92 protein-coding genes, 1 tRNA gene and 3 pseudogenes (2 of these 96 cut by a window edge) are annotated in these 115,343 nt (G+C 63.9%); 23 read left to right on the forward strand and 73 right to left on the reverse strand.

What is annotated here, in order from left to right; genetic code table 11:
- A protein-coding gene (locus tag PTE30175_RS06075; RefSeq protein ID WP_150696168.1) for a winged helix-turn-helix domain-containing protein crosses the window boundary here: on the forward strand, positions 1-1,191 show its 3' portion. The gene continues 477 nt to the left of window position 1, outside the view; the window shows 1,191 of its 1,668 coding nt (coding positions 478-1,668); the start codon falls outside the window, past its left edge; its stop codon occupies positions 1,189-1,191.
- Positions 1,192-1,226: 35 nt separating this feature from the next.
- On the opposite strand, the gene PTE30175_RS06080 is transcribed toward PTE30175_RS06075, so the two are convergent.
- The 42 genes and pseudogenes from PTE30175_RS06080 to def form a co-directional block, all read right to left on the reverse strand.
- Complete coding sequence (locus PTE30175_RS06080) at positions 1,227-1,766, reverse strand: hypothetical protein (protein WP_191628862.1); 540 nt, start codon at positions 1,764-1,766, stop codon at positions 1,227-1,229.
- 5 nt (positions 1,767-1,771) lie between these two features.
- Entirely contained in the window at positions 1,772-2,725 is a 954-nt protein-coding gene (locus tag PTE30175_RS06085) for an IpaD/SipD/SspD family type III secretion system needle tip protein (protein WP_191628864.1), read from the reverse strand.
- Positions 2,726-2,832: 107 nt separating this feature from the next.
- Complete coding sequence (locus PTE30175_RS06090) at positions 2,833-3,984, reverse strand: IpaC/SipC family type III secretion system effector (RefSeq protein ID WP_150696171.1); 1,152 nt, start codon at positions 3,982-3,984, stop codon at positions 2,833-2,835.
- Between the two features lie 18 nt (positions 3,985-4,002).
- Complete coding sequence (sctE, locus tag PTE30175_RS06095) at positions 4,003-5,751, reverse strand: type III secretion system translocon subunit SseC family protein (RefSeq protein ID WP_150696172.1); 1,749 nt, start codon at positions 5,749-5,751, stop codon at positions 4,003-4,005.
- A complete protein-coding gene (sicA, locus tag PTE30175_RS29035; RefSeq protein WP_275938948.1) occupies positions 5,748-7,136 on the reverse strand; it encodes a type III secretion system translocator chaperone SicA in 1,389 nt (462 codons plus the stop codon). The genes sctE and sicA overlap by 4 nt, the downstream gene beginning before the upstream one ends.
- A 67-nt stretch (positions 7,137-7,203) precedes the next feature.
- On the reverse strand, positions 7,204-8,313 hold the full coding sequence (locus PTE30175_RS06105) for an EscU/YscU/HrcU family type III secretion system export apparatus switch protein (RefSeq protein ID WP_150696173.1): 1,110 nt from the start codon (positions 8,311-8,313) through the stop codon (positions 7,204-7,206).
- Between the two features lies 1 nt (position 8,314).
- Complete coding sequence (gene sctT, locus PTE30175_RS06110; protein ID WP_224788620.1) at positions 8,315-9,085, reverse strand: type III secretion system export apparatus subunit SctT; 771 nt, start codon at positions 9,083-9,085, stop codon at positions 8,315-8,317.
- Between the two features lie 9 nt (positions 9,086-9,094).
- On the reverse strand, positions 9,095-9,355 hold the full coding sequence (locus PTE30175_RS06115; RefSeq protein WP_150696175.1) for an EscS/YscS/HrcS family type III secretion system export apparatus protein: 261 nt from the start codon (positions 9,353-9,355) through the stop codon (positions 9,095-9,097).
- Positions 9,356-9,425: 70 nt separating this feature from the next.
- The gene (locus tag PTE30175_RS06120) at positions 9,426-10,061 is read right to left on the reverse strand and encodes an EscR/YscR/HrcR family type III secretion system export apparatus protein (RefSeq protein ID WP_150696176.1); all 636 of its coding nucleotides are present in this window, start codon (positions 10,059-10,061) and stop codon (positions 9,426-9,428) included.
- The gene (gene sctQ, locus PTE30175_RS06125; protein WP_150696177.1) at positions 10,054-10,953 is read right to left on the reverse strand and encodes a type III secretion system cytoplasmic ring protein SctQ; all 900 of its coding nucleotides are present in this window, start codon (positions 10,951-10,953) and stop codon (positions 10,054-10,056) included. The genes PTE30175_RS06120 and sctQ overlap by 8 nt, the downstream gene beginning before the upstream one ends.
- A complete protein-coding gene (locus PTE30175_RS06130; protein ID WP_150696178.1) occupies positions 10,947-11,924 on the reverse strand; it encodes a SpaN/EivJ family type III secretion system needle length determinant in 978 nt (325 codons plus the stop codon). The genes sctQ and PTE30175_RS06130 overlap by 7 nt, the downstream gene beginning before the upstream one ends.
- The gene (locus PTE30175_RS06135) at positions 11,906-12,391 is read right to left on the reverse strand and encodes a hypothetical protein (protein ID WP_150696179.1); all 486 of its coding nucleotides are present in this window, start codon (positions 12,389-12,391) and stop codon (positions 11,906-11,908) included. Before PTE30175_RS06135 ends, PTE30175_RS06130 begins: the two co-directional genes overlap by 19 nt.
- On the reverse strand, positions 12,351-13,646 hold the full coding sequence (sctN, locus tag PTE30175_RS06140) for a type III secretion system ATPase SctN (protein WP_150696180.1): 1,296 nt from the start codon (positions 13,644-13,646) through the stop codon (positions 12,351-12,353). The genes PTE30175_RS06135 and sctN overlap by 41 nt, the downstream gene beginning before the upstream one ends.
- A gap of 5 nt (positions 13,647-13,651) precedes the next feature.
- Positions 13,652-15,727 (reverse strand): EscV/YscV/HrcV family type III secretion system export apparatus protein, encoded by a 2,076-nt coding sequence (locus PTE30175_RS06145; RefSeq protein ID WP_275938949.1) that lies wholly within the window; start codon positions 15,725-15,727, stop codon positions 13,652-13,654.
- A gap of 14 nt (positions 15,728-15,741) precedes the next feature.
- Positions 15,742-16,938: a type III secretion system gatekeeper subunit SctW gene (gene sctW, locus PTE30175_RS06150; RefSeq protein ID WP_191628866.1), complete on the reverse strand. Its 1,197-nt coding sequence runs from the start codon at positions 16,936-16,938 to the stop codon at positions 15,742-15,744.
- Entirely contained in the window at positions 16,925-18,646 is a 1,722-nt protein-coding gene (sctC, locus tag PTE30175_RS06155) for a type III secretion system outer membrane ring subunit SctC (RefSeq protein WP_150696182.1), read from the reverse strand. Before sctC ends, sctW begins: the two co-directional genes overlap by 14 nt.
- Positions 18,643-19,413: a helix-turn-helix domain-containing protein gene (locus PTE30175_RS06160; protein ID WP_224788621.1), complete on the reverse strand. Its 771-nt coding sequence runs from the start codon at positions 19,411-19,413 to the stop codon at positions 18,643-18,645. Before PTE30175_RS06160 ends, sctC begins: the two co-directional genes overlap by 4 nt.
- Before the next feature lie 117 nt (positions 19,414-19,530).
- Positions 19,531-19,743, reverse strand: a complete 213-nt coding sequence (locus PTE30175_RS06165) for a hypothetical protein (RefSeq protein WP_150696183.1) — start codon at positions 19,741-19,743, stop codon at positions 19,531-19,533.
- On the reverse strand, positions 19,709-20,500 hold the full coding sequence (locus PTE30175_RS06170) for a hypothetical protein (protein WP_150696184.1): 792 nt from the start codon (positions 20,498-20,500) through the stop codon (positions 19,709-19,711). Before PTE30175_RS06170 ends, PTE30175_RS06165 begins: the two co-directional genes overlap by 35 nt.
- Positions 20,457-21,071 (reverse strand): type III secretion apparatus protein OrgA/MxiK, encoded by a 615-nt coding sequence (locus tag PTE30175_RS06175; RefSeq protein ID WP_150696185.1) that lies wholly within the window; start codon positions 21,069-21,071, stop codon positions 20,457-20,459. The genes PTE30175_RS06170 and PTE30175_RS06175 overlap by 44 nt, the downstream gene beginning before the upstream one ends.
- Positions 21,064-21,798 (reverse strand): EscJ/YscJ/HrcJ family type III secretion inner membrane ring protein, encoded by a 735-nt coding sequence (locus PTE30175_RS06180; RefSeq protein WP_150696186.1) that lies wholly within the window; start codon positions 21,796-21,798, stop codon positions 21,064-21,066. The genes PTE30175_RS06175 and PTE30175_RS06180 overlap by 8 nt, the downstream gene beginning before the upstream one ends.
- Positions 21,795-22,082, reverse strand: a complete 288-nt coding sequence (gene sctI / locus PTE30175_RS06185) for a type III secretion system inner rod subunit SctI (RefSeq protein WP_150696187.1) — start codon at positions 22,080-22,082, stop codon at positions 21,795-21,797. The genes PTE30175_RS06180 and sctI overlap by 4 nt, the downstream gene beginning before the upstream one ends.
- Before the next feature lie 23 nt (positions 22,083-22,105).
- Positions 22,106-22,363, reverse strand: a complete 258-nt coding sequence (sctF, locus tag PTE30175_RS06190) for a type III secretion system needle filament subunit SctF (protein ID WP_150696188.1) — start codon at positions 22,361-22,363, stop codon at positions 22,106-22,108.
- 13 nt (positions 22,364-22,376) lie between these two features.
- Positions 22,377-23,582, reverse strand: coding sequence for a PrgH/EprH family type III secretion apparatus protein (locus PTE30175_RS06195; protein ID WP_150696189.1), 1,206 nt, complete (start codon positions 23,580-23,582; stop codon positions 22,377-22,379).
- A 328-nt stretch (positions 23,583-23,910) separates the two neighbouring features.
- The gene (locus PTE30175_RS06200) at positions 23,911-25,059 is read right to left on the reverse strand and encodes a porin (RefSeq protein WP_150696190.1); all 1,149 of its coding nucleotides are present in this window, start codon (positions 25,057-25,059) and stop codon (positions 23,911-23,913) included.
- Positions 25,060-25,323: 264 nt separating this feature from the next.
- Positions 25,324-29,889 (reverse strand): dermonecrotic toxin domain-containing protein, encoded by a 4,566-nt coding sequence (locus PTE30175_RS06205; protein WP_150696191.1) that lies wholly within the window; start codon positions 29,887-29,889, stop codon positions 25,324-25,326.
- 96 nt (positions 29,890-29,985) lie between these two features.
- On the reverse strand, positions 29,986-33,978 hold the full coding sequence (locus PTE30175_RS06210) for a dermonecrotic toxin domain-containing protein (protein WP_150696192.1): 3,993 nt from the start codon (positions 33,976-33,978) through the stop codon (positions 29,986-29,988).
- Positions 33,979-34,315: 337 nt separating this feature from the next.
- Entirely contained in the window at positions 34,316-35,044 is a 729-nt protein-coding gene (locus PTE30175_RS06215; RefSeq protein WP_150696193.1) for a tetratricopeptide repeat protein, read from the reverse strand.
- A gap of 60 nt (positions 35,045-35,104) precedes the next feature.
- Positions 35,105-35,887 (reverse strand): HpcH/HpaI aldolase family protein, encoded by a 783-nt coding sequence (locus tag PTE30175_RS06220; RefSeq protein WP_150696194.1) that lies wholly within the window; start codon positions 35,885-35,887, stop codon positions 35,105-35,107.
- A gap of 79 nt (positions 35,888-35,966) precedes the next feature.
- Positions 35,967-36,389, reverse strand: coding sequence for a DsrE family protein (locus PTE30175_RS06225; protein WP_150696195.1), 423 nt, complete (start codon positions 36,387-36,389; stop codon positions 35,967-35,969).
- Positions 36,390-36,542: 153 nt separating this feature from the next.
- Positions 36,543-36,986: a 6-carboxytetrahydropterin synthase QueD gene (queD, locus tag PTE30175_RS06230; protein WP_150696196.1), complete on the reverse strand. Its 444-nt coding sequence runs from the start codon at positions 36,984-36,986 to the stop codon at positions 36,543-36,545.
- 7 nt (positions 36,987-36,993) lie between these two features.
- The gene (gene queE / locus PTE30175_RS06235) at positions 36,994-37,629 is read right to left on the reverse strand and encodes a 7-carboxy-7-deazaguanine synthase (protein WP_150696197.1); all 636 of its coding nucleotides are present in this window, start codon (positions 37,627-37,629) and stop codon (positions 36,994-36,996) included.
- A gap of 72 nt (positions 37,630-37,701) precedes the next feature.
- Positions 37,702-38,424, reverse strand: a pseudogene (gene queC / locus PTE30175_RS06240) (7-cyano-7-deazaguanine synthase QueC); the annotation flags it as partial.
- A gap of 175 nt (positions 38,425-38,599) precedes the next feature.
- Positions 38,600-38,675: transfer RNA gene (locus tag PTE30175_RS06245), tRNA-Phe, on the reverse strand.
- Between the two features lie 91 nt (positions 38,676-38,766).
- Positions 38,767-39,492: a response regulator gene (locus PTE30175_RS06250; RefSeq protein WP_150696199.1), complete on the reverse strand. Its 726-nt coding sequence runs from the start codon at positions 39,490-39,492 to the stop codon at positions 38,767-38,769.
- Entirely contained in the window at positions 39,493-41,808 is a 2,316-nt protein-coding gene (locus tag PTE30175_RS06255) for a sensor histidine kinase (RefSeq protein ID WP_150696353.1), read from the reverse strand.
- 118 nt (positions 41,809-41,926) lie between these two features.
- Positions 41,927-42,493, reverse strand: a pseudogene (locus PTE30175_RS06260) (DUF4390 domain-containing protein); the annotation flags it as partial.
- On the reverse strand, positions 42,490-43,782 hold the full coding sequence (rsmB, locus tag PTE30175_RS06265; protein ID WP_150696201.1) for a 16S rRNA (cytosine(967)-C(5))-methyltransferase RsmB: 1,293 nt from the start codon (positions 43,780-43,782) through the stop codon (positions 42,490-42,492). The gene rsmB and the pseudogene PTE30175_RS06260, both read right to left, overlap by 4 nt.
- 210 nt (positions 43,783-43,992) lie before the next feature.
- On the reverse strand, positions 43,993-44,853 hold the full coding sequence (gene htpX, locus PTE30175_RS06270; protein ID WP_150696202.1) for a zinc metalloprotease HtpX: 861 nt from the start codon (positions 44,851-44,853) through the stop codon (positions 43,993-43,995).
- A gap of 52 nt (positions 44,854-44,905) precedes the next feature.
- On the reverse strand, positions 44,906-45,874 hold the full coding sequence (fmt, locus tag PTE30175_RS06275) for a methionyl-tRNA formyltransferase (RefSeq protein ID WP_150696203.1): 969 nt from the start codon (positions 45,872-45,874) through the stop codon (positions 44,906-44,908).
- A 79-nt stretch (positions 45,875-45,953) separates the two neighbouring features.
- Entirely contained in the window at positions 45,954-47,594 is a 1,641-nt protein-coding gene (locus tag PTE30175_RS06280; protein ID WP_191628870.1) for an ArnT family glycosyltransferase, read from the reverse strand.
- 14 nt (positions 47,595-47,608) lie between these two features.
- Positions 47,609-48,115, reverse strand: a complete 507-nt coding sequence (gene def / locus PTE30175_RS06285; protein ID WP_150696205.1) for a peptide deformylase — start codon at positions 48,113-48,115, stop codon at positions 47,609-47,611.
- A 117-nt stretch (positions 48,116-48,232) separates the two neighbouring features.
- On the opposite strand from def, the gene dprA reads away from it, so the two are divergent.
- From dprA to PTE30175_RS06300, 3 genes are all read left to right on the forward strand, one after another.
- The gene (gene dprA / locus PTE30175_RS06290; RefSeq protein WP_224788622.1) at positions 48,233-49,438 is read left to right on the forward strand and encodes a DNA-processing protein DprA; all 1,206 of its coding nucleotides are present in this window, start codon (positions 48,233-48,235) and stop codon (positions 49,436-49,438) included.
- Positions 49,439-49,476: 38 nt separating this feature from the next.
- Positions 49,477-49,866, forward strand: a complete 390-nt coding sequence (locus PTE30175_RS06295) for a thioredoxin family protein (RefSeq protein ID WP_150696206.1) — start codon at positions 49,477-49,479, stop codon at positions 49,864-49,866.
- Positions 49,867-50,080: 214 nt separating this feature from the next.
- A complete protein-coding gene (locus PTE30175_RS06300; protein ID WP_150696207.1) occupies positions 50,081-52,765 on the forward strand; it encodes a DNA topoisomerase III in 2,685 nt (894 codons plus the stop codon).
- 51 nt (positions 52,766-52,816) lie between these two features.
- Here the strand turns inward: PTE30175_RS06300 and PTE30175_RS06305 are convergent, their stop codons facing one another.
- From PTE30175_RS06305 to PTE30175_RS06315, 3 genes are all read right to left on the reverse strand, one after another.
- The gene (locus PTE30175_RS06305) at positions 52,817-53,782 is read right to left on the reverse strand and encodes a LysR family transcriptional regulator (protein ID WP_150696208.1); all 966 of its coding nucleotides are present in this window, start codon (positions 53,780-53,782) and stop codon (positions 52,817-52,819) included.
- A gap of 127 nt (positions 53,783-53,909) precedes the next feature.
- On the reverse strand, positions 53,910-54,110 hold the full coding sequence (locus PTE30175_RS06310) for a YbdD/YjiX family protein (protein WP_150696209.1): 201 nt from the start codon (positions 54,108-54,110) through the stop codon (positions 53,910-53,912).
- Positions 54,111-54,123: 13 nt separating this feature from the next.
- Complete coding sequence (locus tag PTE30175_RS06315) at positions 54,124-56,190, reverse strand: carbon starvation CstA family protein (RefSeq protein WP_150696210.1); 2,067 nt, start codon at positions 56,188-56,190, stop codon at positions 54,124-54,126.
- Positions 56,191-56,419: 229 nt separating this feature from the next.
- On the opposite strand from PTE30175_RS06315, the gene PTE30175_RS06320 reads away from it, so the two are divergent.
- Together PTE30175_RS06320 and PTE30175_RS06325 are read left to right on the forward strand one after the other, a co-directional pair.
- Positions 56,420-57,781, forward strand: a complete 1,362-nt coding sequence (locus tag PTE30175_RS06320) for a cache domain-containing protein (protein WP_150696211.1) — start codon at positions 56,420-56,422, stop codon at positions 57,779-57,781.
- Entirely contained in the window at positions 57,781-58,410 is a 630-nt protein-coding gene (locus PTE30175_RS06325) for a response regulator (RefSeq protein WP_150696355.1), read from the forward strand. Before PTE30175_RS06320 ends, PTE30175_RS06325 begins: the two co-directional genes overlap by 1 nt.
- 115 nt (positions 58,411-58,525) lie before the next feature.
- Here PTE30175_RS06325 and PTE30175_RS06330 read toward each other — a convergent pair whose 3' ends face one another.
- Positions 58,526-60,415, reverse strand: a complete 1,890-nt coding sequence (locus PTE30175_RS06330; protein WP_150696212.1) for a phosphoenolpyruvate carboxykinase (GTP) — start codon at positions 60,413-60,415, stop codon at positions 58,526-58,528.
- A gap of 439 nt (positions 60,416-60,854) precedes the next feature.
- Here PTE30175_RS06330 and PTE30175_RS06335 point away from each other — a divergent pair, with 439 nt between their 5' ends.
- Positions 60,855-61,865, forward strand: a complete 1,011-nt coding sequence (locus PTE30175_RS06335) for a D-2-hydroxyacid dehydrogenase family protein (protein WP_150696213.1) — start codon at positions 60,855-60,857, stop codon at positions 61,863-61,865.
- A gap of 17 nt (positions 61,866-61,882) precedes the next feature.
- Here PTE30175_RS06335 and PTE30175_RS06340 read toward each other — a convergent pair whose 3' ends face one another.
- Entirely contained in the window at positions 61,883-62,284 is a 402-nt protein-coding gene (locus PTE30175_RS06340; RefSeq protein WP_150696356.1) for a PaaI family thioesterase, read from the reverse strand.
- Positions 62,285-62,446: 162 nt separating this feature from the next.
- Positions 62,447-63,049, reverse strand: a complete 603-nt coding sequence (locus PTE30175_RS06345; protein ID WP_150696214.1) for a hypothetical protein — start codon at positions 63,047-63,049, stop codon at positions 62,447-62,449.
- 314 nt (positions 63,050-63,363) lie between these two features.
- Between PTE30175_RS06345 and PTE30175_RS06350 the strand changes: the two genes are divergently transcribed.
- Complete coding sequence (locus PTE30175_RS06350; protein WP_150696215.1) at positions 63,364-63,774, forward strand: DoxX family protein; 411 nt, start codon at positions 63,364-63,366, stop codon at positions 63,772-63,774.
- Positions 63,775-63,992: 218 nt separating this feature from the next.
- Positions 63,993-64,556: a Spy/CpxP family protein refolding chaperone gene (locus PTE30175_RS06355; protein ID WP_150696216.1), complete on the forward strand. Its 564-nt coding sequence runs from the start codon at positions 63,993-63,995 to the stop codon at positions 64,554-64,556.
- A gap of 84 nt (positions 64,557-64,640) precedes the next feature.
- Here the strand turns inward: PTE30175_RS06355 and PTE30175_RS06360 are convergent, their stop codons facing one another.
- Complete coding sequence (locus tag PTE30175_RS06360) at positions 64,641-65,327, reverse strand: Fe2+-dependent dioxygenase (RefSeq protein ID WP_150696217.1); 687 nt, start codon at positions 65,325-65,327, stop codon at positions 64,641-64,643.
- Positions 65,328-65,464: 137 nt separating this feature from the next.
- Positions 65,465-67,672 (reverse strand): TonB-dependent receptor, encoded by a 2,208-nt coding sequence (locus PTE30175_RS06365; protein WP_150696218.1) that lies wholly within the window; start codon positions 67,670-67,672, stop codon positions 65,465-65,467.
- A 653-nt stretch (positions 67,673-68,325) separates the two neighbouring features.
- Here PTE30175_RS06365 and PTE30175_RS06370 point away from each other — a divergent pair.
- The 3 genes from PTE30175_RS06370 (at position 68,326) to PTE30175_RS06380 (ending at position 73,941) form a co-directional block, all read left to right on the forward strand.
- Positions 68,326-72,063 carry an AfsR/SARP family transcriptional regulator gene (locus PTE30175_RS06370; protein ID WP_150696219.1) on the forward strand — a complete coding sequence of 1,246 codons (3,738 nt, stop codon included), beginning with the start codon at positions 68,326-68,328 and terminating at the stop codon, positions 72,061-72,063.
- A gap of 145 nt (positions 72,064-72,208) precedes the next feature.
- A complete protein-coding gene (locus tag PTE30175_RS06375) occupies positions 72,209-72,751 on the forward strand; it encodes a molybdopterin-dependent oxidoreductase (protein ID WP_150696220.1) in 543 nt (180 codons plus the stop codon).
- Positions 72,752-72,858: 107 nt separating this feature from the next.
- Positions 72,859-73,941 carry an agmatine deiminase family protein gene (locus PTE30175_RS06380; protein ID WP_150696221.1) on the forward strand — a complete coding sequence of 361 codons (1,083 nt, stop codon included), beginning with the start codon at positions 72,859-72,861 and terminating at the stop codon, positions 73,939-73,941.
- A 28-nt stretch (positions 73,942-73,969) separates the two neighbouring features.
- Here the strand turns inward: PTE30175_RS06380 and tssF are convergent, their stop codons facing one another.
- From tssF to PTE30175_RS06415, 7 genes are read right to left on the reverse strand one after another with little or no spacing between them, the layout of a single operon-like run.
- Positions 73,970-75,766, reverse strand: a complete 1,797-nt coding sequence (gene tssF, locus PTE30175_RS06385) for a type VI secretion system baseplate subunit TssF (RefSeq protein ID WP_150696222.1) — start codon at positions 75,764-75,766, stop codon at positions 73,970-73,972.
- Positions 75,763-79,335: an ImcF-related family protein gene (locus tag PTE30175_RS06390; protein WP_150696223.1), complete on the reverse strand. Its 3,573-nt coding sequence runs from the start codon at positions 79,333-79,335 to the stop codon at positions 75,763-75,765. Before PTE30175_RS06390 ends, tssF begins: the two co-directional genes overlap by 4 nt.
- Positions 79,316-80,674: a hypothetical protein gene (locus PTE30175_RS06395; RefSeq protein ID WP_150696224.1), complete on the reverse strand. Its 1,359-nt coding sequence runs from the start codon at positions 80,672-80,674 to the stop codon at positions 79,316-79,318. The genes PTE30175_RS06390 and PTE30175_RS06395 overlap by 20 nt, the downstream gene beginning before the upstream one ends.
- Positions 80,675-80,935 (reverse strand): PAAR domain-containing protein, encoded by a 261-nt coding sequence (locus tag PTE30175_RS06400; protein WP_150696225.1) that lies wholly within the window; start codon positions 80,933-80,935, stop codon positions 80,675-80,677.
- 14 nt (positions 80,936-80,949) lie between these two features.
- Positions 80,950-81,621, reverse strand: coding sequence for a hypothetical protein (locus tag PTE30175_RS06405; RefSeq protein WP_150696226.1), 672 nt, complete (start codon positions 81,619-81,621; stop codon positions 80,950-80,952).
- The gene (locus PTE30175_RS06410) at positions 81,618-84,089 is read right to left on the reverse strand and encodes a peptidase M23 (protein ID WP_150696227.1); all 2,472 of its coding nucleotides are present in this window, start codon (positions 84,087-84,089) and stop codon (positions 81,618-81,620) included. Before PTE30175_RS06410 ends, PTE30175_RS06405 begins: the two co-directional genes overlap by 4 nt.
- Positions 84,090-84,096: 7 nt before the next feature.
- Positions 84,097-86,457, reverse strand: a complete 2,361-nt coding sequence (locus PTE30175_RS06415) for a type VI secretion system Vgr family protein (protein ID WP_191628872.1) — start codon at positions 86,455-86,457, stop codon at positions 84,097-84,099.
- Positions 86,458-87,027: 570 nt separating this feature from the next.
- Between PTE30175_RS06415 and PTE30175_RS06420 the strand changes: the two genes are divergently transcribed.
- The 4 genes from PTE30175_RS06420 to PTE30175_RS06435 all read left to right on the forward strand — a co-directional run bounded on the left by PTE30175_RS06420 (position 87,028) and on the right by PTE30175_RS06435 (position 90,554).
- On the forward strand, positions 87,028-87,309 hold the full coding sequence (locus PTE30175_RS06420; RefSeq protein ID WP_150696229.1) for a hypothetical protein: 282 nt from the start codon (positions 87,028-87,030) through the stop codon (positions 87,307-87,309).
- Positions 87,310-87,498: 189 nt separating this feature from the next.
- A complete protein-coding gene (locus PTE30175_RS06425) occupies positions 87,499-87,678 on the forward strand; it encodes an MbcA/ParS/Xre antitoxin family protein (RefSeq protein WP_224788623.1) in 180 nt (59 codons plus the stop codon).
- Between the two features lie 323 nt (positions 87,679-88,001).
- Positions 88,002-89,702, forward strand: coding sequence for an N-acyl-D-amino-acid deacylase family protein (locus PTE30175_RS06430; protein WP_150696231.1), 1,701 nt, complete (start codon positions 88,002-88,004; stop codon positions 89,700-89,702).
- Between the two features lie 570 nt (positions 89,703-90,272).
- Positions 90,273-90,554 (forward strand): hypothetical protein, encoded by a 282-nt coding sequence (locus PTE30175_RS06435; protein ID WP_150696232.1) that lies wholly within the window; start codon positions 90,273-90,275, stop codon positions 90,552-90,554.
- Between the two features lie 81 nt (positions 90,555-90,635).
- On the opposite strand, the gene PTE30175_RS06440 is transcribed toward PTE30175_RS06435, so the two are convergent.
- On the reverse strand, positions 90,636-91,178 hold the full coding sequence (locus tag PTE30175_RS06440; protein ID WP_150696233.1) for an MOSC domain-containing protein: 543 nt from the start codon (positions 91,176-91,178) through the stop codon (positions 90,636-90,638).
- Positions 91,179-91,546: 368 nt separating this feature from the next.
- On the opposite strand from PTE30175_RS06440, the gene PTE30175_RS06445 reads away from it, so the two are divergent.
- The 3 genes and pseudogenes from PTE30175_RS06445 (at position 91,547) to PTE30175_RS06455 (ending at position 93,465) form a co-directional block, all read left to right on the forward strand.
- Positions 91,547-91,945 (forward strand): hypothetical protein, encoded by a 399-nt coding sequence (locus PTE30175_RS06445; protein ID WP_150696234.1) that lies wholly within the window; start codon positions 91,547-91,549, stop codon positions 91,943-91,945.
- Positions 91,946-91,977: 32 nt separating this feature from the next.
- Positions 91,978-92,058 (forward strand): annotated as a pseudogene (locus PTE30175_RS06450) (M81 family metallopeptidase); the annotation flags it as partial.
- A 222-nt stretch (positions 92,059-92,280) separates the two neighbouring features.
- Entirely contained in the window at positions 92,281-93,465 is a 1,185-nt protein-coding gene (locus PTE30175_RS06455) for an acetyl-CoA C-acyltransferase (protein WP_150696235.1), read from the forward strand.
- A gap of 233 nt (positions 93,466-93,698) precedes the next feature.
- Here PTE30175_RS06455 and PTE30175_RS06460 read toward each other — a convergent pair whose 3' ends face one another.
- From PTE30175_RS06460 to PTE30175_RS06470, 3 genes are all read right to left on the reverse strand, one after another.
- On the reverse strand, positions 93,699-94,652 hold the full coding sequence (locus PTE30175_RS06460; protein ID WP_150696236.1) for a hypothetical protein: 954 nt from the start codon (positions 94,650-94,652) through the stop codon (positions 93,699-93,701).
- 157 nt (positions 94,653-94,809) lie between these two features.
- Positions 94,810-96,123, reverse strand: coding sequence for an MFS transporter (locus tag PTE30175_RS06465; protein WP_420819609.1), 1,314 nt, complete (start codon positions 96,121-96,123; stop codon positions 94,810-94,812).
- Complete coding sequence (locus PTE30175_RS06470) at positions 96,120-97,310, reverse strand: M20 aminoacylase family protein (RefSeq protein WP_150696237.1); 1,191 nt, start codon at positions 97,308-97,310, stop codon at positions 96,120-96,122. Before PTE30175_RS06470 ends, PTE30175_RS06465 begins: the two co-directional genes overlap by 4 nt.
- 201 nt (positions 97,311-97,511) lie before the next feature.
- Between PTE30175_RS06470 and PTE30175_RS06475 the strand changes: the two genes are divergently transcribed.
- Complete coding sequence (locus tag PTE30175_RS06475) at positions 97,512-98,426, forward strand: LysR family transcriptional regulator (protein ID WP_224788624.1); 915 nt, start codon at positions 97,512-97,514, stop codon at positions 98,424-98,426.
- Positions 98,427-98,518: 92 nt separating this feature from the next.
- Entirely contained in the window at positions 98,519-100,006 is a 1,488-nt protein-coding gene (locus PTE30175_RS06480; RefSeq protein ID WP_150696239.1) for a TAXI family TRAP transporter solute-binding subunit, read from the forward strand.
- 63 nt (positions 100,007-100,069) lie between these two features.
- Here the strand turns inward: PTE30175_RS06480 and PTE30175_RS06485 are convergent, their stop codons facing one another.
- A complete protein-coding gene (locus PTE30175_RS06485) occupies positions 100,070-100,969 on the reverse strand; it encodes a LysR family transcriptional regulator (protein ID WP_150696240.1) in 900 nt (299 codons plus the stop codon).
- A gap of 138 nt (positions 100,970-101,107) precedes the next feature.
- On the opposite strand from PTE30175_RS06485, the gene PTE30175_RS06490 reads away from it, so the two are divergent.
- A complete protein-coding gene (locus tag PTE30175_RS06490) occupies positions 101,108-101,692 on the forward strand; it encodes a GNAT family N-acetyltransferase (RefSeq protein ID WP_150696241.1) in 585 nt (194 codons plus the stop codon).
- A gap of 25 nt (positions 101,693-101,717) precedes the next feature.
- Here the strand turns inward: PTE30175_RS06490 and PTE30175_RS06495 are convergent, their stop codons facing one another.
- From PTE30175_RS06495 to PTE30175_RS06540, 10 genes are all read right to left on the reverse strand, one after another.
- Positions 101,718-102,455 carry a glutathione S-transferase gene (locus tag PTE30175_RS06495; RefSeq protein WP_150696242.1) on the reverse strand — a complete coding sequence of 246 codons (738 nt, stop codon included), beginning with the start codon at positions 102,453-102,455 and terminating at the stop codon, positions 101,718-101,720.
- A 96-nt stretch (positions 102,456-102,551) separates the two neighbouring features.
- Positions 102,552-103,589 carry a response regulator gene (locus PTE30175_RS06500; RefSeq protein WP_224788625.1) on the reverse strand — a complete coding sequence of 346 codons (1,038 nt, stop codon included), beginning with the start codon at positions 103,587-103,589 and terminating at the stop codon, positions 102,552-102,554.
- Positions 103,590-103,603: 14 nt separating this feature from the next.
- The gene (gene cheB, locus PTE30175_RS06505) at positions 103,604-104,611 is read right to left on the reverse strand and encodes a chemotaxis response regulator protein-glutamate methylesterase (RefSeq protein WP_150696358.1); all 1,008 of its coding nucleotides are present in this window, start codon (positions 104,609-104,611) and stop codon (positions 103,604-103,606) included.
- Positions 104,611-106,953, reverse strand: coding sequence for a hybrid sensor histidine kinase/response regulator (locus tag PTE30175_RS06510; RefSeq protein ID WP_150696243.1), 2,343 nt, complete (start codon positions 106,951-106,953; stop codon positions 104,611-104,613). Before PTE30175_RS06510 ends, cheB begins: the two co-directional genes overlap by 1 nt.
- Positions 106,950-107,642, reverse strand: coding sequence for a chemotaxis protein CheW (locus PTE30175_RS06515; RefSeq protein WP_150696244.1), 693 nt, complete (start codon positions 107,640-107,642; stop codon positions 106,950-106,952). Before PTE30175_RS06515 ends, PTE30175_RS06510 begins: the two co-directional genes overlap by 4 nt.
- Entirely contained in the window at positions 107,639-108,994 is a 1,356-nt protein-coding gene (locus PTE30175_RS06520; RefSeq protein WP_150696245.1) for a CheR family methyltransferase, read from the reverse strand. Before PTE30175_RS06520 ends, PTE30175_RS06515 begins: the two co-directional genes overlap by 4 nt.
- Positions 108,991-109,503, reverse strand: a complete 513-nt coding sequence (locus tag PTE30175_RS06525; RefSeq protein ID WP_150696246.1) for a chemotaxis protein CheW — start codon at positions 109,501-109,503, stop codon at positions 108,991-108,993. The genes PTE30175_RS06520 and PTE30175_RS06525 overlap by 4 nt, the downstream gene beginning before the upstream one ends.
- A gap of 20 nt (positions 109,504-109,523) precedes the next feature.
- Entirely contained in the window at positions 109,524-111,152 is a 1,629-nt protein-coding gene (locus tag PTE30175_RS06530; protein ID WP_150696247.1) for a methyl-accepting chemotaxis protein, read from the reverse strand.
- A 253-nt stretch (positions 111,153-111,405) separates the two neighbouring features.
- Entirely contained in the window at positions 111,406-112,272 is an 867-nt protein-coding gene (locus PTE30175_RS06535) for a beta-keto acid cleavage family enzyme (protein WP_150696248.1), read from the reverse strand.
- Positions 112,269-113,600: an aspartate aminotransferase family protein gene (locus PTE30175_RS06540; protein WP_150696249.1), complete on the reverse strand. Its 1,332-nt coding sequence runs from the start codon at positions 113,598-113,600 to the stop codon at positions 112,269-112,271. The genes PTE30175_RS06535 and PTE30175_RS06540 overlap by 4 nt, the downstream gene beginning before the upstream one ends.
- Positions 113,601-113,817: 217 nt before the next feature.
- Here PTE30175_RS06540 and PTE30175_RS06545 point away from each other — a divergent pair, with 217 nt between their 5' ends.
- Positions 113,818-114,714 carry a MurR/RpiR family transcriptional regulator gene (locus PTE30175_RS06545; RefSeq protein WP_150696250.1) on the forward strand — a complete coding sequence of 299 codons (897 nt, stop codon included), beginning with the start codon at positions 113,818-113,820 and terminating at the stop codon, positions 114,712-114,714.
- 13 nt (positions 114,715-114,727) lie between these two features.
- On the opposite strand, the gene PTE30175_RS06550 is transcribed toward PTE30175_RS06545, so the two are convergent.
- Positions 114,728-115,343, reverse strand: partial view of an MFS transporter gene (locus PTE30175_RS06550; RefSeq protein WP_275938950.1) — the 3' portion only. Its footprint extends 590 nt past the window's final position; the window shows 616 of its 1,206 coding nt (coding positions 591-1,206); its start codon lies off the right edge, out of view; it ends in the stop codon at positions 114,728-114,730.

The raw sequence follows: 115,343 nt of genomic DNA on the forward strand, positions 1-115,343 counted from the left end.
ACGGCCGTGACGCGCCAATGTCATGGCCCGGCTGACATCGCGGCGTTGATCGACCGGCTCCGTCCCGGCTACTATCTGGCCGGGCACGCAATGCCGTGCGGTCTTGGCGTGCACTTGCGCGTGGAACTGGTGAGATCCGATGGGCATGAGCTCATCCATGTGGAGGACATCCACCTCGATGCAGAGCGGCCGGCCCCCTATCTGGAGCTGCGCCTGACCGACATCGTCACCAAGCGCATTCCCGGGCTCGCGTTGCCGCGCACCGGCGTTCGCACGTTCGGATCGGTCGGCGAAGCCGTGACGTTCATGCACGCGCGCTACCATCTGCAACGCCATACGCCGTCAGGCCTGTTGCACGCGCTCGCCATGTTTGAGCAATGCCTGGGCACTGACGCGCATTGCGCGCAATTGCATTGCGGACGGGCAGAATGTTATTTCGCGCTCGCTCAACTCGGCACGTTTGACCAATGCGCCGCGATGCACGCCGCAAAAAACTCGGTGGACAACGCCTTGGCTGTCGATTGCCGCAATCCGCACGCGCTAAGCCAGTTGGCGATTCTCAGCAGCCTGAGATTCGACCGTACGGTTGCCAACACATTGTTCGAACAGGCGTTGTTGCTCGCTCCGGAAAATCCCTACGTTCATTACCATTACGCATGGCACTTGATGCTCGAGGGACAGCACAGCACCGCAAGACGATCGCTCGACCGGGCCTTGCAACTGGATCCGACATTCATGGCGGCGGGCATTCTGCGGCTATGGGCGTCCTTTTACGAGCGCGATGTCGATCATGCCCTGGCGGGCGCCTCGCAGATTCTGATGCGGCACAGCCAGGCGCACCCGGTGTTGCTCAGCAGTTACGCGGTGGCGCTTGCCTGGGCAGGCAGGCATGCGGAGGCGATCAAGCTCGTCGAATCGCTTCACGAGGGCGATCGCAATGCCGGATTGATTTGCGCCAATCGGCACTATGTTCGGCTCCAGTGCGGTGTGGACGGCGGCCGGCAGGAGGCGGACGCTTTTCTGTCCAACGTCGATTGCCGGCAAGTCCGCGCCAGCCTGCTGCCCCTGATTCTCGAACTCAAGGGCCTGCGCACGGCGCGGGACGCATGGCGCGAAATGTGCGAGGACAGTTATCCGTGGCAGCGTTTCTACCGGCACGACCCGCGCCTCGACAGGCTCTTCTCGCTCTAGTTCGCCAGCACAGGCAATGTGACGGTATCGCGCCTTCAAGGCGCGGTTTCCGAACCCCGCCGGTTCGCCAACAAGGCATCGACATCGAAGCCCAAACTGCCAAGCAGCGCGGCCACCAGCGGGTTGGGGCCGTGGGGCTCGCACATCAGGCTCGTTTCGCCGATCAGTTGGTGAGCGAATGCCTGCAGCGACTCACGTTGCGGATGCACGGCCAACGCATCGAGCAGATAGGCCAGCGCATCCGCCAATGGCGCGGCATCGCCGGCGCCGAAGCGATCGAGTACCGCCCGTTGACTCGATGCCGTTGCCGGCAGGATCGCGTCCCGCATGGCGATGCAATGCCGGCGCCGCGCGATGTCGTCCAGGTGAATTGGCGCAAGCGCATCGCGCAACACCATCATTAACGCCACGGCGGCGCCCTTGGCGTCGTCATACCAGGCGACAATCCGCATGTGATAACGCGCAGGCACGTTGCTGAGCGGCCCGGACCGGAAGCACCGAATTGCCTCCGCCCGGTCCATTCGCATCGAGCGCTGGTCCGGGCCCGATGCCGTCTCGCGAGAAGCCAAATTCATGCGAGTCATTTGAAATATGTACTGATCGTATCCTTGCAGGCCGCAATCGCACCGCTCAATACTTTCGTCATATTGTCGTACAGCGCATTGGCAGTGGTGTATTTCTGCGTGAGGGTCTGCAGCTTCGTTTTAAACGCATTGTCCTGGCCGAGAAAACCCGTCTTCCAGGTATCGAGTTCTATCGGATTCAACTCCTCCTTCGACGGCAATCCGCTGATCATCGAGTCCAGGGGACCCAGATCAAGCGTGACGACATATTTCCCCGAGCCCTCCGGAAATTCCTTGAGACTGCTCTGCGGCAACCCCAGTTCCTTGAGCCACTGTTCCGCCTCTTCCTTCGTCGCTCCGTCGATCGCGCCATCCCTGCCCGGCGACGGAAACAGCACGCCCGCGGGATTCGGCAGTGAGAACTTCTTTTTGAGTTCCTCAAGCTTTGCCTTGAGTTCGGCCACCTTCAGCGTGACCTTGTCGCCTTTGTCATTGACGGAAATGAGCTTATTGAGCTCTGCCGTGATCTTATTCAACTCGTCGTTGAATTCGAGCGCGTTTTTCGATGCTTGCTCATAGATATCCAGATATTTCTTTTTTATCTCGCCTATGATTTCTGCAATTTTTGCCCACATCTCGGAGTCCGACATCACCTTATCGTCGTCTTCATTGGCCTCGGGCGGGCTCGGTGGTTTCAGCGAATTGACGCTGGGCGAGCGCGGCGGGTTCCCTTCGGGCACGTCGCCAGACGTCAACGCGGTCAGCGCATCCACGCGCGACTTCGCGTTCTGCCATGCCAGACGGGCCTGGGCAACCGAGTCGGCGGCCACTGCGCCATTGCACTGCCGAAAATCGTCGCGCATCTGTCCAAGCGCAGACTGCAGCATCTCGAGCGCCTCGATGCCGTCGGTGAGCAGGCCGGCCTTCGGATCGGCAATGCGGGACAGTGCGTCCGGCGTGGACACGGTCACGTCAGCGTCGTCCCGCGCCACGTCGTCCGGATAGGCGCCGCTCACGCGTGACCCATAGGGTATCGATTGAATTTCCATCGTGTTTGCTGATCTCCGGAACAAGAAGTTCAAGCACGCAAGTTGCTGGCCACGCTGCCCACGGCGGCAGCCTTCGCACTCATTGCCTGCGCCATTTCCCTGAGCAACTCCTGAATTTGCGCTTCCATGCGGGCGGCATGATCGCGCGACGAGGCAGAGGCGTCGCTGAGTGTTTGGGATGCAGCGGAATCCAGGCGTTGCCGGGCCTGCTCGATCGTCTCGGCATAGCGGCCCGTGCCTGACATGACGCCGCCGGTCACGCCCGCCACCGCAGCCACCGCCCGGCCCTTCTCACGCTGAGCTTCAGCCTTCAGCCGTTCGTTCGTCATATACGCCCGGCGCTCCTCGTTACGCGCGTCGTCGCGCGCTGCAGCGGCAGGCGCCGACGCCGCGTTGCCATCCGCCGGTTTCAAAGCCGCGTTGCCGCCGGCAGGCGTCTGCGTATCGGCCTGGGGCGGTGGCGCCGCAGCAGCAGCGGGTTTGGCGGCGAGGGGCGGCGCAGCCGTCAGTGCCGCAGGCGCCTTATCCACGGCGGCCGGCGGGAGCGCCCCCGAGACCGCCTCGGCTTCGCCAGGCAGGTTCCGCGCAGGCGCGGGTTGCGGCGCGGCGTCGAATTTGAGGGCGTTGCGTTCGGCCGACAGTCCCTTGAGTTGCTGCTGCGCTCCGACGCCCGCCACTGCGGTCTGGACTGCGGCTGTTGCGATACTGCTCGACATCCCGATCACACCAGCGCGCTTGATCGCATCCGCTTCACTCTGGCGCCACTGGAAGCCGAGTTTACCCAACAGGCCCTTCATCCCCTGATCGGACTCCATGAATTTCTGCACCAACGCCAAATATTGCACGAGCAGACGGGTCTGATCACTCTGAAAACTGCTGAAATCGAAAGCCGGCGGCCTGTTTTCGCCCGACGGGGGTGGCACGCCCCGCGTGCCCGGACCTTCCTCCGAAGACGGCCCCGGCTTGGCCCACTGCCGCAACCAGTTCGATGCCGCCCCCATATCGGCTGCGTCCGGCGGCGGGTTCAATCGGGGCCGGCCGAGGGTATTGGATGGTTTCGATTGCCCCTCGATATCGATCCATTTGTCCTGCCCCTGTCCGATGGAGGGTGGCGCCTGCACAGGGTCGGGCGACACGGGCCCGGGTTGGAAAATGCCCGGATAGGCAATTCGATCGATCATGGCTCGCTCCTCGGCAAATCACGCACGCGCGTGATTCAACATGAATTTGCTCGTATTGGCCTGCTGCGTCAGGGAAGATGACAATGCCTCCACCAATGACGCGATCGTCCCGTTGGTCTTCGCGAACTTCGACGCCGCGTCCTTGACCCAATTATCGATTTTGTCCAGGATCTCCCGGTCCATCACGACTTCCGCCTGGACGTCGGCGGCGGTGTTCTCATAGATCCCTGCGGCGATCGCGCCGCCGCCCTGCGCGCCCATATTGGCGAGCTCACCGCCTGCGGCAATCTTGTTCAGCGTATTACCGATGAGCTGCCTGCCCGCGGCATCGCCATGAATACCGAGGCCGGCCATGAGGTTTCCGGCGGCTTTCGAAATCACTTTGCCGCCGGTCTTCGCTACATCCCTGATCAGGTCCGGCACGATCTTTCGCAGCGCATCCCCCAGGAATTTCCCGATCGCGCCGCCCAGCTTGCTTGCGACGCTCGAACCCACGACCATCACGACAGCCATCACCGCGACAACCGCGACAGCCGCGACGACTGCGCCAACGACGCCGCCGACCAATTCCGCGGTTTGCTTCGGAACGCCGAGCTTCTCGAGGAGCTGGCCGAGCCCTTTGCCAATCCAATCGGTCAACGGCTGAATCACCGAGTTCATCAGCGGCTTCAAGGCCTCTCCGATCAGCGAGAATCCCGTCGCGGCGGAGATCACAGTATCGCCAGCCATCATCGCGGCGCCCATGACGGCAAGCGGCACGCTTGCACCCCCGGCAAACACCGCGCCGACAACGCTGGCCACGGTCAGTATGGCGCCGAATATCTTGCCCAACCAACCCATCGCCTTACTGAGCTCCTCGGCCTTCCTGACCTCGGCCTTGTATTCCTCGTTGCGCCTCTCAAGCTCAGTCTGGCGCGTCTTTCGCATGGCCTCGAAAATTTCCATGTCGTTTTGCAGCGACGTCTCGGCACTGTTTCCCAACATTTCGATAAACGCCGCCATCAGCTTCGTCATCGCGCCGATATTGCCGAGGTTATCTTCCGCGTCTTCGCGCGAGGGCGGCGTACCCAGTGTGTTCAATCCATCGTTCAACAACTTGTCCGCAGCGTTCACCGCGGCAGCCGCCGCGGTTTGCGCCCGCTCCGCCTCGGCGCGGCGCGCGGCCACGGCATTCTCCGCCTGCGCGGCGCTCTGCATTGCCGTCTCGTGTTTCTGCATTGCCGCGTCGTACGCCAGCGTGCCCGGGGTCAAGGCATCGCGCTCGCCGCGCAGCTTATCAACCCTATCCTGCGCCGCCTTTGCCTGTGCAATCGCATCCGCCAAGGCCTTCAAAGCATCTTCATAGGCAGCGATTGCGTCGCTGACACCCTGTTTCGCGGCCTCGTACTCGGCCGACAATTTTTCTCCGGCGTTGCTGCGCACATCGTTTTTTGCCTGCCACGCCGCGAGCCGCGCGTCGATCGCCGCAAGACTGCTGGTGCCAAGCTGATCAACGAGCCTCGTCAGCATTTCCGTCAGCGCACCGGCGCCCCCCGACGCGCTTTTTTTCTCAGTTGCCGGAGGCTTTAACGCCGGCACATCCGATTTCCGAGGTTGCGCCTCGCTCTGTTCGACCGACTTGCCGGCAGCCGCCGACATCATCCCGTTCAGCGCACTGTCGCGATTGGCCAATAAGGCTTGCGCCGGGGACTGATCGACAACGTTGGCATTTTCGATCGCCCGAGCGTTGGCAAAATCAAATACGTCTCTGGTAGCGGCGATATTCACGAGACCTCCTGGTCTGCATTCTTCGGCATGCTGTTTTGCGGCGCCTCAAGCACCGCCAGATAAGTGCGCGACTTGGTGCGCAAGTCGGCATCGCAGCTTCGTTCTTCGACAAGCGCGAAGCACTCGCGCGCCTCCTCCTCGTTCTGCATCGAAAGATGGCATTGCCCGGCGTAGAACACCGGACGGTAATCCGACTTGCCAAGCGCGAAGGCCACGGCGTAAAGATCGATCGCTTTCCGAAACTGCTGCTTGAGCTGGAACACTGCCCCCAAGCCGATGAGGTAGTCCTGATTGTAAAAATCGTAAATGCAGAGAAACCTGAAAAACGCCTCTGCCTGATCAAGCCGCCCCTTGTCGTAAAAGTCGTAGGCGTGCGCGTAAAGACCTTGCATCAGATCCTCGGATACGCCATGCACGTCCTTTAACGTTGCCCCCGCCACCACGGCGTCCCAAATTGTCTGCGCCGTGCGATCGCTCTCCGAGTCCGCGCGTTCCACCATCGGCACCTCGTTCCCAACTGCTCCCATCTTCGCCCCCTTGCACACGACACATCGGCCACTGCGTCGCTTCGTTTTCGACCCGTGAGTCTTGTGTCTATTCCAAACGAAACACCGCCGCCGTTCCATCATGAATCGCTCACGCGCGCCGGATTTTTCGCTTTCGAAGGACGCCGCCACGGGCGGCGTGAGTTCCATCCCGGCAAGCAAGTGAATCACCTTGTCCGGACCACCGCACCGAATCATCGAATAGGTTCTGTCCGCCTCGGCCTCGGCCTGGCTCGCGTGCTCGCTCAAGCGGCGCCGCTTTTCGGCGACACGTGCATATTGCAGATCCCTCGGCGCGAGAATCGACAGCATTCCCTTCGCTTCATTGGCCTGCAGCATCGCGCGAATGGCATCCAACTGTGCTTTCGCATGAACCGCGCAATGCGCCTCGTGCGATTGCAGCAGGGCCTGTGCCAACGAGACCAGTTCGATCAAGCGCGGATCGATTCCGGCCGCTCCCGTGTACGGCGCATTGCCGGTATGAGTGACGCAATCGCCGTGCGGCATGGCAACGCCACCCACCCGATCACTCAGAATCCGCACATGCTCGTCGAAGGCCGCGCACGCAAGAACCTCGTCTTGCAGCACGTCGTCGAGCCCGCGCAAGCAGCTCAGGGCAAGTTCACGCGCCTGCAAAACCCAATTCGAACGAAGCGTCGCCGAGCCGCCCGCGATGGCAGCATCGCCGGCGGCCAACGCAGCGTACCCCGCACCTGCATGCTGGCCGCGCGCCCTTCCCGAGCGCGCGGATACACGTCCACCGCCCCGGCAACACCCGCCGCAGCCCTGTAAAGTACGCCACTGCCTCGCACAGCAGCCGCCTTCGACGTTGCGTTTCATACACTCACCTCCCGCGCGATATTTCAAAATCTCCCTCCTATTGATGCGAACACGCCTCGACCGGTGCTCAAGCGCCGGCACTTTTGCCCGCCGTGCCGCCGTGCGCCAGTTCATCGCCCACGGTGTCTCCTGTCTCCCACGCCGCCGACTTGCCGGCAGCTTCCACATCGGCCAACCATTCAAGCAGCCGCAGCACACGTTCGACCTCGCGAGAACGGACAAAGGAATATCGCCGATGCGTTCGGTACAGCTTTCTCGCCAACTCGATGTCGCGCACCACAGGCACGCCGACCGACTCGGCGTAATGACGCACCGCCAGCGCCATCTGGTTGGACTCCATCACGGAGACGAACGGCAGCGGGCACAGCTGCGGCCGAAAATAAATTCCGATGGCGATATGCTCGGGATTGGCAACGATCAAGTTCGACCCCCTGACATCGGAGCGGACCTGCTCCGACAGAAGCTCCTCATGCAATTGCCGCCGCTTCGACTTGAGCTCCGGATTTCCCTGTGTTTCCTTGTGCTCCCGCTTGACTTCATGCTTTGCCATCTTCTGATCCCGCATGAACAACCAGAACTCGGCAACGGCATCGATGGCGGCGACGACGACAACACATGCAAACGCGGCGCCGGCTGTCAGCTTCACCAGCGAGTGCCAGACAGCCACCATGCCCGCCGGCGTCATGTTCAGTTGCGCGAACAGCAGCCCGCGTCCCTTGTGCCAGACGACGACGGCGACCAGCACGAAGCCCGCGAGATAGCAGAACGCCTTGATGAAGTCCTTGAACGTTCTCAAGCTGAAGATCCGCTTGAACCCCTGCACCGGATTGATCGCGGAAAAATTGGGCGCCAGCGCCTTGGTTGCCAGGCGAAATCCGGTCTGAAGCAGCACCGGCAGGGCCGAGGCACCCGCCCCCACCGCCAGGATCGGGATGAGCAACTCGACGCCGTAAGCCATCACTTGTCCCGCGTAGGCCCGCACGTCGCCGCTGCCCCCATGCGCAAGTATTTGGCGATAGGCGTCCATCAGGGCCATCAGCGGATCAGCCGACAGCAAATAGGCAATGCCGAAGAACGTCAGGCACGCGGTCGTGAGGTCACGACTCTTGAATGACTGCCCCTTTTTGGACGCCTCCTCGAGACGCTTCTGCGTCGGCTTTTCTGTCTTCTCCGACATGTCAGTTCCCTGCCGGCACGAACCAGCGAAGCAATTCGTCGGGATACATGACCATTCCGGCCATCTTCTGCGGGAACATTGTCCCCGCGTAGATAAGCAACAGCGTGAAGGCGATCAGGCTTTTGATCGCCAAAGAAACCGCGAAGGCGTTCATCTGCGGGGCAAATCGCGACAGCAGGCCAAGCAGGATTTCGGAAATCAGGAGCGCGGCCACTACCGGACTGGCCAGAACGAGCGCATGCACCACGATGACATCCAGCAATGACAGGACCGGCGGCAACGACAAGTTGCAGGCGCGCAGCGGGTCGCAAATGCCGTAGCTGCGCGCCAACACATCGAGCATCAAGCGCATGCCGCCGATGTTCAAATAGGCCGCCGCGCAGAACAGATTCAACATGTTCGCCAATTCCGACGTATCGACGCCGTTGGCCGGATCCACGACACTGCTCAACGTCGCGCCGCGTTGGTTGTCGATATAGGCCCCCACCGCGTGGAATACCCAGAACGGCCATGCGAGGGCGCAACCCAGCGCGCCGCCGATGAGCACCTCCTGCACGGCAATGCGCCAGAACGGCACGTCCGGGGTCATGCCAGCACCGTCCAGGTCATGGGGCCACAGGCCGATCGCCACCCACATCGCCACTGCCGTTCTGGTCACTCCGCTCAGCACATTGCCATTCAGGAACGGCAACATGAAGAACACGGGCGCCACGCGAACAAACCCGATCGAGGCTGCGGCGACGGCATCGTGCGCCAGAAAGAACCACGGCACGGACATCACTTACCGCGCACGCATCGCAAGCGCGATGGCCTCCTGACCGAAAGCGACCAGCGTCTCGCCGTACCATGCCGCCAGGACGAACAGGCAACACGAGACCGCCAGTAATTTGATGCCGAACGGTAGCGTCTGCTCCTGCACTTGCGTGACAGTCTGCAATAATCCGACCACGAGGCCCACGACCGTGGCGACAGCCACCGGGGCGGCGGAAAGCATCAAGATGAGGTAAAGCGCCTTATTTCCCGCGAACACCAGATCCGTCATGTCGCTCCTTGCCTGCCGATGCCATCCGTCGGATGCGCGTTTACTGTGGCTCGCACCATGCGCCTGTCCATTACATGTATTGGCGTATCAACCCCTCGGCCAGCAGCCGCCATCCATCCATGGCCACGAAGAGAATGAGCTTGACCGGCACGGAAATCGTCACCGGACTCATCATCATCATGCCGAGCGACAGCAAAATGCTCGAGATCACCAGATCCACCACAACGAACGGCAAGTACAGATAGAAACCGATCGTGAACGCGCTCTTGATTTCGCTCAATGCGTAAGCCGGCAGCAAGGCAAAAATCGATGGCTGCACGGCGTCGCCGGCCACACCATCGGAACCGGTCTCGGTCCTGGCGAAAAACCGGACCAGCGCGGGATCCGAGTATTTTTCCAGATATGTGCGATACGGCCCCGATACCTCCTCGATCGCCGCCGCCATATCCCGGGCATTGCGAATCTCGCCGGTACGATTCGAATAGTCGTCGTACATGGCGGTGGTGACCGGCATCATGACAAACATCGAGATCAGCAGCGCGACGCCATTGAGAGTCATGTTGCTCGGCACTTGCTGCAGCCCCAATGCATTGCGGATCATGATGAAGACGATCGAGAACTTGACGTAGCAGGTTCCCGACGCAATGAGAAACGGCAACAGCGCGGAGGCGCTGACGACGGCAATGAGCGGAATATCGTTAAACATTCATGTCGTCGCCAAACCATTGCGTCACACATACGCCCAGCCGCCCGTCGAGCTGCACCAGTTCCCCGCTACCGATCCAGCTATCGTTGACGCGAACCTCCACGCGTTGCTCCGCACCCGGCATCATCTCGATCATGTCTCCCTTGACCAGCGTGCGCAGTTGCGCGAGCGGCATGCGCTGGCGCTGCAACACGAACGTCAACTCGATCGGCAACCGCTCGATGCTCGCGCCCGGGATGAGCGTCGTATCGCCTTGCGTTGACTCCATGGGCTCTTCCATCACAATCGTCTCTCCTGTTCGCCGGTAGCCACCGACGGTGAATCCTTGGCAACTCACCCGCGCCATCGGGTCGCGCACCAACAGTACGTCGCCCGGCGCAATGCTTCGTAACGTTGAAAGCCGTACGCGGCTCGATCCGACCTCAAAATCCAGCACCATCGCCAGTTGCTCGAATACGTGGCTTGCCGCCTCGTCAAGGCGGTCGGATACCGTTACATGCGAGAGCCACACGACACACTCCCGCGCCGTCACCCTGATCAGCCCGGCACCACGCAGCCGTGCCGGCGAGACCGGCTTGCCGACATGCACTCGTTCGTAAGCCAGATCCGGAATGCCAAACGCGATCGGCTGGTCCATCGACGACATCATCTCGACAGCCAATTGCTCGTTGCCGGAACTGCGTGACAGCGCCCCCAGTTTCGGGGACTCGTGCGTCAGCCACTCGAGAGGGTCGAGCCATCCTGCCCAACGGCCCCCTTCGTCGCTGACCGGCACCCAGTTTCCGTGTTCCGGGCTCGGCGCCATCTGCGCGTCCCATCCCTGCCGGGACCACACGGCGACGGCATGTTGCATCCGGTGCAGCGATGCATCAATGGCGCGCAGTTTCAGCATATGCGCTCCGTGTCGTTCGCCTGCGGATCGTCATCGTCCGGATCGCCGCCGTTACGCTGCTGCGGATTGCCCGAATGTTCGTGCGCCAATTGCCACGGCTCGCCGGCCGCGGCTTGCCAGTGCATTTGCATGCGCTGCTGCACAGCGTCGCTCGACGGATGCAGGACAAATCCGGCGCCCGCCCCGGTTCCCTGAAATTCGACTCGCACGAAATGACCTGTCCCCCAACTCGATAACGGGTAGTGCATATCTCGCCCCTTCCCCTGCGGTGTGCCCTCGGTGTCAGCGCTACGATTCGCAAACGATTGCTTCGGCGCCGCGCCACTGCCGAGGGATACCGGCACCCTGCCGCCGCCCGGCATCGGACTCATCGCCTGCCCGATCAGGACGCCCTCCGTTGACGCACCGACGATTCGCTTTGCAACGCGAGCGTCAGACAATACCGGGGCATCGTCTGCGCTTTCGGGCGGCTCCCCGCCCGACTTCGCCGTCGTTATGCCCTCGGTTGTCTCGCCTGCCTCCCTGCCGCCGACACGCGTATTCGCGCCGGGCGCGTCCGCCACCTTCGGCCCCTCGTCGCCGGACACAGACCCTGCGGCGGTTGGCCGATGCGGCGCACCGACTTCGTACGCCGACGCGTCGCGCCAGGACGTCGTGGGCCCGGAAACCTCTTTTTTTTCGACGGACACGTTTGCCACGTATGTCATGTATGCCGCGTCCGGCCCGCGCCCGGGCGCCACGGCCTGCGCGCTGCGCCGCAGCGTCCCGCCGTTGGTCATCGGCTGCGCGAAATCCTGTGGCGCCTGAACGCCCAGGGCGCCGGGGGACGAAGCCGCCACGTCCTTTTGCACATCGTCGCGCAACGATCGTCGTCGCAGTTCGGCCCCGAAGGCGTCCGACAGCGCGACGACCGGCATCATGTCGGCGGCGGCGGGCGGCGTAGCGGCCGATCCTATCGAGATTTCGTCCATGCGATACGCTCCTCCAACGCCTCTGTTTGCTCTCTCGCCTGCTGCAACGCCAAAACACGACTCAAGACAGCCCCCCACCGCTGATAGCGATCCGCGCGCTTCATCCAATACCGCAGCTGATCCTCGCACCGGCTTCGATCGATGCGCACCTGCGCCGCCCGGTTCTCCAATTCGGCAATTTGGCAGGTCAGCTCGCGCCGGCGGCGCCGAATTGCCGAATGCGTGCGCAGCTCGCTCGAAAGCGCGGCGAGATCGAGGGTCCGGTTCTCGATTCCCCTGCCGTCAAGCAACAACGCCATCGCCTGAAATTGCCTGTCCAAGGCGTCGATGTCCTCCGTCAGCTTTTGCTCCTCGCCATGCAGCTTCCGTATCTGATGCGCTTCCCGCGCCTTGGCGTCTTCGCAACGGCGCTGCATCCGTTTGATGTCAGTGAATGATTTCATCGAGCCACCGAAGCGTCTGTTCAAGCGTGGAACGTTCGCTGATCGCCTGCTGCAACCAGCCGTTCAACGCGCCGCTGGCCTGCAAGGCGCGATCGTCATCCGCGTTGTTGCCCATTTGATAGTCGCCGTACTCGACCAGCGTCTGCAGTCGCTCAATGCGCGCCAACATCGCGCGCGCCCGACTCGCCGCCTGCCAGTGCTCCGGGCTCGCCACCCGCGGGCCGACGCGGCTAAGGCTGCGCAGAATGTCGATCGCAGGAAAGTGATGCCGCTCGCTCAAGGGTTTGCTCAAATAGATATGGCCGTCGAGGATCGAACGGATTTCGTCGGCCATCGGATCGGGCTCCTCGTCGCCTTCGAGCAGGACGGTATAAAACGCCGTGATGCTGCCTGTTCGCGTGGCCCCGGTGCGTTCGAGAAAATGCGGCAGTCCGCTATACACGGAGGCCGGGAACCCTCGGCGCACCGGCGGCTCGCCCGCCGCCAGCGCAAGATCGCGGTGCGCGCGCGCGTATCTCGTCAACGAATCGATGAACAGCGCCACGCGCATCCCGGCGTCCCGGAAATGCTCCGCCGCGGTCGTGGCCAGCAATGCCGCGTTGCATCGTTCGGCAGCGGAATAGTCCGAGGCAGCGAACACAAGCACGCAGCGCTGCATCAGGGGCGAGTGCCGCAGTTCGTCCACGAACTCCGCGATTTCCCGCCCCCGCTCGCCGATCAGCCCGACCACGACGACATCGGCCTCGACCCCGCCCATCAACATCTGCAGCAGCGACGTCTTGCCGCAGCCGGCCGGCGCAAAAATGCCGATGCGTTGTCCCGCGCCGCACGGCAGCAAACCGTCGATCGCGCGCACGCCGGTATGAAACCGCGTGTCGACGCCCCGGCGCTCGCCATATCCCGGCGGCTCCGCCAGCAGCGCCCGCTCGGGGGCAACGGTATGCACCGCCGGACCGGCATCGAAGCGATCAACGATCTTCCCCGACGCATCCAGCACTGCTCCCAGCCAGGCATCGCTGGGCCGGCACTTCGCGGCGGCGCCGGTGGGTTCGACAAGCGATGATCGCGAAAGGCCGTCGGCCTGTCCCAGCAAGCTCAGAATCGCCTTGTCCCGCGAAAAGCCCACCACCTGGGCTTGCGCGGCCGGCTCGCGGTCTTCCCAGCGACGACGCACGAGGCATATCTCCCCGATCGAGACATCCTTCAGTTCCGCCTCCAGGATCGGTCCCGAAAGCCGCGAGGGTGTGGCCAAGCGTTGCAGAAATCGGCGAGGCTTCATGGTCATCACACCGTCTTGAGCACGTTGACCGACAGGCCGTCGACCAATTCGCCGAACGACATCACGTCGACCTCACGGAGCCGGCTATCCATCAGCTTCTTGATGAATCGGCGAATGTCGACGGCGGCAAGAAGCACGAGATCCAGATGCGATCGGCCGGACGCGTCGACGGCCAGCGCGATGCGCTCCACAATATCGTCCGCATCGGCCGGGTCGAGATTGAGGAACGCGCCTGCCGGCGTTTGCCGGATACCCCGGCGCACCCGGTCCTCCGTCTCCGGGGACAGCATGATGGCGCGCAACTCGCCGCCATCGGCAAACTTGTGGCAGATATAACGCCCGAGCGCCCCCCGCACATGCTCGACCAGATTGATGACGTCCTTCTCCTTGGGCGCCCACAAGGCCAGTACTTCCAGAATCAGTTTCATGTTGCGCACCGAAATGCGCTCCGCGACCAGGCGCTGCAGAATCTCCGTGATACGTTGCAAGGTCACGTGGCGCAGCACTTCCTTGATAAGATCCGGGTAGTTGTCTTCGATGCGGTCGAGCATCGTTTTCGTTTCCTGAATGCCAAAGTACTCGTTGACGTTATGCGACAACACGCCGCACGCCAGGCGGTAGAGTTCATCGGCCGGCGAGCGCACCGGATGATTCAGTTCGCTCAACAACGCTCCCTGTTCCGGCGTGACCCACGCGCACTTGCCCCGCTGGGGGCCCGATTCGACCGGCGACAACTTCAGCGCATCGATCTCGGGCGTGTAGGTCACGATGCGCACCCGATCGAAATGCACGACGAATTCGTCGGCACGCACTTCGTTGATGAGCAAGCCGACATGATGACGTGCGACCTTGTCCGACGTGCGCAGCGTCACCTCCGGCAGCTGCACGCCGAAGTCCAGGAAAAACTGACTGCGCAAGCGCGCCGTAAACTGGTCGCGCACGAGCGCATCGGCACAACCTTGATGCACGATCAGCACCAGCGGAACGGCGACGTTCGGTATGTCATTCAGGTTATCGATCAGGGCCAGCGAGCTTTCGTCGCGCGGTGGCTGCAGCGGCGAGTTTGCATCGGGACCGCGTCCGCCCTGCCCCTTTGGCACACCCTGCACAGACGTCGGGCGGGTGAAGTAGCACATCGCGGCAAGCGTGGCAGCGAGCAGGACAAAGACCTCCCAGGGAAAGCCGGGTAGGGCGCCGACGAGCAAGGACAGCGCGGCGGTCGCCGCCAGCACGAAGCGATTGCCCGTCAATTGACGCACGATGCTTCGCCCCATGTTGTCGTTATCGCCGCCGACACGCGTGACCACGAACCCCGCGCCGACCGAGATCAGCAAGGCCGGGATCTGCGCGACCAGTCCGTCGCCGATCGTGAGCGACGTATATGTCGTCATGGCGCCGGCAAGATCCAGTCCGCGCTGCGTGACGCCGACGGCAATGCCGCCGATCAGATTGACGAGAATGATGACGATGCCGGCGATCGCATCGCCCTTCACAAACTTCATGGCGCCGTCGAATGACCCGTAAAGCTGACTCTCGCGTTCGAGCTCGGAGCGCCGTACGCGGGCTCCTTCCGCGTTGATGATGCCGGCCTTCAGATCGGCATCGATGCTCATCTGCTTGCCCGGCATGCCGTCCAGCGAAAAGCGGGCCGCGACTTCCGCCACGCGCTCGGAGCCCTTCGCGATCACTATGAATTGCACGATCGTCACGATGGAGAACACCACGAACCCGACCGCAAGACTGTCGCCGATCACGAACTGGCCAAACGTGTCGATGATCTTGCCCGCATCGGCGTCAATCAGGATCAGACGGGTCGTGCTGATTGACAACGCCAGCCGGAAAAGCGTGGTTATCAGCAGCATCGACGGGAACGACGAGAAATTCAGGATGCGCTCGATGTGAAACGCGCCGAGAAACAGCAGGATCGATATGACGATGTTGACGCCGATCAACAGATCGACGAGAAATGTCGGCAGCGGCACGATCAGCATCGCAACGATGCAGACGATCAGCACGAGGATGATCAGCTCCGGCCGCTCTCGCATGCCGCCAAGAACAAAATTCGACAGTCCCGCTTGCACTTGCCTTCTCCTCGTCATTGGGCCCGTTGTTGCGCCAACGCGGAAATGGGGGGCGCGAATCGCGCCGCCTCATCGATCGCGAACGGGCGCTCCCATCGTTCAAGCCGGTATGCCGTTTGGGCCAGGTGCTCGAACTGGTGCAGCAATGCCAGCTTGATCGCCGGGTCGGCGAAGATATCGTCGGGCAGCGACCCGCATGCGCAGCGCAACATTTCGATAAGTTGGCCGTGATCGTCGTAGCCGCGCTGCATCGCGCGCTCGGCGGATATTTCCGCCAGCAGCGAGTCAAGCGACGCCGGCCGGGAAAGAATTCCGACATAAAAATAAATCCAGTCCTTTTCGCGGTCGTTGAACGACATGGCACACCGGCTCGCCATGACTTGCCCGATGAACGCCGCTTCGCCGGAGCGCAGGCGCCTCACTTGGCACAAACGCCCCAGCAGATTGCCGAATTCCGCGGCGCTGCAACTCGGCACGATCGCGCGGCAATCGTCCACCAGTGCGCGCTCCATGAAATGAAGCACGTCAATCCTCCGTTGATGCCCGAAGGTGGCGATCCACGACGCGTAGACCTCGATATCCGCCGACTGGCTCATCAGGAAGGATCGGTACGCCGCACGCAACAGCGATGGCGTGACTTCCATTGCACTGCCAAACAGACGTGCCTTGAGCGCGCAGTTCATGCCGCCATAAAGCGCCTTCGGCGGCGCCTCGGCGGCGACTTCATCGCGCAGCGTTTGTAGTATCGCGTGGCGCTCCGGGTCCCCGCCGCCACACTGCTGCAAAAGCGCCCGGATCGCCAGAAAGCGATCGGATACGTCCGGAAAGCGCTCCCGCAGCATTCGCCGCAAATGGTCCAGCGTGGCGTAGGGGGCGGACTGGATCTTCTCGATGTGCGCCGGTGCCTCTTCCTCGAGAATGCGCTCGTAACTCTCTTCCATGCGCGTGCGCTCGTCGCCGTATTGCCGGCGCACACGAAATTGGGTCATGCCCGCGGACATTTCGTCCACCATTTCCGCTGCGCGCCGCATCTGCGCGACCGGTCCGGTATTCACCAGCTTCACGCCGCGCAGCGCCGGCCCGGTGGCGTCGTCGTCGGCCACCGTGCTCTCTCGCCTGAGACGCCCCGCTTTGACATTGCGCGGCGATTCGCGCGCGTCGATACGCGGCCGGCTGGCGACGCCGGCGTCGATACGGTCAAGGCCTGCCATGGTCTCTCTCCGGGTTGGTTGAAACGGCGCCGGGCTGCGAGAGCGCAGCGCGCACGTCCTGTTGCAGGGCATCCGGCGACGGGTCCGTCGCCCGGATTACCTGCGCCGAGAGATCGCTGGCGTCCCGCGTGAGCGGGCCATCGATTTCCCGGGGCTCGATGAGAAAGAGCCGCACCGAGTTCGACCGGCTGACGCTGGAAAACCGGAACAGGCCGCCGATCAGCGGCAGGTCGCCCAGCAACGGCAACTTGGATTCCGACGTTTCCTGACGATCCCGTGTATATCCGCCAACGAGAAGGCTCTTGCCCTTCGGCACCCGGGCGACGGTGCTGATGTGAGTACGAGACACGATCGGCAACGGGGGCGTCCTGTCGCCGTCCCGGCCCGGCGGGGCCATTTTGCCGCCGTCCTCGATATTCAGGCTCATCTGAACTTCGCCGCTCGGCGTGAACCGGGGCCAGACACTGATCATGGTACCGAAGGTGATCTCACGCAGATCGGTGGACCGCTCGGCCAGCAGCGGCACGTAGGTCGTTTCGCTGTTGTCGAACAGCGCCGGCACATTGTCCTGCGCCAGCACCACCGGCCGCGAGACGATGTTCGCGTCTCCCTGCGATGCGAGCGCGTGGATGGACGCAAGAAAGCGGGCGCCGTCCAGGGTGGTGACCGACGCCGTGGAATTGAGCGTCACCCCGAACCTGCCGCCCACGTTGAGGCCGCCAGACCACTGCACGCCCATCGCGTCGAACGCCTGCTTGTTGACGTCGATGATCCAGAGAGACAGTTCAATATGGCGCTTCGCAACGTCGAGCCTGGACGCCAGCGTCTTGACGAGCGCGATATCGCTTGCGCTTCCGCGCACCAGAAGGCTATTCGCGTCGGAATAGGCCACGACCGCGACGTTGGGGCCTTCGGCGATGATTTCCTCCGTCTCGCCATCGTGCGCGGGCGGGAATTTGGCCTGCCCGGGATCCGTCCGCACGGTGCCGTCCGGTTCGACGGACGCCAGTCTGGCCTGGTCGTCCTGCACTCGCGCGCCCGCTTGTGAGGGTGCGGCGAGCAGCGCGGTGAGGGTGCGGGCCAAGCCCGGAACGACTATCTTCTGGTTTCGCAGGTCGTAGGTTCTGTCAGCGACGGACGCATGATGAAGTCTGACAACCTCGACGGATTCGCTCAACGAAGCCGCCGTGGCCGGCACCCGATCCATCATCGTCGCGGCATTGACAACAAGATCGACATAGACCGGCGGGCCCGAAACGTAGAACGTCGCCGCACGACGGTCGCCTCGTAGCGGGTAGCGGCGATCCGCCAGTCCTGCATTGTCGAGGTAAGCGACGATGTCGTCATAGCTGGCGTTGCGCAGCGACACCGTTGCATTGCGCATTTCACCGGCGTCATAGACGTAGATCGCCTGCCCGTCGTGGTACCAGATCAGGCCCAGCGAGAGCGCAACCGAATCGAGCAGTTTTTTCGGATCGTCAAACTTGAAATCTCCCGTCACCTGCTTGCGCGACGCCAGCTTGCTGACAATGATTGGCTTGCGCAATCGCTCCGAAAGGGCATCGAAGAAGGTGCGCAAGCCATCGTTGTTCGCAACGTAACCCGCTGCCGGCGCCTGTGCCGCCGCCTGCAGACCTGCCTGCGCAAACGCCTGCCCCGACAGCGCCAATGCCGCCATGCACAACGAAACGTTCCTCAAATTTCTCATTTCTGCGTCGCTCGCAGCGATTGCGTGATGCCCTTCGGCGACATTCCCGTCAGATCGCGGATTTCGCTCGAGAAATGAGACGAGGATGAATAGCCGTTGCGCAACGCAATTTCCGTGAGGCTCGCGCTCCGATCGGCCACTTCCAACATCGAGCGCGCCATGCGCCACTCGCGCAGCGCCGTCTTGGTTGCATCACCGAGCGCGTTGCGACACAACCGTCGGAAATGTGAATAGGAAACGCCATAACGCTCGCAGAAACACTGCAACGTGCCGCCATTGGAGGACTCCGACAGCAAAAATCTGATGATTCCGTAATTCTCGCTCCGGCGCAGCATCGCCAACATGGCTCGAACACTGGCCGTCGGCGCCAGAACTTGTTTCAGGAACCATGCTTCGCAGCATCGTCGATCCGTCCACGCGTTCGCGCCGCTCAAGCGGAACGTATTAAAGAATGGACGGTCGCCGCCGATCGGTCTTTCCGGCGGATTGGCCGCATCAAGAAACGCCAGCAGCTTGATCAGGATTTCCAGCCGCACCGGAAAGAAGCAAAGATCGCCGGCATGCACAGTCAGCTCGCCGCGCTCCAAAAACACGAGTCCCCGCCATCCGGCGGGTAGCCTGACACGGTGCCCGTACACGCGCGTTTGGAACGCAATCTCCGTTGGCGCGACAAGCGGTTGCAAAAGCCACATTTCCGGTTCGTTTGCGTGCCGCTGGTGGCGGGCATTCATCGTAAGCATGCTTCGAAATATCTTGGTGTTTTGCATCGTCTGTTCCCATTGCTGACACTTGCCTCATTCATCGTCTTCTCCCATGCGCCTGCCGGCTCCCGTGCACGCAGGCATCGCCCGGCGACGGCAAAGTCGTGCGCGCAGTCACCGGCATCAGGCATCTTCGTCCGCGTTGTAGTCGTGCGAGCCTTTCAGAAGATTCGTTTTCCATATCGGAAGCCATAGACCGAAAAACCAATCCGCGATGTCGGGATCGCACGTGTCGCCATCCATGGGCGCACCCTTCTGCGGCGCAGCACATGTGTCGGCCTGCATCGCATCGCGCACGCGGCTATCGATAGCCGTCGTGTCCGGACGGGCATCCATCGGCGTTGTCGCCAGTAATATCGTCGTGCCGGATATCTTCAATGCTCGCTCCCTCTTGATTGACTGTTGTGTCCCGGATGCCCGCACCCTGCAACGCCGCATCGATCGTGGCGTGCAACCGCGTCATGGCATCTGACGTGATCACCTGCGCGGCTTCGCTCACGTTGGCCTCATCGGCGCCGATTTCCGGTCCGACTTCGCTCAGGTATCGCTCGGGATCGAATTCGAGCACCTGGTCACCGCACCAGATCCACATCTGTGTGCCATCGTGATAGTCAATCGCCACGCCCTCATGCCAGGCTTTTGCGATACCCGCGGCGATCTCGTCGTGCCGCTTTCTCAAGCTTTCGGGAAGCCTGATGCTCAACACGCCGGTCAACTGCGCGCCCTGAAGTACCGCGAGCCCTTCGTCAAGCGTCGCGAGCAACGCCTGGGGATGTGAGACTGCGCCGCGCAGCAATTGCCGCACCTCATCGGCGATTTGCCGGCGCCGGTCCAGGCACCATGCGCGGGATGCGGCAAAATGCGCCGCGGCGTCAGTCAGCGCAGCAGCCACACCGGCCTGATAGCCCTCGCGCGCCGCGGATCTCCATGAAGCTTCGATCGCCGCCATCGACTTGAGGGTGTACTGCTTGGCCCATCGCCGCCCCTCTCGTTCGATGCGCACGACGGCGGCCGCACGCGCCAATTGACGCCGATCGACGACGACGCCATCAACCGCCGTCGTCAGGGGGGACCCCGGGATGTGTCTTGGCATATTCGAAAGCAATCACGAACAAACGAACGTCGGTGGATCGAGCGAAGAGCAACGCCTGCCCTTCGCACGGCGGGAACAACAGTGGCACGCGCTGGCGCAACGGCTCCGGCAACGAACTCGCCAGCGCAATCAGGCGCCGCGCGCCGTCCACCAGAAGGGCGCGATGACTGGGCGCCTTTCCGGGCACTGACGTCGCCGGCTCGATCAACGGCAGCAATGCAAACTTTGCCGCCCATTCCGGCAATCGCAAAAGGGCGCCGCGTTGACACAGCCCCGCACGATGGTGCTGGCATCCCAACAAGTAAGCGATTTGCGGCAATCGTTGCCAATGCTTGAGCCACAGGCGCTCCACGATCCCGATATGCTCATGCGGCCAATGCACGGTCAGTCCCTGGCTGCGAATCAGAAAATCGTTGATGATGCGGCGTTGCCGGGGCGCCTTGCAGGCGTCGAACGCCGCAAAGCGGCTGGGGTGGATATAGGACACGGGATCGAACATCGCCGCACGCCAGGCAATCGCGCATTCGCGCCACGAGTTCTGCCGATTCTCCTGCGGCTGACGATCACGCATGCTTGTCGCTCCCCTGCCGCGCCGCCGCGTTTCGTTGTCGCGCCCTGAAGAGGCCGGCCGCAACGGCAACGACAATCGCCAGTACGCCGCCTGCGGCCCACTTCCAGGCCATGCCCGGGGTGTCGGGCGCCGTCAGCATGACTGGCCTCACAGGCGCTATCTGGGGTGTCAGCACGACGGAAATGTTCTCGTAGTTCACCGCGTCGAAACTATTCCTCAAGAAACGCTTGATGTCGTTGATCAGCGCTGCCGGCTCCGTCCCGGTGGCGTACACGGCAAGTACCGCCACGTGAGGCTGCTTTGCCGCCTGGTCCGGCGTGCGCTCATCCATGTCGTAGCCGAGTTGCACGCGCACTGACAGAAGGCCCGGCAACGTTTTGAGCGACTGCTCCAGACGTTGCTCGATCGCGGAGTACAAGCGAGCCTTCTCCGCTCGCGGCGACGCCACCAGCGAATCGGGCGGAAACATTTGCGACACCTCCACACGAGGCCGCGAGGGAAGATCGTAAGCCCTCAACCAGTCGACGGCCGCAGGGAAATCCTCGGGCCTCACCGTGATCGAAAAGCCCGCCTTGCCGCCGTCTGTCTTGCGCGCCTCAATATTGTGGCGAGACAACACCGACACCACTTCATTGGCCTGCTGCTGGTCCAATGCGCTCAAAAGCGTTTCCTTGCTACACCCCGCAAGGAGTGCGGCGATAACCAGGATGCGAAACAGGCGCGTCATGAACGAAGCAAGGTTTCCACGGCCCCTGTCACCTTGCGCGCCAACGCGCTGATCAGCGAGACGCCGAGGTTGTAATCCGCGGTCTTGACCTGCAACGACAGTGCCGTTGCAGGATCTAGCTTGCCGCCAAGCAGTTCCGTAATGCCTCGGCGTTCATTTTCGAAGCTGACCGACGCATCGGCATATGCCTGGATCATGCGCTTTTCAAGCGACATGGAAGACGTAACCTCGCTCGGCGTGGATATCGTCGGCAGGCGGGTTTCGAATGACGATGTAATCTGCATGGCGGCTCCTTGCCGGATATCGCTTATCGAGTGTTGCTGATGGTTCCGGCCGAGGTGTCCTTCAACGCCTTGACCGTCGACGACTGCGCCTGGCGCATCGTCGTGTAGTCGGCGAGCTTGGCCTGGAACCTGGCCAGTACGCTCGGATCGGACGGCTTCTCTTTCAACGCCTCCAAGGCGTCGTTGAACTCCTTCTGAAGGTCCACGATCTTGTCGACGAACGGTTTCGAAACGTCATACATGTAACCTGTGCTGGTATCCGAAGCATTAATGCTTGACATGATGTCTCCTGTGTCAATGTAAGTTGCGCACGAAATTCCAATGTGCCGGGCCGTTCTTCACATAACCGCCTCCGCCATATCGGTACGACCGGTTTTTCAACGGATCGTCGGCCAGATCCACACTGAACCTGACGTAACGCGTCCCCCACCGGCGCGCAAACTCGCCGGTAAACTGCTGCATGCGTTGCAGCTGGATATCATCGAGCGTCGCCACTACGTGAAATGTCACGCCGTCCGCCGAGCGCGTCATCGAATAGGGGAGTGCCTGCCGGGACATACCTTCCTCGGCTTGCTGCAGCACATCGACGTCGCTGAATCCGATGACGCGGACTTCCTCCACGTAAGGAAACCTCGCCTTGAGCCCGTCGTTCACCCTGCGGATGTTTCGCAGCGAAATGTCGCTGCGCTCACGGCTCACCCACAACGCGGGGTGGCAGGCATCGTCGAAATGCAGCTGGAAAAGCGCGATGCCAAAATCGGCGCCATCCAGCCATGCAACGATGCGTTTTCGCTCGTCGTCTTCCCCGACGACACGCACGCTGGCCGCGTACGGTGTCTTTGATACGGCGCGCCGCATCCGGGCGGCGTCATCGCTTTGCCTGGCCACGATATATACGTCGCCCTTCCTTGAGCCAAGCACTTGGTAACGCGCCTCGTCGATCCGCAACGCATTGGCAACGTCCTTCGCCTGCCGGCGCGGCGCTGTCTCCAGACGCTGGTAGACAATCGTGGCCAGGACAACCGTCACACTGATGACGGACGCCAGGACCATGCCTCGCTTGAAGGCGCCCGCGCCGCCACGCAGATCCTTGCCCGTATGTCCGGACCGCTCGGCTTGCAGCGCGACCTCACTCCAGGCATCCAGCCACGGGCGAATTGCCACGCGCATGTTGCCGACGTTGACAACCTGCTCGGGTCCCACGGCAAACACCGAGCAATCGTGGTCATGCAACACCCGGATGTGAATGCCTGGATGATCCTCAACATCAATCAGGACTTCAAAATTATCGCCCGGATCATCCATGGGAATGAACACGGCGTTCGTTGGCATTTCCGTTTGCCATCCCCGGTCGAGCAAAGGATCGCTCGGCCCGACGACGAAAAGGGAAACTCCCGTCAATAGCGGAAATTCACAGCCACGCAACGGCCCGTTCAGCAGCCGCAGCATGGCACGCGGCAACTCCGCGGAAGACATTTCGTGCGCGTCTTCGTCACCCATATTCTCCCCTTACCCTGGACGTCTGCTCCGCGTCACAACGAACATTTCACTCAACTCGCAAGCCATGGAAACGTATCCGAAAGCATCACGCCTTGCAGCGATGCTATGACCAGAATGCAGAAACCACATGATGAAAATATTTGGGAAATATCCGATTCGATCAGAATTCCCGCCGATGCGGTACAGGCCAACCGGAGGCAGGATTCGGCGGTGCGTCATTTTGACGCGGCCGTTCGCCGGTCGCGGGGACTGCGCCCGCCTATGGCTAACGAGCTGTGAGCGCCGGCCTCGCCAAACATCGCTGGCGCAAGCATGGCATCACCGGTGTTCAGAAGCGGTGGCGAATTCCCGTGGCGATCACGGTCTGCGCACTGGCGGCAAGTACACCTGACTCTTTGAATAAGCCCCCGAGCGCCGCGTGTTGCGTGCGCGTGACATGCCGGTATGAGCTTGTCAGGTACACGTCGGTGCGCCTGGACATGGAATGTGCGATTTGCAGCGTGACCGTATGCCGATGCGAAGCAATATTGCCCCCGCCGGAATTGCGCTTCCTCGCGCGCGTATACGTGTATGAGCCCGACAGGGACACTGCTGGCGTCAACAGGTAGTGGACGTTCAACTCATAGTTGTTGAAATTGAGATCCGTCACCGCGCGTATCCGCCGTTGGCCGGTCAAATCCATGGCGATCATGTTCGGGAACCGGCTTTGCGTCCACACGGCGCCAACGGTTGCCGGCCCCATTGCGTAAGATGCGCCGAGACCGAACCTGCGCTGCTTGCCGGCGGTGAAGGGCAAGCCGGTAACGACCCACCGTCGGTTGGTGGGGGAAAACATGGTTCCGCCGCTCATTTCGAGGTAGCCGCCGGCGATACGCAAGGGACCGTTCGCATACGACGCCGCCACGCTGAAGGCGCGATTGAGTTTCGTGTAGTTATCCCGCTTGCTCGGAAAGCCATACATCGCGCCGAAGCTGAAGCCGCCGTAGTTCACGCTCGAGTATTTGACCGCATTGTCGAAGCGTATCGAGTTCCCAAGATTGTCGTTGTCGTACGGATGCGTGGCGACCGCGCCGCCGTAGCTGCCGCCGATCAATGCGAGTGGCGCGAGATGGTCGACGAGCGTGTCGTACTGCCGGCCAAACGTGAGCGTGCCGGCAGAGGCAGTCGAAAGACCGACGAATGCCTGGCGGCCGAACATGCGGTTGCCCTGACTGGACTTGCCGTTACCGATAGAGAAGCCGTTTTCCAAAGTGAAGATGGCCTGGGTACCGCGACCCAAGTCCTCGTTGCCGCGCAGGCCCCAGCGACTGCCATTGACGAGGCCGCTCGTCTGCTGCCAGTTCGCGCTGCCGCCGTTGTTGGCGACGTACGAGATGCTGGCGTCGATCAGCCCGTACATCGTGACGCTGCTTTGTTGCGCCTGCGCGGCTATCGGGAAGGTGCCGGCAAGCGCGGCGACGAGCAAGGTACTTTTCATTAAGAACACTCTGGAAATGGATGATCGAGCCGAGCGCGATCGCGAGCGCGACCGCGATGTCCCCGTCATCACACCGCGCCGCGGCGCGCGAGATGCGTTTCGGCGGAGGGGTCATGCGCTGGACCGGGGTAGCGTCCTGGAGCGCCCCCGCAGCCTGCGAAGATTCGCACAGGGTGCGCCAGGACGGCTTCCAAAAATCGACCATGACCGACGCGCATCTTACGCCGGCGGTGTGTCAGCAGTCCGGGGGCGCACGCCCCCCCCTTACACCTCGTCGGCCGCCACCTGCATCATTTCGCTGACCGTGCCCGGTCCGACGCGCATCGCCGCCATGCGCTCCAGATCGATCGGCGTGATAGCGAAAGTTGGCCGGGCCGGCACGCCATATGGTTCATAGGCATCGCCGAGGCGACTCCCGAGGTGCTGTCCAAGGGCCTCCTCCCACGGGTCGAGCGCCGTGAAACGCGCCAGACCGAAGTTCGCGTCATAGAAATACGGCAGTACGGTACCGTCGGCACGGTATTGGACGCCTACCAGCAAACTATGTGAACGTGTGCTCAGCAGATAGGCGGCCGATCGCAGTCCGGTGCGCAGAAGCCACTTGACCTGGGTCAAATCGAGCGTCATGGCCGATGATTTTCTCGCCCGCTCGACGCCAACACCGGCACGCAATTCCGTGAGCTGGCGCCTGAACGCAACCGCGTCGCGCCCCGCCGGCAACGCAACGGCGTTCGCGACGCGCGCCATGAGCGGCACTTCCTGCCCCTGGTGCAACGCCACGGCCATGACGCTGCATAGCGACGGGCCGAACCCCGTATCGCGCATGTCTTGCGCGCCGATACGGATGGCTTGCGCCATGGCATTGAAAGTGCCTCCGCGTGCCACAACGTCCCGCTCGACCAACGTGCCGACCCGGTGCGCAGCGGCAATGGCCTCCGTACGCCTGACCTCCTCCAGACGCCTGTGCAGCGTTCCCAGCAGCCTCGGATCGTCGATATGCCTGCTGACGAAGTTCAGCTTCAAGGCGTCGCTCGACAGTGCCGGAAGTTGCCAGCTCGGGCCCGTTTGTTCGACACCGGCGCGGAAGGCGTCGCGCACGGCGGCGTCCTCCGATCGCTCCATGGCCAGCAGGCGCCGGCGATATTCCGTGTCGATGATGCGGTCGTAAATGTCACGGTCAGGTGCCGCGAGCATCCCCTCGACGATCGGCCGGACCGTTTCGTGGTCGCCACGAACCTCCCATTTGAAGAGGCCGTTCTGCCGCACCGGCAACCCGCGGGGCAGGACACCTTCCGGGTCCGCCATGTGCCAGGTGCGGACCGCCGGATCGTACTCGATGCCATATAGCGCCGTCTCGGTTTCTGCAAACAGATGCCCTTGGTGATGATAGACGTTGGGCGAAACAAGCTCCATCTCACTGGCCGGCACAGTGCTCTCATAGGGTCGCAGGTGCCTGGCGTTGAAACGCCGCCACCTGACGTATTTCGAAGCCACGATGCCGGCGAGGGACACGCCGCCCACAATCGACGCATCGATCACTGCCATGGTGCCGCGTTCGCTAACGTCGGTATCCGGCGCATCAGTGCACATCAAACCCAAGCTGAGTTCAATGCCAGACAGCGCGATACTCACCGGCAACAGGCGCGGCGCGGCCCATGACGCGAGGCCGACGATGTCGTTGACGATCCGCAGCGCATCCAGCGCGTGAGCGATCATGCTCCCGGACGCCTCGGCGCTTCTGACGTCAAGCGCACGAGCGTCGAGATTCGCCTTGAGCCGGTCGGTCATTGCTTTGAAGATGTCGCCCGTCACGGGCGAACCGGCCTTGACCACGTTGGCAGCGTACAGCGATCCGTCGGACAGACCATCGATGACGCCATTCACGCTGGCCCGGCCGGTTTCCGCGAGCTGCGCCTTTGCGAAAGCGCCGGTCAGGACGTGACGCCGCGTCGCGTTCGCAGCCTGTTCAGTGACCCACGCGTACAGTTCGCCACGGTCTGCGAACTCGCGAAGGGTCGCAGGGTTGCTCAGCGGGCCATAGAGCAGCATGCAGCCGGTCCCGGTGCCTGTTATCAGCGCCATGTCCGAGGCATGTTCGCCGAGCGTCAGCCAGGATATGGCCACACCCGCGACCGGGCGCGCATGCTTGTCGAACAGGCCCTGCAGCGTCAGAGGCCGCGAATCGTTGCGCCGTGCCAATTGCCGGGCAAGTGCCACACCGGCATCCGAAAGGTCCGCGTTCATACGCATCAGGAAAGTGTCGACCATGAAGGTCCCCTCAAGCACCTTCCGGATGTCGTCGGTGTGTTTACGCCAGAACGTGTCGATACCGGCGAAAAAATGCCGGCGAAATGCGGGGATATTGATAGCACTCTGCAGGTCGAGCGGCCGCAATGCAAGCTCGTTGGCAGCACTGAAACTCGCCGCTTCGGGCCCCTGTGAATAGATGCCGCAACGCTCCTTGACAGGATCGAGCGCAATCGGCGTTCCGGTGATTTGCCGCGTTGCGAATTCCGTGAGCGTCATCGATGACTCGAGTTGGTCGCGCGGGATGATCCCGGGCTGCTCGAGCCCTCGGCCGTCAGTCGAAGCGTCGGGCGGTATCCGGCGAAACACGTGGAACCAGGTCGTGTCGGGATTGACCGCGAGGTGGAATTTGTCCTTCAGCAAGCCCCTGACGTGCCGAAAGATGTCGCGCGGGAGATTCGGCATGCCCGCCGAGATACCGCCTCGCACCTCGATCAGTTCGGCGAGCTGGTTGACTATTGCATCCGGCACCTGAAGCCGTTGCGAAGGTGGCAGCCACCCCGGCCCGCCAGCCACCTCCGATGTCGCCGTGCGCGCCAACGCCCGCGCCAAAGTGCGCCCCGATGCGCCCGTCAGCCATTGTAGCCATGCGCCCGTGCGATCCGGGTTCGAATGCCGCGTGATGCCGAACTCGATGTCGTCGTCGATGGTCTGCAGCACACCATCCGCCGTGACGGCAACGATGTCTTCAGCGACCGCCCTGACCTGAAACGATGGCGCCCGCGCGTTTTGTGCCTGCAGGGGCAGTCGGCCGATCAGGCTTTGATAGACGTTGTCGTCACCCGACGGGCGAATTTTGTCGCAGAGTTCCGCGAACGTCGAATATTCCGTGAATGGGGTCGGACTGCCGCTCAGATAGAGCAAGCAACGCCCACCGCGCGACACTTCGTCGTTCGGCGGCGCCGCTACGACAAACGCGCCGGCAGGCGCGAAGACGTTGCCGTCCGACGCGACGCACTCCAGTTCGTACGTGACGATGCCGACCGTTTCGGCGTCGCTGTGCGCACGGCTTTGCGCGTCGCGATCGCGCAGCACGACCTGCGCCAACCGGAGTCCGTCGGCCGACAACTGCCCCGCCTCGTACTGCTGCAGGGCTTCGCTTTCTGCCATGCGTCCCATTCTGGCGGCAATTTCATTGCGGACATCGACACCTCGCGGCCCCTCACGGGCCCAAAGGTCCCTGACGGCTTCGCGATAGCTTTGTAGATAGTCGGCGTTATGGATCGTCGCCAGAACGTCACCAATGTCCAGGCCCTTGATTTCCTCTTCCGGAAAATAGCGGCCCATGCCCTCGTTGCGCGTATACAAGCCATAATCGGGTCTCGACTCGCTGGGGGCGTCCTGCGCATTCTCGATGATTGACATGGCCAGCTCGGTCAATGTCTGAGACATTTGCAGTCCGTGACGTTCGTTGCCGTACGTGCCGTCCTGCGCATCCCGAACCGGCGCGAAGAACTTGAAACGATTGAAATAGACCTGGTTCGAATCGATCGTGACGCCGTCGATATTTACGGCGCGCGTCAAGTCTTCGCTCAATCTCCGATGCACGTATTCGCAAAAGGAAATCAGGCCCCGGGCAATATCACGCAAGCCACGATGATCGACTTCGCGCGCCATCCGTGCGGCGACCAGAGCGTTCAATCGCCGGCTGGCTGCCGAAGTGCCAAGAAAGCCCGGCAATGTCGGGGCGTCAACCATGCCGCGGGCGGTCCTCGCCGGCGCCATGTCCCCGCTCGGGGCGCTGCGTCTTTGTCGCACCCGCAGGCTTGCGGCGGAGAACATTTGCGTGGCGGCTGGCAACGTCAAGGCGGGCGGCAGCGAGACGAGGTCCGGGCTGTCAGCCGACGCGTTGCGCCGTTCATGCACATACAGGAGCACGAGCATTTTCGCAGCGCCCTCCGATGACGCCACTTGCAGGGCTTGTGCGAACCGCGCTGCAAGCCATTGCGACCAGCGCTCGCGATGGGCGCCCTCAGCCTCCCGGCTGCCCTCGCCAAGTCCGGTTTCTGCCGGGGGAAAAGCACGCATCGCATCGCCCAGCGGCGTCAACAGCGCCACCAGTTGATCTTTCCAGCCGTATTGCGCAGCATTTCGCGCCGCACGTGGGTGCCAATCAGCCCACTGCTTCATCTCGCGAATACTGCGCGCCGAGCTGAGTTGCTCGCATAGCTGCACCAGCGAGACATCGGCAGCGCGCTGCTCGATGCCTTGGGCCAACGCCGCCAGGACAGCCCATTCAAGCTCCACATGGGAAATGACGATGTTCTCGATCATCGGGACGCCGGCGCTCAGAAATGCCGACATTTCCGCCGCCGTTGGCGGATTTTCTATGATTGCCAACCCGAGACGAAGCCCCGGCTCGTCGTGACACTGACGCACCAGATCCGCCTGCGCCACGCCAAAACTGTGCAACGCCGCCTGCACGCGTGGCGGCAGATCCGCGCACTGCTCGGCCAAACCGCATCCACCCGGTTGATGAAGACCCTGCGAGCGGTGCATTCCGCTCGAAATTTTCATACTCATTGTCATCCCCCAAGAACACCAGATCCACCAGGCAAGCCATTGCAGAAGGGGGGGTCGTGCGCCACATTTCCGGCGTCGGCTTGCCTCATATGCACTTCAAACGATGTCGGTGGCCACGGACTCGAACAGCGCGCCGACCGTGGTGTCGCCCGCTCTGACCGCCGCCAGGATGTCAAGGTCGATCGGCGTGACCGCAAAACTCGGGCGGGTCTCCACCCCGTAGGCTTCGTAGTCGCCCGCGAGGTTTCGTTCGATCAAATGCCGCTCCAGCGCCGCTTGTAACGTATCGACGGACGGAAAGCGCGCAAGCCCGAAATTCGCATCGTAGAAATAGAAAGCCAATTCGCCGGCCGCGCCGTTCTGCACCCCCACCAGCATGCTGTGCGCGCGCGTGCTCACCAGATAGGCAAACGAGCGCGGCATAGTGCGTATCAGACCGTAGACTTTATCCAGCGCGATCGTCATCGGTTCTGTATGGCTTGCCCGGTAAGCCGCGACGTTGGAATGCAACGCCACCAGACTGCGCTTGAGTGCGACGGCATCCGGCGAGTTCGGCGACGTTGCCGCGCGAGAGATGCGCGCCATCAGCGCCGCCTCCTCGCCCTGATGCAATGCCACGGCCATCGCGCGGCTGAGCGGCAAACAAAAGCCCGTGTGGCCGTCGCCATTGGCCGCAAGGTAAACGGCTTGCGGCAACGGATCAAAACGCCCGCCCAACGCAGCAAAATCGCGCGCGACGATGTCGGCCGCGCGCAGCGACTTGGCGGCTCGCTCCGCGCGTTCCGCCTCGTCGATACGCTGGCTCAGAATGCCCAGCAGCTTCCCATCATTGATTTTCGGGTCGACGAAGTCCAGCTTCAACATAGCGGAGGGTCGCCCGACGACCGGTGGCGTCATCCTGGCTTCCTCGACACCTTGGCGGAACGCTTCGCGCCTCTGCGCCACGGGCGACCGCTCCAGGGAGATACGCCGCCGGCGATATTCCGTGTTGACAAGACGATCGAAGATCGCTGCATCCGGCGCATCGAACAGCTCGTCGACAACCTCTCGTACCACGGCGTCGTCCCTGCGCAGTTCCCATTTCCAAATTCCGTTCTGACGCAACGGCTTGCCGTCGGGCAGCTTGTTGCTGGGGTCTGACAGGCGCCATGTCTGCTCCTTCACGTCGTAATCAACACCGTAGAGCGAATCTCCCGCCTTTGCGTAAAAGTGTCCGCGGTACCGATAAAGATTGGGGCCGACTTGCTCCATCCCGCTCACCGCCACGCTGCATTCATAGGGGGCCAGGTGGTCCACGTAATAGGATCGCCATGCGCCATGCGTGCAACGCGCCATGCCCGCGACCGAAACCCCGATCACGGTGGCGAACGCGTCGTACAGCGCCGTAAGGGCATTTTCGCGAAGCCCGGGATCGCGTGAGTCCTTGTACAACAGTCCCAGCGAGAATTCGAGCCCCGCCAGCCCGAAACTCACCGGTGTATATGCCGGCACGGCGATGGACGCGATGCCGAACACGTCGTTGATCCATCGAAGTGCGGTGAGCAGACTGACCATCGCCGGCGATCCCACGCTCACAAGCTCGCCCGCGCCGGCATCGAGATTTGCTTTCATTTGCGCGGCCATCGCATCGAAGGGGTCCCCTTCCACAGTCATACCGGACTTCACCACATCCACCGCCCGCCGTGATCCGGCGGTCAGGGCATCGAAAATGGCATTCAGATCCTGAACGGCTTCCTTCCTATGCGCCGCACCCGAAAAAGCCCCCGCAAACACGCGGCGCTTTTCAGGATCCGAAACCTGGGCGCAAACCCACGCGTCGCGTTGGCGTACATCGGCAAACTCGTAAAGCCCGGCCGGGTTACTCAGGGGAGCATAAAGCAGCATGGGCTCGCCGGCTTCGCCTGCGATCAGCAACATGTTCGACACATGGCCGCCGATCGCCAGCCACGACAGACGCGCGTCCCTGACCGGCGCCGGTTCCGTGTCGGAAATATCATGAAGCGTCAAATGCATCGCGTCGTTTCGCCCCGTGACGCGCCGAGCCAATGCCGCGCCGCGATCGGAGATCGTGCCGCTCTTGTGATGCAGGAAAGCGTCGACGATATACGTGCTCTGGAGAACCCGGCGAATGTCGCCGGCATGTTGCCGCCAGAACGCTTCGACTCTCACGAGAAATGTTGTGCGAAAAGTATCGATGTCGATCGCACGCTGGAAGTCGAGCGGCTTCAGACCCGCAGCGTTGCGCTCGCAGAACAGGGCAGCCCCGATTCCCTCCGTATAAATGCCCGAGGTCAAACTGACGGCGCCAATGTCGACGGGTTGCCCGGTCACTTCCCGGACGACCATATCCGTCAACGTCATCGATGATTCGAGCTGATTGCCGGGAATCCGATGGACGCCGCCGATGGCGGCGGCGAGCACGTCCTGCGTTGGGCGGAATGTGTTGAACCACGTCTCGTCCGGTGAGAGCGTCAGGTTGAACCGGTCTGTCAGCAACAACCTGGCATATTTCGACGCCTCGCCCACGAGATCGGGCATGGCCGCCGAAATCCGCCCTCGCGCCTCAGTCAATGACGTAAGCCCGTACACGGATTGAAGCGGTACATGCAGCCGCTCGGAAGCACCGAGATATCCACCTTCCGTGACATCGGAGGGCGCCGATTCCAGCCCTCGCCCCAACTGATAGCCTGTCGCCCCTGCCCACCAGCGCCGCCAATCGCCCATGCGCTGCGCAACGGCACGTTGGGGCCCCGCGAATACGATGTCGTCGTCGATCGTTTCAAGCGTCGCGGCCACCATGGCGGACACGATGTCCGCTTCGACTTTCTTCAAGAGAAAAGGCTGTTGCTCCCGCTCGTGCGCACGCAAGGGCAACCGATCACGCCATGCCCGATACGCCTGCCCGGCGTCCGACGGCAATAGCGTTTCCATCAGAATGTCCAACGATGCGTACTCGCGAAAGGGTGTGGGACTTCCGACCATGTACACGAGCGTGCGGCCACCTCGCAAGCTTTCGCCGAATGGCGGCGCCGAGATGATGAACGTGGCGGCGGCCTCGAAGACACTGGCATCCGGCAGGGCATACTCGAGCAGATAAGTGTCGATGCCGTCCACATTGGCGTCGCTTTGCGCACGGCTTTGTGCATCGCGGTCCTGAAGCACCACCTGCGCCAACCGGAGGCCATCGACAGAAATTTGCCCCGCCTCGTATTGCAGTTTGGCTTCGTTTAGCGCCATTCGCGCCAGACGCTCGACGATCTCGGCGCGCTTGTCGAAGCGCCCCGACTCAACCGACTCCCAAACATCGGCCACGGCATTTCTATAGGATTCCTTATAATTTTGTTCGCAAATAAGTTTCATGGCATCGCTTGCCGACAGCCCTTGGACTTCTTCATCGGAAAAATAGCTTTTCGCGCCCGTATTTCGGCGGTACAAGCCGTATTCCATCGTGGCCGCGGCCGGCACGGCGCCCGGATCCGAACTCATGGCCATGGCCAAGTCGGTCAAGTTGATGGAAGTCGTGATGCCGTGCCGCTCGTCCATGTAGGCGCCGAGCTCGCTTCGCCAAACACGGCGAAAAAACTTGAAGCGATTGAGGAATATCGCGTCGGAATCGAAGCTGGCACCCGTCATATGGGCGCGTCGCGCCAGGTCGGCGCTGAGCTGCCTGCGGAAATGCTCGCGGACGTCGGGCACTTGTCGGAACATGGCGCGCAAAGCCAAGTGATCGGCTTCACGTGCCGTTTGCGCCGCGACAACATCGGCCATTCGCCGGCCTGCGGCCGAAGTGCCGAGAAAGCCTGGCACCATTGGGTGTCCTGCGACGCGGCGGACCATGTCGGCAGCGCCAGAGCCGCCTGGAAGGTCCCGCTTCGTACGCGCTTGCGCCCATGCAATCATTTGTGACGTCCCCGCGTCCGGCACCGCGCTCGGCCCGGTGTCGGCGTCGGTATCCGGGCCCACGGTACCCCGCTCGTCCCCGGCTGCCACACGCGGCGCCGACTCGGCGTGCGACGCTTCCTGCACAACGGTTTCCCCCTGCCAAAGGCCTTGCGGGCGGAGCGTTCCACCAAACGCCTCAATGCTCATCCTGACTCTCCCAATGCGCGTCACATGAATCCATGAGGCCGGATGCGGAAAACGCTATGCATGCTTTCCGCACTCGGCGGTGCGTTGCTTCACGCAGGATTTATTCAGGGTGCGGCGTTGGCGACTTACAGATTTCGCTCATGCGCCGATCAGGTCTGACAGCCGCCGTGTACCGCAAATGTACTTATGGCAAGGACGAGCGGCAATCCCGGCAACGCGTTTGGCGCCGCCGGGCTTTAGGTACTTTCCCGTGTCCGGCGCGCGTCGTCCGGGCCGCGCGCAACGCGCAGCCGGCGGGATCGCGACGCAGGAGACAGCGGCGGAGAATTCGGCAGGTTCAGCGTCCTGGCGCCGGCGCCGCGGCGCCATTGCCCGACGCCCGCTGCCGATTAAGCGCATCGAGCTTGCCGCGCGCTGCGACATCGCCTTGCGCCGCCGCCCGGGCATACCAGACGCGCGCCTGATCCAGATCGGGCGTCACTACGCCGTAGCCGCGCTCGTAGTAACTCGCCACGATGTATTGCGACGGCAGATCGCCGCCCTGCGCGGCTTTTGCGTACCACTCGAACGCAATCCGGTAATCGCGCGGCACGCCCCGGCCGATGAAGTATTCGTTGGCGATTGCCGCCTGCGCCTGCGTGTGTCCCTGCTTCGCCGCCTTCTCATACCAGCGGTTCGCATCGGGGATCGACTTGCCGACGACGTAGCCGTCGTCGAACATCTTGCCGTAGACGTATTGCGCCTGGCTCATCCCCGCCTCGGCCGCGCGCTTGAGCCATTGCAGCGCTTCCTGAGGGGAAGCCGCCCCGCCCTCGCCATTGAGCAGCATCATCGCGTAGTCGAACTGGGCCAACCGGTTGCCCTGCTCAGCCGCCTGCTTGAACAGCGCGAGCGCCTTGTCCTGCTGGCCGGTCTCGTAGTGCTTGACTGCCTGATCGGTCAACCCCTGCGCCGGCGCCGCATTGGCCGCATAAGCGGCGCAGCCGGTGCCGGTCATGGCGACCCAGCTCACAAACGCGCTCGCGGCGATCGCGCGTGCAATACATCGGGCATGTCGGGCATCCATGGGGGCTCCTCCACCGGGCGCTTTCCTTCATTGTGCGCCAAAAGCCGGCCGCCCGCCGGCTCAGTTCCGCACGTCCTGCAATGCCTGACGCGCCGCGCGCAGCAGCAGCATCACTTCGGCCGACAGGGCAATCATGTTGATCCCCTGCGCCCGAGACGCCTTGCCGGCCGTGGCATCGGTGACAAAGATCCCGCACGTCTTGCCCGCCACCTCCGCCGCGCGCGCAATCCGTTCGATGGCCTCCTGCACGTCGGGCGAGCGCGAGTCGCCCAGATGCCCAAGATTCGCCGCCAAATCGCCCGGGCCGATGAACAGGCCGTCAACCCCCGGCGTCGCCACGATGGCGTCGACATTCTCCAGCCCCCGGCGCGATTCGATCTGCGCGAGCACCGCGACCTGCGCGTTGGCCGTGCGGACATAGTCGGGTCGATTGCCGAAGCCCCCGGCGCGGGTCATGCCGGCGACGCCGCGCGTGCCGTCGGGGGCATCCGGCGCGGGGAAGCGCGTGCTGCGCACCGCGGCCGCCGCGTCCTCGGCCGTCTCGATCATCGGAAACATGAGCGTGCGCACGCCGGCGTCGAGCGCAGCCTTGACGAACCACGGCGCGTTGCCCGGCAGCCGCACGATCGGCTCCACCGGCATATGCGACGCGGCAATCGCCTGCAACTGGTCCTGCACATCACGGCCGTGGTTCACGGCGTGTTCCATGTCGATGAGCAGCCAGTCGAAGCCCGCATGGCAAAGGGCTTCCGCCAGCGCGGGGCTCCCGAGCGTGAGCCAGCAGCCGTACAGCGGCTCACGTGCCGCCAGACGAGGTTTCAGGGAATTGCTGAGCGTACTCATGGCAGACCTCGCGACAAAAGCGTTGCAATTCGGGATGAAATTCGCAGCGCGGCGTGACAAAACGCCGGCTGCGCTTCGCTTACGGCTTGATGTATGCGTAACCCTTCTGCTGCAGGCGCGTCAGTTCCACGACGCCCGACGGCGTGAAATCCGCGTCGAGCACGAACTGCTCCTTCTTGAGATTGCGTTGCTTGAGCGTGATTTCGCAGACTTCGAACTTTACGCCGCGCGCATGCAGGGCCGAGACGAGCGGCCCGACGGTCGCGGCGTCCTTGTAGCTTTCCATCAGAAAATCGACGCCTTGCGCATGCGCGACGACCACGATATCGGTATCGGGCACGGTATCGAGCTGATTGCGAACGTTGCGCAGCCCGGCCAGCGCCTGGTGCTCTGCGTCGTTGATATGGTAGACGACCTTGTCGCGCGCGAACGCGGGCGCGGCCGCCAGGGCGAAGCTGACGAGCATCAAAGCGGCGAGCGCGCCGCGCAAAAGCGATTTCATGCGGAAGGTCCCCCGGAGCACCTGTGCGGAAACCGCATCATAACGCGCGTTCGCGCCGGTTGCCGAGGCCAGGGAGGTCGGGGACGGCGCCAGCTCCGTGGAACCGGCAGGCCAATGACGCGGGGGCGCCAGGTTGGCGGCCCCGGCGGGAGTTCAGGCGGTGACTTCGGCCCAGCAGTTGGGCGTTTCATACAGGCGCAAGCGCATGAGCCGCAAATCGCGCCCGTAGTGGGCATCAAACACGGCGGCGAGCTTGTCGAATGCTACGGCCGCCAGATTCTCGACGGTCGGCACGCGGTCCAGCACGACCGTCTTGTGGTCCGGCAGCGACGCCAGAAAATCGCGCACCGCCGCGTCGCCTTCATAAACGATGAACGCGTGATCCCACACCGACACCAGATGCTCGTTGGCGAGCGCCTTGACATCGGCGAAGTCCATCACCATGCCATTGTCCGATGCGCCCGCCTGGCGGCTCACCTCGCCTGTCAGCGTGATCTCGAGCACGTAGCGGTGCCCATGCAGGTTGCGGCACTGGCTGCGGTGGTCGGGGATGCGGTGTCCCGCATCGAATTCGAGTTTCCGGGTAATCGTAATCACGGCCAGCTCAGGGAATATTCAGATATTTATGCGTCTGCATCGACAGCGACCAGCGCGGATGCGACTTGCAATAATCGATCGCGAGACGCGTATTCGTGTCGCGCAACGGTCCGTCCATCGGCTGCAGGTAGAAGTGCTTGAAATCGAGCGCCTCATAATCGGCCAGCCGCTGACGGTCCTGCGGTACCACCACTTTCAGTTCGTCGCCGCGTGTGACGACGAGCGGCGCATCCGCCTTGGGACTCACGCAGACCCAATCAATGCCGTCGGGCACCGGCTGGGTGCCGTTCGTTTCCACGGCGATCGTAAAGCCTTCGGCGTGCAGCGCATCGATGAGCGCCGGGTCGAGTTGCAGCAGCGGCTCACCGCCCGTGCACACGACAAAACGGTGCGCGCGATCGCCTTCGGGCCACAACGCCACGATCTGCGCCACGAGGGCGCCGGGCGTGCGGAATTTTCCGCCGTTCTCGCCGTCCATGCCGACGAAGTCCGTATCGCAGAACTGGCACACGGCCTCGGCACGGTCCTCTTCACGCCCGGTCCACAGGTTGCAGCCCGCGAAACGGCAGAACACGGCCGGACGCCCGGCGTTCGCGCCCTCGCCCTGCAACGTGTAGAAGATTTCCTTGACCGCGTACGTCATTTACTTTGCCTTGCCGCTTTTGCCTGCATTGTCGTCGGCGTCTTTGCCGGCCAGCGCCGGGGACGCCATGAATTCGGCGACCGTCGTGCCGGCGCGCCATGCCTCGAAACCGCGCCGACGCAACTGGCACGCCGGGCATTCGCCACACCCGTAGCCCCACGCGTGCAGGACGCTGCGCTCGCCGAGATAGCAGGTATGCGTGTCTTCACGTATGAGTTCGACCAGCGCGTCGCCGCCAAGATCCTGCGCCATCGCCCACGTGTTCGCCTTGTCGATCCACATCAGGGGCGTTTCCACCACGAAGCGGCTGTCCATGCCGAGGTTGAGCGCGACCTGAAGCGCCTTCATCGTGTCGTCGCGGCAGTCGGGATAGCCCGAAAAGTCCGTTTCGCACATCCCGCCCACAAGCACGCGCAAGCCGCGGCGGTAGGCAATGGTCGCGCCGATCGTCATGAACAGCAAATTGCGGCCCGGCACGAACGTGTTCGGCAACCGGTCCGCTTCCATCGCGATCGAGACCTCACGCGTGAGCGCCGTGTCGCTGATCTGGCCCAGGATCGACAGGTCAACCATATGATCTTCGCCAAGCCGGTCCCGCCACTGCCCGAAGCGCTCCCGCAACTTCGCCAGCACATCGGTGCGGCACTCCAACTCGATACGATGGCGCTGGCCGTAGTCGAAACCCAGGGTCTCGACGCGCGAATAGCGCGACAATGCCCATGCGAGGCAAGTGGTCGAATCCTGTCCACCCGAGAACAGGACCAATGCGGTGTCGGTGGCTGGTGTCATGATCAAGCAAGCGCTAGCAACGGCCCTCGGCGAGGGCGCCGGCACGGCGAAGGCCTCAGCGGATGCAGGGCGGCCCGCGTGCATCGAATCACGCGATATCAACGAAATGTTATACCCGACATCGGGCATATTTTCCGTCAAACGCAAAAAGGGCTTGCGGATGGCGCAAGCCCTTCGAATTTGGTGGCCTGGGTCGGAATCGAACCAACGACACACGGATTTTCAATCCGCTGCTCTACCAACTGAGCTACCGGGCCAAGAGACAGCGATTATATGCAAATCCCCCGCACGCTGCAAGCCCCTTCGTAAAAATTCCGCGGGAAGCCCGTTCGCAGCGCGCGTTTGGCGTTACGTCTTGCTCTTGCTCAACTCCACGCCCAACTGCTTGAGCTTGCGGTACAGATGGGTGCGCTCGAGCCCGGTCTTTTCCGCCACCCGCGTCATGCTGCCGTGCTCTTTCGCGAGGTGATAGGCGAAGTAGGCGCGCTCGAACGCGTCCCGCGCTTCGCGCAGGGGCACGTCGAACGAAATATCCGCCGACGGCGCACCGGACGGCATCGACGCCGCCAGATCGTTTTCCGCGCCGAGCCCGGCGTTCATGCCGTTGATGGCCGCCGGCGCCACGCGCGCCTCGCTCTCGCCAAACACGCCGAGTTCGCCACCGTCTTCGTCGGCATCGAAGCTCGCCGGTGCCGGCTGGCCCTCGCGCTTGCCGCGCATGAGCCCTTGCTCGACCGCCTGCAGCAATTTTTGCAACGCGATCGGCTTCTCGAGAAAATTGAGCGCGCCGATCTTGGTTGCCTCGACCGCGGTATCGATCGTGGCATGGCCCGACATCATGATGACGGGCATGGTGAGCAGCCCTTGCGCCGCCCATTCCTTGAGCAAGGTCACGCCGTCCGTATCGGGCATCCAGATATCGAGCAGCACGAGATCCGGCGTGAGCCGCGCACGATATGCGCGCGCCTCCTGCGCGTTTTCCGCCACCTCGACGACATGCCCTTCGTCGCTGAGAATCTCCGAGAGCAGCTCCCGGATTCCCATTTCGTCATCCACCACCAAAATGGTTGCCATTTACGCTACCTTCGTGTGTTCCGCCGGCTTGACGCGCGGCAGTTCCTGATCGTCAGCCAATTGAGTAAATAAAATCGAAATCTGTGCCCCGCCGCTGCCCTCGCCTTCCGGCAGGGCGCGGTTTCGAATGTCGATGCGCGCCTCGTGTTCGTCGATGATCTTCTTGACCATGGCGAGCCCGAGCCCGGTGCCCTTCGACTTGGTCGTCACGTAGGGTTCGAACGCCCGGGTCAGGATTCGGGCGGGAAAGCCGGGCCCGTTGTCCGTGATGGTCAGTCGCACCGCAGTGCGCCTGGACTCACCCGATTTGGCTTCCGTTCCCGCGTATTCTACTGTCTTCGTTTCCACCGTGATAAGAGGGTTATCGGCAGACCCCACCGCATCTTGCGCATTCTGCAGCAGATTGTGGATCACCTGACGCAATTGCGTTGAATCGCCGCGAATCTCAGGCAGTTCCACAGCCAGCGCCGGATGGATCGCGCCACGCCCTTCATCCACACCGTACAGCGTCAGGACCTCTCCGATCAAGTCATTCAATTGCAGCGGCTGCATGACCGCCGGCGGCAGACGCGCGTAATCGCGGAATTCGTCGACCATGCGCTTCATCGCAGCGACCTGATTGACGATTGTCGTGGCGCCGCGCTTGAGGACTTCCGCGTCGGCCGGCGGCAGTTTGTCTGCGAGTTTCATCTGTAGACGTTCCGCCGACAACTGGATCGGCGTCAACGGATTCTTGATTTCGTGCGCCAGACGCCGCGCCACTTCGGCCCACGCCACCGAGCGCTGCGCGGAAATCACGTCGCTGATGTCGTCAAACACGACCACATATCCGCCGCCCGCACCCGCTGCGCCGGCCACCTCCCCAGCCGAAGCCAGCGGCTCGGGCAGGCGCGTGCCGCGCACGAGCAGCGTCACCGCGTCAGTTTCTTCCGGCAGTGTCAAGCCGATCTGTTGCTGCCAATGCCCCGGGCCCGGCTCGTTGTTCGCCTCGCGCGCGGCGAATGTCTTGCGCAATGTCTCGCCGAACTCGACCAGCGCCGGAATGTGCGACGGCGCACGATTGAGTTCGCCCTGGAAACTCTGCTTGAAAATGCGTTCCGCACCGGCGTTGGCGGTCGTCAAACGAAACTCGCGATCGAACACGAACACGCCGGCCGTGAGGTTCGACAGAATACTTTCCAGGTGTGCCTTCGAGCTTTCCAGCGCAATCCGGTTGCGCTCCACGGTCGCGCGCGCGTCTGACAACTGCCGCGTCATCGCGTTGAATGCCTGCGTGAGGAAACCCAGTTCGTCATTGGTGCGCACTTCGCCCTTCGGCGACAAGTCGCCGGCAGCCACTTCCTGTGTCCCTTGCGCGAGCAGGAACAGCGGACGCGCGAGCTGGTTGCCCAGCGCAAGCGCCAGCATCATCGCCACGAACGTCGCGAGAAACAGCGACAAGGTCAGCGTGCCGATATACATCTTGCGCAAGCCCGTGCGTCCCAGCGCCTTTTCCTGGTACTCACGATACGCGCTTTGCACCGCCTCCGCATTTTGCGCCAGATTGTTCGGCACCCGTTGCGTCACTTGCAGGAAGCGCTCGTCATCTTGCAGGCTCGACGTGTAGCTGGACGGAATCCGCATCACGACACGCCAGCGCAGCTGATCCTCCACGGTGTGCCGGTCGTAGCTCTCGCCGCCGCCCTCGATCGCCGTGTAGCCGCGCGGCTGCGCACGCGCCTGACGCAGCATCAGCGCCGTCGGCAGATCGGGCACGAGCGCCTTGAAATTGGCGGATGCGGACGCCTGTATGCGGCCGTTGCCATCCACCACGGTCGCATCCTGCAGGTTGAACTGGTCGCGCATGCGGATCAGCGTCAGTGTCGCGCCCTTGTCGCCGCTCGACGCCAGATTGTCGGCGACCAGCTGCGCCTTCGCCGCAAGGTCCACCAGCCCGTTGTTGAGCACGGCGCGGCCCAGCTCCAGCCCGGAATCGAGCGCCGTGTCGACGCGCACGTCAAACCAGGACTCGATGCTGCGCGACACGAATTGCAACGACACCAGATAAATGATGCCGCCGGGAAGCACGCCGACCAGTGCAAAGAATACCGCCAGTTTCGCGAGCAGGCGCGTGCCGAACCTGCGTTGGCGCAGCCGCACGAGAATGATCCACACCAGTCCGCCGACGATGAACACGAAGATCAACGCGACAGCGATGTTGGCCGTATACAGCAGTGAGTAATAGCGGTCAAAGAATTCGGTGTTGGCACTGGCGATCGCCAACAGGCCGAACAATCCCACGGCGACCAGCGCCATGGTGACGATCAGCGTGCGCATGACGATGCGCTTGAGCAAGCCATTGCTATTTGACACGTTCGCCCCCCACCGAAGGCGCGGCCGTATTGAAGGCCAGCGGGACGTTGGTCGCAAGCGCCGCGCTGGGCGAGTTGCCCGGCGTGAACAGGAAGCGGGTCCAGTCGGAACTCATGTTCCAGTCGCGATTGTTGACCGCGTCGATCTGGAACGGCTTCGGCATCAGGGCGTTGTCCAGACGCATGCGCACGGATGCCTGGTACATCGTGCCCGGTTTGACGGTGTTCTTGTCGATGACGCGCCAGCCGCTCACATTGCGCACCAGCGCCATGGCTTCGCGCAGCGAGGCGAAGCCCAGTTGCAGTCCGCCGTTGGTCGACACACGATATTGACGTGTCAGCGGCTGGAACCACAGCCGCACACTCTGCGACGTGGCAACGACCTTTTCGTCGAACCAGTACCAGCGCGAGCGCGTGAGTTCGAAGTCGGTCGTGAAATAAAGCGAAATGCCCCGGTTGACGGCCTCCTCGAGACTGCTGTTCAAGTCGAATGCAAAGCGCGCGTCAAGCGTCCAGCCGCTATCGACGGCCTCGAGCCGCGCTTCGCGCACCTGGATTTCATTGTCGGCGCGCGCTGTGCCTGCGAAACACAGCGCAAGCGCTGTCAGCAGCGGCAGCAGCCAGGCCAGGAGCCGTTGTCGTCGTGTCACCGTTTCTGGAAGCGAGCGTAAAAGAAGCCGTCATGAGCGCCGCCGGGGGTCATCAGTAATTGCCCCGGAGCTTCCAATCGTACCGCATCTGGACAAGCGCGTTCAAACCATTGCGCTTGCGCTTCATTTTCTGCGGGAAAGATCGAACAGGTGGCGTACAGCAGTTCCCCGCCCGGCGCGAGGGTACGCCACAGCGCCGCAAGGATGCGCTGCTGCTCGCCGACCAGGGCCGGGATGTCCTGCGCGCGGCGCAGCCAGCGAATGTCGGGGTGCCGACGGACGATTCCCGCCGCCGAACACGGCACGTCGGCCAGGATCCGGTCGAACGGTTCGCCGTCCCACCACTTGTCCGGATTGCCAGCGTCGCCAATCTTGACCTTCGCGGTCAATCCGAGCCGTTCGAGGTTTTCGTGGATGCGCGGCACACGCGTGCGATCGCTCTCAAGCGCCAGCAGGTCGATGTCCGCCAATTCCAGAAGATGCCCAGTTTTGCCGCCCGGGGCTGCGCAGGCATCGAGCACGCGCATGCCGTCGGTCACGCCCAGCAGCGGTGCCGCCAGTTGGGCGCCGGCATCCTGCACCGAGACAAGTCCTTCCGCGAAACCGGGCAGGCGCTCGACCGACACGGCCGCCGCGAGCCGAAGCGCCGCCGGGCCGACGACTTCAGCGGCCATGCCGGCTTCCGTCAGCAATTTCAGCATGCCGTCCACGGCCAGGCGGCGCGTGTTGACGCGCAGCGTGAGCGGGCCGCGCGTGTCGCCGGCCTCGAGCAGCGTTTCCCACGACTCGGGCCATGCGGTGCGCACTGCGTCGATCCACCAGGCCGGGTAGTTCCAGCGGGCTTCGGGCTGTTGCGCGACTTCCGCGAGCAGGGCGTCACGCTCACGCAGGAAGCGGCGCAGTACCGCGTTGGCCAGCCCTTTCGCCGCCGCCGTCCGGCGCTGGGCGCCGACGGCTTCGACCGCCTGATCGACCACGGTGAAGTCGGTGTAGGCCGCGTTCTCGGGCGGATCCTGCAGCAGCGCCAGCGCGCACAGCAGGATGTCGCGCACCCGCGCCTGCAGCGCAGGCTTGACCAGAATGGCCAGCAGCGCGCGGCTGCTGCCGAGCCTGCGCACCGCCCGGTAAGCGAGGTCCTGCGCGGCAGGCCGGATGCCGGCCGGCGCCGATTGCGTGGCCTGCGTCAGCGCGGCCGGCAAGGCGGTGCCATTCTGCACGGCTTCGAGCGCCTGCGCCGCGCGCTGCAGCGCAAACGCCAAGGATTCCGGAGGTAGGGCGGGTTGAGACATCGGATTACCAAAAACAAATGCCCGCAAGACGGCGGGCATGGATAAATCGGATTCAGGACAGCTGTCGTCCGACAGAATATCAGACCGGCGGCCCCTCCCCGGCAAAAGGGGTGACAAAAGGGGTGACAAAAGGGGTGACAACAGGAATGACAACACGGACGGCAACCAAGGCGCAGACTGCCCGCCAGGGCCGGCAGGCGGCCGTGGGCGTCAAGCCGGGTAGTGTCCCGTGCGCGCCATTTCCATCAGGCGGGCGATACGTTCCTCAGTTGCCGGATGCGTCGAGAACAGGTTGGCGATCGCGCCGCCCGACAGCGGGTTCATGATCATCATTTGCGCAGTCGCCGGATGCGCTTCGGCCGCCTCGAACGGGATGCCCTGCGCGAAGCGATGAATCTTGTCGAGTGCCATCGCGAGGGCCTGGGGATCGCCCGAAATCTCGGCACCGCCCCGATCGGCTTCGAATTCGCGCGCGCGCGAGATGGCCATCTGGATCAGCGACGCCGCGATCGGCGCGAGGATGGCAACGGCGATGCTCGCGATCGGATTGGCCGGGCGGCCGTTTTCGTCGCGTCCGCCAAAGAACATCGCGAAGTTGGCCAACGCGGAAATGGCGCCGGCCATGGTCGCCGAAATCGTCGAAATCAGGATGTCGCGATGCTTCACGTGCGCCAGTTCGTGCGCCATGACGCCGCGCAGTTCACGCTCCGAGAGCACACGCAGAATGCCCGTCGTGGCGGCCACGGCGGCGTTCTCCGGGTTACGGCCGGTCGCAAAAGCGTTCGGGGCATCCTCGTTGATGAGGTACACCTTCGGCATCGGCAGGTTGGCGCGCTGCGCCAGGTCACGCACTGCGTTATAGAACTGCGGGGCGCTTGATTCGTCGACTTCCTGCGCGTTGTACATGCGCAGGACCATCTTGTCCGAGAACCAGTAGGAAAAGAAATTCATGCCCAGCGCGAACAACAGCGCGAGCATCATGCCTTTCTGGCCGCCGATCATGCCGCCCACCACCATGAACAGCGCGGTGATGGCCGCCATCAGCAGGGTGGTCTTCATCCAGTTGAACATGGCGTTCTCCTTGTTTAGGTCGCTTGCTTAGATGCGGGCGGCAGGCAAAAATTCAACTGACGGTGAAGACCTCGCCCGGCTGTACCGGGAAGCCCGCCAGAAACTCGCGCACCGGCAGCCGTTTGCCGCCAGGCTTCTGACATTCGGTGACGCGCAGCGCCCCCTCGCCGCAAGCGATGGTGAGCGCATCCGGATCGACCGAAAGCACGGTACCCGGCGCCGCGGCCGACGGCGTCGCGACCGGGGTCGCGCGCCAGAGCTTGACGGGCGTGTCGCGCAAAGTGCCGAGTGCGCCGGGAAACGGATCGAATGCGCGCACCTGACGCGACAGCGCCGCCGCCGGCCGGCGCCAGTCGAGTGCAGCCTCCTGCTTGGCGATCTTCGCCGCATAGGTGACGCCTTCCTGCGGCTGCGGCGTCGCGGGCAAATGCCCCTCGCGCGCCAATTGCCGCAGCGCGTCGACCACCATGCGCCCGCCCAGCGCCGCCATGCGGTCGTGCAACGTCGCCGTCGTGTCGTCGTCGCGAATCGGCTCCGCCTCGCGCACGATCATGGCACCGGTGTCGAGGCCGGCGTCCATCTGCATGAGGGTGATGCCAGTCTGCGCGTCGCCGGCTTCGATCGCGCGATGAATCGGCGCGGCGCCGCGCCAGCGCGGCAGCAACGACGCATGGATATTGAGACACCCGTGACGCGGCAGATCGAGCACCTCTTGCGGCAGGATCAACCCGTATGCCGCCACGACCATGACGTCCGGCGCAAAAGCGCGCAGTTGATCGAGCGCAGCGGCGGCTTCAACAGGATACTTGCCGTCCCGGCGCAGCGACGGTGGCTGCGCCACCGCCATGCCATGCGCCTGGGCATACTGTTTCACCGGGCTTGCCTGCAACTTCATTCCGCGACCAGCGGGCCTGTCTGGCTGAGTAAGCACCAACTCAACCGAAAACCCGGCGGCATCAACGGCGGCCAGCGCCGCCTGCGCAAACTCCGGCGTACCGGCAAATACGATTCGTAGACTCATATCTGATTCCTGATGGGCGGTTGGCGGCCGGGATTCCCCACACGGCACGATGACCGCCGGAAAGGGCCGATCGCCGCGATCACGGGCGGACAAACACCCGGAACCGTTCGTTGTTGTCGGCGGGCCGGCCGCCCTCCCACACTTGAGCCCAACCCTCAGGCGGTGCGATGCGGCGGGCGGCCTTGTCGAGCACGATCAGGGTGCGGCATTCGGTCGGTGTGTCGGCACTCGCCAGCCTGACCGGACGGACATCGGCGTAGTAATCGAGCATGGCGCGCTCTGACTCCCCGACGTTGAATTCCGCAACGCAGCCGTGGGGCGGCAGCGCCGCCCGCATGGCGTGGAATGGCACGCTGTAACCGCGTGCGGCGTTGACCCACGGCAGCAGCAGCGTCGACAGGGTGCCCCACACGAACATCAGCCCCGCAAATCCCAGCATCAGCGCCCCGAGCGCGCGCCGGTGAACGATGGCGGCGATCCATAGCCCGCTGACGACCACGGCGCCGGCGACAAGCGCGGGATGAAATTCGAGCGGATAGTCGAGCGGCAGCCATTTACCCAGCGGACCCGCGCCAACGTGGCCTTGGCCGGCGATCATGAGGCCCCAGCGCACCCAGGCCCAGAGACCCGGCAAGCTCAGCAGTACGATCGCGGCGCCGGCCCAGACCTTCTCGAGCCAGGTCGGCAAGCGCACGCCCGCCCCAAGCAGCCCCAGCGCGGGGAAGATCGGCAACATATAGATATCGCGAATCGACGACGAACTTGTGAGCGTGGCCACGAACAGGACCGCGTAGATCCACAGCATCACGATGGCAGGGCGCTCGGCACACAGTTCGCGCAGCCCGCCCTGGCGCAGTTGCGCCACCAGCGCGCCCACCGCCAGCCATCCTGCCGGGAAGGTCAGGCCTACCAGCGAACCGACGTCGCTCAAGTACGACGTGCGCCCACCGCCCAGATTGACGAAGCCGAAAAAGCGGCCGAAATTGTTGTCCCAGAACCATTCGATGAAGAGTGGATGCGACGCTTGCCAGAACAGCCACGGCCAGATCAGCACCCACGGGAGCGCTGCCGCAAAAGCCCAGCCCAGCGCCGCCGCATGACGCCGCTGCCGGTAGGCCGGCAATACGATCACGACAAGGCTCGTGAGCGCCAGCACGCCCGGCACCAGCAGGCCCTTGCTCAGGAACGCGAGGCCTGCGCCGGTCCCCAGCAGCAGCCCCCAGCGCCGCGGCGACGCCCCGGGTTCGGCCAGCCGCACAAGTGCCGCGAGCGCGAGCGCCGCGCCGGCCAGTTGCGGAATGTCCGCCGTTAGCTTGTGAACGTTCTCAATGGCGCCGAAGCTGCCGACCATCAGGACGGCCGCCAGCCAGCCGAAGCCGCCGCCGTAGAGCCGTTGTGCGGTGCGCCCGGCGGCCCAGGCCGCCAGCAGCAGCCAGGCCAGCACCGCAAGTTGGGCGCCTTCGAACACAGGCAGCAAGGGGTGCGTCAGCCGTGCGAGGATCGCACCGCTCCAGTACATGACCGGCGGCTTCTCGACGAACGGATCGGCCGCGACATGCGGCACGATCAAATCGGCGCCTCGGAAGAAGTTGAGGACCATGCCGACGGAATAGGGTTCATCCGCCTTCCACGGATCACGTCCGAACAGGCCGGTGACGAGGAAGGTCAGCAGCAGCGCCGCGCTTAGCCAGACGGCGGTGCGCGAACGGGAAGATGCCATGGGGGACGTCGGCATCAGGCCGGCTGACGCTCCAGCTTCTTCATCTTCTGCTTGATGCGATTGCGCTTGAGCGGCGACAGGTATTCCACGAAGACGCGCCCCTTGAGGTGGTCCATTTCGTGCTGGATGCACACCGCCAGCAGGTCGTCCGCATCAATTTCGAAGCGTTCGCCCTTTTCATCGAGGGCACGCACGCGCACGCGCTCGGCGCGCTGCACTTCGTCGTACACGCCGGGCACCGACAGACAGCCCTCTTCGTAGGTCTTTTGTTCGTCGCTGCGCCAGAGAATTTCCGGATTGATGAAAACGCGCAGTTCGTCGCGCGTCTCCGACAGATCCATGACGATGACTTGCTCATGGACGTCGACCTGCGTGGCCGCCAAACCGATGCCCGGCGCGTCGTACATGGTTTCAGCCATGTCGGCGACCAGTTTGCGAATGCGATCGTCGACCTCGGCTACCGGCTTGGCAACCTTGTGCAAACGCGGATCGGGATATTGGAGGATGTTCAGTAACGCCATGACAAAAATTAGACAATGCCGCATTGCGGGTGCGGCGCGATCGCCGCAGAATCGTCGGGTGGGCCGCCCGCGAATTCGCTGGCGGCGCCGCTCGGCCCCCCGGTCAATGCTTACCGGATGATGAAAAATTTTAGCACAGCGCCTCTTTCGGCGCAGATCGCCGCGCCGGCCGCGCTGTCCAGCCACGCCGTTACGGCAGGCGTTCGGGCCAGCGCCGGCGAAATTCGCGACTGGCTGCGGCTGACGCTGACGCCGGAACTGGGCGCCGCAGCCGTGCGCCGCCTGCTCGCCGCGTTCGGCGTTCCCGCCCGCGTGTTCGCCCAATCCGCCGAAGTCCTGGCGCGCGTGGTGCCGGCAGCCGCCGCCCGGCGCATCCTTGCGCCGCCAACGCCCGCAACCGTCGCCCAGATCACCCGCACCGTAGCGTGGGCCGCCCAGCCCGGATGCGCGGTCCTGACGCTCGCGGACAGCGGGTATCCCCCGGCATTGCTCGCGCTGCCGGACCCGCCGCCGGTCCTGTATTGCCTCGGCGATACGACCCGGCTGGCGCGCGACATGGTCGCCATCGTCGGCAGCCGGCGCGCGACACCGCAGGGCACGCGCAACGCGGCGGCGTTCGCACAAGCGCTCGGCGAGCGCGGGCTGACGATCGTGTCGGGACTTGCGCGCGGCATCGACGCCGCCGCGCACGAGGGCAGTCTGGCCACACCCGGCGGTACCGTGGCAGTCGTCGGCACCGGCGTGGATGTCGTCTATCCGCCATCCAACGGACCGCTGACCGCGCGCATCTCGCAAGCCGGCGCGGTCATTTCCGAATTTGCGCTCGGCACGCCGCCGCGCCCCGACCACTTTCCGCGCCGCAACCGGCTGATCGCCGCGCTCGGGCGCGTGACGCTGGTCATTGAAGCGGCGCAATGCTCGGGTTCGCTGATCACGGCGCGCCTGGCCGCGGAACTCGGCCGGGACGTGCTTGCCCTGCCCGGATCGATCCATGCGCCGCAAAGCGCCGGCTGCCATGCGCTGATCCGGGACGGCGCCACGCTGGCCGCCGCGCCCGACGACATTCTCGAAGCGCTGGGGTGGCCGGCAACCCCGCCTCGGCCACCGGGCACCCCGGATACCCCTGCCAGGCCGGCCGCGCAGCAGGACACAGCCGGCGCCGATGCGGTCCTCGAAGCGCTGGGGTATGATCCCGTCAGCATCGACACGCTCTGCACGCGCACCGCGATGTCGGCCGCCGACATGCAGCAACGGCTGGTGTCGCTCGAGCTGGACGCTCAGGTAGCGCGCTTGCCCGGCGGACGTTACCAGCGGATTGTCTAGCCCTGCGGAGCCCGCCCCCTCACATCACACGACATTCCATGGCCGCATTCGACCCCGTCGCCGACCGTACCGCGCTTCAAGCCTCGCTGGCCCGTCCGGACACGCGTCTGGTCGTATGCCTGTGCGCCGCCTGGTGCGGTACGTGCCGCGAGTATCGGGAAGCGTTCGACGCGCTCGCCGCCCGCCGGCCGCATCTGTGTTTCGTCTGGGTCGACATCGAAACGCATGCCGACTGGCTCGGCGACTTCGATATCGAGAATTTCCCGACGCTGCTGGTTCAGGACGCCAACAGCGCGCCGGACACGGCCCAATTTTTTGGCCCATTGCTGCCAACGATCGGCATCCTGGAGCGCATGCTCGACGGCGCCACGCTTGGCACCGGCGCGGTGCAGGCGCCGGAACTGCGCCCTTACCTGAGCGCCGTCTGACCGCCCGCCGCCGGCCGCGACGCAGGCACTGCGAACAAACGCCGGCCCCGGCGGGCCGGCTGGCGGGAGTGCCGCGTCATACCTTGCCGATTGCCGGACACGCGCTTATTATGTGCCGCTTCTGGCCTCCCGCCGTCGGCCGTGCCGACCGGACGTATGTTATAAAGCCAACGAAACGTCGCTTGGCGGCCTCCCCTCTTCATTACCTAACGTCATGTCAAAAGCTCTGATCATTGCCGAAAAACCGTCTGTCGCGAATGACATCGCGCGGGCGTTGGGCGGCTTTACGAAGCATGACGAGTATTTCGAGAACGACGACTTCGTCATTTCGTCGGCCGTCGGCCATCTCGTCGAAATCGGTGCCCCGGATGACTATGAAGTCAAACGCGGCAAATGGAGCTTCGCGCATTTGCCGGTGATTCCGCCGCATTTCGATCTCAAGCCGATCGCCAAAAGCGAGTCGCGTCTGAAAGTGTTGACGCGACTCATCAAACGCAAGGACGTCGAAGTCCTGATCAACGCGTGTGACGCGGGGCGCGAGGGGGAACTGATTTTCCGCTTGATCGCGCAACATGCGAAAGCGAAGCAGCCGGTGAAGCGTCTGTGGCTGCAATCGATGACACCGCAGTCAATCCGCGACGGCTTCGCGCGCCTGCGCAGCGACGCCGACATGCTGCCGTTGTCCGACGCCGCGCGCAGCCGCGCCGAGGCCGACTGGCTCGTCGGCATCAACGGCACGCGCGCAATGACCGCCTTCAACAGCAAGGGCGGCGGCTTCTTCCTGACCACCGTCGGGCGGGTGCAGACGCCGACGCTGTCGATCGTGGTCGAGCGCGAAGAGAAGATCCGCAAGTTCGTCTCGCGCGACTACTGGGAAGTGCGCGCGGAGTTCGTGTGCGCGGCGGGCTTCTACGAAGGCCGCTGGTTCGACCCGCAATTCAAGCGCAACGAATTCGACCCCGAGCAGCGCGATTCGCGCCTGTGGAGCCTTGCGGCCGCCGAATCGGTGGTGGCCGCCGCACGCGGCAAGCAGGGCACCGTCACGGAAGAATCGAAGCCGACGAGCCAGCTCTCGCCGCTGCTGTTCGACTTGACGAGCCTGCAGCGGGAGGCCAACAGCCGTTTCGGCTTCTCGGCCAAGAACACGCTGGGGCTGGCGCAAGCGCTGTACGAAAAGCACAAGGTCCTGACGTATCCGCGTACCGACGCGCGTGCGCTGCCGGAAGATTACCTGGGCACCGTCAAGGAAACGCTCCAGGTGCTCAAGGACAGCAACAATTACCACCAGTTTGCGAACCAGATCCTGAACAAGGACTGGGTCAAGCCGAACAAGCGGATCTTCGACAACAGCAAGATCAGCGATCACTTCGCCATCATTCCGACGCTGCAGGCGCCGAAAAACCTTTCCGAGCCGGAACAGAAGCTGTACGACCTGGTCGTCAAGCGCTTCCTGGCGGTGTTCTTCCCGGCGGCCGAGTATCAGGTCACGACGCGTATCACGGAAGTCGTGGGCCACCACTTCAAGACCGAAGGCAAGGTACTCGTCAATGCCGGGTGGCTCGCCATCTACGGCAAGGAAGCGGCCAGCGACAGCAAGGACGCGAAGGAAGGCGAAAGCCCGAACCTCGTGCCGGTTGCGAAGGACGAGAAAGTCGGCGTCGACAAGGTCGAGGCCGTCGGCTTGCAGACCAAGCCACCGGCGCGCTACAGCGAAGCGACGCTGCTCTCGGCCATGGAAGGCGCGGGCAAGCTCGTCGACGAAAAGGAGTGGAGCGAGGCCATGGCGGGCAAGGGTCTCGGCACCCCGGCCACGCGCGCGGCCATCATCGAAGGCCTGCTGACGGAAAAGTATCTGGTACGCGAAGGCCGCGAACTGCACCCCACGGCGAAGGCGTTCCAGTTGATGACGCTCCTGCGCGGCCTGGGCGTCGACGAACTGACGTTGCCGGAGCTGACCGGCGAATGGGAAGCGAAGCTCTCGCAGATCGAACGCGGCGGCCTCACGCGCGATGCGTTCATGCATGAAATCGCGCAGATGACGCAGACCATCGTCAAGCGCGCGAAAGAATACGATTCCGACACGATTCCGGGGGATTACGCCACGCTGGAAACGCCGTGCCCGCATTGCGGCGGCGTCGTGAAGGAAAACTACCGCCGTTTCGCGTGCACGAACTGCAACTTCTCTATCTCGAAGATTCCGGGCAGCCGTCAGTTTGAAATTCCGGAAGTCGAAGAATTGCTGCGGAACAAGACGATCGGTCCGCTCACAGGCTTCCGCAGCAAGATGGGACGTCCGTTCTCGGCGATCCTGAAGCTGACGGAAGACGCGGAAGCCGGCTACAAGCTCGAGTTCGACTTCGGCCAGGACAGTGGTGACGAAGACGGCGAAGCGCCCGATTTCACGGGACAGGCACCGGTCGGCAAGTGTCCGAAGTGTGGCGGCAGCGTGTTCGAGCACGGCATGCGTTACGTCTGCGAAAACGCCGTGGCGAATCCGAAGACCTGCGACTTCACGAGCGGCAAGGTGATCCTGCAGCAGGAAATCTCGCGCGAACAGATCGGCAAGCTGCTGACGGACGGCAAGACGGACCTGCTGCCGGGCTTCAAGTCGTCGCGCACCGGCCGCAACTTCAAGGCCTATCTGGCCAAGCAGAAGGACGGTTCGATCGGCTTCGAGTTCGAGGCCAAGGCGCCGAAGAAAACGGCCGCCAAGGGCGACGGCGAAGCGGAAGGCGAGGCGCCGCCGGCCCGCAAGACCGCCGCCAAGACCGCGACGAAGACGGCGGCGGGCAAGACGGCAGCGAAAGCGCCGGCCAAGACCGCAGCCAAGCCTGCAGCGAAGAAGGCAGTCGCAAAACGCGCGGCAGGCACTTCGGCACCGGACGGCGAGGACGCGTAACGAGGACGCTGGTGCGAGCCGGCGTTCACCGCACTCTCAACGCACAAGAAATCAAAGTGTCACTGGCGTCTGGCCACCATCGGCGGAAGTGGCCGGGGGGATCCAGCGATCGGCCGGCGAGATGCCGTCGTTTTGCCGGAAGTATTCGACCGTCAGATCGATGAAGCCGCGCGTCTTCGCCGAGAGGTATTTGCGGCTGGGGTAGACGAGCGAGACATCGACGGGGTCCTGGGTAAAGTTGCGCAGGATTGCGACGAGGTCGCCGTTGCGCACATCGCCGCCGATCAGGTACGAGGGCAGGAACGCGATGCCTTGGCCGAGCAGTACCGACTGGCGCAGCAGCGCGGTGTTGTTGCAGACGAGCTTGTTGTGAATCCGCACGCGCACTTCGCCGTCCGGGCCGGCAAACACTCTCTCGTCGCTCCAGAGTTCGTTGGGCAGTCCGAGGATACCGTGCTCCGCGAGTTCCTGCGGCGTCACCGGTTCGCCGTGGGCGGCGATATAGGCCGGCGAGGCGCACAGCATGATGCGTGTCTCGGCCAGCACCCGTGAAATCAGGCTTTCGCTGTTGATCAGGCGCGTGACCTGGATGCCACAGTCGTAGCCTTCCTCGACAAGATCAACCGGACGGTCTGTCAACGTGAGATCGACGACGACCTTCGGATGCTGTTCCTGATAGCGCTGGATGAGCGGCGCGAGGTTGCGCACGCCGAACGAGACGGGAGCAACGACCCGCAGGGTCCCTTTCGGATCGCGCGACGCGCTGGAGATCAGCGCATCGGCTTCATCGATTTCGTCGATGATCAGGCGGCAGCGCTCGAGGTAGGCCTGGCCGGCGCCGGTCAAGGACAGACTGCGCGTGGTACGGTTAAGCAGACGCACGCCGAGGTGCGATTCCAGTTCAGCGACGTGACGCGTGACAACGGCGGCCGACAGGTCCATTTGCGCGGCGGTGCGGGCGAAGCTGCCGTTATCGGCAACTTTGACGAAAACGCGCATCGATTGCAGTCGGTCCATGATGATTCCACGCCAAGAAGCCAACACTTTACCGTAGGCGCGGGAATTCTGCCGAGTGCGCCATCGGCCGCGCCCATGAAAAACGGGAGCCGAAGCTCCCGTGTCCGTCCCGCCAACGCCTGTCCGATCAACAGCAGCGGCCGCTACCGCCCTTGCCGCCGTAGCGCGCCTCCTGGCGCTCACGAAAGAAATCTTCGTAGCTCATCATCGGCTGACCGGGATGATTGGCGCGCATGTGCGAGACATACGTGTCGTAGTCCGGCAGCCCCACCATCAGGCGCATCGCCTGACCGAGATATCGGCCCATCTTGCCCACATCTTCGAACATGGCGCGCTCCCGGTCAGACCTGCTGGCCGGCAGGCATCGGCTCGAACGGCGTTTCCTTCGCGGTCGGCTTGTCCGCACGGCGAGCGGCCAGGATGGAGCGCACGCCGAACACCGCCACGCTGATCACCACGAACATGAACAGCCCCGCCAGCGTCGCGTCGACGTAATCATTGAACACGATCTGCTGCATCTGCGCGATCGACTTCGCCGGAGCAAGCAAATGGCCCTCGGCAATCGCGGCCTGATATTTCGCGGCGTGCGACAGGAAGCCGACCTTCGGATTCGCGTCGAACACCTTCTGCCAGCCCGCCGTCAACGTGCAGATCAGCAACCATACGGTCGGCAGGATCGTGACCCAGGCGAAACGCTGACGCTTGAGCTTGAACAGAACAACTGTCGACAAGATCAGGGCAATCGCAGCCAGCATCTGGTTCGAGATGCCGAACAGCGGCCACAACGTGTTGATGCCGCCCAGCGGATCGACCACGCCTTGATACAGGAAGTAACCCCACGCCGCCACGCACAACGCCGTCGCCAGCAAGTTCGCCACCAGCGATTCGGTTCGCTTGAGCGACGGCACGAACGTGCCGAGCAAGTCTTGCAGCATGAAGCGTCCGGCGCGCGTACCCGCATCGACCGCGGTCAGGATGAACAGCGCCTCGAACAGGATCGCGAAGTGATACCAGAAGGCCATCATCGCCTCGCCGCCGACCACCTGGTGCAGGATGTGCGCCATGCCCACGGCCAGCGTCGGTGCGCCGCCCGCGCGCGAGATGATTGTGTGCTCGCCCACGGCCTTGGCGGTCTGCGTCAGCACGTCCGGCGTCAGCACGAAGCCCCAGCTCGAAACCGTCTGCGCCACCGCTTCGGGCGTCGTGCCGATCAACGCGGCCGGGCTGTTCATCGCAAAATACACACCCGGATCGATCACCGAGGCGGCGACCAGCGCCATGATGGCGACGAACGATTCCATCAGCATGCCGCCATAGCCGATGAAACGCGCGTTCAGCTCATTGTCGATCAGCTTCGGCGTGGTGCCCGACGAAATCAGCGCGTGGAAGCCCGACACGGCGCCGCAGGCGATGGTGATAAACAGGAACGGGAACAGATTGCCCGACCACACCGGGCCCGAACCGTCTATGAACTTCGTCAGCGCCGGCATCTTCAGTTCCGGTGCGACGAACAGGATGCCGATCGCGAGCGCGAGAATCGTGCCGATCTTGAGAAACGTCGACAGGTAGTCGCGCGGGGCCAACAGCAGCCACACCGGCAGCACCGAGGCAACGAAACCGTAGCCGATCAGCATCCACGTCAGTTGCTTGCCGTCGAACGTGAAGAACGGCGCCAGGGCTGCACTGTCATGCACATTCTGGCCGAACAGGATGGCAGCCATCAGCAGCACGAAGCCGATGATCGACACTTCGCCGATACGGCCCGGTCGGATGTAGCGCGTGTACACGCCCATGAAAAGCGCGATGGGGATCGTCGCAGCCACGGTGAACGTGCCCCACGGCGAGCCGACCAGCGCCTTGACCACGATCAGCGCCAGCACCGCCAGGATGATGATCATGATCAGGAACGCGCCGAACAACGCAATCACGCCCGGAATCTGGCCCAATTCGGACTTGACGAGATCGCCGAGCGAACGGCCGTCACGGCGCGTGGAAATGAACAGCACCATGAAGTCCTGCACCGCGCCTGCAAACACGACACCGGCGAGAATCCACAGCATGCCCGGCAGATACCCCATCTGCGCGGCCAGCACCGGACCGACCAGCGGACCCGCGCCGGCGATTGCCGCGAAATGGTGGCCGAACAGCACGTATTTATTGGTGGGAACGTAATCGAGACCGTCGTTGTGACGATACGCCGGCGTCATGCGCGTGCCGTCGAGTTGCGCGACACGGCCAGCGATGAAGCGGCTGTAGTAACGGTAGGCGATCAGGTAGACGCAGACTGCGGCGATGACCACCCACAGCGCGCTGACGGATTCCCCGCGCGCCAGCGCGACCGTACCGAGCGAAAATGCGCCCAGCACGGCAACGGCTGCCCACGGCAGATGTTGCCAAGTACGATTCATTGTCTCTCCTCGGAACTGCCTGTTGCGGCAGCGTTTCTTCATATCGTGGACGCACTGCGGCTGCCGTTGCGGCGTCAACCCCGCAGCCTTGTGAGCGATGCCGGCGGCCCGACCACGATTCTGGCGTGTAGTATTGGCAAATGAAAGCCGCGCCACAAGCGCGGAACTACGCAGGCGAACTACGTGGAATTACGTAGCGCCGCCCGTCCGTGGCCGTCATTCCTGATTCATGAACCTCAGACAGAAATTCATCGTGCTGGCGATTCTGCCGGCCGCCCTGGCGATGATCGCGATCGCGCTGACGGTCCGCTACCATGCCAACGTGCTGAACCGTCAGCAGCACGACGCCGTCGAAACCGCCTCGCTCACGAGCAAGGAAGCGGAGTTGCAGCATTACGTCGGATTGGCCCGCAACGCCATCGAACCCCTGTACGACGGCCCCGACACGCCGGCCGCGCGCACGCAAGCCCTCGCCACGCTGAGCCGCCTGGAATTCGGCCAGGACGGCTACTTCTTCGTCTACGATCTCGACGGCAACAGCCTGATGCATCCGCGCCAGCCGGAACTGGTCGGCCGCAACCTGTGGGGGCTGCAGGATGCCAGCGGCGCGCCGACGATCCAGCGGCTCGTGGCGCAAGCCAGGGCGGGCGGCGGATTTGTACGCTACACGTGGGAGAAGCCGTCGCTGCATCAAGCAGCAGCGAAACTCAGTTACGTCATCGCCCTGCCGAAATGGAACTGGATGATCGGCACCGGCATCTATCTCGACGACGTGGAGGCTACGCTTGCGCAATCCGACCAACGCGCGCAGGCCAACATCGACCGCACGCTGTTGTGGATCACGCTGATCGCATCGAGTTGCCTGATGATCGTCGGCGTGTGCGGGCTGGTGTTGAACATCACGGAATACCGGACGGCCGATGCGAAACTCAAGCAACTGGCGCGCCAGGTGGTCGAATCCCAGGAGCTCGAGCGCGCACGCATCTCCCGCGAACTGCATGACGGCATCAGTCAGTTGCTCGTGTCAGTGAAGCTGCTGCTGGAGTCCGCCGCGATGCGTCTGACGCATTCACCGGCGGCGGCCAGCGAAACGCTCGGCATTGCGCTCGAACGCCTCAACAGCACGCTTGGCGAGGTGCGGCGCATCTCGCAAGCGCTGCGACCGGCCATGCTCGACGACCTCGGCGTCGCTGCCGCCATCGAACAATTGGCGCGCGAGTTCGGCTCGCACGCCGGCCTGCCCGTCGACGTCAGGGTGGAGGGCGACGCGCCGCCGCTCGACGATAACGTCAAGACGCTGCTGTTCCGCGTCGCGCAGGAAGCGCTCACGAATATCGAGCGTCATGCGCGGGCCGACAATGTGCGCATCCTGCTCGCCTTCATGCGCGACGGCATCCACCTGTCGATTACCGACGACGGACGCGGCTTCGACGTCACGCATGTTCACCACGACCCGGCGCACGGCATCGGCCTTCGCAATATGCGCGAACGGCTCGATGGCGTCGGCGGCGCACTCGGCATTCAATCGTGGCCCGGCGCCACGACGATCAGCGCATGGGTGCCCCTCTCCAACCCACGGTTTTCCTCATGATGCATCCTGCCATCCGACTGCTGCTGATCGACGACCATCCGCTGGTGCGCGACGGCCTGCGCGCGCGTTTTGAAGCCTCTCCCAACCTGCTTGTCGTCGGTGAAGCCGGCAATGCCGATGAAGCGCTTGCCCGCGCGGTCACCGCTGCCCCCGACCTCGCGCTGATGGACATCGGCATGCGCGGCACGAACGGCATCGAGCTGACCGCACAGTTTCGTGACCGGTTTCCCCATATCGCGGTGTTGATTCTGTCGATGCACGACAACGCAGAGTATGTGCGGCAGGCGGTCCGTGCGGGCGCACGCGGCTACGTGCTGAAGGACGCGCCGGCACATGAGATCGTTACCGCCATCGAGCGGGTCGCCAAGGGCGAAGCGTATTACAGTGCGGCCATTGCGGCGCGGGTGGTACAGGCGACCACCACGCATGCACCCATCGACTCGCTCACGCCGCGCGAGCGCGAGATCCTCACGCGCATCGCGCGCGGCCGCGCGAACAAGCAGATCGCGCAGGAACTGGATTTGTCCGTGCGCACGGTCGAGACACACCGGCTCAACATCAAGCGAAAGCTCGGCATCGAAGGACAAGCCGAGCTGATCAAGTTTGCGGTGGAGAACCGGTTGCAGTAAGCGGTCAGCGCCCCAATTAAAATCCCGCCGGTCTTGCCCCCGGCGGGATTTCGTTTGCGTAGCGCTTGGGTCTCGCTTGAGACGTGGCGGTAGCGATGCCTCCGCCACAAGCCTGTCAATCAGCCAAACGCTTCTCGATCTTCGCCCGTACCCCGAGCAGTGCCTTCGGCAACCGGTCGCGCAGCGTGTCGAACAGCGCGTCGTGCAGCGCCAGTTCCTCTCGCCATGCCTTCGGGTCCATCGACGTCACTTGCTCGAACTGCGCCGGGGTGAACGACACGCCCTCCCAGTTCAGATCCTCATAACGCGGCGTCACGCCAAACGCATTTTCCACACCCTGGCCTTTGCCCTCAATGCGCGAGAGCATCCAGCCCAGCACTCGCATGTTCTCGCCGAAGCCTGGCCACACGAAGCGGCCGTCCGCATCCTTGCGGAACCAGTTGACGCAATAAATCTTCGGCAGCTTGGCCCCCGACGCCGCGAGCTTCTCGCCGAGCGACAGCCAGTGCTGGAAATAGTCGCTCATGTTGAAGCCGCAGAACGGCAGCATCGCGAATGGATCGCGACGCACCACCCCCTGCTGCCCCGCCGCCGCCGCCGTTGTCTCGGAACCCATCGTGGCGGCCATGTAGACGCCTTCGGTCCAGTCGCGTGCCTCGGTCACCAGCGGCACAGTCGTCGAACGGCGACCACCGAAGATGAACGCATCGATCGCCACGCCCGCCGGATTCTCCCAGTCGGCATCGATCGACGGGCACTGCGCCGCCGGCGCCGTGAAGCGCGAGTTCGGATGCGCGGCCTTGCGGCCCGTTTCCTTCGCACGCTCCGGCGTCCAGTCCTGGCCCTGCCAGTCGATGAGATGGGCCGGCGGCGTGGCCGTCAGCCCTTCCCACCAGACGTCGCCGTCGTCGGTCAGCGCCACGTTCGTGAAGATGACGTTCTTCCCCAGCGTGGCAAGCGCATTCGGGTTGGTCTTCTCGCTCGTCCCCGGTGCAACGCCGAAATAGCCGGCCTCCGGATTGATCGCGTACAGCCGGCCGTCCTTGCCCGGCTTGATCCAGGCAATGTCGTCGCCGATCGTGGTCACACGCCAGCCATTGAAACCCTTCGGCGGAATCAGCATCGCGAAGTTGGTCTTGCCGCAGGCCGACGGAAACGCCGCCGCGACATGGTATTTCCTGCCCTCGGGCGAGGTGACGCCCAGGATCAGCATATGCTCGGCCAGCCAGCCCTCGTCGCGGCCCATCGTCGAGGCAATCCGCAAGGCAAAGCACTTCTTGCCCAGCAACGCATTGCCGCCGTAACCCGAGCCGAAGCTCCAGATTTCCCTCGTTTCGGGGAAATGAACGATGTACTTCGTCGGATTGCACGGCCACGCGACATCCGTCTCGCCAGCGGCGAGCGGCTTGCCGACACTGTGCACGCATGGCACGAACTCGCCGTCTTCACCAAGCACGTCAAACACCTTGCGGCCCATACGCGTCATGATGCGCATGTTCACCGCCACATACGGCGAATCGGACAGCTCCACGCCGATGTGCGCGATCGGCGAGCCAAGCGGCCCCATCGAGAACGGCACAACATAGAGCGTGCGCCCGCGCATCGATCCGCGGAACAGTCCTTCCAGCGTGCCCCGCATCTCCGCCGGATCGACCCAATGATTGGTCGGCCCGGCATCTTCACGCTTTTCGCTGCAGATGAACGTGCGGTCTTCCACGCGGGCAACGTCGGACGGATCGGACAGCGCGAGAAACGAATTCGGCCGTTTGGCGGGATTCAGACGCTTCATCGTGCCTTGCGCCACCATCTGTTCGCAAAAGCGGTCGTACTCCTCCTGCGAACCGTCACACCAGACGATATTGTCCGGCTCAGTCAGCGCGGCGATGCGCGTCACCCAATCGATCAACCCTCGATGCCGTACGTAGGACGGCACGTGGAGGGACGCTGCGGCTGGAATGGAAGAAGCGGCGTTGAGCGCTGCCGCGCCCAAGTTGGCTTGGGTCATGGGGGATCTCCATGCAGAGTCAGAAATCGGCGATGCGGACCGGGCCCGCGGGCGAACGCCGCGGGGGCCACTGACCGCAGGCAAGGCTGCGCGGGCGCCACGGACGTAGAGAGGATGCGTGTGACGGCCGACGGCATGCGAACTCAATGCCACGCACACGACTTCTCACTCTCGCATCCGACTCGCGGGAGCGGGGAGGGTTCGATTTTTTGTCGTGGATGACTTCGATTTCAGGCGGTTTCGCCATGGTTACCAGCACACCTGCCATACTATGCAAAACGAGGCGTCAGCATACCACCGCGCCGGACGCGCCGGTGCTGCGTCGCAACAAGGCCCAGAGCCTGTTCATGACCAGTACGCCGGTTCGGCCCCGCCCTCATGCAGGAACGGCCGGACTGTCAGCCCCCCCTAAAACGGACTCGCTTGCATTTGCTTTGCCATGAAAATTGCCATTCTCGACGACTACCAGGACGCGGTTCGCAAACTCGACTGCTTTTCCCTTCTGGCCGGCCATGACGTCAAGGTCTTCAACAACACGGTCAAAGGCGTCGGCCAACTGGCCGCACGCATCGGCGAGGCTGAAGTCCTGGTGCTGATCCGTGAACGCACCACCATTACGGCGCAATTGATCGACAAATTGCCGAAATTGAAAGTCATCAGCCAGACGGGCCGCGTTGGCAGCCATATCGACGTCGAGGCCTGCACCGCGCGCGGCGTGGCAGTGCTCGAAGGCGTCGGCTCGCCGGTGGCGCCCGCCGAACTGACGTGGGCGCTCATCATGGCCGCACAACGCCGCGTTCCCCAATATGTCGCCAGCCTCAAGCACGGCGCATGGCAGCAGTCCGGCTTGAAATCGTCGGGCATGCCTGCGAACTTCGGGCTCGGCCAGGTGTTGCGCGGTCAGACGCTCGGTATCTGGGGCTATGGCAAGATCGGCCGCCTGCTCGCCGGCTACGGCCGTGCCTTCGGCATGAACGTGCTGGTGTGGGGGCGCGAAGCCTCGCGCGACGCTGCGGCAGCCGACGGCCTGAAGGTTGCCGACAGCCGCGAAGCGCTGTTCACCGAAAGCGACGTGCTGTCGTTGCATCTGCGCCTGAACGACGAGACGCGGCATATCGTCAAACTCGACGATCTGATGAAGATGAAGCCGACCGCGCTGTTCGTGAACACGAGCCGCGCGGAACTCGTCGAAGAAAACGCGCTCATCACCGCACTCAATCGCGGCCGCCCCGGGATGGCCGCGATCGATGTGTTCGAGAGCGAACCCATCCTGCAGGGCAACCCGCTGCTGCGGCTCGAGAACTGCGTCTGCACGCCACATATCGGGTACGTCGAACGGGAAAGCTACGCGTTATATTTCCAGACCGCTTTCCAGAACATCATCAACTTCCTGGGCGGCGGGCGCGAAGCGCTCGTCAATCCGGCCGCGCTCCTCGGCTTCGGGCGCTAAGCGGCGAGGCGGCCCGGTTACAACAACGCGTACGTCGTCGTCGCGTGCGCGGCCATCGTGCCGCCCGCGTCGTACAGTTCGATCTCGCCGAAGACGAGATTCTTGCCCTGGCGCAGAATGCGGGCGACCACGCGAATGTCGCCGTCGCGCACCGGGCGCATGAACTGCGTTGTCAGCGACACGGTCGTCATGGGCGCGAAGCCGCCCAAGGCTGCCGAGACCGCAACGACCATGGCCGTGTCCGCCACGGCCATGAATGCCTGCCCGCATACGACGCCGCCGCCATGCTTGAGCGCGGCGTCGAACGGCAGACGCATTTCACTTTGCGTCTTACCCGTATTCACGACCTGCAGATTCAATTGGCGCACCCACGGGGCCACCATCTCGTCGAGCATTTTCTGCGCTGCCGCCAGTTCCATCGTCTCCACCTGTTCGTCGGTCGCGGACATGCCGCGTCGATTGCGATGATAACGGCTGCGCACGGAAAAAAACGCCTCGCGATCATTGCGAGGCGTCACGCGGGCCTGCGCGGACGATGCGAACGGGGCGACGCCGCCCCGGCCGCTCGCCGTGCCACGGCATCAGCCGGCCACTTTGGCGTTGTGCTTTTCCTTGAAGATACGCTTGCTCTGATGGTTCTCCCGGGCTTGCACGCGTGCCTGCTCCTTGGCGCTCACATGACCGTCCTTGCCCACGTGCGCTTCGGCGGCGTCAACGTGCGCCTGACCCTTTTCGAGACTGCCGACTTCACGCTTGGTCAGTTCGCCTGACTTCACGCCTTGCTCGATGCGCTTTTCCTGGTTGACGTTGCGCTGCACATCGGCCTGCATGCGTTGCGACGATGCGCTGTTCGGATTGCCGACGATGCCGTTGTGCTTGGCCTGATCGATCTTCGCGCTTTCCTTGTTCTGCGCCTGTTGAATCTTCGCCTTTTCCTGCGCCGACAGTTTGCCGTCGGCTTCCGCGTGTGCCTGCATGCGGTTGATCCTCGCTTCGCCCTTTTCGAGCTTCGCGGCTTCGCCGGTCGTCAGTTGGCCGCCCTTCAGGCCGTTCTCGATGCGTTGCTGCTGGTTGATGTCGCGCTGCGTCTCGCTGGCGGTGCCCTGTGCGAAGGCCGGAACGGCAAAGGCAGCGGAAAGGGCAGCAGCGGCGGCGGTCAGCAGCATGGTTTGGCGGAGGTTCATGACGTTTCCCTTTTTAGTGTCCGGAGATCCGGAGGCTTCGATGCGGAGCGGCACGATTGCCGCGTCCTTACGCCCAATAACGCGGCGCGCCGGCAGGCCGACGACAGCGTTTGTGTAACCTTCGGCCACAAGCGTAACCGCTTGTAAGCATGCCAACGGACCGAAGCCGGGCACGGCATGCGGGTATCGGCAGACAGTTATCCGCCGATTTGGTACAGTGGTGGCCATTTGGCCGGCAGTGCCGAGGATGCGATGGCGCGCCTGTCGAACGTTGACCAGCCCCCTTGCTTACATCCTTTTGAAAGGAGCCCACCATGCAGAGCACCCGAGACGATCTCGGCAAACTGATCTTGCGCCTGACCCTCGGCATCCTCCTGCTATTCCACGGCGTCAACAAAGTCTTCTACGGCGTCGGCTTCATCGAAGGCATGCTGACGTCGCATGGCCTGCCGGCCTTCATCGCCTATGGCACCTATCTTGGCGAAGTGCTGGCGCCGGTGCTGCTGATCCTGGGTGTGCTCACGCGTCTGGGCGGGCTGCTCGTCGTGATCAACATGATCGGCGCGTTGATGCTGGTCCACGTGAGCCAAATCGCGCAAATCGTCAAGGAAACCGGCGCCTGGGCGCTCGAACTGCAGGCGTTCTACCTGCTCGCCGGTCTCGCTGTCCTCTTGCTCGGCGCAGGCCGTTTCAGTGTCTCGGGTGGCCGCGGAACTTGGGATTAATCCCTGCATCACCCGCTTCACGTCATACGGACGCCCGCGCATCTCGGGCGTCCGGCGCCGCAAAGCCGGCACAATTGCACTGCTCCGGATTTCAAAATATTGCCAGCGCGGCAATTCGTAATCGGACGTAATAGAGCGGTTGCATTTTGCAATCCATTCGCACCCCGCATGACTTACCCTGAAACTGCCAATTCCGGCAGTTCATCAGGAGTCTCACCATGCGCAAATTGAGTATCGCCGCAGCATCGGCCATTCTCGTCACTGCTTCAATGTTCGGGCTGGCCCATGCCGCCGATCCCGCAGCCCCCGCTGCCGCGCCAGCACCGCATGACATGCACCGGATGCACGAGGACCACATGCGCGGTCCGTGGGGCCTCTCAGACGTGCGCAAGTTGCACGATCAACTGAAGCTCAACCCTCAGCAAGAACAAGCGTGGCAGCAGGCCACGGCGCGCGCGAAGCAGAACCATGACGCGATGCGCAAGAACGGCGAACAGTTCAAGTCGATGGCCGCCGCCGCCAAGGATCAGAAGATTCTCGATCTGGCAGGCATGCGCGCCCAGCGCGACAAGGTGTTCGAAGAGAGCCGCCGTCTGCGCAACGACACGGAAGACCAGTGGCTCGCGGTGTATAACGGCCTGAACGATGGCCAGAAGGAAATGGTCAGCACCGCGATCAAGGCGCGTTTTGCCAAGATGGAGGCCTGGCGCGAAAAACGCATGGAACGTCATGGCGCCCGCAATCCGGCGCAGGCCCCTGCAGCGGGCCAGGCAGGTCAGTAATGCGCGCCGCGCCGCCAGGTGTCCCGCCAGGGCCTGTGCCCGCGGGCGCCGGCGGCGGCGGGACCGGCGCCTACCGCGCGCGGTTCAGGTTTCGCTCCAGAGCCGCAGCAGATTGTGATAGCAGCCGATCAGACTGCGGCGTGCCGTCTCGTCGGCGTTGCTTACATTAAGCCGCTGGATCGCGGTGTCCATATCGAACAGCAGGGCGCGCCGGGTTTCGTCGCGCACCAGGCTCTGCACCCAGAAGAAGCAAGCCACGCGCGTGCCGCGCGTTACCGGATTGACGCGGTGCAGGCTCGTTGCCGGATAGATCACCATGTCGCCGGCGGCCAGCTTGACTTCGTGCGCGCCGTACTGGTCCTCGATGACCAGCTCCCCACCGTCGTATTCGTTCGGTTCCGCAATGAAAAGCGTCGCCGAGACGTCCGTACGCACGCGCACGCCGCTGCCCGGCTGCAAACGGATGGCGCCGTCGACATGGTTCCCGAAGTGCATGCCGCCCGCGTAGCGGTTGAACATCGGCGCATAGACCTTGTTCGGCAGCGCCGCGCTGACGAACAGCGGGTGCCGTTCAAGCGCCCCGAGGATGACGTCGCCCAACTCGCGCGCGACCGGCGAGTGCTCCGCAATCTGCTCGTTCTGCTTGACCGGCGCCCCTTGATAGCCGGCCGTGGCACGGCCGTCGACCCAGGCGTCGCCCGCGTTGTCGAGCTTCGCGCGTACCCAGCGCAACTGCTCGGCATTGAGAACCTGTGGAATATGCAACAACATCTGGCGGCGTTCCTTCAAGAAAACAAAGTCGGCAAAGCGCGGCACGCCCTGGAACGGCGTGCCGCGCCCGTATTGTGCGCCATTCGCACAGCGGGGACCAACGGCATGCCCGAAGATCCCGCCCGGCGCGGCCGACCTTAGAAGCGATACGTTCCCGTCAGCAGCGCCGTACGGCCGATGCCGGGTACCGCGCGGCCGCTGTCCGAAGGAATCAGGGCGTCGAGATACGACTTGTTGAAGACATTCAGCAGGTTCAGGCGAATATCGTACTTCGGCTGGTGATACGCGACCGTCGCATCCCAGCGGGTGTAGCCGCCCACGCGAATCAGGTTCGTGTTGGCCGCGTAGCGCATCGACATGTAATTCATGCCGCCGCCGAACTCCCAGTGACCGAGGGTGTACGTCGACCAGGCCGTGATCGAATGGCGCGGCGTGTTCGCCAGCACATTGCCTTGCGTGCCGTCGTTGGCCTGTACGATTTCCGAGGCGAGGTACATGTAGCCGCCCATGACCTGCCAGTTCGGCGTGATGTGTCCCGTCGCGCTAAGTTCCAGCCCCTTGACGCGCACCTTGCCCGCATTGCTGTATTGGCCCGACGTGCCCGTCTGCGTGCGCGCATTGTTCTTGTCAACCTGGAACAGGGCCGTATTGATGGACAAGTTGCCGCTCATCAGGTCCCACTTGCTGCCGACTTCGAACGAACGGTTCGTTTCCGGCGCCAGCGCCTGCGTGTTGTTCGTGACGGTCAACGCTTCCAGCGACGGGTTGAACGACGTGCCATACGAGAAGTAGTACGACTGCGATTCGGTCGGCTGATAGATCACGCCGCCGCGCACGCTCGTGTAGTTGACGGTCTGGTTCGAATAAGCCGGCGCGGTAATGCTATTGCTCAGTTGCGCCTTGTAACGGTCCCAGCGCAGACCGCCGACGACCTTCCACTGCTTCGTCAGCTCGATCGTGTCGTTGGCGTAGAGGGCGATCGTGTCGGCGCTGCCGTTTGCGAGGTTGGCGGTGGTCGTCGTCACGTTCGGCAAATTCGACGGGTACGCCTGGCTCGCGGCCGGCACCCAGCCCAGCATGCTCGCCACCTGACCGGCGCCCGTGCGGTTGTAGGCCTGATTACGGTACGTATCGCGGCCGACTTCGGCCCCCGTGATCAACGTGTGCTTGACAGGCCCGGTATCGAACTTGGCGATTACGTCGGTCTGGTTGGACAGCGACGAATCCGTGATCTGGCGGTCGTGACTTTGCAGTTGGACCCACAGTTGGTCGAGCGAGAACGACGGCAGCCCCGGCGTCGGCCCGATAGGCAGTGCCGCAAACGTGTTGCCATTGCGCGTGCCGACGGCGTGCGCCGAGGTTTCGATGGCGTCGATCTTGTAGTGGCTGTACTGCGTCTGGTTGCGCAGCGTCAGGTTCTCGTTGAACCTGTGCTGAACGTTCGCCGACAGCACGAGCACGTCCTGCACCGTGCGGTCGGTGGTCAGGCCGTAGAACTGGTTTTTCGGAATCGGCAGCGGGTTGCCGTTGAAGCCGACCGTGCCGTAGTCCGGCATGTCGCGGTTGTGTTCGATCAGTGCCGACAACGTGACTTCCGTTGGCGTGCCGATACCCAGGCGCAGCGACGGGGCCAGCCCCCAGTCCTGATTGTTCATCACGTCGCGCGTGGTGTGAATGTCCTGCGCATAACCGTTGACGCGCAACGCCGCCGAGTCGCTCAACGGATGATTCAGATCGAACGACGCGCGGTAGCGGTCGTTCGTGCCGATCGTGCCGGAGACTTCGTTGATCGGCCCCCGCACCGGCTTCTTGCTGACCTGATTGATCACGCCGCCGGTCGATCCGCGGCCGAACAGCATTGACGACGGTCCCTCCAGCACTTCGATCGAATCGAGATAGAACGTGTCGCGGTAGTACTGGCCCCGATCGCGGAAGCCATCGAGATAGATGTCGGTCCGCGCCGAGAAACCGCGCAGGTTGATGTTGTTGCCGATCTGGCCGCCCTCGGCCGCGCCCAGCGTGATACCCGGCGAGTTGCGCAGCGCATCGGCGAACGACGTCGCACCCTGGGCCTGCATCACCGCTTTGTCGATGACGGTCACCGACTGCGGAATGTCGCGGATCGTCGTCGGCACCTTGCCGCCGACAGTGGCCACGTCACGCTGATAATCATCCCGCACCGAGGTGCCGGCGACATTCGTCTCGGGCAGCTTCGCAGCGCCGCCGGCCTGCGCGGGCGTGACAGCCTGCGACGTCGGCGGGGTTTCCTGAGCGATCGCGTGACCGGCCTGGGCGGCCGCAAACAGGGCCGTCATCGCGAGGGCCAGGGGAGTACGTTGGTTCATGGAATACATCCGCAAATCTTGTCCGCCGGCCAGTCGGGCCGCCCGGAGCATCGATGGAAAATGGAAATCACTCACTGGGGCGCGAATATAAATGAGAATGATTTGCATTACAAGACGTCGTTGCGGATACAGCCCATTATCGTTACCGAAACTTATGTAGCACTTCGCGAAATAAGCACCATAATGGTGCAATTTCCGCCAAAAAACGAAACCCCGTTGTTTTTATTACCATCCATGGCTCGGTAATTGCCGATATTTCGCGCATCGGCCTTAAAAATGATTAGGGAAAACACCTAGTCATTCCACGCAACAATCATGGAACTTTTTGTTCAATACCCTTATTCCCCGCAAGGACAAGGCATGCGCCAGTTTCGCCCGCTAATACCGGCGCACGCTTGCGCCACAACACCATGTCGAACCCGTGTTTATACTGACGGTTACCAGACTTGGAAAGCGTCGTAGTGCGTACCAGTCTGTCGCGTTCCCCCCCGTGCCGTGACGGCCGCAGAACAGTCACGCCCGCGCAAGCGCCGCGTCACTGTGCGCCTTCGGGCTTTGTGGGGGGTGGCGCGACACCGCCAATAACACTAAGAAGTCACGGGAGCGGGCCGTAGTGGGCCACCGGATACAGGGGCCTTCGATGTCCTGGGGATATGCACGTCACACGATCGCTCTACCTGCTTGGACCGATGCGAATCGAGCACGGCAAGCAAGCCTTTTCCCTGAAATACACCAGGGCGCGCGGTCTGCTCGCCTATCTGGCACTGCAGCCCGGCTTCCACACGCGCGGCGCCCTTGCCGACCTGCTATGGCCCGACGAAGACGTCCAGAGCGGCCGCGACAAGCTCAAGCGAATGCTGTTCCACCTGCGCGAGACGCTGGGCGAGACGCTGTTCGAGTCAGACAGGCAGGTGGTTCGACTGCGTCCCGAGGCGGGGTTGTGGGTCGATGCGCACGCGTTTGCGAACGTCATTGAACAAGCCGGCCGTACAATTTTCGCGGCGACGGGCCTGGCGCTCGCCGGCCATCTCCAGCAGCTCGCCGACGCCGTCGCACTTTATCAAGGTCCCTTTCTGCAAGGACTGTCGGTACGCGACACACCCGACCTGGAACAGTGGATCGAGTTGCAGCGCGACGAATTCCTGCGACGCCTGACGTACGCCGAACACCTGCTGGCCGACGGTTACGCGCGCCTGGGTGATCTCGATCAGGCGATTGCACACGCGCGTGACCTCGTGGCGCTCGCCCCGCTTGAGGAAGGCGGTTGGCAATGTCTGCTGGAACTGCTGCTGCGCTCCGGTCAGCGCGCGGAAGCCGAGGCGGAATTCGCGCGGCTTGGCGAGCTGTTGCAGCAGGAAGTCGGCGAGTTGCCCGGCGAGGCGCTCGTCGCGTTGCTGGCCGCGCCGCCGGCGCGGGTTCAGGCACACGCCGCGGGGCCGGAGCGCCGCCAGATCACTGTCGTCGCAATCGAATTCACCACGGGCCTCGACGAGGATCCGGACAGGCTGGTGGCCGCGTTGCGTCCACCGCTGGTGCAGTGCGAGAACATCCTGCGCCAGGCTTGGGGCTACACCGTGCGCACGCCCGGCGGCGGCCTGCTCGGCTACTTCGGCTACCCGATGGCGCTGGAAGGCGCCGGCCGCCATGCGGTCCAGGCCGCGTTGCGTTGCGCCCAGGTCAGTGCGCCGTCGGTCCGCGTCGGGCTCGGCGTGCACACCGGCGTGGTGATCAGTTCCGCCGCCGATGACACCCCCGACACCGGCGGGCGCGTGTCGCGCCTGGCCACGCACCTGGGCGAACTTGCCGGCGCCGGCGACGTGCTGCTGTGCGAGGCGACGCAACGCCTGGTCGCCGCCCACTTCGCAACGACACCCCACGGCACCCTACGCGACCGTCACGCCAACCAGGACATTGCCGTTCACCGCGTAAGCGCTGATCGCATGCAGGAGCGCCGCGCGCGCCGGCGGGCGTCGATGCTGTTCGGACGCGACGCCGCCATGGCCGAACTGTCTGCCGCGCATATGGATGTGCGCAACGCCACGCGCGGCCCCGGCGTTATGTGCTTGCTCATGGGAGAGGCCGGCATCGGCAAGACCGCGTTGGCCCGACACTTCGTCGCCACACACGAGCTGCGCACGATCGAACTCGCTTGTGCGCAGGATGGTGTAGGCACGCCCTTTCATCCGCTCGCGCGCTGGCTGCGCGAGCAGCCGGCGCCGGACGCCATGCAGTTGCCGCACCCTGCGGCACTGGCGCATGCGCAACTGCAGACGCTATTCGACGCTGCAGCATCGCCATCGCATGGCCCGCTCGCCTGGAAGCAGGCGGTGTTGGAAGCCGTGCCGTCGTTGCTCGCCGCACTGCTGCCCGACGGCGGCGTGCTGCATATCGACGATGTCCATTGGGCCGATCCGTCTACCCAGGAATTGCTCACGCGCCTGGTCGAAGCACCGCCGCCAGGCCGATTGCTGCTGGTCAGCGCGCGTCCCGAGTTCGCGCCCCCGTGGCGGCGTGCGGTCCCGGTTCGCCAGATCTCGCTGCCACCGCTGGATCCGGGCGCGGCCGCCGCGACGGTGCGCGCTGCAACGCCGCGAGTGGCCCTGCCGGCCAGCTTGCGGGAACGCATCGTCGGCCTTGCCGAAGGCGTGCCATTGTTCCTGCAGGAACTCGCACGCACGGCCGCCGCGAATCAAGGGGCGCGCAGCACGGCCGGCATGCCCATGCCCGCGAGCCTGCAGGAACTGATGATGGCCCGCATCGACGCAACCGGCAACGCCAAGCCCGTGGCGCACTTCGCGTCGTGCCTCGGCACGGCGTTTTCCACTGACGTGCTCGTCCACGCGAGCGGCAAGCCCGCACCGGCTGTGGAACGTGCGCTCGACACGCTCGTCGCCTGCGGCCTGCTGCATCGGCACAGCGGCGCGCGGTATGTCTTCCGTCACGCCTTGCTGCACAAGGCCGCCTACGACGCCCAGGCGCAGGAGCGCCGCGAGGACGCCCATCGGCGCATTGCGGCGGCAATGACCGAGCGCGACCCGTCGATTGTCGAGCACGAGCCCGAACGGCTTGCCTGGCACTTCCGTCAAGCCGGCGATCTGCCGCGCGCCGTCGAACATTACCGGCTGGCTGGCACGCTCGCCACGGCGCGCCAGGCGTATCGCGAAGCGTGCGCGCACTACCAGAGCGCATTGGACGCGCTGCTGCAATGTGAAGCGACACCGGAGTCGGCCCGCCAGCAGTTGACATTGCGCATGGGGCTGGGCGTTCCCCTGGTCGCGCTCCACGGATACGGATCCGAACCGGCGCGTCACAATTTCGAAGCCGCGCTCACGCTGGCCCAGCCGATGGGCGACGATTCGAACCTGTTCCCGGTGTACTGGGGGCTCTGGCTCGGCTCGAGCTCCTGGAGCGACTACCAGCGAAGCATCGCCCTGTCGCACAAGCTCGTGCGCATTGCGGAGCAGGCCGGCGCATCGGCGCTCGCGGCGCACGCCTACTACGCGCTCGGCAACAGCTTGTGTTCACACGGGGACTTCCAGGGCGCAGTCAAGGCACTGCAAACGGGCGTGGCCGCCTATCGATCCGAATTGGCCGACACCGGTCTCGGCGAAGATGCGCGCGTCACGGGACTATCGTTTCTGTCTTGGGCCTTGTGGTTCACGGGCCGTCATGAGGCGTCGCTGAGCGCGAGCTGGGAGGCGCTGGCCTTGGCGCGCTCGCTGGGACGCCAGTACTCGCTCGTTTTCGCCCTGGTCTTCGCCGCAATTCTGCACCGGTTGCGCCGTGAGGTTGCCTTGGCGGAAGCGCTCGCCATCGAAGCGGCGGACGTGGCCAACGAAGCCGGCGTCGCCCTGTGGGCCGTGGGTGCGCAGACCCTACGGGGATGGGCACGCGCTTCGCGCGGCGACACGGCAGGGCTGGAGAGCATTACGGACAGCGTGGGCCGGCTTGGCGACATCATGGGCGGTGTGGAGGCGATCTTCCTCGGCATGATGGTGGAGGCCTGCGCCGCCACCGGAGACATCGCGCTCGGCCTGCACGCGACCGAGCGCGGCCTGCATGTCTCCGCACGTCGTGCCGACGCGCACTGGCAAGCGGAATTCCTGCGTCAGAAGGGGGATTTGCTGCGCATGGGCCAACATGCGGACACCGTGGCTCGGCCGTGGCTGGAACACGCGTTGCAGGTAGCGCAAGCGCAGGCGTCGCCGACGCTGATCGTCCGGGCTGCAAGCAGTCTGTTGCGGCTCGATGCACGCACGCCGCAGGAAGCGCAGACGCTGCGCGCCACCTTGCAAGCGGCCCTGGCGCAGATGGACGGCGGCGAACAGCTGCTCGACGTCCGCGAGGCGCACGCGTTGCTGAGTATGCATTTGCCGCAATCGGACAGTTGATGGGACAAATCGGCAAAGCCGTTCCCATGATGCCCGTCGATAGACGCAATACACGCTATCAGGACTGCCGTATGTCTGCCGGACGGTCGCACGGCTATATTGGCCGCACCGGCGCACACTGACGCGCCTGCTTCCGATTATCGACATGCTGATGGACAATTCGATGCCGGCATCTGCGGCGATGCTGGACAAGCCGCTGGGGCCGCCCGCCGCCGCGCGCACCTCACGCGAAGTGGTGGTGAGCGGCCTTGTAGACCGTCGCCATTCCTTTGACCTTGCGGCGCTCATGCGTCTGCCCACGCAATTGACGGGCCCGCTCGACGTCGTCTGCCTGTCTGGACGGCCCGTTCGCAGCGTCGGCGAATACAAGGGCGTACGCCTGACTGCCCTGCTCGATCTGGCACGCCTGCGCCTGCCGCATGCCCGTGACTTCGCGCGGGCCTACGTCCTGGCGCAAGGCGCCGACGGCTACACCGTAATGTTCTCGTGGCACGAACTCTACAACACGCCCGTCGGCGTAGGTGCGTTGGTGGTCTACGAACGCGACGGACAACCGCTGGCCGACGACGACGGCGGCATCGGTCTTCTCTCGACCTGCGACTTGCGCGTCGCGTTACGTCAGGTGCGAGCACTCACACGGCTGACGGTGCATCTGGCGCCTGCGACGACTTCCGCCGGCCTGGAATAGTGGGCCGGGGCGCCCCGTGACATCCGTCACGCCCCCCGAGGAATCCAGACTTTTCCCACTGACAGCTGACGTAGACTGAGGCCCCGACCTAGTCTGCGGAGTTGATCATGACACGAGCCTTCCCGGCGGCTGGCGCAACGCGCTGGCGCATGCCTGCCGAATGGACGCCGCATGCGGGCTGCTGGATGGGATGGCCCTGTCCGTCCGCGATACCGGATGCTGTCGAGCGCGATGCGGTGCTGACGGCATTCGCGGCAATTGCTTACGCCATCGCCGCATATGAGCCGCTGCATGTCGTGGCGGCAAGTGAATACATGCAGGATGCGCGAGCGGCCTTGCCTGCATCGGCGACGCTGCATGCACTACCGCTCGATGATCTTTGGTTACGCGACACCGGCCCGACGTTTCTTGTCGACGGCCATGGCGGTTCGCTGGCGCTATCGTGGAATTTCAATAACTGGGGTGAAAAGCCAATGTCATGCAGCGGCGCCGATCGCCCATTGGCGCACCGACTCGCGGTTGAAGCAGGCGTCGCGGTGCGCCACGCGCCCATCGTTGCCGAGGGCGGATCGCTGCATGTCGACGGCGACGGTACGTTGCTCGTGACGGAAACGTCGATCCTCAATGAGAACCGCAATCCCGGGTTAACACATCAGGAAGCGGAGGCCGTTTTCCGGCACTGGCTGGGCGTGGAGAAAGTCGTGTGGCTACCGGGGTCGTGGATCGATACGATCACTGACGGTCACATTGACGGGATCGCGTGCTTCGTCAAGCCGGGGGTGCTGCTGGCGTCCGGCGAGACGGATGATGGCAGCGCCATCGGCCGTGAAGCGGCGAAGGAAGCGCGGGAGAATCTGCGCGCGTTGCAGCTTGCGCGCGATGCACGCGGACGAGGCTTCGAGATCGCCACATTGAATGGTCCCGAGATGCTGCCCGGCGATGCAGCGGAAAATGATGACTTCTCTGCGGAGTATGTCAACTTCTACATGGCCAACGGCGGCATCGTGATGCCGGCATTTGGCGACGCGAAAGCCGACGCCGCCGCGCGCGAAACGATCTCGCGCGCGTTTCCGGACAGAACCGTCACGCAAATCCGAATCGATGCCATCGCGCGGCGCGGCGGCGGTATTCATTGCTGCACGCAGCAGCAGCCGGTTGTGTGCGGGGAGGCCGTCCACGCCGACGATTGAGCGGCATGGCGGCGATCATGATGCTTCATCACATCACCGTCCCCGTAAAGTCTGTGCGCGGATACATCGACCGCCTGCCGCCCGCACCCTCGATGAGCACCAATTGCACGGAATACGCATAGCTGGCGTAGCGTCCGATAAAGTGGCTCAACACATCACCAAACAGCACGAGATCGCCAGGTCCCGCAAACGCCATCGGATCGATGACCACATGAATATCGAGGCAGCGCAACAGGCCGCCTTTGCTCAAGCCGCGCTTTTCCTCAAGCCAGACATCCCGAATTGCCGCAATGCGTCGTTCGTTCTCTTCCCTCCGAGTCCAGTCGTACAATCCAAGCACCCCGCGCAATACCTGTGCATCCAGATAGTTGATCTCGTGTGCGGAGAAATGTGACAGGATTTCCCAAGCGTAGCGCCTGTGGGACGGCGGATACAGCGGCCTAGTCGGCTTGGTCAGGTTCCGAACCGCCTGGATGCCCGTGAAGTCCGAGGCCGGCTCGCTGATCGTCGCCTCGCTCAACGCCATGCGCGGCAATGCGCCATTACAAGCGAGTGCACGCACCGTGACATGCGCATCGGGCAAGCTATCAGGCGTATCCCATAACTGGCCACCCAACGTGATCCACATCTGGCGCTCCCCGGTCACGCCGGTGCGCATGGCCGTGTGAAAATACCGCTGCGGCGACGCGTAGCGCGTCATGCCGCCCCGATGGCGGAATTCCTTGAAAGATTGATAGGTATCCTGCCTTCCGGTATTCAAGTCGGCAGCCACAACCGATATGGCGTCGTACGGTTCCACGTGGGGCGCGTCAGCATCCGGCGGGCTGACCCGGTAGTCGCGCTCGTGCGCGTTGGGTTGCAACGGCTTGGCGTCGATTTCGAACAGGTTGATGACAGGCGTGCAGTGCAGGCGGAGATTGTCGGCACCGAAGGTAATGTCGCCCGGCAGCCGCCCCGTGAGCACGATCTCGAATTCGAGGCGCGTCTCGCCTGCGGGCAAGCTGGACGCATTGAAGCCGCACAGATCAATGAAGTGGAATTTCTCGGGAAACGTGAAGTACTCAAGCATCGTCTGCTCGCGATCAAGCTTGCAGTTGCGGCGTGCGTCATCGGACGGCCACAGCCTGGTCTCGGCCCCGCAGCCGGCCGCCTCGATCTTCATGTCCGACTGCAATTGCAGGCGTCCGTCGTAAACGCCCGGCACACGGACTGCGATCGTTTCCACTTCGCGCGTGAGCGCCGCATAAAGCGCCGAGGCAGTGGGCCGCTCACCGTGCAGATACAGGCGGATACGAGACAAGTCATCGAGCACGCGTTGCTCTCCGTGCAACAAGTCAAACTCAATGCGCATCACTGCGCGGCCATCGTTCCGCACCGCCGAGCCGGCCCCGCGCAGGTGCAGCGGCAGCAGACGCACCGGCTGCGTGGTGCGATAGACGCACACCGTGCCGTTCGTGCCAATCGGACTGGAGCGGACCTGCAGGCCGGCGGGCAGCGTGCTGAGCGTACGGGCCTGACCTTCGCTCGGCACGCATTCCAGGACCGCCAGGGACGGGATCGTGCGCGCGGTATGGGGCCACAAGTTGTCGATCAGCGGGTCCGTGATTTCCGGCAACGCGTCGTCGAGTTTCATGCGCAAGCGCGCCATCAAAAACGCGAAGCCTTGAAAGGCCTGCTCGACACGGTCGTCGCGCCCCCCTGTGGTCGTCAGCCCCAGTCTGCGCGCCACTTCGGGTTGTTGCACGGCGAATTCCCGGCTCGCGTCGCGCAGATAGCGCATCTCCGCGTCGAAATACCTCAACATTGGATTGTCGTCGTGATTCATCGCATATTCGGGGATGAGACAGCGGGCAGCGGACCAGATTGCGCCTTGTCCACAATAAAAATGCGCTCGGGCATCTGGAAGCCGCGTAGCTTGAGCAGCGCCAGCGGACCGTCGGCAATCTGCGTGCGCAGCACATAACGCAGCGGCTCGCCGCCAGCGTCGTTCCAGGTCAGTTCATAGCGCGTGCTGTCAAGCGGCATGACCTTGGCGCTCGCCAGCAGCCGCAGAAATGCCCAATCGCCGCTGGACTCGAACGCCTGGCGCACGCCCGCGTCGAGCGTGTGCCACGTCAGTCCCGCATGGCCGTTCAAGCCATCGCCCGGCCACGCGATGGGCGTGTACATCTCACGCTGATTGAAGTAGATGATCTTCTTGCCGTCGACCGACAGTTCCGAGCGCGTCACGTTCGGGCTCGGCAGGGCCATTATCTGGAAGCGGTAGCCCGCATCGCCCTGCGCGTAGAGGCGCACGCCAAGCGTTGAGAGCTGCTCGAGCGCGGCGAGAAACGCCGGGTCGAACTGCAGCGACTGCGGCGCAAGCTCGTTGGGCACCCAGCGGTCGCCTTGAGGCTTTAGCACGCCGGCGAGTTGTGTCGCCGTGAACCTGGCGATCAGACCGGTGTCCGTGCGCACGTATCGCCTCAGTTCGGCAAACGACGCGTCGGCATTCGTCTCAAAAAACGGATACCGGCCATCGAACGCCGCCTTGAACGGCGCGGCAATGCTCTCGCGCCATGCTTCGTTAAGACTTGCCGCCGCAGGCTCCAGGATTGTCTGCCAGGCAGTATCCAGCGGGCGGGCGAACAGCGCATCGCCGAAGCCCGACCACTGCGCGCCGAAGCTCGCCGCGGTAAGCGCCGCGTCGTTTCGTGCCTGCGCGAGCTCCGAGAGCTTTCCTTCAAACACAGCCTGCGCGAGCGAGCGGGCCATCGCCTGCGCGTCAGGACTCGCTGCGATCTGCTGGAGCTTCAGGCGCATGGTGGTCGCCATCGTCAGATAGCGCGACAGACTCACACCGTTGAGCGCTGTCGGTGCATTTGCAGCACCGCCGGCGGTATTGCCTCCGGCATTCGCCCCGGTCTCCCCCATCATGGCAAGCAGCGGGCCGAACGGCTTGGCGAGCGGATTGACGGCGCTTTCCTGGGCTTTGTCTTCGCTGCCGATGAGGCTTTGCGCCTTGCGCACTAGTGTATCGGTCAACGCCTGCGACGGGCGGCCCGCCTGCGCCTGATACTGCACGGACTTCATCAGCGCGATCAAGGGCGACGTCTGTGCGTCCGCGAGACGCGTGAGCTGGTCGATCGCCCCGTTCAGGTTCGTCGCCGGTTGCCACTGCATGCTGTTGAGCATGCCCTGCCACGCGGCCGTGTATTCGGCGAAGTAGCGCTCGGTCAGCCGTGACTTTAGATCCTCGGTCGCGCGTTTGTCATCGAAGGCGGCCGCAGCCCGCGCAATCCCTTGCGCCCCGTGTTCGATGACCGAGCCCGCCGGCCTTGCGGAAGCCGTACTTTCAAGCACCCAGTCTCCATTCACACGCCTCTCGCCAGCGGCCTTCTCGATCGCTCCTGCGATCAGGCCGTCCCACGCCGCGCGCGTGTAGACGCCGGGCACGGTCCGCGACGTAGTGAAGAGTCCGCGTGCGTCCGCGCCGCCAAGCAGCGTCACGAGCGACGCGTCGGCATACTTACCCTTCGCCGCTGCCAGGATGTTCTGGTAGACCGTATCGTCAGCGTTGGCGAGGCCGATCTGGTTGATCAGGGCGTGCCGCGCCGATTCCACGATGTTGCGCGATGCAGTCACGACGTCTTCCGACACATCGATGCGCCACGCATGATGCGCCTTCAAATGGTCCGCGTAGAAGCGGGCGAGCGGCTGCGACAGGTCCGCCCATTCTCCGGCGGGAATTGTCGCGGCAGGCTTCCAGGCGGCGGCGATCTGGTCCCGCAGGAACGCGGGCTCCGAGCGGCTCGGATCGGCCAGCATCAGATAGGCCTTGAGCGCCTCATAGCCCCGTCGTTGTGCGTCGTGGCTTTGCAATGCGTCGGCCGGGGCCTGCGCGAGCTCGGCTAGCATGCCTTGCAATGTCTGCACGACCGGGCGCTGCAGGTTGCGGGTGGCAACCGTCTGGTATGGCTGCCAGAGGGCATCGAGGATCTCGTCATTCCGGTTCAGCCCCGCGCGCAGATACCACGGTGCGCCGTGCTGGCGGCGGGATTCCAACGTCTCGATATGCTGTTGCAACGCGAGTTGCGCACGTAGCGCGGTTAACGTGCCGGGATCGGCCTCAAGCGCCTGGTGCGCAAGCAACCCGGCCTGATGCGCCAGTTGCCGGTTGCCGACAAACGAGATCGTCATGGCAATGCACCAGCCGATCATGAGCACCGTAACGGAAGTGGCCAAGGCGTTGGGCCAGTACCAGCCAACATGCTTGCCGTCCTGATGCCGCACGCTTCGGCTGATCGATTCCCAAGTGGGGAGCAACGACGCCGGTTGTGCGCGTCCAGACTCCACGGACACGCCGGATTCGTCGTACGCAATCGCGTCTGGCGCCGGATTGGCGGCATGGCTGGATGGAAACACCGGGGCGAACATCACGCCGTCAATCGGCACGCGCATCCATTTCGACGCAGCCAAGGCCGACCAGCCGGCGGCAATTCGCTCGCGGTGCACGCCGACATAGACCGAAATTTGCGCGAGGTACGGCAATCGCTTCGTCTCGCCGCACAGTTTCACGCCAATCGTGCCGGCAATCCGCTCGAGCGTTGCGAGGTGATCCTTGCGCAGATCGGCTGAACCATGCGCCGGGTGTCGGCCCGAATCCGCTATGAACGCGCCGATTGCCTGAAATGCCTGCGGCTGCCCGCCGGTTGCAGGCACCGGATGCAACAAAGTCACCGGCGCAGCCCAGCCGAGATCGGCCGCGACTGCCGCAAGCTTACGCGGCAAATCGGCGTCAAGGCGGTCCTCGCTCTCTGTGCGCTCGACCTGTACCACGGCGTCAACCGGGCGTTTGTGTCGCAACTTCCGAATCTGTTGGCGCCAGACGGCCGCTTCGACTGCGTCCGGCGCTGCGTGCACGAGAATGGCGTCAGCCACGTGCAGCACGCCCGCCTGCTTGAGGCCCGGGGCGACGGCATCAACTTGCGAGTCGCTGCCGGTCACCAGCAGCCACGGCATGCGATAGCGCCAGCGCCAACCGTATGAGGTCCGTAGTTCGTCGCACAACGCTTGCAGACGCGCGTCGCGCTTGCCGGCAACGGTCTTGGCTTCCGGCAGGTCACCGGCTTCCCTGCGAAACAGCTGGCCCGCGACGCTGTATGCGCCCACGCCCGTGGCCGCCAGGTGCAGGATCACTACGGCCGCCAGCGCGGCGAGAATCCAGATCGTGGCAGTCTTTTGGGCGTCCGGCGTCGAGACGTCAAGCCATTCCCCCTTGAGCCAGGTCACCCCGAGCGCCACCGCGGCCAGCAGGACGGCGACCAGCACCAGCGCCCAGGTCGCGGGCGTGCCCGAGGGGCTGGGTGGTTCGGGCGGGGCGAGCGCCTTGAGGTTATTCGTCGGGGTCGTCATGCGAGGGAGGTGTGTTCACGATCGGGGTCACGTAAAGAATGGCCGCTTGGGCCGACTCGGTGGAATGCGTGGATTGGGGGGCGTGCACGATCAGTTGCGGGTCGACGCTCACGGATTCGCAGGCTTCGATCGCGGCCGCAATCGCCAGCCAGCCGCCGGCCGCACCGGCATGGCCAATGATCCGATCGGGGCGTCGCTGCGCATCATGTGGCGCGACGCCGGCAAGCGACGCCTGCTTGAATGCGGCCGACAACCTGCCATCGTTCGAACTGTCGAGTCCGCTGATCCAGGCGGTGCGGATCGCCCGGGCATCGGCCTTGCCCCACAGCGCGGCGTTGGCGAGCACGTCGGGCAGCGCATCGAGTGCCCCCGCCACCGGCCGGTGCAAGGTTGCCATGACGCCGACTGGTTCGGGCCGTGCGGGCGCGGGCGCGCCCAGCAGGACGGCGACCGCGCCTTCGGTGCTGCCGGCGGGCGGCTTTGTGTGCCACTCGGCCGCGACCACCAGCAACGGACGGGTGTCCCCGGCATCGAGCCAGGCATCGGCCGCCATCAGGCCATCAGCGGCGGGCACGACCTCGCACGCGAGCGCGGGCAGGCCGGCGAGTCGCAGGGCATCCCGCACCTGTTTCAAGCGCAGCTCGGTGACGTCGGGCGAGGCCATCACCCGCACGGCCGGGGCGTACTTCGCGCCGTTCCGGCACAGGGCGTGCACGCTGTGGGCCAGTGGTGCCAGCGCTTGCGCCAATAGCGTGGTGACGGGAGAAACCGCTTCGGGCACAGCCGCCGGTGCGTGCGTCGGGGCCGACTCGTCACCGGTCTGCGGGTCTTCCGATGGCGGTGGTTCTTCATCCTCGCTGAGGGCCACAAACAGCGGATCGTCGTCGGCAAACCGGCCATGCACGATCGCATCGAGGCCACCCCGTGGCGATTGGGCCTTGATGAGCGGTGCCGTCCGGGCCAACGCCTGCGCGAGCGTCGCCCCCTGCAGCGGCAAGCAGTATCCGACGCCCAGGACCTCCAGCGGGCGCTGCGCATCGCCTACCCGTTGGTGCAGCCATGCCTGCCGGTGCTGATTACGATAGAGCGCGCCCAGGTAGGCGGCCTCGTAGCCCGCGCGCGCAATGCCGAACAGGATGAGAAACAGCCCGTTGGGCAGGCCCGCCACGCAAAACCAGAACCAGGCGCCACTGGCGGGCGTGCCCGTGGGCCACAACAGCAACACCGCTGCGGCGCCAATCGCGCAGCACAGCCCCCAGACGATGAGCCATGGCACAAGGCGCGGTCCACGCGCCGGATAGGCGCTCGGCTCGCCTGCCGGCGATAGATCGATCGGCATTCAGGCAATGCTCACGTTTGACAGTGAGGAGATCAGCCGGCAGCCACACGCGCAGCGATGGCTGTGCATCGCGATCGGCCTGCCGCCCATGCCCGGGAACGCCGCGTGGCCCTCGGCAATGGTCGTTTCGCCGTGCACGTCGCATAACGCCGCGTCGCCCTGACAGGCCAGGGGGCGGCCCATGAACAGCATTTGCGACGAGGCCGACGTGACCTCGCCACCGTTCTCCAGGGCGTCACCTACGCGGATGGGGGATTTCATCAACAGCAGTCCTTCTATGGGGTTAGCGTGTGATCCTGGCTTGCCGGCCCGCTGGCCGGCGCCGGTGAGGCCGCCGGCGGGTCGACAAACTCGATGCTGCGCAAGATCTTCAGGTAGTAGGGCAGCAGATTGCCCTTCGGGTCTTCGAGACGCATCACGTTTTCACCACCGCACATCGCCTTGGTTCCGTGGAACAGGCAAAAGGACAAATAGCGCTCGCGGCGCCATTCGTCACCGTCGGTATCGTCCTGCGTCAGGTAGAACCCACTCCCATTGACCGCGTTCAAGGCGCGAATCGTTGTAACTGGTCGCAAGCCTTCCGCATCCCACTCGCTTGCGTAGTGGGCTTCCCACCTCTGCAACTTTTCGTCATAGACTCCCCCTCGCTCAAGCGCGACTTTCGCCTTTGACCTCATTGTCAGATCGTCGCAGTAAAACTGCAGAATGAATCGACTGATCTTTGTCTTGATCGGTGGTTTGTCGGTCCAGTATGTCGATCCTGACTGTTTGTTACTCGCAAGGTGTCCACCAAACGGATCGGTGATACGAATGGCACAGCCGGCGCCCATGTCGACGAACAATTTGGGGGCTTCCTTCTTGTGATTCGCACTTCCGGCCGCGTGAACCGCCGACGTGGTCGTCAAAGCCATGGCGGCGGCCACAAGTACCAGTCCAGTCAATTTCATGATTTCGCCTTCTTGGGCTTTTCTCTTCTGGGAGTACGGCCTTCGGGAAAATGCAATGTGTGGGCACCGGATGCGTCAGGAAAGACCGGTTCTCCGACGACGGCCAGTACCTGTGCGTGGGCAATGCAACGAGCGATATAGCCGTTGAAATACCTCTTGGGATCTCCGACCGCTGCGGGCAGATTGACGGCGGCCGACGCGTCCCGAAAACTCATGCTGTGGTAATAGACCTTGCTCCGGGGCGGATTCGGCAAGTTCGGGTTTTTCTTGTCGGGCGGGCGTGTTGGGTGCGCCACGCGGCGCTCCAGGGGCTTGACCTGGTCGGCATAACGCCCCATCTGCATCTTGGACCAATAAAAGCCTGCACTATCGGCCGGGCTGATCGGATCTTCCGGCGCGGGATCTCCCCGCTTTCCAGCCAGTTGATCACGCCATAGGAGCATCTCAGGCGTCACGCCATTCGCGACATCGTTCAAGTACTTTTTTGCTTCTGAACGCTCCTTATTAGCCTTGCCGTGGGCATTCGACAAACTGTCGCGTACCTTCTGCGGTATTTGGGAGTTGCGTGCGCGATAATCCCAGTAGCTGATGTAGTTGCCCGGATGCGTGAGTTGCAGGAAGCCCCGGCCGTCCCACGGCCAGTACCACGCATCGGCATTGTTCTCATGCAATGTGCTCAGCCACGTGGTTTCTTGCAGCGCATTACCGAAGAAGGCAGCCATACGCACCGGCGTCGTAATACAGTGTTTGCGCAAGGCAACGTTCAGGTGAGGTCGATGATCCTGGCTGATTTTTGTGCGCTCCTTTGACTCGAACACTGACTCGTAGTACAGCTTGTGCCTACCCGCTTCGCGAAGGACCTCGGTCGGCAGCAATTGATCAAACTCGCTGGCGCTCAACCACCCGCACTTCCTGAAATGCCGAATGAACTGCAGCGGATGGAAGAACCAGAGCTTCCCGTCAGGCAATCCCGTCTTGCCCCAGAAGCAGAACCGCTTCGCGAAGTCGGTGAACTTTTTGTAGGCGGCCTCTTTCCCTTCGAAATATTCGCCCGGCTCCAAAAGCTTCTTGTAACGCGCCTCGACATTTGACGTATCCCATTCGGTTGGCGCTTCGCACACGAAGCCGCGTAACTGCTCCCGAACGTGCCTGCGGTCGGGATCGTTCAGGTACGCGCTGACTTTCTTGTTCTTCGCCGCCCATTCGTCCAGACTTTCGTCCAGCGCAATGGGGCTCGCGTTTGCATCACCCAGCATCGTCTTGAGTTGCTCGATGTCGCACAGTCCGTCGCTGTTGAACGGTCCCGCGCCTTCGCTGATCGTCCGCCAGTGCGAGAAGGACGGGAAATCCGCGTCCGAGAGCTTCTCGATCGCATGGTTGCTGAGGTCGATATAGCCTTGCTTGCCCGGCTCAAATGTCACGGCCACCCAAGTCGAACGGGGATTGGGTTGATGGGGCGAAGTGGGACTGCGCTCCACCGGGGGCAGCGTTGCGGGGCTCGACAGAATCCGCCCAAAGCGCAGTAGTTCGTAGCCGTCACTCGGACAGGCCGGGTAGAGCTTGTTCGCACGGTCATACATCTTGTATTCGTACTCAGGTTCCACCTCCGGCGCATCGGTCAAATAGACGCGTTTGCCATCGGGTGCCACCTGCCAGACTTTCGTGAACTTGCAGCCCTTGTGGAAGTACGTTTCGACGTACAGGGTTTCATCGTTCTGACCGCCTTGCAGCGGCGTGAATTCGATGCCCTTCAGCTGGTTTTCTCCGTCCACGCCCGGCGGCTGCGGGCTAAAAATCTGCTCCTTCGGAATCACGTAATACGTATGCCCCCAGTAATCCGTTCCCGCAGGCGTGCTCGGCTGGGCCACGTCGAGCTGCGTGGCCCCGAAATAGGCCTTGTAGTCGTCAGGCAACATGAAGATTTCGAAGTGCACGCCAAAGTGGCCCTGACACTTCCCCATATATCCGAGCACATCCTTGCGATAGACCTTCTTGCCTTCTCCCGACACCGCACCTTCCGTGTCGTTCCTGAGCCAGTCCGGCAGCACATGCGGCGCACTGCCCGCCGCCGGCACACGGCCCGGCAGTTGGTTCGTGCCTTCCATATCGAGCAGGTGCATGTACAGCGAGAAGTACGTCAGCGTACGATTCTCGCCCGTCTCGGTCGTGTGCTTGAGCAGTACGAAGCCGAGGTTGCTATTGAGCTGATCCGTACCGTTGGGGTTCTTCGTTCCGTCGCTGATCGCTTTCTTACATACCCGGTACGCGACGACTTCGCCGTCGGCAATCGCTCGTACGGGCATCGCCTGATCGCGCGGATTGAGATGCAGGCCGCAATGCCAGCGGCGATCGGCGGCAATGGGATACACGCCGTAATACGTTGCAAACTTGTCGACCGCATCCATCAACGGATCGAGTGCTTTCGGATCTGTCGCAACCTCCGGCAGGAACGGGGGGCTGATGATCATCGCTACCTCAGTGGGAAAGGGCGTAGCCGTCGTCAGGCGGGCTCAGGTCGCTTTTGGGAAGTGCCGGCAGTGAAATACTCACGCCGTCGGGGCCCTCGAACCTGAACGAGGCGGCCTTGATGGTGAATTCGCCCGTGCACATGAAATCGACGCTGCCGTTCTCCATCTTCACGCAGGCACCGCTGCTGGCCATGACTGCCTTCGTTTTCCCACTCACCAGCACGTCCGCGCTCGTGCTCGCCACACGTAGCTGTTTCTCCGCCAACAGGTCCAACGCGTCGCTCTGCGCCTGAATCTCGACCTTGCCCTTGGCCGCGAACAATTTCAGCCCGAGCTTGTGCGCGCACAGCGAGATCAGTTCGCCTGCGGCCAGCGTGATACGCTTCATGGCACTGATGTCGACGTGCTTGCCGGCGCTCGCGAACACGTTCTCGCCGGCAGCCTGCTGGATCGAGCGCGGCGTGGCCAGCGCGATGCCACCTGACGCGCTCGCGATCAGTCCGGCACTCTTGAGTTGGTCGAGCGCATTCATCAGGCCGGCTTGCATTTCCTTGTCGGCCGGCGCAGCTTCGGCCTGCGCGGTCGCATTAACCAGCGTGGTCACGCGGCTCAGGGCCGACTGCAATTCCTTGAGCGCGGCCTGCATTTCAAGCTGCGGGGCCGCCGGGCTCGACAGGCTGTCGGCCGACAGCATCAGACCCTTGGCCGCACGCACCGTGCCCCAGCCCTCCGTGGTGAGTTCGAACCCCTCGCCACGCTTCTTCTTTTGGTTGTCGACCAGATACCCGAGACTGACCGACGATTTCGCGTAGACCGTCGCGATCTTGACGCCTTCGCGGTCCTTCAGATCTTCCATGCGGATCTTCGCGCCCAAGAGGGGCGAGCGCCACACTGCGCGGCTGTACCAGCCGGCCTTGCCGTGCACGATGTCCGGATGCGCATCGTCGTGCAACGCGCCTGCGATGTACATCCGATCCACATCGCCGTTCGTGCACTGAAGGCGCACCTCGGTTCCAGGCAACAGCGGCGAATGAAACCCGCCCTGATAGGAGGCAGCCGGACGCAGCAGCCGCAGCGGCATGCTGTTCATGCCGCGCTTGCCCGCGTTGCGCAGAAAATGGGGCTTGACCCGATAGCGACCGTGTTCGTCCAGCCACGCATAAGGTTGCTCGTCACCCGACTCGACGACGCCAACCAGCGTGCCGGCCACCCACCGCCAGTGTTTCTCCGGGATGTACTCGGCCCGGTAGGTCAGGTGCGAGGGGATCGCCTCGAATTCATTAATTACCGGCTCGGAGCGACTGCCCTTGGTGACTAGGCGGGTGATCACCACGCCATGCTCCGCCCCGGGCAGCGGATGATTTGTCAGGCGCACCACCATGCCCGGCATCATGCCGAGCACGTTGCTCTTGCCATTGAAAGTCGTCTGCCGCGCGATCAGTTCATCGCGCCGCGCATCGGCCAGCATCTCGCCTATTTCCGCCGTATGATGATGCTCGGCGCTGCGGTTGACGCTGCCGTACGCCGAGAGGTCATCGCTGGCGATACGCGATTCGACCTTCAGCGGATCTGCGGGCGTTCGATAGTTGTGCTCCCGCAACTCGACGGTGGACGGCACGAGTGTGCGGACCTCGCTGATCGCCAACACCGCCTCGTGCCAATTTCCCGACAATCCCGAATACGGCATCATCGGCACGTCCAGCGCGCGCACATAGCCAGCGGGGTTGTTGCCGAAAACAATCGTGTCGCGGCGCGGTCCGGCGCCCTCGCGGCCTTGCTTGAAGTAGTAGTAGAACCCGGCACGCAGACAATGACGCGAGATGAAATTCCAGACAGTCTCCTCGTACATGACCGTCTGCTCGAACTGTTCCTGCGCATCCTCCAACGCGAACTCGACGTCGTATGAATCGAAGCGCTTGCGATCGACGACGAGTTCGGTAATCAGTTCCTTCAGCGACTTGTTCTGAAACAAGCCGGAATCGTGCACCTGCTCCAGCAGTGCAACGCGCGGCTCAATACGCAGCCTGTAGGTCGCCTCGTCGCGACTCGCCTTCACACGCTCCCACTGCGTGACCACGCCGTGCACGATGCGAGCGGGCTCCACCACCGGTGTCACAAGGCCGGGCATCGACGGCACCGCGGCTTCTTCGTCAATCGCGAAAGTCGCGCGGCGTCCCACGCACGCCGCCGCGTCAATCGCCTTGTTGATCGACGTGACAGTGATGTCTGCCACATAGGTTTCGTTGAAACCTTCCTCCAGCCTGAACGACAGAACGTCGATGGGCGTGTCCAACGTACCGATCGACAACCGCAGGTGCTGCGTCAGTCTGGCACTGGGGTACTGCAAAACGTCTTGGAGAGTTTGCATGAAGGGCAGATTCGGTGTGTATGTTGTGCGACATGCGTACCTGCGCCCCCGGGGGCAGCGTAAGGCTCGGCCACGAAGAATAAACGCTCAATGATTAACGTGAAATGCGGTGACCTTCGATTTGGGATAAATCTGAAATCCCCCCCCGGGCCGGAGTTTTCAAAACCAGCGCGTAATCCTAATGATTCGGTCGGACGATTCCGAAAGTTGCGCCAAACGATAGAATTAGCGGCAAATCGCCTTGCACATGCCGTGTGCCGCACGTAACCTTTTCCTGTCGCGACCCAATCGCGATACGGGAGTGAGATCCCGGTTGCAAAATTAGATGGGCACACGGCCGCGCTTCGCGCGCGGTCCTCTGTGCACAGGCTGACTACGTTTAATTGTCTACGGGCGGGTTCAGGCTGGGTGACCTTCGGGTCAGCCGTCTTTTTTCCATCAGATTTTGCACGGTATCTCACCCCGGCTTGGTGCCCGCCCACCCGTTCGTCTTTGGAACGCATCCCCCCACGTCACTCCTGCGACAGCGCTGAGCGGGCGCAAACCCACTTTGTTGTTCAGGAGATACTCATGTCCGACGTTGAACGCCCGATTCCCACGATAGACGAAGCCATTGCCCAGTGCCACAAGGAGCAAGATGAGCGCGCAGTTGAGTTGCGCAAAGTGACAGGCAAGATCGCCGCGTTGGCGATGGCCGGTGGCCAGGGTGGAATCGATTCGCTTGACGATGAATACGTTCACGCCTTCTTCGAGCAACTCGAAGAACTCGCGCCCCATGCGCATGAGCTTTCGGCGCAAATCTTCGACCAGCGGAACAACGTTTTCTATCGCCCGCCGCGCGCCGCTGCGTAGCATCCACTAGCAGTAGTGGCCCTTTACCGGATGTAATGACGGCATCCGGGCTTTTTGGCCCCCGGCCATTAACCCCCGCAAACGCGAAACCTCCAATTGAAATCAATGGGCGCTAACAACCGTGCACTTACGACCAAGCAGCCCGAGCGGATTTCCGGACTATCGGGCTTGATTCGACAGGTGCAAACCATGATCGAACACTCGGGAAACCCCGACAAGTTCAATGCCGCTCAGTGGGTTGATCAGTGGATTGAGACACCGAATCCGGCCCTGGGTGGAATACGCCCGAGCGCACTTATGGATACCGTTGCCGGACAAGCGCTCGTCTCAAGCGTCCTCAGCAAGATGCTGAGTGGCGCGTACGCATGACGAGCACCGCTTGGCAGAGGCGGTCATGATTTATTCGATTTCGAAGAGGCGCGAGCCGACGATTTAGCCACGGCTTTCGCTGCCTTTGCAACCATGTCGGATTTTGCTGTCTTGGCGGATGTCGCACGCTTCGCCGCAGCGGCCTTCACCGGCGAGTCCGCCGTCGCACGCGTCCGACCGGACTTCGGCGGCGCGGCGGGGCGGGGAGTTGGCCGCTGGAGCCATCCGCGGAGCGTTCGTCGCGCATAGTACATTTGTCTGATGCGCGATCTCCAGCGCCGATCGAGAATGGTGCTTCCAATAGTGAAAACATGGAGCGGATCATGGCGGGCGAACTGGTGATCAGGGGCGGTTTGGTGGTCGATGGCACGGGCAGCGAGCCCTTTCGCGCGGACGTCGCCATATCAGGCGACACCATCGTCGCCATAGGTCTCGATCTTCCCGTGGCCGGCGACGAGATCGACGCCACTGGCTGCATCGTCACCCCGGGCTTCATCGACCTCCACACTCATTATGACGGCCAGGCGATCTGGTCCGACCGGCTCGACCCGTCCTCGGGGCATGGTGTCACGACCACGGTGATCGGCAATTGCGGCGTCGGCTTTGCGCCCTGCCGCGCGGAGAACCGCGACCAGCTGGTCGACCTGATGCAGGGGGTCGAGGACATCCCCGGCATCGTCATGGCCGACGGCCTCACCTGGGAGTGGGAAAGCTTTCCCGATTATCTCAACGCGCTCGAACGGCGGCCACGCGACGCCAATATACTCGCCTATGTCCCGCACTCGGCACTGCGCGTCTATGCGATGGGCGAACGCGCCCTCCGCCGTGAGCCCGCCACCCCTGGCGACATAGAAACGATGCAGCGGCTGATTCGCGAAGCGATGGATGCCGGGGCGGCGGGCTTCGCCACCTCGCGCCAGTTCATCCACCGCACCGGGCACGGCGAACTCATCCCGAGCTATGACAGCGGCGAGGGCGAGCTGAGCGCGCTGATCACGGCGATGGAGGACAGGCGGCGCGTCTTCCAGATCGTGCTCGACGTGCCGCGCCTGGGCTGGGAGGAAGAGCTGGCGATGCTTCGCCGCGTCGTCGGCGATTCCGACCGCCCGACGATGTTCTCCTTTGCCCAGGGCGTCGATTCCGACGCCTGGCGGATCGCGCTCGCTCGGGTGCATGAGGCCAATGCCGATGGCCAGAATATCCGGCCGCAGATCTTCCCGCGCCCGATCGGTATCATCCTTGGACACCGACTCACCGCCAACCCCTTTACCGATCGGCCGACCTTTAAGCGCCTTCCCATGGATTTCGCAAGCCGCATAGCGATGCTGCGCAAGCCCGAGATCCGCGCCGCAATCCTCGCCGAGCAGGATGATGCCGATGGCAACCCGTTGCGCATGATGGCGAGCGACTTCGAGCGCATCTTCCCGCTGCGCGCCGACGCCAATTACGAGCCCGACCCTCAAGACAGCGTCGCCGCACAGGCCGGCCGCCGCGGGATCAGCGTGGAGGAAGTGGCCTATGACCTGCTGCTCGAGGACAATGGTGAAGCCATGCTGCTCGCCGCCGTCGGCAACTATGCCAATGGCCATCTCGACCATGTCCGCGAGATGCTCGATGACCCGACCTGCGTGATCGGGTTGGGCGATGGCGGTGCGCATTACGGGCTGATCTGCGATGCGAGCTTTCCCTCCTTTGTGCTGGCGCATTGGGGCCGCGACCGTACGCGCGGGACGATGCCGCTACCCCAGCTCGTCAAGGCGCTCAGCGCCGACACCGCCGCCGCGATTGGCATCACCGACCGCGGCACGATCAAGCCGGGGCTGAAGGCCGACATCAACATCATCGAATTCGACGCGCTGCGCCTCCACAAGCCCAAGATAGTCCACGACCTTCCCGCAGGCGGGATGCGCTTGACGCAGGACGCCGACGGCTATCGCGCGACGCTGGTCAACGGCGCCGTCATCCGCCGCGAGGGCCAGTCGACGGCCGCACGCCCCGGCACGCTGATCCGCATGGGGCGCTGAGCGGTCCCAGCGCGTCTTTCCGTAGCGCCAGGCGACGATGCGGGGGGCCCGGCGCCGCGAGCACGGGCCGGCGACAGCGATGTGCGGGAGTGCTCCATCGCTCGACGGCCAGGTAACGGTAGCGCCGAAGATGACGATAAGTCCACGCACGCAACTCATAAAAGCAGCGCGTAATCCTAATGATTAGCTCGGACGATTCCGAAAGTTGCCCCAACCGATAGAATTGGCAGCAAATCGGGTTGTACGGGGTGATTGCAAGGCGTAAGCTTTTTCCATCGCGACCCAATCGCGATACGGGAGTGAGATCCCGTTTGCAACTAATGTCGGGCACACGGCCGCGCTTTGCGCGCGGTCCGTCGTGCGCGGACAGAACGCGCCGATTTGCTGATTTATGGGCGGGCTCAGGCCGGGTGACCTTCGGGTCAGCCGTTTTTCTTCCGATATTGGTTGCACGGTATCTCACCCCGGCTTGGTGCCCGCCCACCCGTTCGTCATTGGAACGCTCCCCCACGTCACTCCCAAGACAGCGCGAAGCGGGCGCAAACCCACTTTGATGTTTAGGAGGTACCCATGTCCGACGTTGAACGTCCAATTCCCACGATCGACGAAGCCATTGCCCAGTGCCACAGGGAGCAGGATGAGCGCGCAGTGGAACTGCGCAAAGTGACCGGCAAGATCGCCGCGTTGGCGATGGCCGGTGGCCAGGGAGGAACCGATTCTCTTGATGATGAATACGTTCACGCCTTCTTCGAGCAACTCGAAGAACTCGCGAGCCATGCGCATGAGCTTTCGGCACAAATCTTCGACCAGCGGAACAACGTTTTCTATCGCCCGACGCGCGCCGCCGCATAGCATCCACTAGCCATAGTGGCCCTTTACCGGATGTAATGACGGCATCCGGGCTTTTTGGCCTCCCCGACCATTAAACGCCCATCAAACCGGCGCCAGCGCGCGATGCGGTGCCTGAGGTAACGTCACTTCAATCGCATCGCCAGGCTTCACTTCCCCGCCTGTCACCACAATCGCCATCACTCCCGCCTTGCGAATCAGCGAGCCATCCGGTGTGTGATCGAGCACTGCGTGCATCAGGCCCTTCGCGAAGCGGTCAATCTGCACACACGGATTGCGCAAACCGGTGATCTCGATAACCGCGTCGCCGCCGAGCGTCAACCGCGTCCCTTCCGGCAATGCCAGCAAATCGATGCCGCGCGTGGTCACGTTCTCGCCCAGATCGCCCGGCGCCACCGTAAAGCCCTTCCCGGCAAGCTCATCGAACAGTTCGCCATGAATCAGATGCACTTGCCGAAGATTCGGCATGGTCGGGTCCTTCTTGATCCGCGACAAATGCTGCACCGTGACGCCAAGATGCGCGTCGCCTTCGACGCCCAATCCGGCCAGCAGCCGGATCGACGGTTGCAACGGTTTGCTGAAAGTGTGCTCGGCGTTCAGGCTGACGGTCGTGACGGTGGCAATCATGATGTTCTCGATTTCGAACAAGCGTGAGCCGACGATTTAGCCTCGATTTTCGCAGACTTTGCAACCGTGTTGGATTTCGCCGTCTTGGCGGACGTCGCGCGCCGCGACTGAGCGCGATCGCGCATCTTCACGAGGCATCAATGGGCGAACACATCAAATCCTGTCCGTTAATTCGCGCACCGAAATGTTAGGGGTGTTTTCCGATAACGTCGAAGGCCAGTTGCTCCGACAATCCACAGCCGCTTCGAACCGAATCGGTCGGATTGAAGCCTATTGGAGCTCTTGACCACATGAACTTCGGAATCTCAGATGCTGTTACGTCCATGGCGCCCCGTTTGTGCGATGGAATACGGACGGCATGCCACTGGATGAGCAACCTGACCGGCGATCTAAGCAGCGTGCACAACGCGACGCCGGCGCGTGAAACGACGACCCGCACCGCGCCGGGTTGGCGCACATGGATGACACTCGGCTTGCTGGCATCGTCCGGCATCGGCTTTTCAGGCGCATTTGCCGGCATTGTCCCGCCGAGCCATGCCCCTCGCCCGACCGACATCGCTGGCGGACAAGACACCATGGACCATTTCATGCGCTCGATGAATGTGAATGCGTCCGGTCTTCCCGCCGCACCGATTCAGACAGTCACGGAATCCTTGGCCGGACGCGTGCGGCGCGACGCAGCAATGCTTACGATGGCCACGCCCGACGAAATCGATGCCACACCGGATTATGACTTCGATGATTTGGACGCGGATGTCATCCGATAGGCAACTCATACAAACGGGAGCCACCACGACGACGTAACGTGGCGGCAGCAAGCGGCGTCGATGCGATCCTGCTGGATCTGCACGGTGCGATGGTCGCCGAGAACAGCGACGACTCGCGCGTGAATCGTCCGGTGCATCCACTGGATCGGGCGTGACGTTCGGTGCGTGATGAAGGGGTGGCGAGCCGTACCGGTTCGCCACCTGTCAACTTTGTCAGGTGACATGCGCGAGGTGACGACCTAAGCTTGGGACTCCGGCTACCTGTGCCGATGCCGGTGCATGCAGCGCTCCCGGTCTGTCGGCCAGACGTTTCCGATCGTTCGGAGGGCTTCGCCATGCACACCAACATCGTCATTGTCGACGCCGTTCGCACGGCCATCGGCGAATTCGGCGGAACGTTGCGGGAGAAGCCTCCCGCCGATCTCGGCAGCACCGTCGTCAAAGCGTTGCTCGAACGCACCGGGCTCTCGGGCGACGCTGTCGATCAGGTCGTCGTCGGCAACGTGCATCAAACCACGGCCAGCGATATGTACCTCGCCCGGCGCGCCGCACTCGGTGGCGGCATTGCGCCACGCGCGGGCGCACTGACCGTCAACCGTCTGTGCGGCTCCGGACTCGAAGCGGTGTTGCTCGCCGCACAGTTCATCGCTTCAGGGGAAGCCGAGGTGGCAATCGGCGGCGGCGCCGAGACGATGAGTCTTGCGCCCTACCTGCTGCCCGCGCATCGCTTCGGTTCGCGTCCCGGCGATGTCGTCGCCACCGACACCCTCATGGGCGGCCTCACGGATCCGATGACCGGCGTCCACATGGGGGAACTGGGCGAGCGCATCGCGACTCGCTTCGACATCGACCGCGCGCAGCAGGACGGCATCGCGCTCGCATCGCATCGACGCGCCGCCCTTGCCATCGAGGCCGGTTACTTCGACGCGCAGATCGTCCCGATCGACGTCGGCTCGGCGCGCAAGCCCGCCATCTTCAAGCGAGACGAACGCGTGCGATCCGCGCCGTCTGCCGACGATTTCACCACCCTCAGGCCAGTGTTTCGCCGAGAAGGCGGCACCATCACCGCCGCCAATGCGTCCGGCATCAACGACGGGGCGTCCGCCGTGTTGCTGACGACGGCGGCCTACGCACAGGCACGGGGCTTGCGCCCGATGGCACGTCTTGTTGCACACGCGCGTGTCGGGGTACTGCCGGAGGAGATGGGCATCGGGCCGGTGATGGCCTCGCGAGAAGTGCTCAGGCGCGCCGACCTTCGCATCGGCCGCATGGACGTGATCGAACTGAACGAAGCCTTCGCTTCGGTCGTCGGCGCATTTCTGAAGGAGATGTCGCTCGACGCCTCGCGCGTCAATCCGAACGGCGGGGCCATCGCACTGGGCCATCCGGTCGGGGCGACCGGCGCGATCATGGTGACCAAGGCCGTGCACGAGTTGCAACGTACCGCAACACGCTATGCCATTGTGACAACGTGCATCGGCGGCGGGCAGGGCATTGCCGCCATTTTCGAACGGGCGTAACGAAGCCTCTTGAAGCCACTGCAGGACGATGAGTGCCACACAACCGACCATCGTCAGCGGCTTGCGACGGCAACGCCCGACAAAAGCGATGCCACACCGGATTATGACTTCGAAGATTTGGACGGGGATGTCATCCGATAGGCACCCTATACAAACGGGAGCCGCCGCGACGACACCGCGTGGCGGCGGACGGCGGCAGCGCGATCCAGGCCCGCAGCCGCCCGCCGGCACGGTTAGCGGAAGTCCGGCGCCTGCCGGGCGAAGTCGTATACACCCAACATCCGGAACGCGTTCAGGAAATCGCGGAACGACGACAATGTCCCATTGCCCCCGCTTTCGTGCCGCGCATCATCGCACCGCTCGCTTTGCGTGGGGCGCCCCGCCTTGTAAGCGGCGTGGTCCTTCAACATCGCGTCGATCGCAATCCCCATCGCCGGATGCTGAAAATTTTCCTGATTTGCCGGCTCGCGCCATTCGGCCACCCCCGAAACGCCGTTGGCCAAGGCATGCAGCATCGGCACCAGCCTGAGATAGTGGAAGTACGTTCGCTGCCTGGCCGGCGTCATTTCCTGAATGCGGTCGAGCAGCGCCGCCCCCTTTCCGAGATAAGCCGCCACCGTTACAGGACGTCCTTTGCCGCCCTCCCAAGCCGCGGTGATATAGCCGAGGTTATAGTGCAGACTGTTCATCGTGCCCAGCTCGAAGCCCGGTTTTTCCACCAGCACCGACGGCAGGTTCCGCTTCAGGAAGCCATTCACGGAAAAGGGAACCCGCTTGTCGGACGCGTTCTCCGCGTTTTTATCGGCTTTCGCCCTGGCATCGGGATGGCACTGGACGCGCTTCTCGAGCACACTGCGCAGCTCCGTGTTCGACATGGGCCATTGGCCGTCGCAAGTGCCCTGCGAGGCGACCTCGCCAGCGAGTTCGCTGATCGCAAGTCGTTCGATTCGGGACTTGGCGGAGGTGTGCTCAAGCGCCCGTCGGGATTCTTGCGAAAGCGGATAAGGCGGCTCACAATCGCCGTGCCGATCGAAGAATGCGGGCACCCACGCGCCTGCACCGAGCTGGGCCACGCGCGAATCCACCCGATTCAACTCGGCCGCAAACGAGGGTATTGCGCCACCGCCTGCACCCTGCAAGAACGATGGCGCCACTGAAGTCACCGCTGTCATGTTGATTGCCGGCATTGCGTCGTCTCCTGAAATCGTCCGCGCCGAACCATTCGACGCGCGACGAAAGGAGTCTTTCGCAGGGGAGACAGCGGTGCTTCCGTAAAACACCTGAGAGTTGTCGCCGCGCAGAGACGCTTGGGAAAACACTTGCGGCGTCACGGCAACTCGCGACTCAGTCGAGCGTCTTGTTCCCCGTTTCCTCGAACATCGACACGGCGATGAGCGAGATCAGCACGCAAACGATCATGTACCATGCGGGCGCCATCTTGTTGCCCGTCACGCGGATCAGCCAGCCGGCGACCAGTTGCGCGGTACCGCCAAACGCCGACACGGCGATCGCGTACGCGCTTGACATGTAGCCGGCACGCAGATGTTTCGGAAAACTTTCCGGCATCAGCGCGTACGCCGGCGCCGAACCCATCGTGTAGCAGAACATCAGCACGATCAGCGCCGTCAGCACGGCCGGCAGCGACGGGTAGTGCGTCATGATCCAGAACGCCGGGTACAGCAGCACGATCAGCAACACACGGCCGATGATCGTCAACGGCTTGCGGCGGCCCATCTTGTCCGACCACGCGCCATAGATCGGACACATCACCAGCGAAATCGTGCTTGCCGCCACGCCGGCCAGCATCGACATCTTCGGCGGCAAACCGAGATATTGAATGCAGTACGTCGGCATGTAATACATCATCACGTACGTCGACACCGACATGCCCATGATCGAGAAGATCACGAGGAACCAGTTACGCACATACAGGCCGCGCTTCGGATCGTCTTTCGCCGCGACGGCTTTCGCCTTCGGTGGCTCTTCCTGGATGTGGCGGCGCAGATAGATCCCGACCGGCGCGATCAGCGTGCCGAGCAGGAACGGAATGCGCCAGCCCCAGCTGTGCATGGTCTCGTCCGACAGCAGGAAGCCGAGGCTCGCCGCGAGGCCCGAGCCCATCAACGCCGCAGCGCCCTGGCTTGCCAACTGCCAACTGGCGCGGAAGCCGCGCCCCTTCTGCCCCCCCGTCTCCAACAGCGTGGCCGTGGCCGCGCCAAACTCGCCGCCTTGCGCGAAGCCCTGCAAAAGGCGCGCCGCCACGATCAACACCGGTGCGGCCAGGCCGATTTGCGCGTACGTCGGCGCGAGGCCGATCGCCGCCGAACCGATCGCCATCAGGCCGATCGTGAGCGTGAGCGCCGGTTTGCGGCCCGCACGGTCTGCATAGCGGCCCAGCACGATGCCGCCCAGCGGCCGCATGATGAAACCCACGGCGAACACGGCGAACGCCAACAGCGATGAGGTGATGGGGTCGTCAGCCGGGAAGAATTGACGGCCGATCGTCAGCGCGAAATAGCTGTAGACCGTGAAATCGAAGAATTCGAGCAGATTGCCGATCACCGCCGCGAAGACGATCTTGCGTTGCGCGGCCGCCGGCATCTCGGAGACCGACGCAACGCCCGCCGCGCGATCGAGGGTTTGGGTTGCAGTGGTCATGCACGGTCCTTCGCCAGGAATTTTTCGACCAGACGCGTCCAGAAGGCCGCGCCGATCGTCAGGTTGTCGTCGTTGAAGTCGTACTTCGCGTTATGCAGCATCGGCCGGCCTTCGCCGTTGCCCAGGCGGATGAAGCAGCCCGGGCGTTGCTGCAGGTAGTAAGCGAAGTCCTCGCTGCCGGCGATCGGCGGAAATGGCGCAATGATGTGGTCCGCTCCCACCAGTTCCTCGGCGATCTGGCGCGCGAACTCGGTCTCGGCCTCGCTGTTGACCAGCACGGGATAGCCGCGGATGTACTCGATCTCGGCAGTACCGCCGTAACCCTCTACGTGCGTCGTGATCAGCGCGCGGATGCGTTGCTCCAGCGTGGCGCGCACGTCGGCGGAGAACGAACGCACGCTCATTTCCATCGTCGAGAATTCCGGGATCACGTTCGGCGCATGGCCGGCGTGCAGGGAACCGACCGTCACGACCGCAGCCTCCGTCGGATCGACGTTGCGCGCGACGACCGTTTGCAATGCCATCACGAGGCTGCTGGCGATCACCACCGGGTCGACCGCCAGATGCGGGCGTGCCGCATGGCCGCCACGGCCGGTGATGCGCACCTTGACCGTGTCGCACGCCGCCATCAGCGGACCGGCGCGAAAGCCGAACGTGCCCGTGGCCAGTCCGGGATGGTTGTGCAGCCCGAAAATCGCGTCGCACGGGAAACGCTCGAACAGGCCGTCGGCGATCATCTGCTCGGCGCCGCTGTTCGAGCCCGCTTCTTCCGCGGGTTGGAAGATCAGGTGGACGGTACCGTCGAAATTGCGTGTCTTTGCCAACTGTTGCGCCGCGCCGAGCAACACCGCGGTGTGGCCATCGTGGCCGCAGGCATGCATCTTGCCGTCGTGCACGCTGGCGTAGTGCAAGCCGGTTTGCTCGCGAATCGGCAACGCGTCCATGTCTGCGCGCACGCCGACCGTGCGGCGGCTGGCGCCGCACTTGAGCGATGCGACGACGCCATGGCCGCCAACATCGCGCGTGACGTCAAAGCCCCATGCTTCAAGTTTGTCTGCCACGAAACGCGCCGTGTCGACTTCTTCGTATGACAGCTCGGGGTGCTGGTGAATATGGTGACGAATCTCGGCCAATTCGTGCCTGGCATCGTGCAGATCCTGCACCTCGCAATAGCGGGTCTCGCTCATCCGGGGGCTTCCTCTTCTGGTTTGATCGTGCTGACTTTTGCAGCATGGGCGGAGTATTGCACCGACGAAAAGTTGGACCCATGACGTAAACCACGTCAAAATGTTGCCTTCAAAGCAACATTCCCATGTCGTGAGACATCCGGCGCGGCCGAGCTCGCGCGATGCGCTTGCACGTGGGAGCAGACCGCGAGGGAGATGGCGATGGACGCGTTGTTGGATGAAATTGGCGAGCGCCCTCTCAAATACCTGGCGGAAATCGCCGCCACGGGCGGGGTTCGGCTTGCCGCCGAGGCATTGGGCGTGAATCCGTCGGTGGTGAGTCGTCAGGTCGCCGCACTGGAGCGGCGGCTGAGGTTTCCGCTCATTGAGCGGCAAGGACGCAACGTCGTCGTCACGGAGATCGGGCAGGTGCTAATCGACTACTTCCGGGACGGCCAGCGCCGCCAGCGCGACCTCGCCGCCCACCTCGAGGAATATCGGCACCTGAAGCGCGGACGGGTGGCGATTGGCGTCGGTGAAGGGTTCATCGGCAATCTCATCACGCAGGCCCTGCAACGCTTTTCGATGACGTATCCCGACATCCTTGTCGAGATTCGTTCGGGCCCGACGCCTGTGGTGGTCGCCATGGTGCGCGACGATGTCGTCGACATGGGCCTGTGCGCGCGCTCGGAGAACGATCCCGCCATGCGCGTGCATCCCTTCGCGCCGAAGCCGCTGTGCGCAGTGGTGAGTCCGGCGCACCGGTTTGCGTCGATGGACAAGGTGAAGGTGCGCGAACTCTCCGGCGAACGGCTCATTTTCATGACGGAGCCGTTCGGGGTGCAGCATTTTGTCCAGTCGATTCTCGATGCTGAGCGGCTCACCGTCATCCCGACCTACCGGGTGGATCTGTTCGCGACCGCGCAGGCGCTGGCGGCCGCGTCGCTGGGCGTGGCGTTCATGTCGGCGGCGACTGCGCGGCGCTGGACTGATCTCGGCCAACTGGTCGCCGTGCCGCTCGACCATCCCATCGCCACCGGCTTCTCCAGCCAATTGATGACGCGCGTTGGCCGCCGCTTGTCGCCCGCGGCCGACCATCTCTGGAAACAGATGGCGCAGAGTCTGGCGCAACGATAATACCGGCTCGACATCAACAATCCGCGTTCCGGGCGTCGTTGATGAGTCACTGCGGTATCATCGGTCAGACCGATTGACTTTTTCGAGACCCGATGACGTCAGATCCGCGTCGAACGCCCCCTGCCCACCACCGCCTGCGCGCCCGCTTCGTGGCGATTTCCTGGCGCGATCTCGCCGTCTCGTTCGGCCCCGTCGTGCTGCTTTCGCTTGCCGCCGTCTGGCTGGCCGTCTGGCTCGTGCAGCCCGCGCCGCCGCGCCACATTACGATCACCGCCGGCCCCGAGGGCAGTTCGTTCTGGAACGCCGCGCAGAAATACCGCGCCATCCTCGCGCGCAATGACATCACGCTCGAAGTCCTGCCGTCGGAAGGTTCGCGGCAGAACATCGAGCGGCTGGCCGATCGGAAGCAGAACGTCGATCTCGGCCTCGTGCAAGGCGGTGTCTCCACCGGCATCGACGTCGATGGCCTGCAGTCGCTCGGCAGCGTGTTCTTCGCGCCGATCACGGTGTTCTACCGTGGCAAGACCATTTCGAAACTGTCCGACCTCACCGGCAAGCGCATCGCCATCGGCCGCGAAGGCAGCGGCGCGCGGGCGCTCTCCCTGGCGTTGCTGAAAATGAATGGCATCGAGCCGAACGGCCGGACAACACTGACCGCTTACGACGGCCAAGACGCCGCCCAAGCGCTTACCGAGGGCCGCGTCGACGCGGCCATGCTTACCGGCGACACGGCCACCGGCCCGACGATGGGCAAGCTGATGCGCACGCCCGGCATCCACCTGATGGACTTCTCGCAAGCCGATGCCTACACGCGGCGCTTCACATACCTCAATCAACTGACGCTGCCCGCGGGTGTGTTCGATCTCGGCAAGAATCTGCCGCCGCATGCGGTACATGTCATCAGCCCGACTGTCGAACTCGTGGCGCGCGACAGTCTGCATCCGGCGCTGTCCGATCTGCTGATCGAAGCGGCAAAGGAAGTGCATGGCCGCGCCGGCGTCCTGCAGCGTGCGGGCGAGTTTCCCTCGTCGCAAGCACATGAATTCCCGCTGAGCGACGATGCCAAGCGATACTATGCGTCGGGCAAGGGCTTCCTGTACCGGCATCTGCCGTTCTGGCTCGCGAGTCTTGCCGACCGTGTACTGGTGCTGCTTGTGCCGATCATCGTCGTGCTGATCCCGGCCTTCCGGCTGGTGCCGTCGCTGTACGCGTGGCGTGTGAAGTCGCGGCTATATCGTTGGTACGGGACGCTCATCGGGCTCGAACGCGAAGCGATGGCGGACGATGCCCACACGGCCTACCCGGAACTCACGAGGCGGCTCGATGCGACAGAATTGGCGGTCAACCGGCTCAAGATTCCGCTCGCCTATGCCGACCAGTTCTACGTGCTGCGCGAGCATATCGGCTTCGTGCGTCAACGCCTCAACGCCGCTCACGCGCAAGCGGAAGCGGAGCAGGCCGAAGCCGCCCGCGGCATCGCGAACAGCAATGCGAAGACCGATTCCCCGGACGAGACCGCCGCATCGGGCGGCCCGGGATCGCACAGCACGCCGACGGCGCGCGACGCATCCGCCACGTAAAAGGGAGGCCCCGCAGGCGTTCGGTGCGGGTCAACGCCGGTTTAGGGCGGGTTCAGTGCGGGTTCAGTGCGATTTCCGCCCCGCCGCTTCCTTCAGGGCGTCGATCACGGCGCGCAAACCGGCATGCAATGGCTTGTCGCGCCGCATGACTAGCCCGAGCGTACGCGACAGGCGCGGCTGAAGCGGCCGGACATCCAGCCCCTTGCGCGCCGAATCCGACGTCACCGCCATGGCCGGCAGAACGGCGGTGCCGAGCCCTGCCGCCACCAGCTCCTTGATCGCCTCGACGCTGCCCAGCGACATCACGGGCGCGAGCGTCATGCCTTGCCTGGCGAACCAGTCGTCGACCAGATCGCGCGTATGGCCACCGGCCTCGTACAACACCAGCGGGCGCGTGGCCAGCGTGCCGGCAGTGACACGCTGGGGGAGCGCAGGGCCTTCCTTCGGTGCGATGGCAACGAGTTCGTCGTGCCATAACGGCGTGACATCGAGCGCGCGGTGCGAGACAGGCAACGTCACGAGGCCGACGTCGATCGCATTGTCTTCGATGGCCTTGACGATATCGCGCGTGTTGCCGGTCCGCACGGTCACGTCGAGCCGCTCGAAGCGCTGCCGCAATGCCCGCAGGATCGGCGGCAACAGATAAATGCATGCCGTCGCGCCGGTACCGAGGCGCACACGGCCGACCATGCCGGTCGAATATTGCGCCATGTCGACATCGAGCGCGGCCACGGCCGCGTCAATGCGGCGCGCATGTTCGAGCAGCGCCTCGCCCGCCGCTGTCGGTGTGGCCCGACGCCCGACACGCTCGACCAGGCGCACCCCGAGACGGGATTCCAATTGCCGGATTTGCAGGCTGATCGCCGGCTGCGTGACACCCAGCCGCTCCGCCGCGGCCGAGAACGTACCGAGTTCGATCACCTGCGCAAAGGCATGAAGCCAGTCGAAGTTCAGGCCGCGCATGACAAAGTTTTCCTTATGACTTGCATAAGCATGACAAGCTTTGTTTATACCACGGGAGCGTGCACACTCATGGACATGCGCGCCGTGCGAAACACGTGTCGCGCGCCGATGAATTCCATCCGTTTCGATGACGTTGCGATGAACGACCTTTCCCGCCCACTGCGTTACCCTCCGCATGCGTCGCCTCGCCAAGGTGTGGCGCCGGTCGTGCGCGCCTCGCGCGACGACGATCTGCCGGCCATCGTGGCGATTTACGCGCACCATGTGCTGCACGGCACCGCATCGTTCGAAGAGATTGCGCCGGACATCACGGAAATGCGTGCGCGGCGCGACAAGATACTTGCGGCGAAGCTGCCGTATCTGGTGGCTGAACGCGACGGCCGCGTACTCGGCTACGCGTACGCCACGCCGTACCGGCCACGGTCAGCATATCGATTCACCGTCGAGGATTCCGTCTACATCGACCCGGCTGCCATCGGACAGGGCGCCGGACGCGCGTTACTCGAAGCCGTGATTGGGCACTGCGAAGCGGGGCCGTGGCGGCAAATGATCGCGAATGTGGGCGACAGCGCCAATGCGGCGTCGCTCGGATTGCACGCAGCGTGCGGGTTCCAGCGCATGGGCACCCTCTACGCCGTAGGCTTCAAGTTCGGACGATGGCTCGACACGGTGCTGATGCAACGGAGATTGAACGGCGGGGAAAGCTCGCTGCCGCAGGCATGAGGTCATATGCCCATCGCACAAATGGTTAAAACGGCGATGCCCGATCCAATGCCTTGTAGTGCCGGAAGATGCCCGTGTTGTTGAACGGCACGCGCCGGGGCGACTGCAAATACGCGGCGATCGCCGGCAACGCGGCAACGGCGTCGTGCACCGTCGCACAGCGCGGATATGCGTTCGCGAACCCCGTCATCGCGCGCGGAAACGCGAAGTGCAAGCCGGCGATCACCTGAAACAGCGACAGATCCGCATACGTCAACGCGTCTCCCACCAGCCACCCTTTGTGCGACGGATTGTTCGTCAGCACCCGTTCGAAATAGCCGAAGAACTTCGGAACACGGTAATCGATCAGATCGGCGCTGCGCTTGCGCGCTTCATTGCGCTGAGCGCTGTAGTAAAGGCGGCTCGCGATCGGATGGTGGCTGTCGTGCACTTCCGTCACGAGATCGGCGATCGTCAATTGCAAGCCGTGCGTGAAGATCTGCGTGCGCTCATCCTTGCCAGCCAATCCCAGGCGCGGCCCGAGATACTGCAGAATGTTCGCGGTCTGTCCGATGATCTGATCGCCCACGCGCAGAAAAGGCGGTGCGAACGGGGCTTCGACGAGTGAGTCGTCGCGCAGCATCGACATCATTTCGCCCATGCCGCGGCCTGGTCCGGCTTCACGCACGATATCGACGTAAGGGGTTTTCGTCGCCTCGAACGCCAGCCGCACAAACTCGCCGCGCCCCTGCAATCCGGGCCAGTAGAACAATTCGTAAGCCATGTACCGCTCCCGACATTGCGACGCTGTTCACGCCGGACGCGTCATGTGCCCGGCCCTCCCCGTCCCCGTGGGCGCGTATGTTTCGTGGCCTGCCGCTCAACCAACCCTGGCTGTGCCCACCTGCATTTCCACACGGTTCTTGCCATTCTGCTTGGCGCGGTACAGCGCGAAATCGGCCGCTTCGATCAGCGACGTCGACACCAGATTCGTGCGCGGCACCACCGTCGCACCGCCAACGCTGATCGTGACATGTTGACCGTTGGCCGAACCGGTGTGCGGAATATTCAGGACATCGATCTGTCCGCGTACCTTTTCCGCCATCACCGCCGCGCCGTCAACCGTGGTCCCCGGCAATACCAGCACGAATTCCTCGCCGCCGAATCGCGCCGCCAGATCGGCCGGGCGTACCGCCCCCGCCGCCAGTGTCTGCGCCACGCGCCGCAACACGTCGTCGCCGGCAATGTGGCCGTACGTATCGTTGTAGGCCTTGAAGTTGTCGACGTCGATCATAAGCAATGCCAACTCGCGCTGCTCACGCAATGCGCGCCGCCACTCCGCCCCGAAGTATTCGTCGAAATACCGGCGATTCGCCAGGCCCGTCAGGCCATCCGAATGCGTGAGGCGCTGCAGTTCGAGATTGGTTTCCAGCAACTGCTGCTGACTCTCCCGCAGCGCACGGTAGGCTTCGTCACGCTGCAGCAGGTTCAAATACGAGCGCGAGTGGTAACGAATGCGCGCGACCAGTTCAATCGTGTCGGGCAACTTCACCAGGTAGTCGTTCGCGCCCGCCGAGAAGGCCTCGCTCTTGACAGCCGGATCTTCCTTCGTCGAAAGCACGATGATCGGGATGTCTTTCGTCACCGGACTCGCACGATACTGCCGCACAAGACTCAGGCCATCAATGCCCGGCATCACGAGATCCTGAAGGATCACCGTCGGGCGTGTCTGCTCCGCCACCTTGAGCGCCTCATCGGGGTTCGAGCAGTAATGAAAGTCGATGTTCTCTTCGCCGGACAGCGCGCGGCGAATGGCTTCACCCACCATCGCCTGATCGTCGACCAGCAGCACCATCACCGCGTAGTCGATGGGGCTGGCGTTCGTTCGCAACGCGTGGGGAAGGGAAGTTTTGTTCATTTTTCAGTATTCCGTCATAGGCTGCCGAACAGCTTGACCAAATGCGGCGCCATCGCGCCGAGGGGCAATATGTCCGACGCAGCACCGCTTTCGGCGGCCGCCTTGGGCATTCCGTACACCGCGCTCGTGGCGCGATCCTGCGCAATCGTGGCAAAACCGCGCGCACGCATGGCCTTCAGGCCCGCCGCGCCGTCGCGGCCCATGCCCGTCAGCAGCACACCGGCGGCGCGGCCCGCCCAGGCGCTGGCCACGCTTTCAAAAAACACATCGATCGACGGCCGGTACACATAGTCCGCCGGCTCGATCGAATAACCGCAGCGCGCCGCCGCGTCGATGCGCAAATGCAGATTGCCGCCCGCAAGCAGGACTTCGCCCGCCACCGGCCGATCGTCCTGCCGCGCGAGTCGCACGCTCAGCGGCGTCTGGCCGTCGAGCCATGTCGCCATGCCTTGTGCGAAGGCTTCGTCGACATGCTGCACCACCACGATCGCCGCGCCAAAATCGGCCGGCATCTGGCCCAGCAAGGCCGCCAACGCCGCGGGTCCGCCCGCCGACGCGCCGATGGCGACAAGCGCCGTCGTGCTCGTGACCGGACGCGACAGCGCAGGGGTCGGCACCGGGCGGGAGTATCGCAGTTGCCCCGCGACGGCGTCGATCTTGGCCAACAGCGCGGATGCATGCTTCGACGCATCGTGGCCCGAGAATACGGGCGTGTCGACGGCATCCAGCGCGCCCGCGCCCATCGCGTCGAATACGAGGCTCGCATGATGGCCGACGTCGCTCGTCACGATCAGGATCGGGCACGGCGCACGCCGCATGATCTCGCGCGTCGCAGCCACGCCGTCCATCACCGGCATGATCAGGTCCATCAGGACGAGATCAGGCAAATGCGCTGCGCACCAATCGACGGCCTGTGCGCCGTCGTGCGCCACCCAAGCCACCTCGAAGCCGGGCCGCAGGCCGACGGCGCGCCGGAGCGCCTCCACTGCCATGGCAGAATCGTTGACGATGCCGATCTTCATCACGCCCCTTCCCCGATGAGGTCCACGACCGCCCGCAACAGGGCATCGTCGTGGAAGCTGCTTTTCGCGAGATAGTAGTCGGCGCCCGCATCGAGCCCGCGCTGACGGTCTTCCGCGCGATCCTTGTAAGAAACGATCATGACCGGAATGCCGGCCAGCCGTGCGTCGCGCTTGACCAGGCTCACCAGCTCGATCCCGTCCATGCGCGGCATGTCAACGTCGGTGATGACGAGATCGAACGTCTCGCTTCGCACCGCATTCCAGCCGTCCATGCCGTCGACGGCGACGGTCACGTCGTAGCCGCGGCTGCCGAGCAGTTTGCGTTCGAGTTCGCGCACCGTCAAGGAATCGTCGACCACCAGCACGCGCTTCGCGCTGCGCTTGGCCGACGGCGCGGCGCGCGATGGCAGGCGCGCCAGCGTGCCTGCCTCCACGGCCTTGGCGATCGAGCGCAGCATGTCGGCGGTGTCGATGATCAGCACCGGCGAGCCGTCTTCCATCAGGCTGCCCGCGGCAATATCCTTCACTTTGCCCAGACGCGGATCGAGCGGTTGCACCACGAGCATGCGCTCGCCGAGAAACCGGTCGACGGCCAGGCCGAAGCGGGCATCGCGCTCGCCGATCACCACAACCGGCTGTGGCCCCTCCGGCGCCGGCGGTGCCGTGCCGTACAGAATCTGCTGCGCCGCGACGAGCCCGACCGGCCGGCCGTCGAGCATGAAATGCGGGTGCCCCTCGAGGGTTTCGATCTGATCGGGCGTAAGCGCAAGCGTGCGCGACAGGGTCGCGAGCGGCAAGGCGTACGATTCGCCGCCGATGTCGACGAGCAGGCTGCGGATGACGGACAACGTCAGCGGTAATTGCAACTGAAAGCGCGTGCCGGCGCCCGGGGTATGCGTGATGCGGATCGTGCCGCGAACGTCGCGCACCATGGCGTGCACGGCGTCGAGGCCGACGCCACGACCCGAAACGTCTGTCACGGTATCGCGCAGCGTGAAGCCCGGCAGCAACAGGAATTCGAGCAGTTCCGCCTCGCCCAGCTGCGCGGCGGTTTCACCATTGCCCAGCCCGCGCGCGACGATCGTGGCGCGCAGTCTGTCGAGGTCGATGCCTGCGCCGTCGTCCCTCACGCTCACGACCAGCACACCCGCACTATGGCGGGCGCTGAGCGTGATGACGCCTTCGGCCGGCTTGCCTGCGGCGCGGCGCGCTTCGGGCGGCTCCAGTCCGTGGTCGACGGCATTGCGCAGCAGATGACCGAGCGGCGCCTCCAGTTTCTCGAGGATGTCGCGATCGACCTCCGTGTCGGCACCCACAATCTCAAGCCGCGCCGGTTTGCCGAGTTCGCGGCCGAGATCGCGCACCATTCGCGGAAAACTCGCGAGACGGTCTGCAATCGGCCGCATGCGGCACGCCAGCGCTTCATCGTAAAGCCGTTGCGACAACTGGGTCGAGCGGCGGTCGAACTGCTCAAGCTCGTGAATCTGCTCGGCCACGATGCGCCTGCTGTCGGCGAACACGCGGCGCAGATCGGCCATCGCCGCATGCGTGCGCGCGTCGGTCGCCCCCGACACAAGCGACGTCTGCAACAGGTCCATCAGCGCACCGGCTTCGTGTTGCTGACGCTTCAGACGTTGCATTGTCTGCGCGAATGGCTTCGACCAGCGCGACGCCACCAGCGCTTCGCTCGACAGGCGCAGCAGTTGGTTGAGACTGTCGGCCGACACACGCAACGAGCGGTTGCCCGCATCGGTTGTGTCTGCGTGAACCACCGGCGCTTCGGCGTTCGATGCGATCTCGCGCGCCGATTCAGCCGCTTCGAGAGACGCGAAGGACACGGCCGCAGCCATTGGCATCGTGGTGGCCGCCGCCATCGTCAGCGAGGGTGGCGGCTCCGGCATATCGAGGCGGGGCGACGGCGCAGCCAGCGCCTGCCCGCCCGCCAGGCTTCGCTGCAATGCCGCGAGGCATCCATCGAGTTCCGTCTGTCCCGCGCCGGCTGCCCAGCCGGCGTCGCCGCCCGGCGGTTGCGCCACGCGCATCAGCAGATCCACGCCGTGCAACAGATGATCGATATCGTGCGTGGACAGGCGCAACCGGTTCTGCTGGGCGGCTACGAAAACGTCCTCCATCGCGTGCGCCAGCGCCACGCCGGCATCGACGCCGACAATGCGGGCCGCGCCCTTGAGCGAATGCGCCGCGCGCATGCAGGCCTCGAGTTGCGCCGCGTCCCCCGGTTGCCGTTCGAGTGCGAGCAGCCCGTCGCCAAGCACCTGTGTCTGCGTCTCCGTCTCCATCCGGAACAAATCGAGCAGCGACGCGTTGTGCAGATCGTCGCTCATGCCAGGCTCCGGTCAAAGGCGGCGCTGACGCGCGCGGGATCGAGCACGCCGACGACGTGGTCGCGCCACCGCACCACGGTGCTCGCAAAGCCGGCCGCTGCCCCGGGCGTTGTCGCCGGCGCGGCCAGGAATTCCTGTGCCGCGGGCGCGATCGTGCCGAAAATCTCCGAGACGGGGAATGCGGTGATATGGCCTCCGTAACGCAACGTCAGCAAGCGCGCGTGACCTTCGCGGGCATGGCCCGCACCTGCCGCGCCTGGCGCGCCGTTCACATTGCCTGAAGATTCGGCCGGCGCCTGCGTCACGCCAAGCAGCTCGCCGAGCGCCACGCACGGCATCAGCGCCCCACGCAGATTGACGAGCCCGAGCAAATGCCGCTGCTGCTTGCGCGGCAACGTGTGCCAGCGACGCATTTCCGCGACTTCGGCAATGGCAGCCGCAGGCAGCGCCAGCCATTCCATGCCGATGCGAAACACCAGCAGCGAAGGCGCGCGCTCGGCGGCGATCGGCGCGACCGGGTCTCGCCATGGCGCGGGGTCGGCGTATTCGAGCGGCAAACGGTCGAGCAAGTCGGCGGGGTCGCGCGATGCACGGTTGCCCTCGGAGACGCGCGCATGGCCATTGCCGCGGGTGTCGTCGCGAGTGTCGCCGGCTTGCGTCGAAACATCATTGCGCAACGTATCGCTCACCTCACACCTCCGCCACGGCGGGCATCATGCGTGGCCGGCGCCGAGGTCCGTCCGGCGCGTTCGGCCCGCGCGAGCATCCGCTCCGCCCCCGCCGGATCGCCCTGCGCGCGCAGCAGCGCCGCGCTGTGCACGAGCGCTTCGTAATGTTGTGGATCGAGGTACAGTGCGCGCCGGTAGTGCGTTTGCGCGCCGGCGGCGTCGTCAGCGGCGTCGCGCACCAGGCCGAGCAAGTATTCGGCTTGCGCATTCGCGCCGTCTTCCGAGAGCACGGTGCGGCACAGCGCGGCGGCACGTTCGAGTTGGCCGCCATCCGCCAGTCGCGCAGCTTCGGCGAGACGGTCCGGGGACTGCGTCGAGACGCCGATACGCATGCGCGACACCGCATTGGGCGGCGGGAACTGCGAATCCGGCGCGCTCAGGGCAACAGATGGCAGGCGCGGCACGGCCGGCTTGCCGGCGGGTAACGGCAGCGGCGGCGGCGGCACATGCGCCGTACGGACCGCGCGGCCGGCCATCAGCGGACTCACCGGCACATCGGCCAGGCGCACCGGCGCGGCGACGCGAAACGCGAATGCCTGCGCATAGCCCGCCGAAACGAGGCCTGCACTCGTCAGCGCACCGCCTTCGGCCGGACCGGCGAACAGCGTTGCGCCCATCTTGAGCAGGCGCTCGAGCGTCGCGATGGCACGAATCTGCGTGGCGCGATCGAAATAGATCAGTACGTTGCGGCAGAACACGAAGTCGTACGTCCCGAGACGGGCGGCAAGCGCGTCGTCGAACAGATTGCCCTGTGAGAAGCGCACGCGCGCACGCACTGCCGGGGTGAGATGGTGACCGTCATCCGCTGGCGAGAAGTAGCGTTCGCGATACGACAGCGTGTCGCGCATGCCCCGGAACGAATTGCGCCCGAACACGGCATTTTGCGCCACCTCCAGCGAGCGCACACTGATGTCCACGGCGTCGACCTCAAATTGCGCGGCGCTCAACCCCGCATCGAACAGCGCCATCGCGATCGAATACGGCTCTTCGCCGGTCGAGCACGGCAGACTCAGCAGACGCAACGGGCGGCAGCCCTCGAGTTCGGCCACGGCCGCGTGAGCGAGGCGGCCCAACGTGGTGAATGCGTCCCGATGCCGGAAAAACCACGTCTCCGGCACGACGACCGCTTCGATCAGCGCCTGGAGTTCGTCAGGCGACTGCTGCAACGCCAGCCAGTAGGCGTCGAGATCGGCATGCCCGCGCTGCGCGAGCCGCGTCCGAACGGCGCGTTCGACGGCCCCGCCGCCGATCGTTTCGGCATCGAGCCCCATGGTCGACTGCAGCAGCGCCTCGATGCGCTCGACCGAACTCATGGCGCGGCTCCGGTGCCGTCATGCTCGGACAATTCGGCGTTGTCGCCCAAAGACTGCGCAGCGGCATCGAACAGTACGGCGCGGGCCTCGTCGTTCAGCAGCTGATCGACGCGAATCCACTGGACCAGCCCGCGCGGGTCGTCGAACACCGGGCCGAGCCAGGCCGCATTGGGCGTATCGATGCCGCAATCGCGAAACGCGCTCGGGTCGGCACGGAGCGTGTCGGTCGCGCGCTCCACGATCACGCCCAGGCATCGGGCGTTCGGCCCCGGCGCCGGATAGGGCACCAGCACAAGGCGTGTGGACAAGCGCGGCCGCGCCGGTGTTCCGGTGGCCAGATGTGCAAGATCGATGACCGGCACGGGCACACCGCGATAACTGAACGCGCCGGCCACCCAATCGGGCGCGGCGGGCAGGCGTTTGAGCTTGACCTGCGGCAGGACTTCCGTCACGTGCGTGACGGGCAGCGCGTAGCGGTCGGCACCGATTTCAAAGCGCAGGAAGAGCATGGCGGTGACGGGGCGGCCGCTCAGGCCTGCACCTTGAAGCGCGACACGCCGCTCTTCAAGCCGTTGGCGACGAGATTGAGTTCATCGATCGCCTGGCTCGATTGCTGCAGCGACTCGACTGTCTGCTGCGCGGCTTCGGACAACTGCACGAGCGCCTGGTTAATCTGCTCGGCGCCCGTCGCCTGCGCCTGCATGCCTTCGTTCACCACCTGGAAGCGCGGCGGCAGTGTCTGCACCTGTTCGATGATCTGCGACAGCTGCAAGCCGACCTGCTGCATCTCGACCATGCCGCGCCGCACTTCTTCTGCGAATTTGTCCATACCCATCACGCCTGCCGACACGGCCGACTGGATCTCCTTGATCATCAGCTCGATGTCATGCGTCGCGACTGCGGTCTGATCGGCCAGCCGGCGGATTTCAGTGGCGACGACCGCGAACCCGCGCCCATACTCGCCGGCCTTTTCGGCTTCGATGGCGGCATTGAGCGACAGCAGGTTGGTCTGATCGGCAACCTTGGTGATCGTCGTGACGACCTGATTGATATTGCCCGCCTTCTCGTTGAGGATCCCCAGCTTGCCGTTGACGGACCCTGCGGCGTCCATCACGTGTTGCATGGTTTCCTCCATGCGCGACAGGCCGACATGACCGGTGCCCGCGAGCGTGGCCGCGTGTTCTGCGACATTGGCGACTTCGCCCATGGTGCGCGCGAGATCGCGCGACGTCGCAAAGATCTCGCGCGAGGTCGCGCCGATTTCCGTGGTGGTGGCTGCCGTCTCCGATGCCGTTGCCTGCTGCTGCCGCGAGGTCGCGGCGATTTCCGTCACGGAAGTCGTGACCTGCAGCGCGGACTTCTGTGCCTGCCCGACGAGCCCGGTCAACTCGTCCGTCATTCGGTTGAAACCCGCTTCGAGCGCGCCGAATTCGTCGCGGCGGCCCAGATTGAGCCGATGCGTAAGATCGCCGGCGCGCATGGTTTCGAGAATGGACATCAACCGCGACAAGGGTGCGTTGATGGCGCGGAACAGCAGCAAGCCGGCCAGCACGGCCGACACGAGCGCGACGACGAAAGCGATGAACAGCGCCGCCTTGGCGGCGTTGACGGCCTCGGTGATGTTGCGCGTGGATTCGTCGGCGAAATGCTTGTTGGTGTCGATCGTGCGCTGGATCAACGTACGGCCCCGATCCCATTCGGGGTACAACTGCTGCGTCAGCATCGCGCGGGCGGCAGGCAGTTGGTTGTTCGCAACGAGCCTCAGGACTTCGGCGTTGATCCGGCCATACTGCGCACGCACGCTACGCACTTCGCCGAACTGCTGGCGGTCGATTTCCTTGTTGATGGTTGTTTCGTAGTCCTTGACCCAGCCGTCGATCTTGGCATCCGTGGCTTGCACCGCGCCGCGGTCGGCCGCGCGCGCAGCGTCGCTGTCATCGATCGCCACAAGCTGCTGCATCAATTGATAGCTCTCGATCCACGCGCCGCGCAACATGGTGCTGTAGTAGAGGCCCGGCGTGGAATCGGTTTCGACGCTGTTGGCTTCGCGCTCGATGGCACCAAGCCGCGTGAGCGCGACGGCGGCCATGAGCGCCATCAGTGCGAGGATCAGGCCAAAGCTGGCCAGTATACGGTGTCGAATCGACCAGTGTTTCACGCTGAGCTCCCTGGGCCCGCCGGCGCGTCGTTGTGTTGGCCCACGCGCTTCGGCTCGCTTTTGTTGCGTTAATGTTGTGCGCTATCGGCGCATGGCCGCCGTCGGCAGCCATCCTTCGTTTTCGAAGGTTATGGCGATTCTATTACAGCGCGGGCGCAGCACGAAGGAGAACGAAGCGGGCGAACGGGCGGACAGGGAACGGCGGCGCAAGGGCCACGGCGCGCCAGGCGCACGCCGTGGCGCGGGAGGCGGGTCAGGCCGTCAGTTCCCGCAGCGCGTTGGCGCTCATCGGGCGCAGGGCCAGCGGTGCAGCCGCTTCGGCCACGGCCCGCAGCGAGGCCGCGTTGTCGGCAGCGAGCGAGCCGTCGGGCAGATACAGATTGTTCTCGAAGCCCACGCGCGCGTGGCCGCCGAACAGCACAGCAGTAAGCGCACACTCCGATTCGCGTGGGCCGAAGGCGCACATGGCCCACGGCGTGGCGTCGCCGCCGATGCTGCTGGCCGGGTCGGGTGTAACACCTGCGCCGGCCGCGCCGTCACGCCAGGCTTGCAGGAACGGCAGCAGATCCGCCGGCGACGACCGCTGCCCGGCACTGTAACGGCCAAGCACGAACAGCACCCAGTGCCTGCCTGGCGAGATCGCGCCCTTGGCGCGCAAGCGCCAGTAGTGGGCGACGTCGGCGGCATCATACAAAATGTATTGGGCCACGATGCGTTCGCACCACATCCACGCGAAGAACGCCTCAGCAGCCGCCTCATGCGCCGCGTCGGGCAACACTTCCCGCAGCGCCACCGAGATCGCCTCCGGACGCAGGGCGTGGACCGTCGCGATCTGCTGGCCAGGCGTGTAGATGCCGACCGCCTCCGTAGTGACCTGAAGCACGAGCTGGTCACCGACAGCCTGTTTTACAGCGGCGATGCCGGCTTCATAATCGCCCACTTCGAGACTATGGGTGGCGTCTGGGCGCCGCACGTGCAGATGCAGCATCGCAGCGCCCGCGTCGAGGCAAGCCTTGGCGGCCTGTCCGAGTTCGGCCGGCGTGACCGGCAGCGCAGCGTGATCGGCATGTGTGCGGCGTGCGCCATTAGGCGCAACGGCAAGCGCGAAGGTGCGCGTCATGCCGAAGCTCCCGTCACGTCGACGATCGTCTCGGTCAGCAGCCCGACGATGCGATCGATATCCTTCGGCTGGCAGATGAACGGCGGCGCGAGCAGCACGTGGTCGCCATTGACGCCATCGATCGTGCCGCCCATCGGGTAGACCAGCAGACCGCGGGCCTTTGCGTCGGCCTTGAGCTTGGCGTGGGTCTTTTGCGCTGGCGGCAGCGCCGCCTTCGTGGCCCGGTCTGCCACGAGTTCCACGCCCACGAACAACCCGCGGCCGCGCACGTCGCCGACATTCGGATGGTTGGCGAGCGACGCGCGCAGTCCGTCCCGCAATTGCTCGCCGCGTGCCTTCACGTTGTCGAGCAGACGCTCTTCGGCGATGGTCTGCTGGACCGCCAATGCCGCCGCGCAGGCCATGGCGTGTCCGATGTAGGTATGTCCGTGCTGGAAGAAACCCGAACCGCCCACGACGGCGTCGTAGATCTTGTCCGTGCACAGCACGGCGCCGATCGGCTGATAGCCCGCTCCAAGTCCCTTGGCGATGACGAGCAGGTCGGGCACGACGCCATCCTCCTCGCAGGCAAACAGATAGCCGGTGCGGCCCATGCCGGACATGACTTCGTCGAGCAGCAGCAGCACGCCGTATTTGTCGCAAACCGCGCGGATGCGCTTGAAGTAGTCGGCAACGGGCGGCACCGCGCCGGCGGTCGCGCCGACGACGGTTTCCGCCACGAACGCAGCCACGTTCTGAGCGCCGAGTTCGAGGATCTTGGCTTCGAGCTCGTCGGCAAGGCGCTGGGCGTAGGCGGTGTCGGTTTCGCCGTCCAGGCGGCCGCGGTAGGCGAAGCACGGTGAAACGTGATGGGCCGGCACCAGCAGCGGCAGGAACGGCTCGCGCCGCCACGCGTTACCGCCGATGGCAAGCGCCCCGAGCGTGTTCCCGTGATAGCTTTGCCGGCGCGCGATGAAGAAACGGCGCCGCGGTTGGTTCGTTTCGACGAAGTACTGGCGCGCGAGCTTGAGCGCGGCTTCGATCCCTTCTGAGCCGCCGCTGACGAAATAGACGTGATTCAGGTCACCGGGCGCCGCGGCAGCCAGCGTGTCGGCCAGTTGCTCGGCAACTTCGGTGGTGAAAAACGACGTGTGCGCATACGCCAACGTGGCGGCCTGCCGCTGCATGGCCTCGATGACACGGGGATGCCCATGACCCAAACAGGAGACGGCGGCCCCGCCGCAGGCGTCGAGGTAACGCTTGCCGTTGCTGTCGATCAGTTCGAGACCGACGCCGCCGACGGCGACCGGCAGGTCAATGCGCGGATTGCGATGAAACACGTGAGTCATGAAAGCCCCTTCGGGATAACGCGGCCGCACACCGGTTCGGCCCCAATGCGCCCAGTGTAGGCGCTTCCCAAGGCTTTTGCAACAAACGTATCATTTTTTGCTTGACAACAACAATCGGCCCGCCCTACATATGACGAGAAATGTCTGACGCGCCCCGCGGCGTGGCCCGAATTTTATGCAACAATCGTTACATTCCTCCGATTTTTGTTGCCGCGCCATGTCAGACACCTCGTCAGCCCTTCCCGTCCCGCAGTCGCTCGATGCGCTGAACACCCGGCTGCGCGAGCGTTTTGCGCAGATGAGCCCGCAGTTTCAGGCGGGCGCCCGCTTCCTGCTCGACCATCCGCAGCGTGTGCCAATCAGTTCCATGCGCGCGATCGCGGCCGAGGCGGGTGTCCAACCCGCCACACTCGTGCGGCTGTCGCAGCACCTTGGCTTCGACGGTTGGCAAGGCTTGCGTGAACTGTTCCTGGAAGCCATCGAACTTGGGCCGCAACCTTACGCCAACCGCGCGCGCCAGGTCATTCGCGAGGGGGACGCGGCACGCATGGTGCCGGAGATGTTCCGGGTGCAGCACAACAATCTCGATCTGACCGAAGCCGGCGCGCAGGCGTCGCTGGCCCAGGCCGTCGATCTGCTGGCGGGCGCAAACAACGTCCATGTCGCCGGATTCCGCGCGTGCTTTCCGATTGCGTTCACGTTTCAATACGTCTACCGGCTGTTTCGTCCGACGGTGCATCTCATTCGCGGCGAAGCCGGCACGCTCGAAATGGAGCTGCGCGCCCTCTCCCCGCGCGACGTCGTGACCGTCATCAGCTTTGCGCCGTATTCGAACGAAGCACTCGTCGTCACGCGCGCTGCGCGCACCGCCGGCGCAAAAGTGCTCGCGCTGACGGACAGCACCGTTTCCCCGCTCGCCCTCGACGCCGACGTGGCCGTGCTGTTCTCGCACGAGAGTCCGTCGTTCTTTCCGTCGATTACGGCCGGCATCGCCGTTGTCGAAACGCTCGTCGAAATGCTGCTCGCCCGCAAGGGCCGGGGGGCCGTGCGCGCACTTGAGCTCGCCGAAGGCCAGTTGCATGGCGGCGGCGCGTACGTCAAACCGGGAAGTTGAGCGAACGGTCGCCTCACGCGGCGGCGCGCTTGCGTGCCCCCACGTCAGGCAGGAATATCGTGACGATCCCCAGCAACGGCAAGAACGCGCAGATGCGATAGACGAAGTCGATGCTGGTCGAGTCGGCCAGTTGGCCCAGCACGGCGGCGCCGACGCCGCCCATGCCGAAGGCGAAGCCGAAGAACAGGCCCGAGACAGTGCCGACCTTGCCCGGAATCAACTCTTGCGCGTAAACGAGGATCGCCGAGAACGCCGAGGCGAGGATCACGCCGATCGGCACCGTCAGGACCCCGGTCCAGAACAGGTTGGCGTAAGGCAGGGCGAGCGTGAACGGCGCCGCGCCCAGGATCGAGCCCCAGATCACATATTTGCGGCCGATGCGATCGCCCAACGGGCCGCCGATCATCGTGCCGGCCGCAACGGCAAACAGGAATACGAACAGATACACCTGCGCGCCCTGCACCGACACCTGGAATTTACTGATCAGGTAGAAGGTGAAATAGCTGCTGATGCTCGCCATATAAAAATACTTGGAAAAGACCAGCAACAGCAGAACGCCGATCGCCAGCATCACCTTATTGCGCGGCAGATGCGCGGCGCTTGGCCTGAGCTCGGCCGGCTTGCCCCTG

It is taken from the genome of Pandoraea terrae (genome assembly GCF_902459695.1).
GTDB classification, from domain to species: domain Bacteria; phylum Pseudomonadota; class Gammaproteobacteria; order Burkholderiales; family Burkholderiaceae; genus Pandoraea; species Pandoraea terrae.

What these genes read in the sequence shown, in the direction of transcription:
- PTE30175_RS06080 (WP_191628862.1), bottom strand. Translation starts at nt 1,766, where the DNA reads ATGAATTTGGCTTCTCGCGAGACGGCATCGGGCCCGGACCAGCGCTCG.
- PTE30175_RS06090 (WP_150696171.1), bottom strand. Translation starts at nt 3,984, where the DNA reads ATGATCGATCGAATTGCCTATCCGGGCATTTTCCAACCCGGGCCCGTG.
- sicA (WP_275938948.1), bottom strand. Translation starts at nt 7,136, where the DNA reads ATGAAACGCAACGTCGAAGGCGGCTGCTGTGCGAGGCAGTGGCGTACT.
- PTE30175_RS06105 (WP_150696173.1), bottom strand. Translation starts at nt 8,313, where the DNA reads ATGTCGGAGAAGACAGAAAAGCCGACGCAGAAGCGTCTCGAGGAGGCG.
- PTE30175_RS06115 (WP_150696175.1), bottom strand. Translation starts at nt 9,355, where the DNA reads ATGACGGATCTGGTGTTCGCGGGAAATAAGGCGCTTTACCTCATCTTG.
- PTE30175_RS06120 (WP_150696176.1), bottom strand. Translation starts at nt 10,061, where the DNA reads ATGTTTAACGATATTCCGCTCATTGCCGTCGTCAGCGCCTCCGCGCTG.
- sctQ (WP_150696177.1), bottom strand. Translation starts at nt 10,953, where the DNA reads ATGCTGAAACTGCGCGCCATTGATGCATCGCTGCACCGGATGCAACAT.
- PTE30175_RS06130 (WP_150696178.1), bottom strand. Translation starts at nt 11,924, where the DNA reads ATGGACGAAATCTCGATAGGATCGGCCGCTACGCCGCCCGCCGCCGCC.
- sctN (WP_150696180.1), bottom strand. Translation starts at nt 13,646, where the DNA reads ATGAAGCCTCGCCGATTTCTGCAACGCTTGGCCACACCCTCGCGGCTT.
- sctW (WP_191628866.1), bottom strand. Translation starts at nt 16,938, where the DNA reads ATGGCAGGCCTTGACCGTATCGACGCCGGCGTCGCCAGCCGGCCGCGT.
- sctC (WP_150696182.1), bottom strand. Translation starts at nt 18,646, where the DNA reads ATGAGAAATTTGAGGAACGTTTCGTTGTGCATGGCGGCATTGGCGCTG.
- PTE30175_RS06160 (WP_224788621.1), bottom strand. Translation starts at nt 19,413, where the DNA reads ATGCAAAACACCAAGATATTTCGAAGCATGCTTACGATGAATGCCCGC.
- PTE30175_RS06165 (WP_150696183.1), bottom strand. Translation starts at nt 19,743, where the DNA reads ATGGATGCCCGTCCGGACACGACGGCTATCGATAGCCGCGTGCGCGAT.
- PTE30175_RS06170 (WP_150696184.1), bottom strand. Translation starts at nt 20,500, where the DNA reads ATGCCAAGACACATCCCGGGGTCCCCCCTGACGACGGCGGTTGATGGC.
- PTE30175_RS06175 (WP_150696185.1), bottom strand. Translation starts at nt 21,071, where the DNA reads ATGCGTGATCGTCAGCCGCAGGAGAATCGGCAGAACTCGTGGCGCGAA.
- PTE30175_RS06180 (WP_150696186.1), bottom strand. Translation starts at nt 21,798, where the DNA reads ATGACGCGCCTGTTTCGCATCCTGGTTATCGCCGCACTCCTTGCGGGG.
- sctI (WP_150696187.1), bottom strand. Translation starts at nt 22,082, where the DNA reads ATGCAGATTACATCGTCATTCGAAACCCGCCTGCCGACGATATCCACG.
- sctF (WP_150696188.1), bottom strand. Translation starts at nt 22,363, where the DNA reads ATGTCAAGCATTAATGCTTCGGATACCAGCACAGGTTACATGTATGAC.
- PTE30175_RS06195 (WP_150696189.1), bottom strand. Translation starts at nt 23,582, where the DNA reads ATGGGTGACGAAGACGCGCACGAAATGTCTTCCGCGGAGTTGCCGCGT.
- PTE30175_RS06200 (WP_150696190.1), bottom strand. Translation starts at nt 25,059, where the DNA reads ATGAAAAGTACCTTGCTCGTCGCCGCGCTTGCCGGCACCTTCCCGATA.
- PTE30175_RS06205 (WP_150696191.1), bottom strand. Translation starts at nt 29,889, where the DNA reads ATGAGTATGAAAATTTCGAGCGGAATGCACCGCTCGCAGGGTCTTCAT.
- PTE30175_RS06210 (WP_150696192.1), bottom strand. Translation starts at nt 33,978, where the DNA reads ATGAGCATTGAGGCGTTTGGTGGAACGCTCCGCCCGCAAGGCCTTTGG.
- PTE30175_RS06215 (WP_150696193.1), bottom strand. Translation starts at nt 35,044, where the DNA reads ATGGATGCCCGACATGCCCGATGTATTGCACGCGCGATCGCCGCGAGC.
- PTE30175_RS06220 (WP_150696194.1), bottom strand. Translation starts at nt 35,887, where the DNA reads ATGAGTACGCTCAGCAATTCCCTGAAACCTCGTCTGGCGGCACGTGAG.
- PTE30175_RS06225 (WP_150696195.1), bottom strand. Translation starts at nt 36,389, where the DNA reads ATGAAATCGCTTTTGCGCGGCGCGCTCGCCGCTTTGATGCTCGTCAGC.
- queE (WP_150696197.1), bottom strand. Translation starts at nt 37,629, where the DNA reads ATGACGTACGCGGTCAAGGAAATCTTCTACACGTTGCAGGGCGAGGGC.
- PTE30175_RS06250 (WP_150696199.1), bottom strand. Translation starts at nt 39,492, where the DNA reads ATGGCAACCATTTTGGTGGTGGATGACGAAATGGGAATCCGGGAGCTG.
- PTE30175_RS06255 (WP_150696353.1), bottom strand. Translation starts at nt 41,808, where the DNA reads ATGCGCACGCTGATCGTCACCATGGCGCTGGTCGCCGTGGGATTGTTC.
- rsmB (WP_150696201.1), bottom strand. Translation starts at nt 43,782, where the DNA reads ATGTCTCAACCCGCCCTACCTCCGGAATCCTTGGCGTTTGCGCTGCAG.
- htpX (WP_150696202.1), bottom strand. Translation starts at nt 44,853, where the DNA reads ATGTTCAACTGGATGAAGACCACCCTGCTGATGGCGGCCATCACCGCG.
- fmt (WP_150696203.1), bottom strand. Translation starts at nt 45,874, where the DNA reads ATGAGTCTACGAATCGTATTTGCCGGTACGCCGGAGTTTGCGCAGGCG.
- PTE30175_RS06280 (WP_191628870.1), bottom strand. Translation starts at nt 47,594, where the DNA reads ATGGCATCTTCCCGTTCGCGCACCGCCGTCTGGCTAAGCGCGGCGCTG.
- def (WP_150696205.1), bottom strand. Translation starts at nt 48,115, where the DNA reads ATGGCGTTACTGAACATCCTCCAATATCCCGATCCGCGTTTGCACAAG.
- dprA (WP_224788622.1), top strand. Translation starts at nt 48,233, where the DNA reads ATGATGAAAAATTTTAGCACAGCGCCTCTTTCGGCGCAGATCGCCGCG.
- PTE30175_RS06295 (WP_150696206.1), top strand. Translation starts at nt 49,477, where the DNA reads ATGGCCGCATTCGACCCCGTCGCCGACCGTACCGCGCTTCAAGCCTCG.
- PTE30175_RS06300 (WP_150696207.1), top strand. Translation starts at nt 50,081, where the DNA reads ATGTCAAAAGCTCTGATCATTGCCGAAAAACCGTCTGTCGCGAATGAC.
- PTE30175_RS06305 (WP_150696208.1), bottom strand. Translation starts at nt 53,782, where the DNA reads ATGGACCGACTGCAATCGATGCGCGTTTTCGTCAAAGTTGCCGATAAC.
- PTE30175_RS06310 (WP_150696209.1), bottom strand. Translation starts at nt 54,110, where the DNA reads ATGTTCGAAGATGTGGGCAAGATGGGCCGATATCTCGGTCAGGCGATG.
- PTE30175_RS06315 (WP_150696210.1), bottom strand. Translation starts at nt 56,190, where the DNA reads ATGAATCGTACTTGGCAACATCTGCCGTGGGCAGCCGTTGCCGTGCTG.
- PTE30175_RS06320 (WP_150696211.1), top strand. Translation starts at nt 56,420, where the DNA reads ATGAACCTCAGACAGAAATTCATCGTGCTGGCGATTCTGCCGGCCGCC.
- PTE30175_RS06325 (WP_150696355.1), top strand. Translation starts at nt 57,781, where the DNA reads ATGCATCCTGCCATCCGACTGCTGCTGATCGACGACCATCCGCTGGTG.
- PTE30175_RS06330 (WP_150696212.1), bottom strand. Translation starts at nt 60,415, where the DNA reads ATGACCCAAGCCAACTTGGGCGCGGCAGCGCTCAACGCCGCTTCTTCC.
- PTE30175_RS06335 (WP_150696213.1), top strand. Translation starts at nt 60,855, where the DNA reads ATGAAAATTGCCATTCTCGACGACTACCAGGACGCGGTTCGCAAACTC.
- PTE30175_RS06340 (WP_150696356.1), bottom strand. Translation starts at nt 62,284, where the DNA reads ATGGAACTGGCGGCAGCGCAGAAAATGCTCGACGAGATGGTGGCCCCG.
- PTE30175_RS06345 (WP_150696214.1), bottom strand. Translation starts at nt 63,049, where the DNA reads ATGAACCTCCGCCAAACCATGCTGCTGACCGCCGCCGCTGCTGCCCTT.
- PTE30175_RS06350 (WP_150696215.1), top strand. Translation starts at nt 63,364, where the DNA reads ATGCAGAGCACCCGAGACGATCTCGGCAAACTGATCTTGCGCCTGACC.
- PTE30175_RS06355 (WP_150696216.1), top strand. Translation starts at nt 63,993, where the DNA reads ATGCGCAAATTGAGTATCGCCGCAGCATCGGCCATTCTCGTCACTGCT.
- PTE30175_RS06360 (WP_150696217.1), bottom strand. Translation starts at nt 65,327, where the DNA reads ATGTTGTTGCATATTCCACAGGTTCTCAATGCCGAGCAGTTGCGCTGG.
- PTE30175_RS06365 (WP_150696218.1), bottom strand. Translation starts at nt 67,672, where the DNA reads ATGAACCAACGTACTCCCCTGGCCCTCGCGATGACGGCCCTGTTTGCG.
- PTE30175_RS06370 (WP_150696219.1), top strand. Translation starts at nt 68,326, where the DNA reads ATGCACGTCACACGATCGCTCTACCTGCTTGGACCGATGCGAATCGAG.
- PTE30175_RS06375 (WP_150696220.1), top strand. Translation starts at nt 72,209, where the DNA reads ATGCTGATGGACAATTCGATGCCGGCATCTGCGGCGATGCTGGACAAG.
- PTE30175_RS06380 (WP_150696221.1), top strand. Translation starts at nt 72,859, where the DNA reads ATGACACGAGCCTTCCCGGCGGCTGGCGCAACGCGCTGGCGCATGCCT.
- tssF (WP_150696222.1), bottom strand. Translation starts at nt 75,766, where the DNA reads ATGAATCACGACGACAATCCAATGTTGAGGTATTTCGACGCGGAGATG.
- PTE30175_RS06390 (WP_150696223.1), bottom strand. Translation starts at nt 79,335, where the DNA reads ATGACGACCCCGACGAATAACCTCAAGGCGCTCGCCCCGCCCGAACCA.
- PTE30175_RS06395 (WP_150696224.1), bottom strand. Translation starts at nt 80,674, where the DNA reads ATGCCGATCGATCTATCGCCGGCAGGCGAGCCGAGCGCCTATCCGGCG.
- PTE30175_RS06400 (WP_150696225.1), bottom strand. Translation starts at nt 80,935, where the DNA reads ATGAAATCCCCCATCCGCGTAGGTGACGCCCTGGAGAACGGTGGCGAG.
- PTE30175_RS06405 (WP_150696226.1), bottom strand. Translation starts at nt 81,621, where the DNA reads ATGAAATTGACTGGACTGGTACTTGTGGCCGCCGCCATGGCTTTGACG.
- PTE30175_RS06410 (WP_150696227.1), bottom strand. Translation starts at nt 84,089, where the DNA reads ATGATCATCAGCCCCCCGTTCCTGCCGGAGGTTGCGACAGATCCGAAA.
- PTE30175_RS06415 (WP_191628872.1), bottom strand. Translation starts at nt 86,457, where the DNA reads ATGCAAACTCTCCAAGACGTTTTGCAGTACCCCAGTGCCAGACTGACG.
- PTE30175_RS06420 (WP_150696229.1), top strand. Translation starts at nt 87,028, where the DNA reads ATGTCCGACGTTGAACGCCCGATTCCCACGATAGACGAAGCCATTGCC.
- PTE30175_RS06425 (WP_224788623.1), top strand. Translation starts at nt 87,499, where the DNA reads ATGATCGAACACTCGGGAAACCCCGACAAGTTCAATGCCGCTCAGTGG.
- PTE30175_RS06430 (WP_150696231.1), top strand. Translation starts at nt 88,002, where the DNA reads ATGGCGGGCGAACTGGTGATCAGGGGCGGTTTGGTGGTCGATGGCACG.
- PTE30175_RS06435 (WP_150696232.1), top strand. Translation starts at nt 90,273, where the DNA reads ATGTCCGACGTTGAACGTCCAATTCCCACGATCGACGAAGCCATTGCC.
- PTE30175_RS06440 (WP_150696233.1), bottom strand. Translation starts at nt 91,178, where the DNA reads ATGATTGCCACCGTCACGACCGTCAGCCTGAACGCCGAGCACACTTTC.
- PTE30175_RS06445 (WP_150696234.1), top strand. Translation starts at nt 91,547, where the DNA reads ATGAGCAACCTGACCGGCGATCTAAGCAGCGTGCACAACGCGACGCCG.
- PTE30175_RS06455 (WP_150696235.1), top strand. Translation starts at nt 92,281, where the DNA reads ATGCACACCAACATCGTCATTGTCGACGCCGTTCGCACGGCCATCGGC.
- PTE30175_RS06460 (WP_150696236.1), bottom strand. Translation starts at nt 94,652, where the DNA reads ATGCCGGCAATCAACATGACAGCGGTGACTTCAGTGGCGCCATCGTTC.
- PTE30175_RS06465 (WP_420819609.1), bottom strand. Translation starts at nt 96,123, where the DNA reads ATGACCACTGCAACCCAAACCCTCGATCGCGCGGCGGGCGTTGCGTCG.
- PTE30175_RS06470 (WP_150696237.1), bottom strand. Translation starts at nt 97,310, where the DNA reads ATGAGCGAGACCCGCTATTGCGAGGTGCAGGATCTGCACGATGCCAGG.
- PTE30175_RS06475 (WP_224788624.1), top strand. Translation starts at nt 97,512, where the DNA reads ATGGACGCGTTGTTGGATGAAATTGGCGAGCGCCCTCTCAAATACCTG.
- PTE30175_RS06480 (WP_150696239.1), top strand. Translation starts at nt 98,519, where the DNA reads ATGACGTCAGATCCGCGTCGAACGCCCCCTGCCCACCACCGCCTGCGC.
- PTE30175_RS06485 (WP_150696240.1), bottom strand. Translation starts at nt 100,969, where the DNA reads ATGCGCGGCCTGAACTTCGACTGGCTTCATGCCTTTGCGCAGGTGATC.
- PTE30175_RS06490 (WP_150696241.1), top strand. Translation starts at nt 101,108, where the DNA reads ATGAACGACCTTTCCCGCCCACTGCGTTACCCTCCGCATGCGTCGCCT.
- PTE30175_RS06495 (WP_150696242.1), bottom strand. Translation starts at nt 102,455, where the DNA reads ATGGCTTACGAATTGTTCTACTGGCCCGGATTGCAGGGGCGCGGCGAG.
- PTE30175_RS06500 (WP_224788625.1), bottom strand. Translation starts at nt 103,589, where the DNA reads ATGAACAAAACTTCCCTTCCCCACGCGTTGCGAACGAACGCCAGCCCC.
- cheB (WP_150696358.1), bottom strand. Translation starts at nt 104,611, where the DNA reads ATGAAGATCGGCATCGTCAACGATTCTGCCATGGCAGTGGAGGCGCTC.
- PTE30175_RS06510 (WP_150696243.1), bottom strand. Translation starts at nt 106,953, where the DNA reads ATGAGCGACGATCTGCACAACGCGTCGCTGCTCGATTTGTTCCGGATG.
- PTE30175_RS06520 (WP_150696245.1), bottom strand. Translation starts at nt 108,994, where the DNA reads ATGAGTTCGGTCGAGCGCATCGAGGCGCTGCTGCAGTCGACCATGGGG.
- PTE30175_RS06525 (WP_150696246.1), bottom strand. Translation starts at nt 109,503, where the DNA reads ATGCTCTTCCTGCGCTTTGAAATCGGTGCCGACCGCTACGCGCTGCCC.
- PTE30175_RS06535 (WP_150696248.1), bottom strand. Translation starts at nt 112,272, where the DNA reads ATGACGCGCACCTTCGCGCTTGCCGTTGCGCCTAATGGCGCACGCCGC.
- PTE30175_RS06540 (WP_150696249.1), bottom strand. Translation starts at nt 113,600, where the DNA reads ATGACTCACGTGTTTCATCGCAATCCGCGCATTGACCTGCCGGTCGCC.
- PTE30175_RS06545 (WP_150696250.1), top strand. Translation starts at nt 113,818, where the DNA reads ATGTCAGACACCTCGTCAGCCCTTCCCGTCCCGCAGTCGCTCGATGCG.